General features: G+C 60.4%; 103 protein-coding genes, 4 tRNA genes, 3 pseudogenes and 1 riboswitch (2 of these 111 cut by a window edge). Of the genes and pseudogenes, 44 read left to right on the forward strand and 66 right to left on the reverse strand.

Translation table 11 applies throughout. The features are described from left to right. The 3 genes in view from BM026_RS19850 to rluC are tightly spaced (at most 21 nt apart) and all read right to left on the reverse strand, a layout consistent with a single transcriptional unit that may run on beyond the window. Positions 1–197 carry the 5' portion of a S49 family peptidase gene (locus tag BM026_RS19850; RefSeq protein ID WP_092242527.1) on the reverse strand. Its footprint begins 787 nt before the window's first position, so the window shows 197 of its 984 coding nt (coding positions 1–197); the start codon lies at positions 195–197; its stop codon lies beyond the left edge, outside the window. A gap of 21 nt (positions 198–218) precedes the next feature. Beyond that, entirely contained in the window at positions 219–881 is a 663-nt protein-coding gene (locus tag BM026_RS19855; RefSeq protein ID WP_093514558.1) for an HAD-IA family hydrolase, read from the reverse strand. After that, on the reverse strand, positions 868–1827 hold the full coding sequence (rluC, locus tag BM026_RS19860; RefSeq protein WP_071490507.1) for a 23S rRNA pseudouridine(955/2504/2580) synthase RluC: 960 nt from the start codon (positions 1825–1827) through the stop codon (positions 868–870). Before rluC ends, BM026_RS19855 begins: the two co-directional genes overlap by 14 nt. Before the next feature lie 759 nt (positions 1828–2586). Between rluC and rne the strand changes: the two genes are divergently transcribed. Beyond that, positions 2587–5730 carry a ribonuclease E gene (gene rne / locus BM026_RS19865; RefSeq protein ID WP_218189405.1) on the forward strand — a complete coding sequence of 1048 codons (3144 nt, stop codon included), beginning with the start codon at positions 2587–2589 and terminating at the stop codon, positions 5728–5730. A 63-nt stretch (positions 5731–5793) separates the two neighbouring features. On the opposite strand, the gene BM026_RS19870 is transcribed toward rne, so the two are convergent. The 3 genes from BM026_RS19870 to BM026_RS19880 form a co-directional block, all read right to left on the reverse strand. After that, entirely contained in the window at positions 5794–6378 is a 585-nt protein-coding gene (locus BM026_RS19870; RefSeq protein ID WP_093128139.1) for a nucleotidyltransferase family protein, read from the reverse strand. Continuing rightward, positions 6375–7361, reverse strand: a complete 987-nt coding sequence (locus BM026_RS19875) for an XdhC family protein (protein ID WP_071490510.1) — start codon at positions 7359–7361, stop codon at positions 6375–6377. Before BM026_RS19875 ends, BM026_RS19870 begins: the two co-directional genes overlap by 4 nt. Before the next feature lie 140 nt (positions 7362–7501). Then, positions 7502–8833 carry a dicarboxylate/amino acid:cation symporter gene (locus BM026_RS19880; RefSeq protein WP_071490511.1) on the reverse strand — a complete coding sequence of 444 codons (1332 nt, stop codon included), beginning with the start codon at positions 8831–8833 and terminating at the stop codon, positions 7502–7504. Between the two features lie 338 nt (positions 8834–9171). On the opposite strand from BM026_RS19880, the gene BM026_RS19885 reads away from it, so the two are divergent. Further along, positions 9172–10170 (forward strand): AraC family transcriptional regulator, encoded by a 999-nt coding sequence (locus BM026_RS19885; protein ID WP_093529812.1) that lies wholly within the window; start codon positions 9172–9174, stop codon positions 10168–10170. Between the two features lie 60 nt (positions 10171–10230). On the opposite strand, the gene BM026_RS19890 is transcribed toward BM026_RS19885, so the two are convergent. From BM026_RS19890 to BM026_RS19900, 3 genes are read right to left on the reverse strand one after another with little or no spacing between them, the layout of a single operon-like run. Further along, the gene (locus BM026_RS19890; RefSeq protein WP_093128142.1) at positions 10231–11577 is read right to left on the reverse strand and encodes an ATP-binding protein; all 1347 of its coding nucleotides are present in this window, start codon (positions 11575–11577) and stop codon (positions 10231–10233) included. Further along, positions 11574–12251 carry a response regulator gene (locus BM026_RS19895; protein WP_092242509.1) on the reverse strand — a complete coding sequence of 226 codons (678 nt, stop codon included), beginning with the start codon at positions 12249–12251 and terminating at the stop codon, positions 11574–11576. The genes BM026_RS19890 and BM026_RS19895 overlap by 4 nt, the downstream gene beginning before the upstream one ends. A gap of 18 nt (positions 12252–12269) precedes the next feature. After that, positions 12270–12578: a hypothetical protein gene (locus tag BM026_RS19900; protein WP_093128144.1), complete on the reverse strand. Its 309-nt coding sequence runs from the start codon at positions 12576–12578 to the stop codon at positions 12270–12272. Between the two features lie 135 nt (positions 12579–12713). Between BM026_RS19900 and BM026_RS19905 the strand changes: the two genes are divergently transcribed. Further along, entirely contained in the window at positions 12714–13430 is a 717-nt protein-coding gene (locus BM026_RS19905; protein ID WP_093529814.1) for a 4'-phosphopantetheinyl transferase family protein, read from the forward strand. A 4-nt stretch (positions 13431–13434) separates the two neighbouring features. On the opposite strand, the gene BM026_RS19910 is transcribed toward BM026_RS19905, so the two are convergent. Further along, positions 13435–15045 carry an ATP-binding protein gene (locus BM026_RS19910; RefSeq protein WP_093529816.1) on the reverse strand — a complete coding sequence of 537 codons (1611 nt, stop codon included), beginning with the start codon at positions 15043–15045 and terminating at the stop codon, positions 13435–13437. Beyond that, a complete protein-coding gene (locus BM026_RS19915; protein ID WP_092242497.1) occupies positions 15042–15767 on the reverse strand; it encodes a response regulator in 726 nt (241 codons plus the stop codon). The genes BM026_RS19910 and BM026_RS19915 overlap by 4 nt, the downstream gene beginning before the upstream one ends. 553 nt (positions 15768–16320) lie before the next feature. Between BM026_RS19915 and BM026_RS19920 the strand changes: the two genes are divergently transcribed. Beyond that, positions 16321–19218 (forward strand): ribonucleoside-diphosphate reductase subunit alpha, encoded by a 2898-nt coding sequence (locus tag BM026_RS19920; RefSeq protein WP_071490518.1) that lies wholly within the window; start codon positions 16321–16323, stop codon positions 19216–19218. Positions 19219–19316: 98 nt separating this feature from the next. On the opposite strand, the gene BM026_RS19925 is transcribed toward BM026_RS19920, so the two are convergent. The 7 genes from BM026_RS19925 to BM026_RS19955 form a co-directional block, all read right to left on the reverse strand. Next, positions 19317–20372, reverse strand: a complete 1056-nt coding sequence (locus BM026_RS19925; RefSeq protein ID WP_092242493.1) for a hypothetical protein — start codon at positions 20370–20372, stop codon at positions 19317–19319. 162 nt (positions 20373–20534) lie between these two features. Beyond that, a complete protein-coding gene (gene flgE / locus BM026_RS19930) occupies positions 20535–21845 on the reverse strand; it encodes a flagellar hook protein FlgE (protein ID WP_093529818.1) in 1311 nt (436 codons plus the stop codon). A gap of 31 nt (positions 21846–21876) precedes the next feature. Beyond that, complete coding sequence (gene flgD, locus BM026_RS19935; RefSeq protein WP_092242488.1) at positions 21877–22602, reverse strand: flagellar hook assembly protein FlgD; 726 nt, start codon at positions 22600–22602, stop codon at positions 21877–21879. A 16-nt stretch (positions 22603–22618) separates the two neighbouring features. Continuing rightward, positions 22619–23062 (reverse strand): flagellar basal body rod protein FlgC, encoded by a 444-nt coding sequence (flgC, locus tag BM026_RS19940; protein ID WP_093529820.1) that lies wholly within the window; start codon positions 23060–23062, stop codon positions 22619–22621. 3 nt (positions 23063–23065) lie between these two features. Further along, positions 23066–23473, reverse strand: coding sequence for a flagellar basal body rod protein FlgB (gene flgB, locus BM026_RS19945; RefSeq protein ID WP_010208346.1), 408 nt, complete (start codon positions 23471–23473; stop codon positions 23066–23068). Positions 23474–23781: 308 nt separating this feature from the next. Then, on the reverse strand, positions 23782–24609 hold the full coding sequence (gene cheR, locus BM026_RS19950) for a protein-glutamate O-methyltransferase CheR (RefSeq protein ID WP_027607785.1): 828 nt from the start codon (positions 24607–24609) through the stop codon (positions 23782–23784). Between the two features lie 42 nt (positions 24610–24651). Then, on the reverse strand, positions 24652–25584 hold the full coding sequence (locus BM026_RS19955; protein ID WP_071490521.1) for a chemotaxis protein CheV: 933 nt from the start codon (positions 25582–25584) through the stop codon (positions 24652–24654). 94 nt (positions 25585–25678) lie between these two features. On the opposite strand from BM026_RS19955, the gene flgA reads away from it, so the two are divergent. From flgA to BM026_RS19975, 4 genes are all read left to right on the forward strand, one after another. Next, positions 25679–26443, forward strand: coding sequence for a flagellar basal body P-ring formation chaperone FlgA (gene flgA, locus BM026_RS19960; protein WP_092242486.1), 765 nt, complete (start codon positions 25679–25681; stop codon positions 26441–26443). A 141-nt stretch (positions 26444–26584) separates the two neighbouring features. Beyond that, positions 26585–26908 carry a flagellar biosynthesis anti-sigma factor FlgM gene (flgM, locus tag BM026_RS19965; RefSeq protein WP_071490522.1) on the forward strand — a complete coding sequence of 108 codons (324 nt, stop codon included), beginning with the start codon at positions 26585–26587 and terminating at the stop codon, positions 26906–26908. Positions 26909–26956: 48 nt separating this feature from the next. Then, positions 26957–27427 (forward strand): flagella synthesis protein FlgN, encoded by a 471-nt coding sequence (locus tag BM026_RS19970; protein ID WP_071490523.1) that lies wholly within the window; start codon positions 26957–26959, stop codon positions 27425–27427. Positions 27428–27523: 96 nt separating this feature from the next. Then, complete coding sequence (locus BM026_RS19975) at positions 27524–28273, forward strand: flagellar brake protein (RefSeq protein WP_071490524.1); 750 nt, start codon at positions 27524–27526, stop codon at positions 28271–28273. A 62-nt stretch (positions 28274–28335) separates the two neighbouring features. On the opposite strand, the gene BM026_RS19980 is transcribed toward BM026_RS19975, so the two are convergent. Continuing rightward, positions 28336–29715, reverse strand: a complete 1380-nt coding sequence (locus BM026_RS19980; protein ID WP_071490525.1) for an MFS transporter — start codon at positions 29713–29715, stop codon at positions 28336–28338. Between the two features lie 269 nt (positions 29716–29984). Then, positions 29985–30061: transfer RNA gene (locus BM026_RS19985), tRNA-Arg, on the reverse strand. A gap of 327 nt (positions 30062–30388) precedes the next feature. On the opposite strand from BM026_RS19985, the gene BM026_RS19990 reads away from it, so the two are divergent. From BM026_RS19990 to BM026_RS20005, 3 genes are all read left to right on the forward strand, one after another. Further along, positions 30389–30616, forward strand: a complete 228-nt coding sequence (locus BM026_RS19990) for a hypothetical protein (RefSeq protein WP_093514549.1) — start codon at positions 30389–30391, stop codon at positions 30614–30616. A gap of 11 nt (positions 30617–30627) precedes the next feature. Then, positions 30628–30807 carry a PA3371 family protein gene (locus BM026_RS19995; protein WP_093128194.1) on the forward strand — a complete coding sequence of 60 codons (180 nt, stop codon included), beginning with the start codon at positions 30628–30630 and terminating at the stop codon, positions 30805–30807. A 382-nt stretch (positions 30808–31189) separates the two neighbouring features. Beyond that, positions 31190–31516 (forward strand): Arc family DNA-binding protein, encoded by a 327-nt coding sequence (locus BM026_RS20005; RefSeq protein ID WP_003175643.1) that lies wholly within the window; start codon positions 31190–31192, stop codon positions 31514–31516. Between the two features lie 102 nt (positions 31517–31618). On the opposite strand, the gene mgtE is transcribed toward BM026_RS20005, so the two are convergent. From mgtE to ltaE, 8 genes are all read right to left on the reverse strand, one after another. Beyond that, the gene (mgtE, locus tag BM026_RS20010; RefSeq protein ID WP_093529822.1) at positions 31619–33061 is read right to left on the reverse strand and encodes a magnesium transporter; all 1443 of its coding nucleotides are present in this window, start codon (positions 33059–33061) and stop codon (positions 31619–31621) included. 340 nt (positions 33062–33401) lie between these two features. Beyond that, positions 33402–33478 (reverse strand) — tRNA-Arg (locus BM026_RS20015). 72 nt (positions 33479–33550) lie between these two features. Then, positions 33551–33627, reverse strand: a tRNA-Arg gene (locus BM026_RS20020). Between the two features lie 108 nt (positions 33628–33735). Continuing rightward, positions 33736–33826: transfer RNA gene (locus tag BM026_RS20025), tRNA-Ser, on the reverse strand. A gap of 62 nt (positions 33827–33888) precedes the next feature. Continuing rightward, a complete protein-coding gene (gene csrA / locus BM026_RS20030) occupies positions 33889–34077 on the reverse strand; it encodes a carbon storage regulator CsrA (protein WP_003175645.1) in 189 nt (62 codons plus the stop codon). Between the two features lie 174 nt (positions 34078–34251). Beyond that, positions 34252–35493, reverse strand: a complete 1242-nt coding sequence (locus BM026_RS20035) for an aspartate kinase (protein WP_092242470.1) — start codon at positions 35491–35493, stop codon at positions 34252–34254. A gap of 95 nt (positions 35494–35588) precedes the next feature. Further along, positions 35589–38207, reverse strand: a complete 2619-nt coding sequence (alaS, locus tag BM026_RS20040) for an alanine--tRNA ligase (RefSeq protein ID WP_093128197.1) — start codon at positions 38205–38207, stop codon at positions 35589–35591. Positions 38208–38353: 146 nt separating this feature from the next. Beyond that, positions 38354–39358, reverse strand: a complete 1005-nt coding sequence (ltaE, locus tag BM026_RS20045; protein ID WP_092242464.1) for a low-specificity L-threonine aldolase — start codon at positions 39356–39358, stop codon at positions 38354–38356. Positions 39359–39549: 191 nt separating this feature from the next. Then, positions 39550–39719, forward strand: a riboswitch (FMN riboswitch). Positions 39720–39815: 96 nt separating this feature from the next. Here ltaE and BM026_RS20050 point away from each other — a divergent pair. After that, complete coding sequence (locus tag BM026_RS20050) at positions 39816–40328, forward strand: 6,7-dimethyl-8-ribityllumazine synthase (RefSeq protein ID WP_092242461.1); 513 nt, start codon at positions 39816–39818, stop codon at positions 40326–40328. Between the two features lie 116 nt (positions 40329–40444). Next, positions 40445–41893 (forward strand): M91 family zinc metallopeptidase, encoded by a 1449-nt coding sequence (locus BM026_RS20055; RefSeq protein WP_093529824.1) that lies wholly within the window; start codon positions 40445–40447, stop codon positions 41891–41893. Here BM026_RS20055 and astE read toward each other — a convergent pair. The 7 genes from astE to BM026_RS20090 form a co-directional block, all read right to left on the reverse strand. Continuing rightward, on the reverse strand, positions 41890–42894 hold the full coding sequence (gene astE / locus BM026_RS20060; RefSeq protein ID WP_092242455.1) for a succinylglutamate desuccinylase: 1005 nt from the start codon (positions 42892–42894) through the stop codon (positions 41890–41892). The two genes, BM026_RS20055 and astE, sit on opposite strands and share 4 nt — an antisense overlap. Positions 42895–42905: 11 nt before the next feature. Then, positions 42906–43196, reverse strand: coding sequence for a hypothetical protein (locus tag BM026_RS20065; RefSeq protein ID WP_003214319.1), 291 nt, complete (start codon positions 43194–43196; stop codon positions 42906–42908). A 26-nt stretch (positions 43197–43222) separates the two neighbouring features. Beyond that, entirely contained in the window at positions 43223–44569 is a 1347-nt protein-coding gene (astB, locus tag BM026_RS20070) for an N-succinylarginine dihydrolase (protein ID WP_092242452.1), read from the reverse strand. Positions 44570–44656: 87 nt separating this feature from the next. Continuing rightward, complete coding sequence (gene astD, locus BM026_RS20075) at positions 44657–46126, reverse strand: succinylglutamate-semialdehyde dehydrogenase (RefSeq protein ID WP_175507959.1); 1470 nt, start codon at positions 46124–46126, stop codon at positions 44657–44659. Further along, positions 46123–47148 carry an arginine N-succinyltransferase gene (gene astA / locus BM026_RS20080; RefSeq protein WP_092242443.1) on the reverse strand — a complete coding sequence of 342 codons (1026 nt, stop codon included), beginning with the start codon at positions 47146–47148 and terminating at the stop codon, positions 46123–46125. Before astA ends, astD begins: the two co-directional genes overlap by 4 nt. Before the next feature lie 51 nt (positions 47149–47199). After that, entirely contained in the window at positions 47200–48219 is a 1020-nt protein-coding gene (gene aruF, locus BM026_RS20085; RefSeq protein ID WP_027607766.1) for an arginine/ornithine succinyltransferase subunit alpha, read from the reverse strand. Between the two features lie 188 nt (positions 48220–48407). Beyond that, entirely contained in the window at positions 48408–49628 is a 1221-nt protein-coding gene (locus tag BM026_RS20090; protein ID WP_093529828.1) for an aspartate aminotransferase family protein, read from the reverse strand. A gap of 286 nt (positions 49629–49914) precedes the next feature. On the opposite strand from BM026_RS20090, the gene BM026_RS20095 reads away from it, so the two are divergent. Beyond that, positions 49915–55812: a leucine-rich repeat domain-containing protein gene (locus BM026_RS20095; protein ID WP_093529830.1), complete on the forward strand. Its 5898-nt coding sequence runs from the start codon at positions 49915–49917 to the stop codon at positions 55810–55812. Between the two features lie 9 nt (positions 55813–55821). Here BM026_RS20095 and BM026_RS20100 read toward each other — a convergent pair whose 3' ends face one another. The 7 genes from BM026_RS20100 to acs all read right to left on the reverse strand — a co-directional run bounded on the left by BM026_RS20100 (position 55822) and on the right by acs (position 63722). Next, complete coding sequence (locus tag BM026_RS20100; protein WP_092242435.1) at positions 55822–56802, reverse strand: GlxA family transcriptional regulator; 981 nt, start codon at positions 56800–56802, stop codon at positions 55822–55824. A 206-nt stretch (positions 56803–57008) separates the two neighbouring features. Beyond that, a complete protein-coding gene (locus tag BM026_RS20105; RefSeq protein WP_003214336.1) occupies positions 57009–57773 on the reverse strand; it encodes an ABC transporter ATP-binding protein in 765 nt (254 codons plus the stop codon). A gap of 27 nt (positions 57774–57800) precedes the next feature. After that, positions 57801–58913, reverse strand: a complete 1113-nt coding sequence (locus tag BM026_RS20110) for a succinylglutamate desuccinylase/aspartoacylase family protein (RefSeq protein WP_093529832.1) — start codon at positions 58911–58913, stop codon at positions 57801–57803. A gap of 1 nt (position 58914) precedes the next feature. Then, on the reverse strand, positions 58915–59613 hold the full coding sequence (locus tag BM026_RS20115) for an ABC transporter permease (RefSeq protein WP_092242429.1): 699 nt from the start codon (positions 59611–59613) through the stop codon (positions 58915–58917). Then, positions 59610–60299 (reverse strand): ABC transporter permease, encoded by a 690-nt coding sequence (locus BM026_RS20120; protein ID WP_010208305.1) that lies wholly within the window; start codon positions 60297–60299, stop codon positions 59610–59612. The genes BM026_RS20115 and BM026_RS20120 overlap by 4 nt, the downstream gene beginning before the upstream one ends. A gap of 91 nt (positions 60300–60390) precedes the next feature. Beyond that, positions 60391–61176 carry an ABC transporter substrate-binding protein gene (locus BM026_RS20125; protein WP_092242426.1) on the reverse strand — a complete coding sequence of 262 codons (786 nt, stop codon included), beginning with the start codon at positions 61174–61176 and terminating at the stop codon, positions 60391–60393. Between the two features lie 590 nt (positions 61177–61766). Beyond that, positions 61767–63722 (reverse strand): acetate--CoA ligase, encoded by a 1956-nt coding sequence (gene acs, locus BM026_RS20130; RefSeq protein ID WP_071490555.1) that lies wholly within the window; start codon positions 63720–63722, stop codon positions 61767–61769. Positions 63723–64135: 413 nt separating this feature from the next. Here acs and BM026_RS20135 point away from each other — a divergent pair, with 413 nt between their 5' ends. The 3 genes from BM026_RS20135 to BM026_RS20155 all read left to right on the forward strand — a co-directional run bounded on the left by BM026_RS20135 (position 64136) and on the right by BM026_RS20155 (position 67162). Continuing rightward, positions 64136–64405, forward strand: coding sequence for a DUF2790 domain-containing protein (locus BM026_RS20135; RefSeq protein WP_092242420.1), 270 nt, complete (start codon positions 64136–64138; stop codon positions 64403–64405). Between the two features lie 553 nt (positions 64406–64958). Next, the gene (locus BM026_RS20145) at positions 64959–66209 is read left to right on the forward strand and encodes a ribonucleotide-diphosphate reductase subunit beta (protein WP_093529834.1); all 1251 of its coding nucleotides are present in this window, start codon (positions 64959–64961) and stop codon (positions 66207–66209) included. A 308-nt stretch (positions 66210–66517) separates the two neighbouring features. Further along, positions 66518–67162 (forward strand): HAD-IB family hydrolase, encoded by a 645-nt coding sequence (locus BM026_RS20155; RefSeq protein ID WP_033901931.1) that lies wholly within the window; start codon positions 66518–66520, stop codon positions 67160–67162. 79 nt (positions 67163–67241) lie between these two features. Here the strand turns inward: BM026_RS20155 and BM026_RS20160 are convergent, their stop codons facing one another. Together BM026_RS20160 and BM026_RS20165 are read right to left on the reverse strand one after the other, a co-directional pair. Beyond that, entirely contained in the window at positions 67242–68786 is a 1545-nt protein-coding gene (locus tag BM026_RS20160; RefSeq protein ID WP_093513951.1) for a Fic family protein, read from the reverse strand. 270 nt (positions 68787–69056) lie between these two features. Continuing rightward, complete coding sequence (locus tag BM026_RS20165) at positions 69057–70016, reverse strand: LysR family transcriptional regulator (RefSeq protein WP_093529836.1); 960 nt, start codon at positions 70014–70016, stop codon at positions 69057–69059. Between the two features lie 193 nt (positions 70017–70209). Here BM026_RS20165 and argH point away from each other — a divergent pair, with 193 nt between their 5' ends. The 7 genes from argH to BM026_RS20200 all read left to right on the forward strand — a co-directional run bounded on the left by argH (position 70210) and on the right by BM026_RS20200 (position 77045). Then, on the forward strand, positions 70210–71637 hold the full coding sequence (gene argH, locus BM026_RS20170) for an argininosuccinate lyase (protein ID WP_093529838.1): 1428 nt from the start codon (positions 70210–70212) through the stop codon (positions 71635–71637). Positions 71638–71734: 97 nt separating this feature from the next. Then, positions 71735–72613, forward strand: a complete 879-nt coding sequence (locus tag BM026_RS20175) for an amino acid ABC transporter permease (protein WP_058427255.1) — start codon at positions 71735–71737, stop codon at positions 72611–72613. A gap of 24 nt (positions 72614–72637) precedes the next feature. Then, positions 72638–73402, forward strand: coding sequence for an amino acid ABC transporter ATP-binding protein (locus tag BM026_RS20180; RefSeq protein WP_016974699.1), 765 nt, complete (start codon positions 72638–72640; stop codon positions 73400–73402). 25 nt (positions 73403–73427) lie between these two features. Then, positions 73428–74249 (forward strand): ABC transporter substrate-binding protein, encoded by an 822-nt coding sequence (locus BM026_RS20185; RefSeq protein WP_093529840.1) that lies wholly within the window; start codon positions 73428–73430, stop codon positions 74247–74249. 149 nt (positions 74250–74398) lie between these two features. After that, positions 74399–75568, forward strand: a complete 1170-nt coding sequence (locus tag BM026_RS20190) for an MFS transporter (RefSeq protein ID WP_092247120.1) — start codon at positions 74399–74401, stop codon at positions 75566–75568. A gap of 54 nt (positions 75569–75622) precedes the next feature. Continuing rightward, positions 75623–76570: a hypothetical protein gene (locus BM026_RS20195; RefSeq protein ID WP_093529842.1), complete on the forward strand. Its 948-nt coding sequence runs from the start codon at positions 75623–75625 to the stop codon at positions 76568–76570. A gap of 94 nt (positions 76571–76664) precedes the next feature. Continuing rightward, on the forward strand, positions 76665–77045 hold the full coding sequence (locus tag BM026_RS20200; RefSeq protein WP_092247114.1) for a helix-turn-helix domain-containing protein: 381 nt from the start codon (positions 76665–76667) through the stop codon (positions 77043–77045). 158 nt (positions 77046–77203) lie between these two features. Here the strand turns inward: BM026_RS20200 and BM026_RS20205 are convergent, their stop codons facing one another. From BM026_RS20205 to BM026_RS20215, 3 genes are all read right to left on the reverse strand, one after another. Next, positions 77204–78742, reverse strand: a complete 1539-nt coding sequence (locus tag BM026_RS20205; RefSeq protein ID WP_256575439.1) for an amidase family protein — start codon at positions 78740–78742, stop codon at positions 77204–77206. Positions 78743–78852: 110 nt separating this feature from the next. Then, positions 78853–79329 carry a hypothetical protein gene (locus tag BM026_RS29400; RefSeq protein ID WP_256575532.1) on the reverse strand — a complete coding sequence of 159 codons (477 nt, stop codon included), beginning with the start codon at positions 79327–79329 and terminating at the stop codon, positions 78853–78855. 384 nt (positions 79330–79713) lie between these two features. After that, complete coding sequence (locus BM026_RS20215; protein WP_092247111.1) at positions 79714–80763, reverse strand: MBL fold metallo-hydrolase; 1050 nt, start codon at positions 80761–80763, stop codon at positions 79714–79716. Positions 80764–80886: 123 nt separating this feature from the next. Between BM026_RS20215 and BM026_RS20220 the strand changes: the two genes are divergently transcribed. From BM026_RS20220 to BM026_RS20235, 5 genes and pseudogenes are all read left to right on the forward strand, one after another. Continuing rightward, positions 80887–81513 carry a TetR/AcrR family transcriptional regulator gene (locus BM026_RS20220; RefSeq protein WP_093125459.1) on the forward strand — a complete coding sequence of 209 codons (627 nt, stop codon included), beginning with the start codon at positions 80887–80889 and terminating at the stop codon, positions 81511–81513. Positions 81514–81705: 192 nt separating this feature from the next. Beyond that, on the forward strand, positions 81706–82764 hold the full coding sequence (locus BM026_RS20225; protein ID WP_093529844.1) for a diguanylate cyclase: 1059 nt from the start codon (positions 81706–81708) through the stop codon (positions 82762–82764). Positions 82765–83116: 352 nt separating this feature from the next. Next, positions 83117–83749: pseudogene (locus BM026_RS29635) on the forward strand (PAS domain-containing protein); the annotation flags it as partial. 159 nt (positions 83750–83908) lie between these two features. Further along, a pseudogene (locus BM026_RS29640) lies at positions 83909–84346 on the forward strand (methyl-accepting chemotaxis protein); the annotation flags it as partial. A gap of 76 nt (positions 84347–84422) precedes the next feature. After that, positions 84423–84941 carry a DUF1003 domain-containing protein gene (locus BM026_RS20235; protein WP_058427265.1) on the forward strand — a complete coding sequence of 173 codons (519 nt, stop codon included), beginning with the start codon at positions 84423–84425 and terminating at the stop codon, positions 84939–84941. On the opposite strand, the gene BM026_RS20240 is transcribed toward BM026_RS20235, so the two are convergent. Further along, positions 84938–85816, reverse strand: coding sequence for a LysR family transcriptional regulator (locus BM026_RS20240; protein WP_093529848.1), 879 nt, complete (start codon positions 85814–85816; stop codon positions 84938–84940). The two genes, BM026_RS20235 and BM026_RS20240, sit on opposite strands and share 4 nt — an antisense overlap. Before the next feature lie 80 nt (positions 85817–85896). On the opposite strand from BM026_RS20240, the gene BM026_RS20245 reads away from it, so the two are divergent. After that, positions 85897–86592, forward strand: coding sequence for a CTP synthase C-terminal region-related (seleno)protein (locus tag BM026_RS20245; protein ID WP_175507958.1), 696 nt, complete (start codon positions 85897–85899; stop codon positions 86590–86592). Between the two features lie 46 nt (positions 86593–86638). Here BM026_RS20245 and BM026_RS20250 read toward each other — a convergent pair whose 3' ends face one another. Further along, positions 86639–86962, reverse strand: coding sequence for a DUF2025 family protein (locus BM026_RS20250; protein ID WP_071489502.1), 324 nt, complete (start codon positions 86960–86962; stop codon positions 86639–86641). A gap of 232 nt (positions 86963–87194) precedes the next feature. Between BM026_RS20250 and BM026_RS20255 the strand changes: the two genes are divergently transcribed. The 3 genes from BM026_RS20255 (at position 87195) to BM026_RS20265 (ending at position 89887) form a co-directional block, all read left to right on the forward strand. Next, positions 87195–88322 carry a glycerophosphodiester phosphodiesterase family protein gene (locus tag BM026_RS20255; protein WP_092247092.1) on the forward strand — a complete coding sequence of 376 codons (1128 nt, stop codon included), beginning with the start codon at positions 87195–87197 and terminating at the stop codon, positions 88320–88322. Positions 88323–88408: 86 nt separating this feature from the next. After that, the gene (locus BM026_RS20260) at positions 88409–88717 is read left to right on the forward strand and encodes a PepSY domain-containing protein (RefSeq protein WP_092247089.1); all 309 of its coding nucleotides are present in this window, start codon (positions 88409–88411) and stop codon (positions 88715–88717) included. Positions 88718–88864: 147 nt separating this feature from the next. Then, positions 88865–89887 carry a transporter gene (locus tag BM026_RS20265; RefSeq protein ID WP_093125423.1) on the forward strand — a complete coding sequence of 341 codons (1023 nt, stop codon included), beginning with the start codon at positions 88865–88867 and terminating at the stop codon, positions 89885–89887. Positions 89888–90041: 154 nt separating this feature from the next. Here the strand turns inward: BM026_RS20265 and BM026_RS28980 are convergent, their stop codons facing one another. Beyond that, positions 90042–90374: a hypothetical protein gene (locus BM026_RS28980; protein ID WP_139217564.1), complete on the reverse strand. Its 333-nt coding sequence runs from the start codon at positions 90372–90374 to the stop codon at positions 90042–90044. Between the two features lie 332 nt (positions 90375–90706). Between BM026_RS28980 and BM026_RS20270 the strand changes: the two genes are divergently transcribed. Further along, complete coding sequence (locus tag BM026_RS20270) at positions 90707–92323, forward strand: inorganic phosphate transporter (protein ID WP_071489496.1); 1617 nt, start codon at positions 90707–90709, stop codon at positions 92321–92323. A gap of 110 nt (positions 92324–92433) precedes the next feature. Here the strand turns inward: BM026_RS20270 and BM026_RS20275 are convergent, their stop codons facing one another. Genes BM026_RS20275 through BM026_RS20285 form a run of 3 tightly spaced genes read right to left on the reverse strand, consistent with a single transcriptional unit; the run spans position 92434 to position 95099 of the window. Further along, positions 92434–93408, reverse strand: coding sequence for a 5-oxoprolinase subunit C family protein (locus tag BM026_RS20275; protein WP_093529852.1), 975 nt, complete (start codon positions 93406–93408; stop codon positions 92434–92436). Further along, positions 93405–94283: a 5-oxoprolinase subunit B family protein gene (locus tag BM026_RS20280; protein ID WP_071489494.1), complete on the reverse strand. Its 879-nt coding sequence runs from the start codon at positions 94281–94283 to the stop codon at positions 93405–93407. The genes BM026_RS20275 and BM026_RS20280 overlap by 4 nt, the downstream gene beginning before the upstream one ends. A gap of 57 nt (positions 94284–94340) precedes the next feature. After that, on the reverse strand, positions 94341–95099 hold the full coding sequence (locus BM026_RS20285; RefSeq protein ID WP_092247074.1) for a 5-oxoprolinase subunit PxpA: 759 nt from the start codon (positions 95097–95099) through the stop codon (positions 94341–94343). Between the two features lie 120 nt (positions 95100–95219). Here BM026_RS20285 and BM026_RS20290 point away from each other — a divergent pair, with 120 nt between their 5' ends. Then, positions 95220–96137 (forward strand): LysR family transcriptional regulator, encoded by a 918-nt coding sequence (locus BM026_RS20290; protein WP_071489492.1) that lies wholly within the window; start codon positions 95220–95222, stop codon positions 96135–96137. Here BM026_RS20290 and BM026_RS20295 read toward each other — a convergent pair. Beyond that, on the reverse strand, positions 96134–97030 hold the full coding sequence (locus BM026_RS20295; RefSeq protein ID WP_093513942.1) for a LysR family transcriptional regulator: 897 nt from the start codon (positions 97028–97030) through the stop codon (positions 96134–96136). The genes BM026_RS20290 and BM026_RS20295 overlap by 4 nt on opposite strands. Before the next feature lie 106 nt (positions 97031–97136). On the opposite strand from BM026_RS20295, the gene BM026_RS20300 reads away from it, so the two are divergent. Continuing rightward, positions 97137–97895 carry an SDR family NAD(P)-dependent oxidoreductase gene (locus BM026_RS20300; RefSeq protein WP_093529854.1) on the forward strand — a complete coding sequence of 253 codons (759 nt, stop codon included), beginning with the start codon at positions 97137–97139 and terminating at the stop codon, positions 97893–97895. 2 nt (positions 97896–97897) lie between these two features. Here BM026_RS20300 and BM026_RS20305 read toward each other — a convergent pair whose 3' ends face one another. After that, positions 97898–98341 (reverse strand): multidrug/biocide efflux PACE transporter, encoded by a 444-nt coding sequence (locus BM026_RS20305; RefSeq protein ID WP_092247068.1) that lies wholly within the window; start codon positions 98339–98341, stop codon positions 97898–97900. 89 nt (positions 98342–98430) lie between these two features. On the opposite strand from BM026_RS20305, the gene BM026_RS20310 reads away from it, so the two are divergent. Next, positions 98431–99285 carry a LysR family transcriptional regulator gene (locus BM026_RS20310; protein WP_092247065.1) on the forward strand — a complete coding sequence of 285 codons (855 nt, stop codon included), beginning with the start codon at positions 98431–98433 and terminating at the stop codon, positions 99283–99285. Between the two features lie 6 nt (positions 99286–99291). Here BM026_RS20310 and BM026_RS20315 read toward each other — a convergent pair whose 3' ends face one another. Genes BM026_RS20315 through BM026_RS20325 form a run of 3 tightly spaced genes read right to left on the reverse strand, consistent with a single transcriptional unit; the run spans position 99292 to position 101309 of the window. Continuing rightward, the gene (locus BM026_RS20315) at positions 99292–100506 is read right to left on the reverse strand and encodes an RNA polymerase sigma factor (protein WP_093529856.1); all 1215 of its coding nucleotides are present in this window, start codon (positions 100504–100506) and stop codon (positions 99292–99294) included. Continuing rightward, positions 100503–100847, reverse strand: coding sequence for a YciI family protein (locus tag BM026_RS20320; protein ID WP_016978318.1), 345 nt, complete (start codon positions 100845–100847; stop codon positions 100503–100505). Before BM026_RS20320 ends, BM026_RS20315 begins: the two co-directional genes overlap by 4 nt. A gap of 42 nt (positions 100848–100889) precedes the next feature. Further along, the gene (locus BM026_RS20325; RefSeq protein ID WP_093513940.1) at positions 100890–101309 is read right to left on the reverse strand and encodes a YybH family protein; all 420 of its coding nucleotides are present in this window, start codon (positions 101307–101309) and stop codon (positions 100890–100892) included. A gap of 149 nt (positions 101310–101458) precedes the next feature. Between BM026_RS20325 and BM026_RS20330 the strand changes: the two genes are divergently transcribed. Next, on the forward strand, positions 101459–101959 hold the full coding sequence (locus BM026_RS20330) for a GNAT family N-acetyltransferase (protein ID WP_071489485.1): 501 nt from the start codon (positions 101459–101461) through the stop codon (positions 101957–101959). A 60-nt stretch (positions 101960–102019) separates the two neighbouring features. On the opposite strand, the gene BM026_RS20335 is transcribed toward BM026_RS20330, so the two are convergent. Further along, positions 102020–102502: a GyrI-like domain-containing protein gene (locus tag BM026_RS20335; protein WP_093529858.1), complete on the reverse strand. Its 483-nt coding sequence runs from the start codon at positions 102500–102502 to the stop codon at positions 102020–102022. 196 nt (positions 102503–102698) lie between these two features. Here BM026_RS20335 and alaC point away from each other — a divergent pair, with 196 nt between their 5' ends. Beyond that, positions 102699–103910, forward strand: coding sequence for an alanine transaminase (gene alaC, locus BM026_RS20340; protein WP_093529860.1), 1212 nt, complete (start codon positions 102699–102701; stop codon positions 103908–103910). A gap of 76 nt (positions 103911–103986) precedes the next feature. Here the strand turns inward: alaC and BM026_RS20345 are convergent, their stop codons facing one another. Both BM026_RS20345 and BM026_RS20350 read right to left on the reverse strand, forming a co-directional pair. After that, positions 103987–105339 (reverse strand): GntP family permease, encoded by a 1353-nt coding sequence (locus BM026_RS20345; protein ID WP_058423189.1) that lies wholly within the window; start codon positions 105337–105339, stop codon positions 103987–103989. An 84-nt stretch (positions 105340–105423) separates the two neighbouring features. After that, entirely contained in the window at positions 105424–105957 is a 534-nt protein-coding gene (locus tag BM026_RS20350) for a gluconokinase (RefSeq protein ID WP_071489482.1), read from the reverse strand. A gap of 211 nt (positions 105958–106168) precedes the next feature. Between BM026_RS20350 and BM026_RS20355 the strand changes: the two genes are divergently transcribed. The 4 genes from BM026_RS20355 to BM026_RS20370 all read left to right on the forward strand — a co-directional run bounded on the left by BM026_RS20355 (position 106169) and on the right by BM026_RS20370 (position 110034). After that, complete coding sequence (locus BM026_RS20355; RefSeq protein WP_175507960.1) at positions 106169–107200, forward strand: HTH-type transcriptional regulator GntR; 1032 nt, start codon at positions 106169–106171, stop codon at positions 107198–107200. 83 nt (positions 107201–107283) lie between these two features. After that, a complete protein-coding gene (locus tag BM026_RS20360) occupies positions 107284–107916 on the forward strand; it encodes a glutathione S-transferase family protein (RefSeq protein ID WP_093125393.1) in 633 nt (210 codons plus the stop codon). A gap of 77 nt (positions 107917–107993) precedes the next feature. Continuing rightward, entirely contained in the window at positions 107994–109403 is a 1410-nt protein-coding gene (locus BM026_RS20365; protein ID WP_093529862.1) for an MFS transporter, read from the forward strand. Between the two features lie 133 nt (positions 109404–109536). Further along, on the forward strand, positions 109537–110034 hold the full coding sequence (locus tag BM026_RS20370) for a hypothetical protein (RefSeq protein WP_071489477.1): 498 nt from the start codon (positions 109537–109539) through the stop codon (positions 110032–110034). A 39-nt stretch (positions 110035–110073) separates the two neighbouring features. On the opposite strand, the gene BM026_RS29645 is transcribed toward BM026_RS20370, so the two are convergent. From BM026_RS29645 to BM026_RS20380, 3 genes and pseudogenes are all read right to left on the reverse strand, one after another. Beyond that, positions 110074–110643, reverse strand: a complete 570-nt coding sequence (locus BM026_RS29645) for a methyl-accepting chemotaxis protein (protein ID WP_371322067.1) — start codon at positions 110641–110643, stop codon at positions 110074–110076. Then, positions 110617–111393, reverse strand: a pseudogene (locus tag BM026_RS29650) (PAS domain-containing protein); the annotation flags it as partial. The pseudogene BM026_RS29650 and the gene BM026_RS29645, both read right to left, overlap by 27 nt. 150 nt (positions 111394–111543) lie before the next feature. After that, positions 111544–112413 carry a LysR family transcriptional regulator gene (locus BM026_RS20380; protein WP_093529864.1) on the reverse strand — a complete coding sequence of 290 codons (870 nt, stop codon included), beginning with the start codon at positions 112411–112413 and terminating at the stop codon, positions 111544–111546. Positions 112414–112509: 96 nt separating this feature from the next. Here BM026_RS20380 and gstA point away from each other — a divergent pair, with 96 nt between their 5' ends. Further along, the gene (gene gstA / locus BM026_RS20385; protein ID WP_093125380.1) at positions 112510–113112 is read left to right on the forward strand and encodes a glutathione transferase GstA; all 603 of its coding nucleotides are present in this window, start codon (positions 112510–112512) and stop codon (positions 113110–113112) included. Here gstA and BM026_RS20390 read toward each other — a convergent pair. Next, complete coding sequence (locus BM026_RS20390) at positions 113052–114482, reverse strand: aromatic amino acid lyase (RefSeq protein WP_093529866.1); 1431 nt, start codon at positions 114480–114482, stop codon at positions 113052–113054. The genes gstA and BM026_RS20390 overlap by 61 nt on opposite strands. Continuing rightward, positions 114479–115343, reverse strand: the 3' portion of a protein-coding gene (locus BM026_RS20395) for an ornithine cyclodeaminase family protein (RefSeq protein WP_093513935.1). The gene runs 140 nt beyond the window's last position; the window shows 865 of its 1005 coding nt (coding positions 141–1005); its start codon lies off the right edge, out of view — the gene reads right to left on this strand; its stop codon occupies positions 114479–114481. Before BM026_RS20395 ends, BM026_RS20390 begins: the two co-directional genes overlap by 4 nt.

The raw sequence follows: 115343 nt of genomic DNA on the forward strand, positions 1-115343 counted from the left end.
TTTTCCATGTCTACCAGTGGACTGAACAGCGCCAGCATGCCGATGAGCCAGACAAAGGTCAGCAGCTTGAAGAAAATCCCCCAACGCCGCGCGCGACGCTGCTCCTGAACGCTGGCCAGAAGGGTTTTCTCCAGCAGCTTCCAGCTTTTGTCATCACTGCTTTCAGCCTTTTCGGGCGCTTTCCACTCATCACTCATGCCATCAACCCCAGCAAAGACTTATTGGGCCCGGTTGAGCCAGGCCCGCAATTCGGAAAAATGATCAATCGTCAGACGCGGCTCATATTGCTGCAACGCCTCGGCAGCCTGGGCGCCATAGCTGACCGCCACACTGTCCATGCCCGCATTGCGCGCCATCATCAGGTCGAAGGAGGCGTCGCCCACCATCAAGGCCTGGCGTGGCGACACGCCGCAATGAGCCAGGATCTGCTCCAGCATCAGAGGATGAGGCTTGCTGGCAGTTTCATCGGCGGCGCGGGTGATATCGAAATAATCTTCCCAACCGTGGGCCTTGAGCACCCGATCCAGGCCACGTCGTGCCTTGCCAGTGGCGACTGCCAGGTGATAGCCCTGGGCACGGAATGCCTCCAGGGCCTGCGCCACACCGTCGAACAGCGGCGAAGGGGTGGCCTCCAATGCGATGTAGTGATCGGCGTAATGCTCGCGAAACGCGACCAGTTCGGCGTCGCTGATCTCGGGGTACAAGGTGCGAATCGCCTCAGGCAAGCCGAGGCCGATAATGCCCTTGACCGCCAGATCACTGCACAGCGCATACCCCGAGCGGGTCGACGCAGCGTGCATCGACTCTACAATCCGGCCAATGGAGTCGGCCAGGGTGCCATCCCAATCGAATATCAGCAGTTTGTAGTCAAGGCGCGACACTCAAGCGCTCCACGGTCTTGGCCCACATCTCATCGACCGGTGCCTGCAGCTTCAACTCGCCACCATCTGGCAGCGGCACGGTGAGCATGTAGGCGTGCAGGAACAGGCGCTTGCCGCCCAGATCGCGGATTTCCCTGGAGAAATCTTCATCGCCGTACTTGGTATCGCCCGCGATGCAGTGACCCGCGTGCAGGGTGTGCACACGAATCTGATGGGTGCGCCCGGTGACCGGCTTGGCCTCGACCATCGTGGCGAAGTCGCCGAAACGGCGCAGCACCTTGAACAGGGTCAGGGCTTCTTTGCCCTCCTCATCCACTTCGACCATGCGCTCGCCGGAGCGAAGGTTGCTCTTCTGCAACGGCGCACGGACGCTCTTGATGGAACTGGCCCAGTTGCCGCGCACCAGCGCCATGTAGCGCTTGTCCACGCCATCGCCGCGCAAGGCGGTGTGCAGGTGGCGCAACATGCTGCGTTTCTTGGCGATCATCAGCAGGCCGGACGTGTCGCGGTCCAGGCGGTGGACCAGTTCCAGCTCCTTGGCATCCGGGCGCAACTGACGAAAGGCTTCGATCACACCGAAATTCAGGCCGCTGCCACCATGCACCGCAATGCCGCAGGGCTTGTTGATCACAATCAGCTTGCTGTCTTCGAAGACAATCGAGGCTTCCAGGCGCTGCAACAAGCCCTGGGCCAACGGTACAGGCTCGTCACGCTCAGGCACGCGCACCGGTGGCACGCGTACGATATCGCCCGCCTGCAACTTGTACTCGGGCTTGATCCGGCCCTTGTTCACCCGCACTTCACCTTTACGCAAGATGCGGTAAATCAAGGTCTTGGGCACGCCTTTGAGCCTGGCCAGGAGAAAATTGTCGATGCGTTGGCCGGCATATTCCGGCGAGACCTCGAGCAGCTGGACGCTGGGGGTCTGGGGGGCGGTAGTCGTCATGGCGGCGATGATAACAATTTTTTATGGAATTGAAGCACTTAATCATTGCTGCTATAGTCGCGAACGCCGCCAAAAGCGGCCTGGACAGAGGACATGCGGCAAACTGCCGGCCCTGACCATCGCAATTCATCAGGACGCGAGGCCGTCCTACGGGGCTTTCGCCACCCTGGAAGGTTCAAGATTGTAACAAGCGCAGGTGACATGAGGCCTGAAGCGAGTGCAGAAAGCAGAGTGAATACTCGCGTTCTGCGCCGATATTTACGGCCAGTTCACAAAGTGCAGTCAGTCTTGGACCAGACCACGGCGAATGCTTCGGAAACAACGCCTGTTAAGAGCTGAGTGAGAGCGCAACCGCCCACACCTAGTCTTGTTTAGCCATGAGCGTGGACTCCCCATTGGAGAACACGGTAAATGCCAACCCGCTGCGGATTCTGCGCGCGGCAGCACCCGAATTATCAGGGATACGTGTAGGGTGGAGATGCACAACCGTCGGACCGTGTAGCACTAGGCTTATATTTAGACGCTTCATCTCGTCCACAGTCGCCGGTTGATTCCTCCTCCTGACCTTAGCTTTTGTTGAAGTGGTGCCTTTGTCACCACCGCTAACAAGCAGGACGCGTCCGTCGCGGTACCGGCCCAATTGGCCTGTTATTGCTGGACACTGGAGTGGCCAACCACTCTTGACGCACCTGACACCGACCGTGAGAAGTCGTGTGTGCCGAACGCCGTTTCCGGCAGCCCGGAAACCGACGGTACAACATGAAAAGAATGCTGATTAACGCAACTCAACCCGAAGAGTTGCGTGTTGCACTGGTAGATGGCCAACGCCTCTACGACCTGGACATCGAATCCGGTGCACGCGAGCAAAAGAAGGCCAACATCTATAAAGGCCGTATTACTCGCATCGAACCAAGCCTCGAGGCTGCCTTTGTCGATTTCGGCTCCGAGCGCCACGGCTTCCTGCCCCTCAAAGAAATCTCCCGCGAATACTTCAAGAAAGCCCCCGAAGGCCGCGTGAACATCAAGGACGTCCTGAGCGAAGGCCAGGAAGTCATCGTCCAGGTCGAAAAAGAAGAACGTGGCAACAAGGGCGCCGCCCTGACCACCTTCATCAGCCTGGCTGGCCGTTACCTGGTCCTGATGCCGAACAACCCGCGTGCCGGCGGCATTTCCCGTCGCATCGAAGGCGAAGAGCGCAACGAACTGCGTGAAGCGCTGAACGGCCTGATCGCACCGGCCGACATGGGCCTGATCGTGCGCACTGCCGGCCTGGGCCGCAGCAGCGAAGAAATGCAGTGGGACCTCGACTACCTGCTGCAACTCTGGACCGCCATCAAGGAAGCCTCCCTGGATCGTTCCGCGCCGTTCCTGATCTACCAGGAAAGCAACGTGATCATCCGCGCCATCCGTGATTACCTGCGCCAGGACATCGGCGAAGTGCTGATCGACAGCGTTGAAGCCCAGGACGAAGCCCTGACCTTCATCCGCCAGGTGATGCCGCAGTACGCCAGCAAGATCAAGCTGTACGAAGACAGCGTTCCGCTGTTCAACCGTTTCCAGATCGAAAGCCAGATCGAGACCGCCTTCCAGCGCGTGGTCGAACTGCCTTCCGGTGGCTCCATCGTGATCGACCCGACCGAAGCCCTGGTGTCCATCGACATCAACTCGGCGCGTGCGACCAAAGGCAGCGACATCGAAGAAACCGCCCTGCAGACCAACCTGGAAGCGGCTGAAGAAATCGCCCGCCAGCTGCGCCTGCGTGACATCGGCGGCCTGATCGTGATCGACTTCATCGACATGACCCCAGCCAAGAACCAGCGCGCCGTGGAAGAGAAAGTCCGCGAATGCCTGGAAGCTGACCGTGCCCGCGTACAGGTCGGCCGCATCTCGCGCTTCGGCCTGCTGGAAATGTCCCGTCAGCGCCTGCGTCCGTCCCTGGGCGAGAGCAGCGGCATCGTTTGCCCGCGTTGCAACGGCACCGGCATCATCCGTGACGTTGAATCGCTGTCCCTGGCGATCCTGCGCCTGATCGAAGAAGAAGCCCTGAAAGACCGCACCGCCGAAGTCCGCGCACAAGTGCCGATTCCGGTTGCAGCCTTCCTGCTCAACGAAAAACGCAACTCGATCACCAAGATCGAACTGCGCACCCGTGCCCGTATCGTCATCCTGCCGAACGATCACCTCGAAACGCCGCACTTCGAAGTGCAGCGCCTGCGTGATGACAGCCCGGAAGCCCACAGCGGCCAGTCCAGCTACGAAATCGCCGCTGCAGCCGCCGAAGTCGAAGAAGTGCAGCCAGCCGCCGCGACCCGCACCCTGGTCCGCCAGGAAGCCGCCGTGAAAACCGCTCCGGCCCGTGCCAACGCACCGGTTCCGGTTGAAGCCGCCGCTCCGGTTGCCGCGCCAGCCGTAATGCCTGAGCCAAGCCTGTTCAAAGGCCTGGTGAAGTCGCTGGTAAGCCTGTTCGCCACCAAGGAAGAGCCTGCTGCACCGGTTGTGGTTGAGAAACCAGCGACCGAGCGCCCTGCACGCAACGAAGAGCGTCGCAACGGTCGCCAGCAGAGCCGTAACCGCAACGGCCGTCGTGACGAAGAGCGCAAGCCGCGCGAAGAGCGTGCGCCGCGTGAAGAACGCGCCCCACGTGAAGAGCGTGCGCCTCGCGAAGCCCGTGAAGAAACCCCGACCGTAGAACGGGCACCGCGTGAAGAGCGCGCCCCGCGTACTCCACGCGCCCCACGCGAAGACCGCAAGCCACGTGGCGAGCGCGAAGAGCGTGTGCGCGAACTGCGCGAGCCGCTGGACGCTGCGCCAGCCGTTGCCGGTGCAGCTGTTGTTGCCGAAGAACGCCCGGCTCGCCAGCCGCGTGAAGAACGCCAGCCTCGCGCTCCGCGTGAAGAGCGTCAACCACGTGCCGAACAAGCGGCTGCCGCCAGCGAAGAAGAAGTGCTGACCGGCGAAGAGCAACTGCAGGAAGACGGTCAGGAAGGCGCCGAAGGCGATCGTCCACGCCGCCGCTCCCGTGGCCAGCGTCGTCGCAGCAACCGTCGTGAGCGTCAACGCGATGCCAACGGCAACGTGATCGAAGGCTCGGAAGAGACCGGCGAAAACGCAGAAGCCGCTACCAGCGAGCCGACTGGCGCCGAACTGGCTGCCGGCCTGGCCGTTACCGCTGCCGTTGCCAGCTCGGTCATCAGCGCTCCGGCTGAAGCCCAGGCGCACGAGCAGGCTGAGCGCGCTACCGCGACTGTTGAAGAAGCCGTCGTTGTGGAAGTGCCTGCCGCCGAGGCCCCAGTGGTTGAAGCGTCGGTCGTTGAAGCACCTGCTGCCGAAACCCCAGTCGTAGAAGCACCGGTTGTTGAAGCGACTACCCCAATCGAAGCACCGGTTGTTCCGGAAGTGGAAGTTGCTCCGGTTCAAGAAGCCCTGCCAGAAGTTGAAGCGGTGGCTGAACAAGTACCGGTAGTCGAGCCTCAACCTGTGGCTGAAGCAGTGATTGAAGCACCGGTTGTCGAAGCGGCCCCGGAAGTTCGTGAAGTTCGTGAAGAACAGACCGCCTTCCAATGGACTGCCGAGCCTGCCGCTCCGGTTGAAGCGCCAGCGCCAGCACCTGCCCCGGCGGTAGAAGAAGCGCCGGCACCGGTTGCCGAAGTTGTGGTTGCCGAGCCAGCCCCAGTGGTTGAGCCTGCTCCGGTCGTTGAACCAGCGCCAGTGGTTGAAGCGCCGGCGGCTGCCGAAGTGGCTGCCCCCGTGGTTGAGGCTGCACCGGTCAGCGCCCTGACCGAAAACGGCCGTGCGCCGAACGACCCACGTGAAGTGCGTCGTCGTCGCAAGGAAGCTGAAGCCGCTGCCGCTGCTGCTGCCGCGGCACAGGAAGCAGAACACGAGAGCAAACCTCTCGCCTGATTCCCGCAGCCACTGAAAAGCCCCGCCTGAGTGATCAGGCGGGGCTTTTTTATGTTCGTCCGGTTAGAGGTAATGCAACAACGCAGGCACGTCCACATCCCATGACACACCTGGGTCATCTACCGCCACCTCACGCACCGCCGCCTGGGCAAACAACGGCTTGGCTCCACGGTCACCGGTCAAAGCCATCAACCCGGGCCCAAATGCCCGGCCAAATGCCACAGGATGCCCGTACTGCCCGTCCTGCACCGGCACACTGATGCCACCCTCCTCCAACCCCGCAATCACTCGCTCAATGCTCGATGACTGAATAAACGGCATATCCCCCAACACCACCAGCCAGCCATTCGCCGAAGCACTGGCTGCAACCGCAGCGGCAATACTGTCGCCCATGCCGGCCGAGCGCAGCAGCAACACCTTGCAACCGTAGATCTCTGCCAAGCGAATTACTTCGGGACGATCGGCTGAAGTCACCACCCAACGATCAGCCACGACACTCGGCAGATTCTTCAGCACCTGCTCGATCACTGGCCGAACTACGCCATCCAGGCCCACACAATCAGCCAGCAACTTGTCCTGGTCAGCCCCTGCCTCGGCGCGGAAACGGCTGCCCTGCCCCGCCGCCAGCACAATCGCGGTGATGCTCACTCAACCACCACCGGCAACGGCTTCTTCTGCATCGGCGCCACACCATTCTTGATCGCAACAATTTCCGCCATCAACGACAACGCGATTTCCGCCGGTGTATGACTGCCGATATGCAAACCGATCGGCCCATGCAGACGCGCAATCGCTTCCGTCGACAAGCCCAGCGCCGCGAGGTTTTCCCGGCGTTTCTGGCTGTTGACCCGTGAACCGAGGGCACCAATGTAGAACGCCGAGGAATTCAGTGCCGTCAGCAGCGCCATGTCATCCAGGCGCGGATCATGGGTGAGGCAGACGATGGCCGTGCGCTCGTCGGTCTGGATATTCAGCACCGCCTCATCGGGCATACCCGGCACGAAGCGACCGTGCTGGTCTTCCCAACCATAGACAAACTCATCGCGCGGGTCGCAGATCAGTACTTCGAAATCCAGCAGGCGCGCCATTTCCGCCACATACCGCGACAACTGCCCGGCACCGATCAACAGCAGGCGCCAGCGTGGGCCATAGATGGCTCGCAGGCGTTCACCGTCGAAGGTGACGACATCGGTCTTGCTCGCGCCACTCAACGTCACCTTGCCAGTGGCCAGGTCCAACTCCCGAGCGACGATCTGATGAGCCTCGCACCGTGCCAACAGCTCAGCCACCCATTCCCACTCGTCTACCCGCTCCTCGGTCAGGCGCAAGGTGCCGCCGCACGGCAGGCCAAAACGCGCCGCTTCATCGCGGGTAACGCCGTAGGTCACCAACTGCACCGGCGGCCCGTCTTCAGGCAGCCGGCCATCCTGCAGGCGTGCAATCAAGTCATCCTCGATGCACCCGCCCGATACCGAGCCGATCACTACCCCATCGCCCCGCAACGCCAGCATGGCGCCCGGCGGGCGCGGCGCGCTGCCCCAGGTCTGGACCACGCTGTACAACACCACTCGCTGTCCGGCACGGCGCCATTCGAGCACGCTGCGCAGGACATTCAGATCCACACTGTCCACATAACCTCCTGCAAGCGTTACAACCGAGACATTCACTGTAAAACAAAAGTTGCCGAAGTGACGCGCCAGAAACGCAAACGCCCCGAACCAGTCGGGGCGTTTGTGCGTTGCTGTCGGCGTTAGTTCACGCCATCGGCGATTTACTTGACCACAGGTGCAGGGCCTTCGGCCACGCCCAGGTCATCCAGCTCACGGGTTTCCGAGATGCCGGTACCGCCGGACGCCAGCTCGCTTTGCAGCTTGTCGGTGTCCAGTTCCTTGACCCACTTGGCCACAACGATGGTGGCAACGGCGTTACCCACCAGGTTGGTCAGCGCACGGGCTTCGGACATGAAGCGGTCGATACCCAGGATCAGCGCCAGGCCGGCAACCGGCAGGTGACCTACGGCCGACAGGGTGGCCGCCAGTACGATGAAGCCCGAACCGGTCACGCCTGCAGCGCCTTTGGAGGACAGCAGCAGCACCAGCAGCAGGGTGATCTGGTGGGTGATGTCCATGTGAGTGTCAGTCGCCTGGGCGATGAACACGGCCGCCATGGTCAGGTAGATCGACGTACCGTCGAGGTTGAACGAGTAGCCAGTCGGGATGACCAGGCCTACTACGGACTTCTTGGCGCCCAGACGCTCCATCTTGATCAGCATGCGTGGCAGTGCGGACTCGGAAGACGAAGTACCCAGAACGATCAGCAGCTCTTCACGGATGTAGCGAACCAGTTTCAACACGCTGAAACCGTGAGCGCGGCAGATACCACCCAGCACCACCAGCACGAACAGCAGGCAGGTGATGTAGAAGCAGATCATCAACTGGCCCAGTTGCACCAGCGAACCCACACCGTAGGCACCGATGGTGAACGCCATGGCGCCCAGGGCACCGATTGGCGCGAGCTTCATGATCATGTTGATGATGTTGAACATCACGTGGGCGAAGCGATCGATGAAGTCCAGTACCGGCTTGCCGTAGGCACCCAGACGGTGCAGGGCGAAACCGAAGATCACCGAGAACATCAGCACTTGCAGGATGTCGCCATTGGCGAACGCGCCGACGATAGTGTTAGGGATCACATTGAGGATAAAGCCGACGATGCTCTGGTCCTTACCGGCAGTGACGTAGGCTGCCACTTTGGAGGCGTCCAGGGTGGCGACGTCGATGTGCATGCCGTTGCCCGGTTGCACCACGTTCACCACGATCAGGCCGATCAGCAGCGCGATGGTGGAAACGATCTCGAAGTACAGCAGCGCATAGCCGCCGGTCTTGCCGACCGATTTCATGCTTTGCATGCCAGCGATGCCGCTGACAACGGTGCAGAAGATGATCGGGGCGATGACCATTTTGATCAGTTTGATGAACCCGTCACCCAGTGGCTTGAGGGCCACACCGGTCTGTGGGTAGAAGTGACCGAGCAAAATACCGATAACGATTGCAACGATCACCTGGAAGTACAGGGATTTGTAGATAGGCTGACGAGTCGTCATTGCAAAGTTCCTCAATCGTCCCGTGTGGCAAATATCCGCCATTGCCCACGACACTTGAATTGCGAACCCTCCTGCACTGGAGGGATTTGTTGTTTGCGAGGTCGGTAGGTCCAGCCTGCGCTGTCATCCTTATCGCAAACGCCGTGCCACTTTGCTGAAAAACCCTGAAGGCCTTTAGACATCAGGGTTTGTACTTTACAAGTGCCCTCCCAAGCACCGAATCGAGTGGCGGATTTCCGCCCATCAACCTGATCCCGTCCTACAATTTGGCGGATATCCGCCTTGTGACCCCATCCGAGGGTGGCTACCATCTGCCCTTCCATGGAAGAGGCCTTCGCATGCGTGAACGTACCATCGCCAGCCATTACGCCCGGGCAGCCCTCGGCGGTGCGCGTCGGGTCGATTACGACTACTCGGGCCTGCTGCTGCAAGCAGGTATCACCCCGGAACTACTGACCGAACCTCGCGCCCGCATCGCGCCGGAACAATTTACCCGGTTGCTGCAAATGCTCTGGCTGGCGCTGGACGATGAATACCTGGGGTTTGCCGACGGCCCCAGCAAACGCGGCACCTTTGCCATGATGTGCCACGCATTGATCCACTGCCGCACCCTGGAGAAAGCCCTGGAACGCGGCTTATTGTTTTATAGCCTATTCCCGCAGGGACCACGCTGGCAGCTGACACGTGAAGGCGAAATGGCCCGTTTGAGCCTGGACGACTCGCAATTGTGGGACCCGGATCACTTCCTCAGCGAATGCCTGCTGGTGATCTGGCATCGACTCGGCAGTTGGCTGATCGGCCAACGCATCCGCCTGCACCAGGCCACCTTCAGCTACCCGATGCCGGCTCACGCCAGCGAATACGACCTGCTGTTTCCCTGCACCCAGGTATTCGGCGCACCGAACAGCAGCCTGGTATTTCACAGCCGCTACCTGAGCCTGCCGCTGTTGCAGGACGAACGCACGCTCAAGCACTTCCTCGAGCACTCCCCCGCCGACCTGTTGTCACGGCCGGATGAAGGCGACAGCTTGAGCAGCCAGCTCCGCCGCTTGCTCAGCGGCGACCGTACACCCTGGCCAGACCTGGAAGCCGTCGCCCAGCAGTTGCACATCAGCCCGCAGACCCTGCGCAGGCATTTGCGCGAAGAAGGCACCAGCTTTCAGGCACTCAAGGATGAGCTGCGGCGGGACATCGCCATCTATCATTTGGGGCGGGCGGATTTGTCGTTGCAGGAGATTGCCGAGCAGTTGGGTTTTTCCGAACCGTCGGCGTTTCATCGAGCGTTCAAGAAGTGGACGGGGTTGACGCCGGGGGCTTACCGAGCCCAAGAGAGCTAAAGATGTAGCGCCAATGTGGGAGGGGGCTTGCCCCCGATGAGGCCTGTACCCCCCTAAAGATCACAAAGCCGGGAAGTGAATCCTGAAGGCGGCGCCACCCAACGGCGAATCGCCCAGGGTCAAACGCGCACCGTAGCTCTCGATGATGTCCTTGACCACCGCCAACCCAATCCCCTGCCCCGGGTGCTGACGGTCCAGCCGTTCACCCCGCTGCAGAATCCTGGCACGCTGATCCGGCGGCACGCCAGGCCCGTCATCCTCAATACACAGCTCGGTGCCTTCCAGGCTTTCCACGAGGCTGATGCGCACTTCGCTCACGCACAGGCGGTAGGCGTTTTCCAGCAGGTTGCCGAGCAGCTCCAACAAGGCGCCTTTCTCGATTGGCACGTCACATTCTTCCGGCAGGTCGAAGGACACACTGACGCGCTTGTCGCGGTAGACCTTGCCCAGCGTATCGCACAGGCTTTGCAGCACCGGCTCCAGGCGCACCTGGTGGCGCACCAGGCCGCTTTTGCGCAGGCTGGCGCGCTGCAACTGGTAGCTGATCTGCTGGCTCATGCGCTCGATCTGCGACTGCAGCACCCGGGCCTGCTCGCGATCTTCCGGACGCTGGGCCATTTCTTCGCTCACTCCCTGCAACACCGCGAGCGGGGTTTTCAGGCTGTGGGCCAAATCGTCGAGGGAATCGCGGTAGCGCGCACGTTGCTCACGCTCGCTGTGCAGCAAGCGGTTGAGGGAGCCGGTCAGGCGCAGCAATTCGCGGGGGTGTTGTTCGGAGAGGCTCTCACGGGTGCCGCCTTCGATCTGGTCGAGCTCCTGACTCAGCCGGCGCAGGGCTTGCAGGCCCCAGGTCAGGCCCAGCCACAGTAAGGTCAACAACACCAGCAAGGCTGCGCCGAAGCCCAGGTAGAGATTTTCGCGCAGGCCTTCCAGGGTCAACTGGTATTCGCGCACCGGTTGCAGGGCCACGATACTGAAGGCGGCGCTCTTGCCGCCCAGCAGCCTGACCTCGACGTCATACACGAAGAATTCCTGGCCGTTGGCCTCGCGAATCCGCGCAAACTCGTTACCGCGCCCGTCGTAGCGCGGCTTGTAGTTGATGTTTTCTTCTTTGGTCGCCCGCGAACGCCACACCAGGTGGCCTTCGCGGTCGTAGATATAGCCGAGCAGGCGGCTGTCAGTGAGGTTGAAGCGTTCGTCGGGCAACTGCGCCGGCATCAGCAGACGGTTGTTTTCGACCCGCGCGGCAGAGATCAAGGTGGTGACGTCCGACGCCAGGCGCTGCTCGATGGAGTCCTGCAACGCCAGGCTGAACGCCCCTTGCATGGCCGGCAACAGGCCGAGCATGAACAGCACGGCCAGGGTGGCGGCCGCCAGCATCAAGCGTACGCGTAGCGAGCGAATCAACGGCAGCGCTCATTGAACAGATAGCCCAGGCCACGCACCGTGTCGATCGGCTTGAACCCGGCCGGGCCCTCCAGCTTGCGACGCAGGCGACCGACCAGCACCTCGATGACATTCGGATCACGCTCGTCGTCATCGGGGTAGAGCTGTTCCATCAAGCGGTCTTTGGCGACCACTTGTTGGTGATGGCGCATCAGGTATTCAAGGATCCGATATTCGTAGGCGGTCAACGCCAGCGGCTGCTCTTCGAGCGACGCCTGCTTGCGATTGAGGTCCAGCAACAAGGGACCAGCAACAATGGTCGACTGGGTAAAGCCACTGGATCGGCGCAGCAAAGCGTTCATCCGCGCCTCCAGCTCTTCGAACTGGAACGGTTTGACCACGTAGTCGTCGGCACCCGCAGCCAGGCCTTCGACCTTGTCCTGCCAGTTACCGCGGGCGGTGAGGATCAGGATCGGAAAGGTCTTGGCCTGGGCACGCAGTTGGCGGATCAGGTCCAGGCCGCCCATGCCGGGCAGGCCCAGGTCGATAATCGCCAGGTCATGATTGAACTGGCCAGTCTGGTACAGCGCCTCTTCGGCATTGGCCACGGCCTCGACCACATGCCCGCTGTCGGTCAGGCGGGTAAACAGGTGATGACGCAGCAGCGCCTCATCTTCCACCACCAGCAATTTCATAAGGCTCTCCAAAGCAATTCAACTGTCCGACAGAGGGATATCATAGCGGCCCTGCAGGTCTTGCGGGCGCAGTTTAATGCCATTGAACTGGCCGGTCAGGTGTTCATAGCCGGCGCGGTAGGCCGGCTGCGGTGTTGCAAGGCCCAGGGACTGGCCCCAGGGCGTGGGTTGGCTGCCCACTTCTTCGAAGCTGACACGCTGGATCAAGGTACTGGATTTCTTGGTTTTCTCACCGCCGAATGCGGCGAAGGCGCCATCGGATGCCTGGACCCCAGCGGTTGCACTGAGCATGGTTAACGCCAACATCAGCTGTTTGATCGCAGTCATGGTGTTACCTCTATGCGTTTGGCTGTATGCCCCAGACTACGCAGCCCCCCCTGAACTCCCCCTGAACAGGCTCTGAACCTCACCTGAACCGCAGTGGGCTATCCTCACGCCCCGCAACTCGGCAAAATACCGACCATGAATCCCTTGCCCGCTTGCTGCACCCCACTCGACGCCCATTGGCCGCTGCCCGAACCGTTACCCGGCACGGTGTTTCTCAGCACGCGTTTTGACCCGACCCTGCTCACGCCTGGCGACTTCCAGCGCTGTGCCGTGCCGCCACCGGCGAGCATTCAGCGCTCGGTGACCAAGCGCCAGGCCGAGTTCCTCGCCGGTCGTTTGTGCGCCCGTGCCGCCCTGCAACAACTCGATCACCTCGACTGCATCCCGGCGATCGGCGAAGACCGCGCACCGGTGTGGCCCGCGCCTATCAGCGGTTCCATCACCCATAGCACCGGGCATGCCGCCGCGATTGTCGGGCACAAGGCGCAATGGCGCGGGCTGGGGATGGACCTGGAGAATGTGCTGAGCCTCGAGCGGGCCGAGCGCTTGGCGGGGGAAATCCTGACGGCTGATGAATTACTGCGCATGGCCGCCTTGCCAAGGGAAAGGATCGCCCTGTTGGTGACGCTGACGTTCTCCGCCAAGGAGAGCCTGTTCAAGGCGCTCTACCCCATTGTGCAGAAGCGTTTCTACTTTGAGCATGCCGAGTTACTGGAATGGTCGGAGGGCGGGCATCTGCGGCTGAGACTGCTGACGGACCTGTCCGAAGAGTGGTGCCATGGCAAGGAATTGGTGGGCCAGTTTGCGGTGGATGATGGGCAGTTGTTGAGCCTGGTCGCAGTCAGCGCCTGATCCATCAGGGTTTATCCTGATCCCTGGGCCAACTCAAGCTGAAACACGCGCCGCCCAGATTATTGCTCTTGCTGATCAACGCCCGCCCGCCGTGCCAATAGATAATCCGCCGCACAATCGACAACCCCAGGCCATGCCCGCCCGAGGCACGGGTGCGACTGTCGTCCAGGCGCAGAAAGGGCGTGAAGATGCGCTCCCAGGCGCTTTCCGGCACGCCGGGGCCGTCGTCTTCCACGTCGATGCGGCAGCGCACCTGGCCCACCTGATAACTGATCAACACCTGGCCTTGGGCGTGGCGCATGGCATTGCTCACCAGGTTCTGCAGGGCACGGTGCAGGTAACGCGGTTCGGCGTCGACCCAGGCGTCGTCCCAATGCGTCGAAGACAAGCAAATCCCTCGGGCCACGGTCACGTGCGGACGCAGTGGCGATAATTCGCCGATCACCTGGTCGAGCAGCGCATCGAGGTCAACGCGCTGGAAATTCAGCTCCGGCGAGCCTTGTTCCAGGCGCGCATAAGTGAGCATTTCATCCACCAGGCCATCGAGGTCCTGGATGTCGTTGTCCATGCCTTCCAAGTATTTACGCCGAGCCTCGACGGTAGCGGCGTCGCCAACCATCTCCAGGCCGAAACGCAGGCGTGCCACCGGCGTGCGCAGTTCGTGGGACACCGCGCGCACCAACTCGCGCTGGATCGCCAGCAGTTGTTGCAAATGCTCGGCCATGCCATTGAACGCCGCCGCCAGCCGCCCCACCGAATCAGCACCACGGGCCGGCACGCGAACCTCCAGATTGCCCTTGGCGATCCGTGTGGCGGCGGCTTCCAGACCACGCAGCCGACGCTCAAGCTGGCGCACCAATAGATAGACGATCAGGCCGATCAGGGTCAGGCCGATCAAGGCAATCAGGATCAGCCATTGCGCCGGGTAAGGGTTCATCTGATACAACGGGCCGATCTCCAGCACCCACGGCGTACCGACCATACCGGCAAACACGCGGATCGAATCGCCGCCCTTGCCCAGGGCCATCACCGTATCGCCTTCCGAAACCCGACGACGCTGGTCTTCATCCATATCGGCCTGGTCGAGTGGCATCAGGTGCATATCAAAGCCAAAGCCCTTGGCTTCCTTTATATCTGCCAGGCGCTGCGGCTGTTCGGCCACCGGAAAGCGCACCAGCTCATCGGCCAGCAGGTAGATAGTCGCGCGGGCCAGTTGTTCGCTGATCTGCTGAACCTCGCCTGTAAGAACAAGCTGCTCCTGTTCGCTGACCAAACGCAGCACCCGCGCGGCATGCGGCCCGGTCTGCTCCACCAGCACCTGGCCGCGTTGCAGGCGATTGCGCTGGCTCAAGTCCAGTTGCGCATCGGCCAGCGGGCGCAACTCCAGCGGAATCCCCAGCAAACGCTCCCACACCGCCAGGGCGCGCTGGCGCTCGATGGCGCTCATGGGTTGCAGGTTGTCACCCATCAAGGCGAAGGTGCCATGGGCCAGGCGCTCGCGGTACTGGCCGCTGCGCACCTCGTTGAGCAGGTGCAGAGCCAGCACGCCGAGCAGCGCCACCAGGATCAGCGCCGCGCACATGCCGCCGTATATGCGCAGGAAGATCGAGTTCACAGCGGCATGTCGGCGGCGGCTTCGGGGACGAACAGGTAGCCTTTGCTGCGAATGGTCTTGATCAGGCGCGGGTGGATCGGGTCGTCACCTATCTTGGGGCGTATGCGAGAGATACGCACGTCGATGGAGCGATCCTGACCGTCGTAGCCGATGCCGCGCAGGGCAATGAAGATTTCTTCGCGGGAAAGAATGCGCCCGGCATTCGCCACCAGCAGCCACAGCAGGTCGAACTCGGCGCTGGTCAGTTCGATGCCCTCATTATTCAGCCAGGCCTCGCGCAGGGCGTTGTCCACCACCAGAGGGCCGAATTGCAGGCGGCGCTGGTTCTCCACGGCGGCTGGCTCCGTCGCTTCGCTGCGCCGCAGCAGGGCCTGGATGCGCGCCAGCAACAGGCGCGGGCGCACGGGCTTGCACACATAATCGTCGGCGCCCATGTCCAGGCCCAGCACCTGGTCCATATCGTCGGTGCGCGCGGTGAGCATCAGGATCACGCCGTCATAGCGCTCACGCACCTTGCGGCAGATGCTCAGGCCGTCTTCGCCGGGCAGCATCAGGTCGAGGATCACCAGGTCGGGCTGTTCGGCGATGATCCGCGCCGCCGCCAGGGCGCCATCGCCTTCCACCGAGACCCGCAGGCCGTTGCCCTCCAGGTACTCACGGGTCAATTCGGCCAGTCGCTGGTCATCTTCGACTATCAATACCTGCCAGGCTTCTTGCTCCACGGGTGACCTCAATGTCTGTCATAAAAGGCGGGCATGATGTGGGTCGCTTCTTAGCCCGAGGCAGGCGATTGTAGCCATGGGCCAGCCCTCAAACACAAGCCGGGAAATCCATTCGGTGATCAGGTTTTTTTGTGATAGGGTTCGCGCCCTTCGAAAATGGGCTGCTTGTTTTGAGGCCGAAACATTTAATGACAAACGGCGTAATCCAGCAGCAATGCGGCCTACACGGCTGTTCTACCTTTCTTACACATTTTACTCACAGCGTTATCCACAGGTTACTGCGTTGCTAACCCCTCGAAAACGCATTATCTTGTACCTCGGCACTACAGAAGACCCTACATGTGGGGTTTTCGAAGAAATCGCCCAACCACACAAGTGGCTCGAAATTCAAGCGTTTTATTGCTAGCGCAGCATGGAACCAACCGATTTTCAGTAGACCAAACCGCTCACGCGGATGGCAGCTGTTTCCCATCCCCGATATGGAAAACGGTACGGGTGTTGCAGGAAGAGCCTGGCACTCGCAATCAAATATAGAACGTGGAGACAACCCCCCATGCAAACCGACACAACTCGCGAGAACCCGCAAGGCTCCGTGCCGCAGGCCGCTGATTCGAACCTGGATCTGTCCGCCACCGCACCTGGCCAACTGCGTGTGATCAAGCGTAACGGCACTGTCGTTCCTTACACCGATGACAAAATCACCGTCGCCATCACCAAAGCGTTTCTTGCAGTTGAAGGCGGCACCGCTGCCGCTTCGTCGCGCATCCACGACACCGTTGCCCGCCTGACCGAACAGGTCACCGCGACCTTCAAGCGTCGCATGCCGTCGGGCGGCACCATCCACATCGAAGAAATCCAGGACCAGGTCGAACTGGCCCTGATGCGTGCCGGCGAGCAGAAAGTCGCCCGCGACTACGTGATCTACCGTGATTCGCGTGCCAAGGAACGTGCGGTACGCTCCCCGGCCGAAGAAGCCGCCGTGCAAGCGCATCCGTCGATCCGTATCACCCTGGCAGACGGCAGCTTTGCACCGCTGGACCTGGGCCGCCTGAACACCATCATCACCGAGGCCTGCGAAGGCCTGGAAGAAGTCGACGGTGACCTGATCCAGCGCGAAACCCTGAAGAACCTGTACGACGGCGTGGCCCTGACCGACGTCAACACCGCCTTGGTGATGACCGCCCGTACCCTGGTTGAACGTGAGCCGAACTACTCGTTCGTGACCGCGCGCCTGCTGATGGACACCCTGCGTGCCGAAGGCCTGGGCTTCCTGAAAGTCGCCGACAGCGCCACCCACCACGAGATGGCTGACCTGTACGCCAAGGCCCTGCCGGCCTACATCGCCAAGGGTATCGAATTCGAATTGCTGAACCCGGTCCTGGCTACCTTCGACCTGGAAAAACTCGGCAAGGCGATCAACCACGAGCGTGACCAGCAGTTCACCTACCTGGGCCTGCAGACCCTGTACGACCGTTACTTCATCCACAAGGACGGTATCCGCTTCGAACTGCCGCAAGTGTTCTTCATGCGCGTGGCCATGGGCCTGGCGATCGAAGAGAAGCAGAAAGAAGACCGTGCCATCGAGTTCTACAACCTGCTGTCGTCCTTCGACTACATGTCGTCGACCCCGACCCTGTTCAACGCCGGCACCCTGCGTCCACAGCTGTCCAGCTGCTACCTGACCACCGTGCCGGATGACCTGTCGGGCATCTACCACGCGATCCACGACAACGCCATGCTGTCCAAATTCGCCGGCGGCCTGGGCAACGACTGGACCCCGGTGCGTGCATTGGGTTCGTACATCAAGGGCACCAACGGCAAGTCCCAGGGCGTCGTGCCGTTCCTGAAAGTGGTGAACGACACCGCCGTCGCCGTAAACCAGGGTGGCAAGCGCAAAGGCGCGGTGTGTGCCTACCTGGAAACCTGGCACATGGACATTGAAGAGTTCATCGAGCTGCGCAAGAACACCGGTGATGACCGTCGTCGTACTCACGACATGAACACCGCCAACTGGATCCCTGACCTGTTCATGAAGCGTGTCTTCGATGACGGCAAGTGGACCCTGTTCTCGCCATCCGAAGTCCCGGACCTGCACGACCTGACCGGTAAAGCCTTCGAAGAGCGCTACGAGTACTACGAAGCCCTCACCGAGTACCCAGGCAAGGTCAAGCTGTTCAAGACCATCCAGGCCAAAGACCTGTGGCGCAAAATGCTGTCCATGCTGTTTGAAACCGGCCACCCATGGCTGACCTTCAAAGACCCGTGCAACCTGCGCAGCCCGCAGCAGCACGTGGGCGTGGTCCACAGCTCGAACCTGTGCACCGAGATCACCTTGAACACCAACAAGGACGAGATCGCCGTTTGCAACCTGGGCTCGATCAACCTGCCGAACCACATCGTCAACGGCAAGCTGGACACCGCCAAGCTGGAGCGCACCGTCAACACCGCCGTACGCATGCTCGACAACGTGATCGACATCAACTACTACTCGGTGCCACAGGCGCAAAACTCCAACTTCAAGCACCGTCCGGTGGGCCTCGGCATCATGGGCTTCCAGGACGCGCTGTACCTGCAGCACATCCCGTACGGTTCGGATGCAGCGGTCGAGTTCGCCGACAAGTCCATGGAAGCGGTCAGCTACTACGCGATCCAGGCTTCCTGCGACCTGGCCGACGAGCGCGGCGCCTACGAGACGTTCCAGGGTTCGCTGTGGTCCAAGGGCATCCTGCCGCTGGATTCGCAACAGATCCTCATCGAAGCCCGTGGCCAGAAGTACATCGACGTCGACCTGAACGAATCCCTGGACTGGGCGCCGGTACGTGCCCGTGTACAGAAAGGCATTCGTAACTCCAACATCATGGCCATCGCACCGACTGCCACCATCGCCAACATCACTGGCGTGTCGCAGTCGATCGAACCGACCTACCAGAACCTGTATGTGAAATCGAACCTCTCGGGCGAATTCACCGTGATCAACCCGTACCTTGTTCGCGACCTCAAGGCTCGCGGCCTGTGGGATTCGGTCATGATCAACGACCTGAAGTACTACGACGGTTCCGTACAACAGATCGAGCGCATCCCGCAAGAACTCAAAGAGCTCTACGCGACCGCCTTCGAAGTAGACACCAAGTGGATCGTTGACGCGGCCAGCCGTCGCCAGAAGTGGATCGACCAGGCTCAGTCGCTGAACCTGTACATCGCCGGCGCATCGGGCAAGAAGCTGGACGTGACCTACCGCATGGCCTGGTACCGTGGCCTGAAAACCACTTACTACCTCCGTGCCCTGGCCGCGACCAGCACCGAGAAGTCGACCATCAACACCGGTAAGCTGAACGCTGTTTCCAGCGGCGGCAACCACGGTGATGATTCGGTGCTTGCTGCGCCAGCCGGCCCGGCGCCAGTGCCAAAAGCCTGCGCGATTGACGAGCCGGATTGCGAAGCTTGCCAGTAAGCTGAGCCTGCCTTGGGTTTAACCCAAGGTTGAAAGCCCCCGATAGACCTTTGGTGTATCGGGGGCTTTCTTTTGCCCGGAAACAAAGCGTATTCGACCTAAAACAACACGGTCGCTATACCCGACCGAGGCGCGCCACCGCGCCGGCCCCACAACTCGACCCGGCCGTTGATCACCGCCATCGAATGGTTGCCGTACTCCACCGTCCCCACTTTGCTGCTTCTCAAATCAGCGTCTGTCGCCGGCCTGTAATGGCCTCTCAAGCCCAAACGGTCCAGCCCTTCACGCGCGAACTCACCATCATTGAGGCTGTTCATTGCCGCCTGGAAACTGCGCCCGGCCCAACCGTCGTTGTTTTCTATCTGCGCCCGCTTGGCACTCGCGGCATACATGAAATTGGCGTCCGTCATCATCGCCGGATCATCGCCCCTGAAGCGCGCGTGAGTAGCAGCCTGTCTCAACTCATCTTTGGTCAAGGAAAGCTTGAAACCGTCTCGCATCATCACTTCATAGCCGTTGCTCGTTTCCTTAACCTCCTTGAACACATCGGTAGGTTTCTGGCCGAACTGCATCATTGCGGCTTTTATCGCCGAAACGGTGATGCAGTTTCCATCCGGCCCCTGACTGAAGCCGCTCCAGATATTGTCCGGTTTTCTACCTGGGTCACTGTTGTCTGGTTTGTAATTGAAATAGTTAGCCCCCTCGGTAATGGGCTTGTTGCTCATGGCTTCGGAGGGGCCAAAGTCTTGCGGATTGACTCTAACGCCGCCTGCGCCGCGCGGAGAAGGTGCCTGTGAGGGAGGCGCGGGAGGACGCTCATCGGGAAACAGGCCCGGAAACATTGCCTTCAACCACTCCCACCAGGCGTCAGTCCTGTCTTTCTTCAGCTCCTCGAGGATCTCCTTGAATTTCTCATCGCCAAGTTCTTCTCGTATTTTATTGAGCTTGTCACGCAGATCCCGAACGGTCTGGTTCTTCGACGTTTTCTCGGCATCTTCAAGTTCCTTGAGCAACTGACTGATCGTTTGCTTATTGGAGCCTGTGTCTTGCGCTGCACTCTGCGAACGGCTCACATCTACCGGGTAATACCGATCCCAGGCCACACTATGACGCGCACCTCCAGCCTCTTGGGCAGATGCCGACGACCCCCACATACCTAGCGCTCCCCCTGTATGATCCAAAATGTCTTACGTCTGGATAAGTGGAAAGAACGGAGTGATCGGTTCCTGTTGGAAAGATCGGGATATAGAACTGCACGCAAAAAAAAGCCCCTCTCTCGAGGGGCTTTCCTGGGCTGGAACGTCAGGCCAACAGCATCACGTCATCTGAATGATGGTCTGCATGATGGTGCTCTGGGTGGAGATGGTCTTGGCGTTCGCCTGGTAGTTGCTCTGGGCCTTGATCAGGTCCACCAGCTCGTTGGTCAGGTTGACGTTGGAGTTCTCCAGGGAGTTGGCCACGATCGAACCCAGGGTACCGGCTTGCGGGGTGTCGTAACCCGGCTGGCCGGAGGCGAAGGTCTCTCTCCAGGTAGTACCGCCGGCTGGCTGCAGGCCCTGCTCGTTGTTGAAGCTGGCCAGGGAGATCTGGCCGATGGCCTTGCTCTGCTGGTTGCTGAACGTGGCGAACAACACGCCGCTGCCGTCGATTTTCAGCCCGGTGATCTGGCCGGTGGCGTAGCCATCGGTGACCGGTGGGTTGCGGTAGGTGGCCGAGTTGTACTGGGTGATGTTGGCCATGTTGACGGCGATACCTGCTGGGTTCGCATCCGCACCGTTGGCCTTCCACACACCGTTGGTCACGGTGCCAGGAACCCAACCGGTAATGGTCAGGGTCTTATCGGAGACACCACCGGTGACCACACTGGTGAGCTTGCCGGCGCCGTCAAAGGTCAAGGTCGATGGCACAGGTGGAGTCGATGGGGTGCCGGTTGGCGCCGAACCGTCGGGGTTGCGACCATCGATCAGGGTATAGGCATTCCACTTGTTACCGTCGGTTTTCACCAGGTATTGCACCATCGGGTGCGCGTTGCCCTGGGAGTCGTACAAGGTGGTGCTGTACTGGGTGGTAAAGGTGCTGGTGTCGTTCGGGTTGAACGGCTTGGCCACCTGGTCGATCACCGGCTCCGAGGAGTTCAGGTTACTGGTGGAATCCACTTTGGTGGAGGCCTTGGGCGGCAGGTTCGACAGGTTCAGTTGCAGGTCGGTCAGGCCGCCCTTGATGATCTTGCCATCCGCATCTGCCGCGTAGCCTTGCAGGCGCGAAGTGCCGGTGTTGTTGGTGATGTAGCCGTCTTTGTCGGCACGAAAGGCACCGCTGCGGGTGTACTCCAGCGAACCGTCGCTGCCCTTCTGCACGAAGAAGCCGCCACCCTGGATCGCCATGTCCAGGATCCCGCCGCTGCCGTTGACGTCACCTTGGGTGAACTGCTGCGACACGGCCGCCAGGTTCACACCGTTGCCGATGCTGTTCTGGCCGGTGCCCAGCTTGGACGCGGCGTAGATGTCGGCGAATTCCGCACGGGACGACTTGAAGCCCGTGGTCGCGACGTTGGCGATGTTGTTGCCGGTCACGTCCAGTTGTTTGTTGGCCGCATAGAGGCCGCTAAGGCCGATGTTAAAAGACATGTTTCTCTCCCTCTGCCGTATTTAGCCGGCTCTATGTACCGATAGTCTGAATTTGCGACAGCTTGACGCTGCCCATGCCGCCCGCCAGGTTCAGCAGCATTTCGCCGCCGGTCTTGCTCAGGGTCACGCTCGTTACCGTCGCGGGCAGCGAAGTGGCCAGGGCAACGGAGTCACCCTTGTCGTTCTTGGTGGTGGCGTTGAAGGTGTAAGTGCCCGCCGGGGCAACCTCGCCCTTGTCGTTCTTGCCATCCCAGATGAAGCTCTGGGTGCCGGCACTCTGGGCCCCCATGTCGATGGTGCGCACCACGTTGCCGTCTTTGTCGGTGATCTTGACGGAGACGTTGCCCACCGCCGAGGTCACCGCCACCGAACCGGTCATGCTCTTGCTCGTATCCACCATGGCCTTGTCGGTCTGGATGATGATCGAGCGCCCGACCAGCGACGAGGCCTGCAACGCCTGCGACGAGCTGAAGTTGGTGGAGATCGCATTCACCGAGTCGTTCAGGGTGTTGATGCCTTCCAGGCTGCTGAACTGCGCCAGTTGCGCCACGAACGCGCCGTTGTCTTGCGGCGACAGCGGGTTCTGGTTTTTCAGCTGGGTTACCAGCAGTTGCAGGAACGCATCCTTGCCCAACGCCTGCTTGCCCGTCGCCTTATTGGCGGCGTCGCTGACGCTGCTGTTGTCCTGGGCGTTCTTGACCTTGGAGTTGAACAGGTCCTGGACCGGCGTGTTGTTTGATGTATCAACGATGGCCATTATTTGGCGCCCCTTATCACTGACCCAGGGTCAGGACCTTCTGCATCATGGTTTTGGCGGTGTTCATCATTTCCGCATTGGTCTGGAACGAGCGGCTGGCGGAAATCATGTCAGCCATTTCCTCGACCACGTTGACGTTGGGGTAGTAGACATAACCCTTTTCGTTCGCGGCGGGATGGTTGGGTTCGTAGCGCGCTTCAAGGTTGCTCTGATCTTCAACCACACCGAGCACCTGCACGCCGGAGCCGGCGGCACCCTGGTCCTGGAACAGCGAATCACTGCCACCGTTCTGGCCAGCCTGGAACATGGTGGCGAACACCGGGTGACGGGCGCGGTAGGTCTGGTCAATGCTCGAAGACACGGTCTCGGCGTTGGCGATGTTACTGGCGACGGTGTTCAAACGCGTGGTCTGCGCGCTCATGCCACTGCCGGCAATATTCAAAACACTGGACAGGGACATGGCTTACTCTCCACGCAGGGCTGACATCAGCCCTTTGAATTTGCTGTTGAGCAGGGTAAAGCTGGCTTGGAAGTTCACCGAGTTCTCGGCGTAGGCCGATTGCTCCAACTGGGCGTCGACGGTGTTCTGGTCGATCGACGGCTGCATCGGCGTGCGATACAGCAACGACTCGTCGCCATTGCTCAAGCCTTGCGCTTCGATATGACGACTGTTGGTCATGTTCAAGGCGAAGGTGCCGTTCTTGGTCTTGTCTTGCTGTGCGGCGAGCACGGCGGAGAAGTCCAGGTCCCGAGCCTTGTAGTTCGGGGTGTCGGCGTTGGCAATGTTGTTGGCCAGGACTTCGGCACGCTGGGCGCGGAAGCCCAGGGCTTGTTCGTGGATACCGAGCGCTTTATCGAAGCTGATGCTCATGGCGGAAACCTTCAAGGGCTGACCTGCTTTTCGTTACCAGGGTTATAGCAAGGTGCATGCCAACCTGGCGAAGGCCCGTATATCAAGGGTTCTGGAGGAGGTTGCCAGCGGCAATGCCAGAAAAGCGGCAAGCGGTTTCCGCGTGGCGCCAGTAAAGCGGCAATGAGGGTTGCCGCTTTACTTGGGTTTGCCGCAAACAAATGTGGGAGGGGGCTTGCCCCGATGGCAGCGGTTCAGTTGATACATCGATCACTGACACACCGGCATCGGGGGCAAGCCCCCTCCCACATTTTTTTACCCCGTCAGCCTTACTTGGCCTGGTAGATGATCCCCGGGCTGCATTGCACCATCTGGAAATGGTCCGGCAGACCGTTCAGCGCCTCAGAAGCGCCAAGGAACAGATAACCACCGCGCTTGAGCGTGCCGTGGATGCGCAGCAGGATGTCTTTCTTCACTTCGGCCGAGAAGTAGATCAGCACGTTGCGGCAGAACACCATGTCGAACTTGCCCAGGCTGGCATAGCTGTCGAGCAGGTTGAAGGAGCGGAACTCCACACGGTTCTTGATCGGCGCCTTGACCGCCCAGCGTCCCGCCCCTTTCGGGTCGAAGTAACGCTGCAGGCGTTCCTGGGACAAACCACGCCCCAAGGCCAGGCTGTCGTACTCGCCGGTCTTGCAGTTGGTGAGCATGGTGCCGGACAGGTCGGTGGCCACGATTTGCGCCCCGGCCTTCAACTGGCCCATGTTGGTCCGCTCGAACTCATCGATGGACATCGAAATAGAGTACGGTTCCTGCCCCGAGGAACAGGCGGCCGACCAGATACGCAGGCGCTGGCCCGGGCTGGCCTTGATGGCCTCCGGCAGCACTTTGCTCTTGAGCACTTCAAACGGGTAGGTATCGCGAAACCACAGGGTTTCGTTGGTGGTCATGGCATCGACCACCATCTCCTTGAGCCCGCTGCGCGGCTGGCCCTGGATGCGCTGGACCAGCTCACCCAACGACTTGATACCCTGCTGCTCCATCAGTTTGTTGAGACGGCTGGATACCAGGTACTGCTTGTTTTCACCGAGCAATATGCCACAGGCTTTTTCCAGGAAGACCCGGAACTGTTCAAAATCCAAATTACCTGTAGACACTGATACCGCCTCTAAAATCGTATGACCGCCAAGGGAAACACCTTAGCTGTGATCTGCTGCCTTGATCCGGTCGACAACCCGGGATGCCAGGTCATCAGGACGGAATTTGGCCAAAAAGTCATCGGCACCGACCTTCTTGACCATCGCCTGGTTGAATACACCCGACAACGAAGTATGCAGGATGATATGCAATTTTTGCATGCGTGGATCGTTGCGGATCTCGGCCGTGAGGGTATAGCCGTCCATTTCCGGCATCTCGATGTCGGAGATCATCATCAAGAATTCTTCCTCCGGCTTCTTGCCGTCGTCCACCAGCTTGCGCAGGTAGTCCAACGCCTGGCGACCATCATTGAGGGCGACCACTTCAACCCCGACGGTTTGCAGGCAACGGGTCACCTGCTTGCGCGCCACGGACGAGTCGTCCACCGTGAGCACGCGCAGTGAGACTGCCTTGTGCGCGGTTTCGGCGTCCACCACACCCACGGAGATCGACTCAGAGGTAGGCGCCACTTCGGCGAGGATTTTCTCGACGTCGATGATTTCCACCAACTGGTTGTCGACCCGCGTCACCGCCGTGAGGTAGTGATCGCGACCGGTGCCCTTGGGTGGCGGATGGATCTCTTCCCAGTTCATGTTGACGATGCGCTCCACCGAGCGCACCAGGAAACCCTGGGTCTTGGTGTTGTACTCGGTAATGATCACGAACGGGTTTTCGCGGTCCTGCAACCCGGCGGAACCGGTGGCCAGGGCCAGATCAAGAATCGGGATCGTCGCGCCACGTATGTTGGCAACGCCACACACCACCGGGCTGGACTTGGGCATGATCGTCAGCTTGGGGCATTGCAGCACTTCCCGCACCTTGAACACGTTGATGCCATACAACTGCTTGCCATCCAGGCGAAAAAGCAACAACTCCAGGCGATTCTGCCCCACCAGCTGTGTGCGCTGGTTTACTGAATCCATTACTCCTGCCATGCCTTGACTCCCACGCTAAAACCTTCGGCCATACCTATAAGGGCAGTGACGCGCACCCAACACTAAACGGCACGAGCTTTGCTATTTATTGGTCATGGATATTAAAACGACAGTTTCCCGACGCCTCCACCTGACACGGTATTGCAGACTGCTCTGCGCGCCGCTGGCACTGCTTGCCTTGGGCCTGGGCGCCACGGCCCGCGCAGATAACGTCACCTTGCCTGATCTACTTATCGGCGTCACCCAGGGCTTTCTTGAGTTCACTGTAGAAGATTATCTGGCGACCACACAGACGCCGGGGCGTTACGAAATCCAGGTCAACCAGTTGGACCCGCGCCTGCGCATGCCAATGTGCGACAAGGAATTGACAGCCACCCTGGAAAGCCCCGCCCAGCCCATCGGACGTGTAACGGTCAAGGTGCGTTGCGACGGCGCCTCGCCCTGGACGGTGTTCGTGCCCGCTCAGGTCAAATTATTCCGCGATGTGGTGGTGGTTGCCCGTCCACTTAAACGCACGGGCATTATCGGTTTCGAGGACGTGGTGTTGCGCGAGCGCGATATCAGCATGATCAGCCAGGGCTACCTGACCTCCCTCGACCAGGCCGTCGGGCAGAAACTGACCCGACCAGTGGTCACCGATCAGGTCATCACCCTGGTGCAGTTGGAGCAGGCCGAGGTGATTCGCAAAGGCGACCAGGTAGTGATTTCCGCCAGCAGTGGCGCGCTGCAGGTCAAAATGCCGGGGGAGGCCTTGTCCAACGGCGGCATGAGCGAACAGATCCGCGTGAAGAATCTCAACTCCAACCGGGTGATCAAGGCGCGGGTCACGGCCCCCGGCCAAGTGGAGGTGGCTTTATAGACCACTGGTATCAGACGCCAGCTTTTCCTACACTGTCGGTTGGATGCCGGCCTGTGCAGTTTATTGTCATTCGAGCCTAAAGTTTGTCCAGATATGGCCGAAAACATGGCAAGCGTCCAAATACCCAGAGGTTTTTTGATCATGGTCATCGATTTCAGCCGTTTGAATAACACCCCGACGACGTCGGCCCCTACGCGCACTGCCGGCACCAAGGACAGCGTAGAAGCCAAGGCCCAGCCAGTGCCCGTCAAGGCAGAACAGGCCAGCGCCAGCCAGAGCGGGGAATCCGTACACCTGAGCAATGAGGCTCAACAGTTGCAGAAGGTCACTGACTCGCTGCGCGATCAACCGGTGGTCAATAAAGCCCGTGTGGCCGAATTGAAACAGGCAATCGCCGATGGCAGCTATAAAGTCGACAGCAACCGTGTAGCCAGCAAGCTGCTTAATTTCGAAGCCGAGCGCTAGGCAAAGGCCTGCGCCGGGCTTTTGGACGCTTAAACCCCAAGGCCAGCCATGCATCACGACGAAACCCTGCTTCAACTGATCATTGATGATCTAGCACCGACGCAATTGCTGCTGGAGCTGCTCAGGGAAGAATCCCTGGCCCTTTACGGCCGGGACATGCCCCTGCTGGAAGAAATTCTGGCGCGCAAGCAATCGCTGATTGTCCTGCTGGAACAGCACGGCAAAAAACGCAGCGAGATCCTCGTCAGCCTGGGCCTGCCGGCCGACCATGATGGGCTCGCGCAGCTGGCCAGCCACTCCTCGGTCGGCGATCAACTACTGGCCCAGAGCAAAGCACTCAACCAATTGCTCACCCAGTGCCAGGAAGCCAACCAGCTCAACGGTCAGTCGATCCAGCTTCAGCAAGCCACGACCGCCAACCAGTTGCGTATACTTCACGGCGGAGAGCCTCCAGCGCTTTACAACGCTCAGGGTTCCACCTCGCGCCTGGTCAAGCCAAGCACCCGCAGCCAAGCCTGACGCCGGTTTACAGCGCAGCCTATCCAAGGCGCGCCACATACTGGCAGAATGCCTGCTCTTGCGTGTAGTCGTATTTTGTCTGGAGATGGAAGAACCGTGTTCAACGCCCTTAATGCGGAAGATGCCCCGCAGCCACCCAAGGTCCTCACCACGCCTCTGGAAATCGCCAGTACCTTGCGCATGCTGCAAGAAAGCCATGACCCGCTGATCATCACCTTCCATGAACGCAGCCAGCGCTTTCAGAGCTACCTGGTAGACGTCAATCGGGACAGCGGCACGTTGGCCCTGGATGAAATGATTCCTCGCGATGGCGAACGCCACCTTGAAAACGGCGAACCCTTCCGTATCGAAGGTTTCCACGACGGCGTGCGTGTCGCCTGGGAAAGCAATGGCAACCTGAGCATCAGCGAAAAGGACGGCCACCGCATCTACACCGGTAGCCTGCCCAGCGAAGTGGTCTACCACCAGCGTCGCAATGCCTTTCGCGCGGCATTGAAACTGGCGCAACTGGTGAACATCGAGCTGGGTGGCGAGAAGCTCAAGGCCCCGGTCAGCGGCAAGCTGCTGGATATTTCCGCCACAGGTTGCAAATTGCGCTTCGAAGGAGACATCTCCGAGCGCCTGCAACTGGGCCAGGTCTACGACCGCTTCATCGCCGCCCTGCCCTTTGGCAGCATGACCACTTCGGTCGAACTGCGTTACCTGCATTTCGAAGAAAAGATCAACACCACGTTTGCCGGCGTGCGCTTCCACAATATGAGTGGTTTGGTGCAGCGCCAGGTCGAGCGCTTTGTGTACCAACTGCAACGCGAAGCACGGCGTTTCGACAAAGACGACGATTTTTAAACTCAAAGATCGCAGCAAAAAAACGGGCAGCCCCTGATGGGATCTGCCCGTTTTTTTTGCATTCAGGGGCGCGCCCTGCTCAAGTCGTGAGGATGCTCGTCCGGGCCCGGCGGCTCAGGCGGCCCCTCAAAAAGCGGCTCGTCGACCGGCGTGACCGTTTCCGGCTCGGGTTCCGGCGTGGCGGTTTGCATTTGCTCCTGCACCACCGCCTCGTCCACCCGCGGATCGAGGCAGGCGACCAACGGCGAGCTGGACATGCTGTCGGGCATCGCCACGTGGTGCAACGGCGCGTCATCCACCTGATGCAGGTTAGTCACGGCTTTCGGCCGAATTCGCCACACCAGGATCAGCGCACACAGACTGAAAAACGCATACAGCATGTGACTGCCAAACATCTTCATCACCACACCGGCCAGCAACGGCCCGATACTCGCGCCGACACCGTAGGTCACCAGCAGCATGGCGGTGAGCGAGACACGACGGTCGCCTTCCACATGATCGTTGGAGAACGCCACCGCCAGCGGGTACAAACAGAATTGCACCAGGGAACACAAGAAGCCCGCCACGAACAGCACTTCAAGTGGCACTTTGGTCAGTATCGCCAGCGGTAGCGCCGCCACCGCCAGGCACAGGGCAAAGCAACGAATCAGCAGCGCGCGATCATAGCGGTCCGACAACCAGCCCAACGGCCACTGCACCAACAGGCCGGCAAAAATGCAGCTACCCATGAAAAGACCCACCTGCTCGGTAGTAAGGCCCTGCTGGGAGGCATAAAGCGGCGCCAGGCCGTAGAACGAGCCCACGATTACCCCCGCGCCCAGCACGGTACTCAACGACTGCGGCACGCGCTTTATGAAGAAGCGTGGCTCCATCGGCGCCGGATGCAGGGGCGCCGGGTGAATACGGCGAGTCATGGCCACCGGCACCAGGCACAGCGCAAAGCACAGCGCGACCAGCATCAGCAATTCGAGGCCGAGCTGAGGGTGCATGACCAGGATCAACTGGCCGAGCACCAGCCCCAGGTAGGACGCGATCATATAGCCGCTGAACACCACGCCGCGCTGCTTGGCGTCGGCCTGTTCATTGAGCCAGCTCTCGATGACCATGTACTGGCACATCATCCCCAGGCCCACGATGATCCGCAGCACGATCCAGGCCGGCAGCCAGTCGACCAGGCCATGGCCCAGCACCGCCGCGCCGACAATGCCGGCGCAGGTTGCATAAGCACGTATATGCCCGACCCGGGCGATCAGGCGGTGGCCGATCTTGCCGCCCAGCACCAGGCCGAAGTAGTTGGCCGCCATCAGCGCACCGACCCACAGGCTGTCCACCTGGTCGGCCGCCAGGCGCAAGGCCAGGTAGGTACTGAGCAGGCCGGAGCCGATCAGCATCATCAAGGAGGCGAAATAAAGGGCTCGAAAAGATTTCCAGATCTGGCGCATCGGCGTTCCGAGCGGCTCCTTGCAGTGAGAGACAGGGCTATCGGCATGATAGTCCGGGGTGGCCGGGTCCGGACAGGCGGTATGCGCTGTTTCCGGGGGATTATTTGCTACAAGACTCAGACGCAGTCCGGCTGCTCGTGGGATACACGAATCGCTATAAATACACGATGCCAGTGGTGTGAACCTAGAACCCTGGCAAGGTTCGACCCATCTTCGGAAAACGCCCACAAAAAAGCCCCGCCAGACGAATCTGTACGAGGCCTCGAATCTGGTGTCCCAGGGCCGGTTCGAACGGCCAACCTTCCCCTTAGGAGGGGGATGCTCTATCCAATTGAGCTACTGGGACAAATGACAGGCGCCGCGCCTGGCAAGCGGCGACGGACGGCGTGCATGTTAACGGCCAGGTTAGGTTTTGTCATGTCGTCCGTAGGCTTTTTGAGTGTAGGCCGATACTTGCCGGGTGGACCGTGTTTTGACCCCGTCGATACAGGCGCAAGAACCGTATCGTGCAAAATGCACTCCCGCGAAATGCCATCATTGCAAATTGCAACCTGAAAGTCTCTCAAATCAGACTTAAGCCTCTGATTTTATTGAAATAATACATTGGCATGACACCTGCAATACTTCTCCTACAAACCCTAACAAACCACGGCGTTAAGCGGAGAACATAATCATGAACAGTGCCCTTCTGTTAGCCCTCAACACCGTAGCCCTGGCGGCACTGCTCATGTTCCATTTTCAATCGAGCAACAGTCACGACCCCGCGCAGATCACCCAGGCCGTCCCTCATCACTTGCAACAACGTCCGCAACTGGCGGTGATGGCACCGAACGTGCAATCGCCCATACGCCTGACCCAGGATACCCAAGTGGCACCTGCATCTGAACACTGGGTATTCTGAGGAAGCCCCTGATGACCAAATATGCCTGGCTATTCCTTTGCCTGACCGTAGTCACAGCGGTTCTAGGCTTGGGTGAAGACTCTCAAGACGGCGCCACCACCGCTTTCATCGCCTGTGGTGTATTCGCCACTCTCTTGTTGCTGACGCTCATCGTGGGTCGTCGTATCAAATTCGACCCCGTCCTGCGCTGATCCCCGCCACGCCCGACCTTATGTCGCCTGGTCCTCGCATATCGGCAAATTGCCACTAGTCTTAAAACCAAGGGCAAAAGGCCACTTTGCTATAGCATGTGCGGCCTGAAACCCTGTGGTGGCCTGGGCTTGCGGAAGTTCCCCCGTGGATTCACACGGTGAAAAATTTTCCAACCAGTCCGCAAAAATGTAAATGAGTGCTGGCATAAAGCCTTTAGGCAGTTCAATATTTGTCACAGAATTGACGCCAAGGAACTGTCAAATCTGAGGCATGATGCGGCCTCTTTGCAATTCAGGTTGAACTTTGGTCGTGAGCCTTGTCTTAACACTCATCTTGCGGCCAATTCCAAAAACCGCTCCCCTGAACTAACCGGTTAAATATATGCGCCCATTGAAACAGGCAATTTATTCCAGCCGTACGGCTGACAAGTTCGTCGTACGTCTGCCAGACGGAATGCGTGAACGCATTGCCGAGGTGGCTCGCAATCATCACCGCAGCATGAACTCCGAAATCATCGCTCGCCTGGAACAAAGCCTCATTCAGGAAGGTGCGCTGGGCGACGAGTTGAGCATGCGCCTGGACAGCCCAGAGCTGTCGTTGCACGAACGCGAACTGCTGCAGCGTTTTCGTCAACTCTCCCACCGCCAGCAAAATGCTCTCGTTTCGCTTATCGCGCACGACGTTGAGGCGGCCGCAGAAGCCAATTGATCCGCAACTGAAAGCCGAAGCCAGCCAAGTGCTGGCTTTTTTTTGCCTGGGATTTGGGAAGATAATGCAAAGCGGGGGCAGATGTGCCCCCGCAGGATGGAGTCAGAGCAGGAAAATCGTTGCCAAGCCCAGGAAGATGAAGAAACCGCCGCTGTCGGTCATGGCCGTGATCATCACGCTGGCACCCATGGCGGGGTCGCGCCCAAGGCGAGCCAGGGTCATCGGGATCAATACCCCCATCAACGCCGCCAGTAAGAGGTTGAGAGTCATCGCAGCCGTCATCACCACACCGAGCGACCAACTGCCATACAGCAAGCAAGCCACCACACCGATCACCCCACCCCACACCAGGCCATTGATCAGGCCCACCGCCAACTCTTTGCGCAGCAGGCGCGACGAGTTGGCCGTACTGACCTGATCCAGCGCCATGGCGCGCACAATCATGGTAATCGTCTGGTTACCCGAGTTTCCGCCGATCCCGGCCACAATCGGCATCAGCGCTGCAAGCGCCACCAACTTCTCGATCGACCCTTCGAACAAGCCGATAACCCGCGACGCGATAAAGGCTGTGATCAGGTTAATGGCCAACCACGCCCAACGGTTATGCAGCGAGCGCCAAACCGAGGCAAAGATGTCTTCCTCTTCACGCAGACCCGCCATGTTGAGGACTTCGGTCTCGCTTTCTTCACGAATCAAGTCGACGATTTCATCGATGGTCAGACGACCGATCAGCTTGCCGTTCTTGTCGACGACCGGCGCCGAGATCAGGTCATAGCGCTCGAATGCCTGGGCTGCTTCATAGGCATCCTCGTCCGGATGAAAGCTCACGGTGTCACTGGCCATCAGGTCGGCAACTTTCTTCTCCGGATCATTCACCAGCAGGCGCTTGATCGGCAGCACACCCTTGAGAATGCCTTCGTAATCCACCACGAACAATTTGTCGGTGTGACCTGGCAGCTCTTTGAGTCGGCGCAGGTAACGCAGGACCACTTCCAGGCTGACGTCTTCGCGGATGGTGACCATCTCGAAGTCCATCAGGGCGCCGACCTGGTCCTCGTCATAGGAAAGCGCGGAGCGCACACGCTCACGCTGCTGAGTGTCCAACGCTTCCATGAGCTCATGGACAACATCACGAGGCAGCTCAGGGGCAAGGTCAGCCAGTTCGTCGGCGTCCATCTCCTTGGCTGCAGCCAGGAGCTCATGATCGTCCATGTCGGCGATCAGGGTTTCACGAACCGAGTCGGATACTTCGAGGAGGATGTCGCCGTCGCGGTCGGCCTTGACCAACTGCCATAGGGTCAGTCGATCATCCAGCGGCAAGGCTTCGAGAATATAGGCGACGTCGGCGGAGTGCAGGTCGTCAAGCTTGCGCTGCAACTCGACGAGGTTTTGCCGGTGAACCAGGTTTTCAACCAGGTTGTTATTCGGGCCATCCTGGCGGTGCGTAAGGTCTTCGACCACGCGCTGGCGCTGCAGTAGCTCGATGACTTGAGCCAGGCGATCCTGCAGGCTTTCTTGCGTTTTCTTTACTTCTACTTCGGTCATAGGCGAACTCCACTCCCAGCAGCGGGGCACGCCGGAAGGATCAATCAGTCAATTCATGATTGGTAAAACGGGGTACTGAGTAACTACTGGGTAAGTCCATGGAGGTATTCCACAAGCCCCGGCGGGGCTGACGGGCGCAATGATACACCGCCCGGCCACTTTAAACGTCAAAAAACTGGAAAGAACAAGCGCTTGCGAGCCAAAGCTGAGCAAAGGCCGCATCTATGAACTGCGACGACGCAGCGGATGAGGAAAACACATGAAAGCGAGGGAAAAAGAAGAAATCCTACACAAACCCCAGACGGCAAAAAGCCCGCACTAGGCGGGCTTTTTGTTTGTATGGTGCACTCGACAGGATTCGAACCTGTGACCGCTCGGTTCGTAGCCGAGTACTCTATCCAGCTGAGCTACGAGTGCAGATTGTGTTTTTAGACCAGATCACAACTGGCTGTAACCGAATCACCTGCATGACTGCAACTGACGCTTAAATGGTGCACTCGACAGGATTCGAACCTGTGACCGCTCGGTTCGTAGCCGAGTACTCTATCCAGCTGAGCTACGAGTGCATTTGTTGCCGCGCATTATAGGCCGTTCAATCTCTATGTAAAGCTATTTTTTCGAGTAATTTCAACAACTTACCGAAAAAACCAGATTGCAACGTACTAAGCAAATAATGGCGGAGAACGGGGGATTCGAACCCCCGACACCCTTTTGAGGTGTACTCCCTTAGCAGGGGAGCGCCTTCGGCCACTCGGCCAGCTCTCCGCAACACGGGGCGTATATTAACCACGTTCATCCCCGTTTGCAAACATAAAAAACGATAAAAATTAAAGGCTTGGTTCTTCGTCCTTCTCTTTCTTGATCCGCAGGTAAATTTCCTCGCGGTGCACCGCTACCTCTTTCGGAGCGTTAACCCCGATACGTACTTGATTGCCTTTGACGCCGAGCACGGTCACGGTGATTTCGCCATCACCGATAATCAGGCTTTCTGCGCAACGACGAGTCAGAATCAGCATACCTTTCTCCTCACGCATTTCAGTTCAGGAACAACAGTCTGCAAAAAAAAGGCCTTCGACCTACAACCCAAAGGCCATAGCCCTACCGCCTAAGTATTGTCGAGCGCGCGCAAAAGAACATGCGCCCGACAAAAAAAGGAAAGGCGCGGTAAACCGCGCCTTCCAGGCACTGCGTCACTCGCCCTGTCGGGCCGGAGCGTCCAGCTCAAAAGCGGTATGCAGAGCGCGTACAGCCAGCTCCAGGTATTTCTCTTCGATCACCACCGAGACTTTGATTTCCGAGGTGGAGATCATCTGGATGTTGATGCTTTCCTTGGCCAGTGCCTCGAACATGCGGCTGGCAACGCCGGCGTGGGAACGCATGCCCACGCCCACGATCGACACCTTGGCAATCTTGGTATCGCCGACCACTTCACGGGCGCCGATTTCCTTGGCAGTGTTCTGCAAGATCCGCTCGGCCGCATCGTACTCGTTGCGGTGCACAGTGAAGGTGAAGTCGGTGGTGTTATCGTGCGAAACGTTCTGCACGATCATGTCGACTTCGATGTTCGCACCGCTGATAGGACCCAGGATCTTGAACGCCACGCCCGGGGTATCCGGCACGCCACGGATAGTCAGCTTGGCTTCATCACGGTTGAAAGCGATACCGGAAATGATCGGCTGTTCCATGGATTCCTCTTCATCAATAGTAATGAGGGTGCCCGGACCCTCTTTGAAGCTGTGCAATACGCGCAGCGGAACGTTGTACTTGCCGGCGAATTCCACCGCACGGATCTGCAACACCTTGGAACCAAGGCTGGCCATTTCCAGCATCTCTTCAAAGGTGATCTTGTCCAGGCGCTGGGCCACGGACACCACACGCGGGTCGGTGGTGTAGACGCCATCCACATCGGTGTAGATCTGGCATTCATCAGCCTTGAGGGCCGCTGCCAGCGCCACGCCGGTGGTGTCCGAACCCCCACGCCCGAGGGTGGTGATGTTGCCCTGCTCGTCCACACCCTGGAAGCCTGCTACAACTACCACGCGCCCGGCTTTCAGGTCCGTACGGATTTTCTGATCGTCAATCTGCAGGATACGCGCCTTGGTATGCGCGCTGTCGGTGAGGATGCGCACCTGGCTGCCAGTGTAGGACACCGCCGGTACACCGCGCTTATTCAACGCCATGGCCAGCAACGCGATGGTCACCTGCTCGCCGGTGGACACGATCACATCCAGCTCACGCGGCAGCGGCTGTTGGTCACCGCTGACTGCCTTGGCCAGATCGATCAGGCGATTGGTCTCGCCGCTCATGGCCGACAGCACCACCACCAGGTCGTCGCCGGCATCGCGGAACTTCTTAACCTTGTCGGCCACCTGCTCGATTCTTTCGACAGAGCCGACCGAGGTGCCTCCAAATTTCTGTACGATCAAAGCCATTTCTAAGCCGCCTCAGCCCGTAAAGGGGCGCCTAATATCCAATCAACCAGCACCACACCGGCCCGTGACTAGACCACGGGCAGGTTAACAGTGCCTTAAATACCTGCCTCGACAAACGGCACGGTCAGGGCCAGGGCCGCGTCCAGGGCACCGGCGTCTACACCACCGCCTTGCGCCATGTCCGGACGACCACCACCCTTCCCGCCCACTGCCGCGGCGGCTTGCTTCATCAAATCACCGGCTTTGAGTTGGCCAGTCAGGTCCTTGGTCACACCCGCAACCAGAACGACCTTTTCCTCATGGACACCGCCGAGCAGGATCACTGCGCGGCCGAGCTTGTTCTTCAACTGATCGACCAAGGCCAACAGCGCCTTGCCGTCCTGGCCGTCCAGGCGTGCAGCCAGGACTTTCACATCCTTGACGTCCACCGCCGAAGCCGACAGGTCGTCGCCAGCCGCACTGGCCGCCTTGGCCTGCAACTGCTCCAGCTGTTTCTCCAGGGCGCGATTGCGCTCCAGCACAGCGGACAGCTTGTCGATCAGGTTGTCGCGGCTGCCCTTGACCAGGCTGGCCGCTTCCTTGAGTTGTTCTTCCGCCGCATTCAGGTAGGCCAGGGCCGCAGCGCCGGTTACCGCTTCGATACGACGCACGCCGGAGGCTACGCCGCCTTCGCTGATGATTTTCAGCAGGGCGATGTCACCGGTCCGGTTGGCGTGGATACCGCCACACAGTTCCACCGAGAAGTCGCCGCCCATGCTCAGTACGCGCACGCTGTCGCCGTACTTCTCGCCGAACAGCGCCATGGCGCCCTTGGCCTTGGCGGTCTCGATATCGGTTTCTTCGGTTTCTACCGCCGTGTTCTTGCGAATCTCGGCGTTGACGATGTCTTCCAGGGCCTTGATCTGCTCAGGCTTGATCGCTTCAAAGTGGCTGAAGTCGAAACGCAGGCGCTGGCTGTCCACCAACGACCCCTTCTGCTGCACGTGCTCGCCCAGAACCTGACGCAGCGCGGCGTGCAACAAGTGCGTGGCCGAGTGGTTCAGCGATGTGGCGTGGCGCACGTCGGCGTCCACCTGGGTTTCGACCGACGAACCGACAGTCAGGCTGCCCGACGCCAACACACCGTGGTGCAGGAACGCACCGCCGGTCTTGGTGGTATCACGCACATCAAAACGACCCGAAGTCGCCTTGAGGAAACCGCAGTCGCCAATCTGGCCACCGGATTCGGCGTAGAACGGGGTCTGGTCCAGAACCACAACACCGTCATCGCCTTCATTCAGTACATCAACCGACTGGCCGTCCTTATAAAGGGCAACCACTTTGGCCGAACCGCTGGTGGCCTTGTAGCCGGTGAATTCAGTGGCTACGTCAACCTTGACCAGGCTGTTGTAGTCCATGCCGAACGAGCTGGCCGACCGTGCGCGCACGCGCTGGGCTTCCATCTCACGCTCGAAACCTTCCTCGTCGAGGGTCAGGTTGCGCTCACGGGCGATGTCGCCGGTCAGGTCCATCGGGAAACCGTAGGTATCGTAGAGCTTGAACACCACGTCGCCCGGCACCACGGAGCCTTGCAGGTTGGCGAGGTCTTGCTCGAGGATCTTCAGGCCCTGCTCCAGGGTCTTGGCGAACTGCTCTTCTTCAGCCTTGAGCACGCGCTCGATATGCGCCTGGTTCTGCTTGAGTTCCGGGAAGGCTTCGCCCATCTCGGCGACCAGCGCCGCGACGATCTGATAGAAGAAACTGCCGTTGGCGCCCAGCTTGTTACCGTGACGGCAGGCACGACGGATGATGCGACGCAGCACGTAGCCACGGCCTTCGTTGGACGGCAGCACGCCGTCGGCAATCAGGAAGCCACAGGAACGGATGTGGTCAGCCACTACCTTGAGCGAGGCCTGGTCTTCATTGGTGCAACCAATGGCCTTGGCCGCAGCGGCCAGCAGGCTCTGGAACAGGTCGATCTCGTAGTTGGAGTGCACGTGCTGCATCACCGCACTGATCCGCTCCAGGCCCATGCCGGTATCCACCGACGGCGCTGGCAACGGATGCAACACGCCATCGGCGGTGCGGTTGAACTGCATGAACACGTTGTTCCAGATCTCGATGTAACGGTCGCCGTCTTCTTCCGGCGAGCCCGGTGGGCCGCCCCAGATGTCAGCGCCGTGGTCATAGAAGATCTCGGTGCAAGGGCCGCACGGGCCGGTATCGCCCATGGTCCAGAAGTTGTCGGACGCGTACGGCGCGCCTTTGTTGTCGCCGATGCGCACCATGCGCTCAGCCGGCACGCCGACTTCCTTGGTCCAGATGTCATACGCTTCGTCATCGCTGGCGTAGACGGTGACCCAGAGTTTTTCCTTCGGCAGCTTCAGCACGCCCGTCAGGAAGGTCCAGGCGAAGTTGATCGCGTCTTGCTTGAAATAATCGCCAAAGCTGAAGTTGCCGAGCATTTCGAAAAAGGTGTGGTGACGAGCGGTGTAGCCGACGTTTTCCAGGTCGTTGTGCTTGCCACCGGCGCGTACGCATTTCTGGCTGCTGACGGCGCGGGTGTAGGCGCGCTTTTCCTGGCCCAGGAAGCAGTCCTTGAACTGGTTCATCCCCGCGTTAGTGAACAGCAGGGTAGGGTCATTGCCTGGGATCAAGGAGCTGGAGGAGACACGGGTGTGACCTTGCTCTTCGAAGAAGCGAAGGAAGGCTTCACGGATTTCTGCGCTTTTCATTAGGTTCTTCCACGGAGGCTGCGGCCAAAGGCCAGTGCGCAACATCATCAGACGGAGCGACGGCAAAGGGCCGCATTATATCGGCCCTTTGCCGGTGGTACAGCGTGTTTATGCGATAGAGAGGCTCAATTAGACGGTCTGCACAGTCATTTGCGCGAAAATTCGACGAATGTCGCGAGCACTTGCTCGACCTGCGCCCGGCTCACATCCAAATGAGTGACCATGCGCAAGCGTGGTGCGGCGCTCAGCTTGATCCCGCGTTCGGCGGCAAACGCCTTCAAGGCCTGGGCCTGGTCGCCGATCTGCACATAGACCATGTTGGTCTGCACCGGCTCCACCTCGTAACCCGCCTTGCGCAACTCATCCCCAAGCCATTGCGCATTGGCATGGTCGTCGGCCAGGCGCTGCACCTGATGATCCAGAGCGTACAGCCCCGCTGCTGCCAGGGATCCGGCCTGACGCATGCCGCCGCCGACCATCTTGCGCAAACGCCGGGCCTTGGCGATCAGCGCCGTTGAACCGCACAGCACCGAGCCGATCGGCGCGCCGAGGCCCTTGGACAGGCACACCGACACAGAATCGAAATGCCGGGCAATCTCCCGTGCGTCCACCCCCAGCTTCACCGCTGCGTTGTAGAGCCGTGCGCCATCCAAATGCAGGGCCAGGCCATGCTCCCGGGTAAACGCGCGGGCTCTGGCCAGGTACTCCAGCGGCAACACCTTGCCCTGCATGGTGTTTTCCAGCGCCAACAGACGGGTACGGGCAAAGTGGAAGTCGTCAGGCTTGATCGCCGCCAGCACCTGGTCCAGGTCCAGCGAGCCGTCCGCCTGGACTTCCAGCGGCTGCGGCTGGATCGAACCGAGCACGGCTGCCCCGCCACCTTCGTATTTGTAGGTGTGGGCCTGTTGGCCGACGATGTATTCCTCGCCGCGCTCACAGTGGGCCATCAACGCCAGCAGATTGCTCATGGTGCCGGTGGGCACGAACAACGCGGCGGCGAAGCCCAGGCGCTTGGCCAGTTCCGCCTCCAGCCGGTTGACGCTGGGGTCTTCGCCATACACGTCGTCACCGCTGGCGGCAGTGGCCATCGCGTCGAGCATGCCGGGGGTGGGTTGGGTCACGGTGTCGCTGCGCAGGTCGATCACAGACATGAAACAAGCCTCTCGAGGGTTCAGTAAGGTCCTTTTGTGAGTGATTACTGCGGGCAACGCCACGCAATATCAAGCCCCAACTGCATTCAATCGAATACCAACCAAACAAACCGATATAGCTTATCGATATCGCGGTCGTGCAGTTTTCGAAAAACCGTGTTAAAAACTCTCCGCCGCCAGGGTTCTGGTGGCAACGTTCTCAGGGCGGGGTGCAATTCCCCACCGGCGGTAATTACACGCAATGTGTATAGCCCGCGAGCGCTTGGCGCCTCGAACTGCTCACGCAGGACGGCGACAAGGTCAGCAGACCCGGTGTGATCCCGGGGCCGACGGTCATAGTCCGGATGAAGAGAGAACGGGATTGGCACCTGAGGGCCGCGCACGATGTGTGCTTGCGTCCCCTTAAATCCCATTCGATTCATAACGCCCTGTTTTTTTCTTAAACAGGAGTCAGAACATGCAACCCACCGCAATCGACAGCAAAGCCAAGCACCATCACGGCGAACGTATCGCGTTTATCCAGGCTTGCTGGCACAAGGAAATTGTCGACCAGAGCCGTAAAGGCTTCCTCGCCGAGATCATCGCCCAGGGCTACCAGGAATCGGATATCGACTTCTTCGAAGTCGGCGGCGCCTTTGAAATGCCGCTGCACGCCAAGCTGCTGGCCAAGACCGGCCGTTACGCCGGTATCGTCGCCGCCGCGCTGGTGGTGGACGGTGGCATCTACCGCCACGAATTCGTCGCCCAATCGGTGGTCAGCGGCCTGATGCAGGTGCAGCTGGAAACCGAAGTGCCGGTGTTCTCGGTGTCCCTGACCCCGCATCACTTCCACGCCGGCAGCGAACACCAGACCTTCTTCTACGAGCACTTCGTGCACAAGGGCCAGGAAGCTGCACGTACGTGCGCCGACACGCTGAAGAAAGTCCGCGCGATCCGTCGCAGTGAAGAGCCGCAGAAACTGGCGGTCTGACGTTGTTCCAAACGCCCCGTTCTTTAGTGCGGGGCGTTTTGATCTAGATAAGTACCGCCCCGCGCCAGGGCACATGCGGTCTAGTGAGGCATCCCCTTACTAAAGAGCATTACCGCATGACCACGCATCCGTTCCATACCTTTGATACTGCTGGCTACGTCCGAATCAATGGCAGTACCCAGCCAAGCACGCCACATGAGTTAATCCATGACGGTGACGGCATCGAAATTTTCCGGCAATCGAACCATGCAACCCTGCGTGACCAACTCGTGTTCGTCATATCCGGACCGAGCAAAGTCGACGTATTCGTCGACGAGCACGACGCCGACGCCCAGGTAACGCAGACCCTGATCGTCAGAATCAACGATGAACAGGGCTTTATCGTCAAGCCCGCTTCAAACACTCAGGTAATGACGTTCCTTACCAGCGAGGGAAACGACGAGATAGGTCTCGGCCCACATATTGTGAACCCATGCGTCGTCCATGCCGGCGGCGGCCATGACGAGATCGACAGCTCTGCCCATCACGCGTCTATCTTCGGCGGTGAAGGGGATGATCATATTACCGTCATCGAAGGCAAGTGCTACGCCGACGGTGAAGAAGGCGACGACCATCTTTACTCAATGAACGACACCCCTGTCACCTTCCATGGCGGACCCGGCAACGACACGCTCGAAGGCAGCCGGCATACCGCTCTCTCGTTTATTGATGGCGGCGAGGGGGATGACGTGCTGATTGGCGGTGGCGGACCGAATGTACTGGTTGGCGGCCCGGGTGATGACCGGATCGAGGCAGGTGACGGCCACAACGTGATCTACACCGGTGATGGCTATAACCAAGTGGAAAAACTCAAACCCACCGACATCACTTACCACAATGTCAAAAGTGACCTGACGGTTGACCACACGAAGATAAGCTACGAAGAGCTGGATAAATTTCCACAGGGAGAGCTGGCATCCCGCGCTATCCATGTTGAACCGCAGCCGCTCAACCCGGCAGCCTTCACCTTCTCAGGCAGCACCGAGTTTATTGAGCGCACCAAAGATGACATGCGGCTGCTGCTCGCCTCCCCCACTGGGCAAAGGTTACTGAATCAATTGGAAAATGCGGCATTGGCCAGCGGTAAACCCATCGAAATCAGTGAGCTACTTTCAGACACAGACGCGCACTTCATTCCAGGAGACGCCGCCGGTGCAGCCGGCGCGTACATCAACAACGGCCAGACCGGCACACCGTGCTACGGAGGCAGCATCAGCTACAGCCATCTGGATGTGGCAGGGGACACGCCAAGCGTCGTCACCCTGTTCCATGAACTGTGCCACGCCTATAACTACATGACCGGCACCTTGCTGCCGGGCACCAGCGCACAATTCATACCCGGCAGTCTGCTGCCCCCTACCCAAGTGCCGAACACCGAGCTGCAAGCAGTTGGTCTACCGACAACTGCAGCGCCGTTCGACTTCGACGGCGACCCAGGCACACCGCCCACCAGCACCAACCCGCAGGCCTTCAGCGAGAACGGCCTGCGCATCGAGCTGGGCCTGCCGCCACGCACCCGCTATTAAGCGAGGCCTTCCTCGCCACAGGGCACAATCAGAATCCCCGCCCGAAGACCATTCTTCACCTTCGGGTTGGGGAAGATAATGCGCGCGCCCTCCTCCTCGATCACCCAGCGGGTCTTGGCCACGTCTTCGGCCAGCAGGTAGCCCTGGGCCAACGGCGAGAAGTTTTCCACGTCTGCCGGCAGGTGCAGCAGGAAGGCGTCGCTGTGCTTGATGACTTCACGGGAGACGGCAAACAATTGCAGGCCGTCGAGGCTGTCAGTCGTCGGCTCGGTGCCTTCGATGATTTGCTTGAGGCGTGTTTCCAGGCGGGACACGTCCACGCCCTGGTTTTGCCCGAACGGCCGCGCCTTGCCCAATTCCAGGGTGAACGCCTCGGCATCGAGTTGTTCGTAGGTAAACGCGGTGAACGTGATTGAGGTCTTGTTCTGCAGCAGCACTGCTTGCATGCCGGCAGCGTTCAGGCGCGCCAGCTCATGGCGTGAATGCTGGCGACCTTCTTTCCACGGGTACAGGGCAAACTGCTCGATCTTCGAACCACGAATGGCCGTGTGCAGGTCGTAATGCAGGCGTGAGCGGCCCGGCAGGCTGAAAAAGCTGCGGGCCAGTTGCTCCAGCTCGGCGGCGCGCATGGCCTCCGGGCCGATGTTTTTTTCATGCCGGCCGTTGAACAGCCGGTTGACGTCCAGCTCGAGGTAACGCTCGCCGCGGCGCATGGCCTCGGGGTTGCCGAACAGGAACAGAATACGGGTACGGGGCTTGATCTCCCCACGGGCAATACCATGCAACAGGCGGTCGAGCAGTTCGATCGGCGCGGTTTCGTTGCCATGGATGCCGGACGACAGCAGCAGGTCGCTGCCGTTGTCCTTCGCTTCAGGCGGGCGCACTTCGAGTGCGCCCTCGCTGAGCCAGCGCATCTGCACGCCGTCGACAGTCAGTTGAATTTTTTGCGCCGGTTCACGACCGGCGAGGGTCAGTTCAAGCAGTTTGCCAAGGGCGAGCATACGCAGCTTCCTTAGTGGTTGCAGCCTGGGCCATGGACGTGATCGTCGTCATCACCTTCAACATCGGCCGGTTCCATTTCAAGTTGCAGGCTCATCAGGTTGGTGGCCAATGGGCGCATCAGCAGGTTGGCGTATTCGGCGTCGCCCTCTTCCACGTCCACGCCGATCAGCAGTTGGCCACGGCCGTCGTGCTGGATCCAGATTTCCTTGCCCTGCCAGACCACGGCGACGCGGGTGCAGGAAGTTTCCAGCTGGGTGCCGTCGGTGTCTTCAAGAATCAGTTTCAGGGTGTCGGTGGTCATAATAGATAGTTCTCAGCCGTACGGCGTTAATTGATCTGGAAAGGATAAACCGCGCCCAGTTTAAGGATTTGCGTCAGTTCATCCAGTGCCGTCCGGCACTCAAGCAGCAATTGTGGATCAGCCAGGTCGCTTTCGCGCAGGCTGTCACGGTAGTGCTTGCCGACCCACTGGGTCAGGGTGTCGTACAACGGCGCGGTCATGATAACGCCTGGATTCACCGCCGCCAGCTCCGTTTCGTTCAAGGCCACGCGCAACCGCAGGCACGCCGGGCCACCGCCGTTCTGCATGCTTTGCTTGAGGTCGAACACCTTCACTTCGCGGATCAGGCCGCCGGCAGCGGTCAGGTTTTGCAGGTACTGCCAGACGCGTTCGTTGGCGCGGCATTCTTCCGGCACGATCAGCAGCATCGAACCATCGGCGCGGCTCAGCAGCTGGCTGTTGAACAGGTAGGAACGCACCGCGTCCTCGACACTGACCTGGGCGCGGGGCACGCACACCGACTGGAAGTTGCCGCCCAGCCTGGCCAGTTTGCCTTGCAGCTCGCCGAGCATCTGTTCGGTATGGAGGAACGCGTCCTCGTGATAGAACAGCACTTCGCCGTTACCCACCGCGATCACGTCGTTGTGGAACACGCCGGCATCGATCACCGCCGGGTTCTGCTGGGCGTAGACCACGCCGTCATCCTTCAAACCGTGCAAGCGCGCGACGGCCTGGGAGGCTTCGAGGGTCTGGCGCGCCGGGTACTTCTGCGGCGCCGGGTAGCGGGGGTCGAACGCGCTGCGACCAAACACGAAAAACTCGACGCCCGCCTCTGCGTACTCACGGCAGAAACGCGTGTGGTTAGCCGCACCTTCATCGCCAAACTGCGCCACGGCGGGCAACGCGGCGTGGTGGGCGAAGTGCTTCTGATCGGCAAACATCGCCCCCAGCACACGACTGGTGGTCGGGTGTTCGATGCTGCGGTGGTACTTGCAATTGAGGTTGGCGGCAGTGAAATGCACACGACCATCCGCCGTATCGGCACTCGGGCTGACGGTGGCGGCGTTGGCCACCCACATGCTCGACGCGGAGCAACTCGCGACCAGCAACGGCATCGCGTCTTTGGCCGCCTGTTGGATCACTTGCGCGTCGGTGCCGCTGAAACCCAGGTTGCGCAAGGCGGCCACGTCAGGACGTTCCTGGGGCGCCAACACACCTTGTACAAAGCCCATGTCCATCAGGGCTTTCATTTTCTGCAGGCCCTGCAACGCAGCTTCCTTCGGGTTGGAATGCTGCTGGCTGTTGCTCTGGGACGCGACGTTGCCGAAGGACAAACCGCCGTAGTTATGGGTCGGCCCCACTAGACCGTCAAAATTGACTTCATAGGATTTCATCGGCGAGGCTCCACGAACATCTGTTTTTATAAGCAATCTTCAGTACTACAGAAATCCAATGTGGGAGGGGGCAAGCCCCTCCCACATTCAGTTCAGTGTGATGCCGGGGGTCAGCGTGGCAGGCACCACCAGGCTCGGGGTCTCAAGCGAGGCCACCGGGTACGCACAATAATCCGCAGCGTAGTAGGCACTGGCACGGTGGTTACCCGACGCCCCTACCCCACCAAACGGTGCCGTACTGGCGGCGCCGGTCAGCTGTTTGTTCCAATTGACGATACCGGCGCGGCTTTCCAGCCAGAACTGCTGGTAACGCGCTTCGGAATCCGACAACAAGCCCGCGGCCAGGCCGTACTGGGTGTTGTTGGCCTCGGCAATCGCCGCTTCGAAGTCAGCGTAGCGGATCACCTGCAACAAGGGGCCGAACAGCTCCTCGTCTTCGCGCTCGGTCACACCGGTCACGTCGATGATGCCCGGCGTGAGCAACGCGGCCTGGTCCTGTGGCTGGGTCATCTCCAGCAGCGCTACGGCGCCATTGGCCAACATCAATTCCTGGGCGTCCATCAAGGCTTTGGCGGCACCAAGGGAAATCACCGAGCCCATGAACGGCGCCGGTTGCTGGTCGAACGCACCGACTTCGATCGTCGCGCTGACCGCCACCAGACGCGCCAGCAACGCATCGCCCCAGGCGCCTTCCGGCACCAACAGGCGACGGGCACAGGTGCAACGCTGGCCAGCCGAGATAAAGGCTGACTGGATGATGGTGTAGACCGCCGCATCCACGTCGGCCACCTCGTCGACCACCAACGGGTTATTGCCGCCCATTTCCAAGGCGAGGATCTTGTCCGGGCGGCCGGAGAACTGCTGGTGCAGATGATTGCCGGTGCGGCTGGAGCCGGTGAAGAACAACCCGTCGATGCCGGGGTTGGCCGCCAGGGCGATGCCGGTTTCCCGCGCGCCTTGCAGCAGGTTCAGCACGCCCGCCGGCAGGCCGGCTTCAATCCAGCACTGCACAGTCAGCTCAGCGACTTTAGGGGTCAATTCGCTCGGTTTAAACAGCACGGTGTTACCCGCCAGCAAGGCCGGGACGATATGCCCGTTCGGCAGGTGACCAGGGAAGTTGTAAGGGCCGAACACAGCCACCACACCATGGGGTTTGTGACGCAATACGGCGGTGGCATCGCCCAGCGGGCCGCTCTTCTCGCCGGTCCGCTCGCGGTAGCTTTGTACCGAGATGGCGATCTTGTTGGCCATGCTGGTGACTTCGGTGGCCGACTCCCACAGTGGCTTGCCGGTTTCCTCGCCGATGCAGCGGGCGATTTCGTCGGCGCGGCGTTTCAGGGTGGCGGCGAAGGTTTCCAGCACGTGGATGCGCCCTTCCAGCGGGCGCCTGGCCCAGGCCGGGAATGCCTGGCGCGCGGCCTGCACGGCGGATTCGACCTGCTCGGCGGTGGCGCCATTGCCGGCCCACAGCACCTGCTGGGTCACCGGGTTGCGCGACTCAAACAGCTCACCCTGGCCAGCCAGCCAGCTACCTGCGATATACAGCGAATTCATTATTTCGACTCCCGAGCAGCGGACAACGGTACGGCACGCACTTGATCACCCACCACCAAGCGCAGACGCTTGGCGGTCTGTGGGTCGACCACCAGGGTTCCGGCTGCCAGGCGGGCCGGGGCAGCGGTGATGCGGCAATCTTCGCGTTTGCGGTTATGGATCAGGAACGGCGTAGCGTCGTCACCTGGGGTGCCGATCGCCAAGACCAGTGTTTCGCTGTCGCGAACGGCACGGATCTTCTGGGTCTCACACTCCACCGCAGGTCCCGCATCAAAGATGTCGACGTAGCCCTGGTAGCTGAAGCCTTCGCTCTTGAGCATGCTCAGCGCCGGTTCGGTGTCCGGGTGGACCTTGCCTATCACGTTGCGCGCATCTTCGGAGAGGAAGCAGCTGTACAGCGGAAACTTCGGCATCAGCTCGGCGATGAATGCCTTGTTGCCCACGCCGGTCAGGTAGTCGGCCTGGCTGAACTCCATCTTGAAGAAGTGGCGACCCAGGCTTTCCCAGAATGGCGAACGCCCGGCGTCGTTGGACACCCCGCGCATCTCGGCGATGATCTTGTTGCCGAACAGCTGCGGGAATTCCGCGATGAACAGCAGGCGCGCCTTGGCCAACATGCGACCGTTGAGGCCGCTGCGGTAATCGGCGTGCAGGAACAACGAGCACAGTTCGGAATTGCCGGTGAGGTCGTTGGCCAGGAACAGCGTCGGAATTTCGCGATAGATGTTCAGCTCCTGGGAAGCGCTGACGGTCAGCCCGACCCGGAAGTTGTACCAGGGCTCACGCAGGCCGACGGCACCGGCAATGGCGGAAATGCCCACCACACGGCCTTCGTCGTTTTCCAGCACGAACAGGTAGTCGGCATCGCCGCGCCCGGCGTCGCCGCGAAAGGTTTTTTCCGCCCAGCCCACGCGGTGGGTCAGGCGCTCTTCGTTGGCCGGCAAGGTGGTGAGGCCGGTGCCGGTGCTGCGCGCCAGATCAATCAGGGCCGGTAAATCGCTGCTGCGTACGGGACGAACGATCATGCTATCTCCTCGAACGGGCCGCTGTTGTCAGCCACCCGCGAAACTCTCTTTTTAAACCGCAACCAGGCGCACGCTCGCGCCTTCGCCAACACCCAGGGCTTCGGCCGCTGCCAGGTCCAACGTCACCGGTTTACCCGGCGCATAGTCCAGCTCCAGCATCACCGCACGGTAGTCCTGCAATTGCGCGTTGCTCACCAGGTACTGGCGGCCGACGCCCTTGGCCATCTCGCCGATCTTCACCGGCACCACGCGGCTCTGGGCAATCGAGCGAATGCCCGAGACCCGTGCGTGCAGCGTCGGGCCACCGTCGAAGATGTCGATGTAGTGGTCGGTCTCGAAGCCTTCGCGCATCAAGATGTCGAAGGTGATCTGCGCACGCGGGTGCACCTGGCCCATGGCTTCCTGGGCTTCGTCCGGCAGCAGCGGCACGTAGATCGGGTAATGCGGCATCAGCTCGGCGAGGAAGGTGCGGCTTTTCAGCCCGCACAGACGCTCGGCGGCGGCGTAGTTGAGGTCGAAGAAGTTGCGGCCGATGGCGTCCCAGAACGGCGAGTCACCGTTCTCGTCGCTGTAGCCGACGATCTCGGTCACCACCGAGTCGGCAAAGCGCTCGGGGTGGCTGGCGACGAACAGCAGGCGGCCACGGGAATTGAGTTCCGACCACGGCGAACCGACCAGCTCGGGCACCACGTAGAAACTGGTGAGCAGGCTGTTGCCGGTGAGGTCGTGGCACTGGGAAAGCACATGGATCTTGTTGTGGATCTTCAGCTCGCGGGAGGCGTGCACGAAGGTCTCGTTACGGAAGCTGTAGAACGGCTCGGAGTAACCGGCCGACGCGACAATGGCCGAGCAACCGGCGAGCTTGCCGGTCTCGGTGTCTTCAAGCACGAAGAAATAGCTTTCTTCACCGTTGAAGCTCACCTCGGCGGCGAAGGACGCTTCGCTCGCGGCGATCTTGTCGCTCAGGCGTTCCACATCGTCCGGCAAGGAGGTGACACCAATCGGGCTGTCCGCAGCCAGACGCTGTACCTCGCCCAGATCAGCCATTTGCGCGGGGCGCATCACCAGCATGGTGTCACTCCTTAACTCGAAAAACTCATAGGAAAAAATACCGGACAGTTGCTGATTCAACGCAGGTCAAATGTGGGAGGGGGCTTGCCCCCGATAGCAGTCTGTCAGTTGATAAATCAGGTGGCTGACCCATCGCTATCGGGGGCAAGCCCCCTCCCACATGACACGGTCCGGCAAATAAGTGTGTATCAGGCTTGAGTCAGCGTTTTCACTGCACGTTCAAAACGGTCCAGGCCTTCCTGGATATCCGCGTCTTCCACCACCAGGCTCGGCGCAAAACGCACCACGTCCGGGCCGGCTTGCAGGATCATCAGGTTTTCCTTCTCGGCCGCGTTGAACACGTCCTTGGCCTTGCCTTTGAACTCGTCGCTCAACACGCAACCGAGCAACAGGCCCATGCCGCGCACTTCGGTGAAGATCCCGTATTGCTTGCCGATCTGCTCCAGGCGCGCCTTGAACAGGTCGTGCTTGGCGTTCACGCCAGCCAGCACTTCAGGGGTGTTGATCACGTCGATCACCGCCTCGGCCACCGCGCACGCCAGCGGGTTGCCGCCGTAGGTGGTGCCGTGGGTACCGACCACCAGGTGCTTGGCCAGGTCTTCACGGGTGAGCATGGCCGCAATCGGGAAACCGCCGCCCAGGCTCTTGGCGCTGGTGAGGATGTCCGGCGTCACGCCGTAGTGCTGGTAGGCGAACAGGTGACCGCTTCGGCCCATGCCGGTCTGTACTTCGTCAAATACCAGCAAGGCGTTATTCGCGTCGCACAGCTCGCGGGCGCCTTGCAGGTAGGCCAGTTCGGCCGGCAGTACGCCGCCTTCGCCCTGGATCGGCTCCAGCACCACAGCGCAGGTCTTGTCCGACACGGCGGCTTTCAGCGCAGCCAGGTCGTTATAAGGAACGTGGGTGATGCCGTTGATTTTAGGCCCGAAGCCATCGGAGTACTTGGACTGGCCACCGACGTTGACGGTGAACAGGGTGCGGCCGTGGAAGCTGTTCAGCGCGGCGATGATCTCGTACTTCTCGGTGCCGAAACGGTCGAACGCGACGCGACGGGCCAGCTTGAACGCGGCCTCGTTGGCTTCGGCGCCGGAGTTGCAGAAGAACACGCGCTCGGCAAAGGTGGCGTCGATCAGCTTGTGCGCCAGGCGCAGCGCCGGCTCATTGGTGAACACATTGGATACGTGCCACAGCTTGTTGGCCTGTTCGGTCAGCGCGCCAACCAGCGCCGGATGGGCATGGCCCAATACGTTGACCGCGATGCCGCCGGCAAAGTCGATCAGCTCACGACCGGCCTGGTCCCACACGCGGGAACCTGCGCCACGCACGGGGATGAAGGCGGCAGGTGCGTAGTTGGGAACCATGACCTGGTCGAAATCGGCACGTTGCACCGGGGCTTGCTCAACGGACATCGGAGTCTCCTGAAGAGGAACGCCTGCCTGAAACTGGCGGGCGATGCAGGGATTGTAAGGACAGTTTTCAGTAGGGCCTTGTCGCCAAGCGACAACTTCTTATAGCGCCAACCCGCGTTTTACGTGGGTTTACGCCAATGCGACAAATAGCATCGCAATGGCGCAGTTTAAACGCTGTCGCACAATTACGTGAGACCTGCGCGCACGCTCGGCATAACTATCTAAAGGCCGGTGCGCGCAGGTGACTGATTAACTCGTGGTTTTCAAGCCCTCCATGGATGTGAGCATGACGACCCCAACGCCCCCGGCACCCGCAATCACCCAAAGCAGCCATCCCGATCGCCACTACGAACCCTTGACCCGCGCACTGCCGGCCTGGCTCGGCAACGCGTCCGCCAGCAAGCGCTCCGCCCTCAAAAACGCCACGCCCCTGCCCCTGCCCGCCACCGACGCTGCGCAACAGGCAACCCTCAAGCAGCTCAATGGCGCCCACTGGCACGCCCAGAACCGCGTCGACCAGGCCCTCAAGGACCTCCAGGACGCCAGGACCTACTCCATCCCCTTGCTCAAAGACGCCTTGAAACGTCAATCCGGCCTTGAACTGGATGTGGAAACCACGTTTATCCGCCTCTACATCCCCCAGACCATCCCCTGGTTTACGGTACGTTCCGGCGGGGCGCGCGCCTGGACCGTGTCCCTGCTGGACGCCGCGCTGCATAACTTCGAACACAAAGAGACCCTGGCGGATGCCTATGAGCCGGACTCCACCTACATCACTCAACCCGATGCCAACGGCCAGTTCGACACATTGCCCGCCATCAAGCTCCGCCTGCCCATCGCGGCGTTCGCCCAACTGTGTCGCGACCTCGACCTAGGCGCGCGCTATATGGGCTACCTGCGCGAGCAACTCGGCGTCGACCACCCGGTCGCCGGCGCGGTGCTGCAAGCCAAGGTCGACGCCAGCCAAAAAGCCGCTCTACGTGCGGCGGTACAATTGGCGCGAATCCGGGGCGACATCCAGGAAGACTATGCACGGTTGATCGAAGGCCTGATCGACGGGCTTTCCGGCATGCGCCTTGGCTCAAGCGCCGTGCACATACATGACTTCAGCATGATGGAGGCCCCGCTCACCGGCATCCTGCTCTTCGCCCCGGACCTCGAAAACACCCGCACGGTGCAACGAATGGTGGCCTATGTGCCGGACGACCCGGAACATCCGCTCAAGGAGTACCCCTCCCCCCTGGCCTTCAAGCAGGAACTGACCCGACAACTGCGCGCCGCCGATTACCAGGTGTTTTTCAGCCGATTCGTCGCCCACGAGCACCGCGGCGCGTTTTTCGCCGACCTGGGCCAACGCCTGGAAAAAATCACCTGGCATCCCAGTGAATACGGCAGCGGCCTGGCGCCCTGGCGCGCCGACCCCACCGACGATCCGTCATTGCAGTTCACCGCCAGCCCGATTCTCATCGCCCCCTGGGACTACCTCTACCAGTCCAGGCTCAACCAGTTGCTCAACGACGCCCGCACCCTCGCCGTCGCCACCGCGACCGTGGATCGCAATGCGCGATGGGCCTTGTGGGACAGCTTCGTCAACGTCGCTTCGTCCATCGTGAATGCAGCGTTGCTGGTGGTCGCACCGTTTATTCCGGGGCTGGGGGAATTGATGCTCGCGTACATGGCCTATCAACTGCTCGACGACGTGTTCGAAGGCATTGTCGACTGGGCCGAAGGACTTGACCGCGAGGCCTTCGCACACCTGATGAACCTGCTGGAGAGTGCGGTTCAACTGGGGTTGTTCACGGCGGGCGGGCAGATCGGCGTACCCGAGTTGCGCAAGCTGATGTCGCCGCAGACCCTGGCCTTCATCGATCGCTTCAAACCAGTCACCCTCGCCAGCGGTGCCCGCCGTTACTGGAAACCCGACCTGGCCCCCTATGCGCAAAACCTGCAGTTGCCGCCGAACCTGGGCATCGACGAACTGGGCCTGCATGCCGTGCGCAAGGAATCGATCCTGCCGCTGGAAGGCTCGTTGTACGCCGTGCAGAAGTCTCCTGGAGACGGACAGTACCGGCTCAAGCACCCGAGCCGGGCCGACGCCTATCAACCGCTGCTGATCCATAACCAGGCGGGCACCTGGCGTACCGAACTCGACCAGCCGTTGCAGTGGCAAGGCCCGGATTTGCTCGGCCGTCTCGGCCATCGTGCGCAAGGCCTCAGTGACGCCGACCGGCAACTGGCCATGACCCTGAGCGGTACCGACGAAGCCATCCTGCGCAAGATGCACCACAACAGCGAGCCGCTGCCGCCGCTGTTGGATGATGCCCTGGCGCGACTCAGGATCGAGCGGGAACTGGACACCTTGATCGAACGCCTGAGCAGCGATGACCCGGCACTCTACAACCGCATCGCCGCCCAGGACCTGCTGCAATTGCTCACCGCCAATGGCGCCTGGCCGCACACCCGGGGCTTGCGCTTTCTGGATGATCAGGGCCGCGTGGTCTGGACCTTTGGCGACCAGACCAAGCCGCTGGTACAAATACACGAAGCGCAACTGAGCAACGGCGATCTGCTCAAGACCGTGTTGCAGACACTGACCCCGGAAGAGATCCGTGCACAATTCGGCGAGCGTGCCAGCGACCCGCAACTGAGCCTGGAAACCCGCACACGCAACCTGAGAAAAACCCTTGCCGGGATCGCCCGCAAGCATCGCGTCGCACTTTTCGACTCACGCTACGGGCCCTTGCAGCACGCCGAACACCCCCAAGCCCGACAGTTGGCCGATGAAGCCCCCGGCTTGCCGGCCACCGTCGCCGAGCGATTGCTGAGCCAGGCCACCGGTGAAGAGCTGCTTGAGCTACAAGCCGAGCGCACACCGCCACGCCTGGCGCAGTTGGCCCAAGCGGCGCTCACCGAAGTCCGCCTGAACCGCGCCTATGAAGGGCAGCACCTGGACTCACAGGTCAACCTCGACACCGACCTGCTGGCCTTGAGCGCATTGCGGGTGCTGCCAGGCTGGTCCACGGAGATCAACCTGCAAGCCCTGCACCAGTCCATCGACGGCGAGGCCTGGCACAGCGTCGGCCCTGACGACGCACCGATCCGCCGCAGCCTGGTGCGCCTGGACAGCGGTCGCTACGTGGCCTACGACGAAAAAGGCCCCCTGTGCGGCGAGACCGACCTGTACTCGGCCATTCTCCATGCCCTGCCTGACGCCCAGCGTGAGCAGCTGAACATCGACATTCATCAAGGCCACGAACTGCGCGAGCGCCTGCGCCAACGCCCGCCGCCGCGCGACGAAATGCGCGTGCTGCTGGGGGGCGACACTCCCGAACCGGCCACCGAGACCCTGCAACTGCTCGGTCACGATGCCGGCTACGCCCACCAACCCGCCATCGAGGGTGGTCCGGCGAGTCTGCATCAGCGCGCACGCAGCCTGTACCCAAGCCTGGACGACAGCCAGTTGCACGCGCTCATCCAAGACTGGCAGGCACACCCCGGCGGAGCGGCAGCCAAGCTCGCGCAACTGGCCGAGGAATATGCGCGACTGGACAGCGACTTGCAGGCCTGGCAAGCCGATGTCCCTCACCATCACCCGGTGACGGGACAAACCTTGTACCGGTGGGAGCGCCAGTTGGAAAAACAGAATCGCACCGCGATGGCCCATCGGCTCAAAGCGGCCTGGCGGCGTGAAACAGTGATCGACAACTACTACGAAGACCCGGCGCGGGACGGCCACACGCTCAAGCTCAATGGCAACATCCTGGGCGAGATGCCACGACTGCAAGCCAATTTCGATCATGTCTCTCTGCTGTCCCTCAACGGATCAGCCAACTTGCACGGGGTGTCCTCGTTCCTGGGCCACTTTCCCAAACTGCGCCAACTCAGTGTCATCAACACGCCTCTACGGGGCCTGCCTCAGGAGATCACGTCGATGCCGGACCTGAACGCCCTGCAACTGAACACCTGCCAGATCGCCCTCACCCCGCAAAGCCAGGCGCAGTTGGCCGCCATGCACCAGATGCGCTCGCTGGACCTGCACGGCAATCCGTTGGGTCTTGTCCCCAGCGTCGAAACAATGCCCGACCTGGTCGCCCTGGACTTGTCGCGCACCAATATCGACCGCCTGCCGGCCGGCGTGCTCAGCCATCCGGAGCTGCAAGTCGCCCTGTTGAGCAACAACCGGATCAATCACTTGCCAGATGGCATTTTCCAGCTTGCGCCTGAATCCAGCTTGCGCTTCGACCTCTCGCGCAACCCGCTGAACCGCGAAACCCTTGAAAGGATCAAGGCCTATCACCAGCGGCACGGCACCCGCTTCGAGGCCAGCGCCTTGCAGGCCGACCGGCGCGACGCCAAGCTATTGTTTCCGAAATTCAGCGAAGAGCAGATCAACCGATTCATCTTCAACCTGCCCGGCGATATCGAAGCGGGACGACGGGAGCTGGCACGGCTGGCAGGCGACTACCAGACGCTCACGGGCGAGTTGCAGGCCTGGGCCCAGGCACCGGCGCTTCCCGAGCTGGAAACGGCGCGCAGGGCGGCGCTCAAAGACCTGCTGGAACGAAGCTGGCGGCGCGAAACCCCGCAGCAGACCCAGATAGGCTCCCTGGAAATTCCCGCCACCCTGGCAGGCGAACTGCCGCAACTGAGCATCACGTTCGACCACATCGGCGGGCTTCGCATACAAGGCAACCAACGGCCCCTGCACCTGGATCAGTTCCTGCGCAGCTTTCCCAATGTTCACGCGCTCTCCATACAGGACGCACCGATGGGGGACCTGCCGGCCTCGTTGCTCAGCCTGCAACACCTGGAACTCCTGAGCCTGCCCGGATGTTCGATCATGTTGTCGGCCTCATCCGCGCAAGGCCTGGAAGGCATGAAGGGGCTGACGTTCCTGGACCTGAACCATAACCCCTTGGCGCACACACCCGACTTCAGCCAATTGCCCAGCCTGCGCCGGGTGCTGTTGCGCAATACCGGCCTGCGCGAGGTGCCGGCGGGTCTGCTGCGCAGCGATCAGCACGTCACGGTGGACCTGAGCAACAATGCGATCGAAAACCTGCCCCCGACCGCCTTCACATTGCCCAGCACTGCGGTGCGAGGCATTGATCTGTCGGGAAATCCGTTGTCCAAGCCGACGCTGGAACAGGTCAAGACCTATTGCCAACGCACCGGCGAGTTCTTCAAGGCAGAAGCCAACCCTGGCGAGCGCGAACGTATCCAACAGCTTTACCCCACCTTCGTCGACAGCGAAATCAATCGGTTCATCTTCAAACTGCCTGGCGACATGGACGCCGTTACCAACCAAATCAGCCTGCTCGAAGAGGAATACCGGCAATTGGGCACCGACCTCAACGAATGGGTGTTGGATGTCCCGACCCATCACCCGATTCTCGGCACGCTGATGGATGAACAGGCACGCGCCGAACAACAGTTGATCCGGCAGGATTTCAAGACCCTGCTCGAGCAAGCCTGGCGTTTTGAGAGCATCGAAGACGAAGAGAGCCTGGACGAAGAGGTGACCCACAGTTTGATACTCGATACCCCAATACTCGGGGCCCTGCCGCAACTGCGTGCGCGCTTTAATCACGTGTCCACTTTCGAACTGATCGGCGACGGCATCACGACCCAGGTCGATGGCACACTCGGCAGCTTCCCCCAGCTGGAGACACTGGCCCTCAACAAGTGCTCACTGCAAACCCTGCCCACCTCGATATTCAACATGCCCAAGCTGTCCTCTCTGGACCTGTCCGAATGCAACATTGCGCTTTCACCGCAAAGTGCCCGCGCACTCGGGGACTTGAAAGATATTGAGTTCATCGACCTGAGCAACAACCCCCTCGGCCACGCACCGGATGTGAGCCAGCTTCGTCAATTGAGCTCACTGCACCTGCGCAATGCTCAACTGCATCACGTCCCCGAAGGTGTGTTCCAGGAGTCGTCGGTGTTGCGCACCCTGGACCTGAGCAACAACCACATCGAACAGTTGCCGGCGTCTCTCCTGGAAATTTCATACTCCCTCGACAGCGATTCGGACCTGCGCGGCAACCCGTTGTCGCCACACAGCCTGGCGTTGCTCAGGGAGTACTACCGGCGTACAGGGTTTGCTTTCCATGTCGAGGCCGCCAGGCAGGACGCCGAGGGCAACCCACTGACCCCACCCTTGGGTCGGGAAGAAGAGTGAAGCCTGTATTCAGCCGCGTTCCGACGGCACCGACGACAGCTCGAACGGGCTGCTACTGCGCCGCTGGTTGCGGTCTTCACGGGGGGTGGCGCCGAAGAAGTTGCGGTAGGCGCTGGAGAAATGCGGCCCCGAGGAGAAGCCGCACGACAGGCCGATCTGGATGATCGACTTGCTGGTTTGCATGAGCATCTGGCGGGCCTTGTTCAGGCGCAGTTCCAGGTAGTACTGGCTGGGGACGCGGTTGAGGTATTGCTTGAAGATGCGCTCGAGTTGTCGTCGCGACACGCACACGTGCTGGGCAATTTCGTCGGTGGTCAGCGGTTCCTCGATGTTGGCTTCCATCAGCAACACCGCCTGGGTCAGCTTCGGATGGCTGGAGCCCAGGCGGTTCTGCAGCGGGATGCGCTGGCGCTCGCCGCCTTCGCGGATGCGCTCCACCACCAGTTCTTCGGAGACCGCGCCGGCCAGTTCGGCGCCGTGGTCACGGGCCAGCACCGCCAGCAGCAGGTCGAGCACCGACATGCCCCCGCAGGCGGTGAGACGGTCGCGGTCCCAGTCGAACAGATGGCTGGTGGCGATGACCTTGGGGAAACGCTCGGCAAAATCATCCTGCCAACGCCAGTGCACGGCGGCGCGGTAGCCGTCGAGCAGGCCGAGCTGGGCAAGCGGATAGACACCGGCCGACAGACCACCGATCACACACCCGGCCCGCACCAACTGCTTGAGCGCCGTGCTCAGTTGCGAGGCAATGACGGTGGGTGGTTCATCCGCCAGCAGGAACAGCTTCTGGAAACCTTCGAGCTTGCCAGCCCACGGCTCGCCCGGCAGTTGCCAGGCATTGCCAGTGGGAGGTTCGGCCTGCAGGAACGACAGCTCGTAGACCACCTCCGGATGCACCCGCTGGGCAACGCGCAAGGCCTCCTCAGCCAGCGCAAGCGTCAGGGCTTTTGTGCTGGGCCAAATCAGGAAACCAATTTTGTGGGCGGTCATGGGAGTGCTATCCGAAGCCAGTAACAGTAATGAAGACAAGGGCCAATGCTAGCCCGTAATCGAGTACAAATCTCAAAAACGATGCATATCCAATGTGAGAGGGGGCTTGCCCCCGATGGCGGTGTGTCAGATAAACACGTCTAACTGATATACCGCTATCGGGGGCAAGCCCCCTCCCACAGGGGTTACCTATTCACAGGAGGTCATTATTTCAGGCTGCCGGACAGGAACTGTTGAAGGCGCTCGGACTGCGGGTTCACCAGCACTTCCCGCGGGTTGCCACGCTCTTCGACGATGCCTTTGTGCAAGAACACCAACTGGTTCGACACCTCACGGGCAAAGCCCATTTCGTGGGTCACCACCACCATGGTGCGGCCTTCCTGGGCCAGGTCCTGCATCACCTTGAGCACTTCACCGACCAGTTCCGGGTCCAGCGCCGAGGTGGGTTCGTCGAACAGCATCACCTCCGGCTCCATCGCCAGGGCGCGGGCGATGGCCACGCGTTGCTGCTCGCCGCCGGACATGTGGCCGGGGAACGCATCCTTGCGATGGCCCACGCCGACCTTGGCCAGGTAGTGTTCGGCTTTTTCACGGGCGTCTTTCTTCGACATGCCCAGCACGTGCACCGGCGCTTCCATCACGTTTTCAAGCGCGGTCATGTGCGACCACAGGTTGAAATGCTGGAACACCATGGACAGGCGCGAACGCATGCGCTGCAACTGTTTAGGATCGGCAGCCTTCATGGCGCCGTCCTTGTTGGCCACCAGCTTCAACTCTTCGTTGTTGAGCAGGATCTTGCCGGCGTGGGGTTGCTCCAGCAGGTTGATGCAGCGCAAAAAAGTACTTTTGCCCGAACCACTGGAACCGATGATGCTGATCACATCACCGGCCGCAGCGGCCAGGGACACTCCTTTGAGCACTTCATGACTGCCATAGCGTTTATGCAGGTCTTGGACTTCAAGTTTGTACATGCGGTCGGTTCTCACAAAAACAGGTGGTCAGTCGTTGAGCAAGCGCCCGTGACGCAGCGCTTCGCGCCCCGCCACCTTGGCCAGCCAGAAACCCGCTTGGGCATAACGTAGCCGTTCAACGGCAAACAGCACCCCCGAGGTGCCCGCGCAGATCGTGCTGACGCGGTCTTCCAGGGGGTCAATCACTTCAAAAATCGGCTCGCCTTTTTCGACCACATCACCGGCTTTACGCAGGTAACTGATCACCCCGGCATGGGGCGCGAACAACAATTCGGTGCCTTCAAACGGCAGGCCTTCACAGGGCTCGAACTGTGGCGCGGGCCACTCCCCCTTGATCAAGCCCTGCTCAGCGAGGAACGCGAGAATACCTTCGGCGTGAAAGATCGCCTCGTCACGCCCGGTATCAGCCTGACCGCCCAGCTCCAGCGTAGTCGCCAGGCAGGCCAACGGGATTTGCGACTCAGGAAACGCCTGAGACAAACGCAACCACGGCAGCGAACAGGCCTCATCGAACGAACTGCCGCCGGAGTCTTCCGCCAGCAGGCCGACCTTCACATTCAAATGCGCCGACAGCGAACGCCACTGCGGCCAGTGCTGCGGCAGTGCATACATGTGCAGTGCGGCTTCGGCATCGCAATGCAGATCCAGCACCACATCAGCGGTGCAGGCGTGGCTCAGCAAGATGCGCTGCATGCCTTGCAACTGGCTGCTTGGCTCGGGCAACGCGCGGAGTACATCGCTCATCGCTTGACGGATCAAACGTACATTGGCGTGGGGGTCATCACCCAGCTTGCCTTCGAGCAACGCGGCAACCGGCTCGCTCAACTCGACAAAATCACGGTTGAAGTTCTTGCCACTGCCCACCTCGAAACGCCCCTGGTGGCTGCCTTGCAGCAGTTGGCCCAGGCCCATCGGGTTGGCGACTGGCACCAGCTCGATCACGCCATTGAGCGCACCTTGCTGTTCCAGTTCGACGAGGCGCTTTTTCAGCTCCCACGCGGCGCGCATGCCGGGCAATTCGTCGGCGTGCAGGCTGGCCTGGATATAGGCCTTGCGCTCGCCCTTGCCGAAACGGAACACGCTCAGTTGGCGCTCGCAGCCCAGGTGACCCCAGGGCAACCGGTGATCGATACGTTGCATATCAGTGCTTCCGTGGCGCCAGGTAGCTCAGCCAGCGGCGCTCGGCCAACTTGAACAGGCGCACCAGGATGAAGGTCAGGCACAGGTAGAACACGCCTGCGGTGATATAGGCCTCGAACGGCAAGTAGAACTGCGCGTTCACCGTGCGCGCTGCGCCGGTGATGTCGATCAGGGTGACGATGGAGGCCAGGCTGGTGGTCTGCAGCATCATGATCACTTCATTGCTGTACTGCGGCAGCGCACGGCGCAGGGCCGACGGCAGCAGGATGCGGCGGTACAGCTTGTAGCGCGACATGCCCATGGCCTTGGCCGCTTCGATTTCGCCATTGGGCGTGGCCTTGAGGCTGCCGGCAATGATCTCGGCGGTGTAGGCGCTGGTGTTGATGGCGAAGGCCAGGCACGCGCAGAAGGTGGCGCTGGACAGCAGCGGCCACAGGAAGCTTTCGCGCACGGCGTCAAACTGGGCCAGGCCGTAGTAGATCAAGAACAGCTGCACCAGCATCGGCGTGCCGCGGATCACATAGGTATAGAGCCACGCCGCGCCGTTGACGATCGGCTGCTTGGACACGCGCATCAGGCCCAGGGGCACGGCGGCGAGCAGGCCGAAGAACAGCGAGATGGCGAGCAGTTTGAGGGTGGTCACCAGGCCGCCGAGGTACAGCGGCATGGCCTCCCAGATGACGTTGTAGTCGAAGATCATAGATCAGCCGCCCTTACGCCTACCGAGTAGCGCTTCTCAAGATGACGCAGGGCCAGCAACGACACGCTGGTGATCACCAGGTACATCGCCGCCACCGCGAGGAAGAAGGTAAAAGGCTCGCGGGTGGCGTCTGCCGCCTGCTTGGCCTTGAACATCATGTCTTGCAGGCCCACCACCGAAATCAGCGCAGTGGCCTTGGTGAGAACCAGCCAGTTGTTGGTAAACCCGGGGATTGCCAGCCGGATCATCTGCGGCACCATCACCCGGAAGAACACCTGGAAGCTACTCATGCCATACGCCAGGCCGGCCTCGGCCTGGCCCTTGGGAATGGCCATGAAGGCGCCACGGAAGGTTTCCGACAGGTAGGCGCCAAAGATGAAACCCAGGGTGCCGATACCGGCGGCCAAGGGGTTCAAGTCGATATAGTCGTCGTAGCCCAGCATCGGCGCGACGCGGTTGAGCAGGTCCTGACCGCCGTAGAAAATCAGCAGGATCAGCACCAGGTCGGGGATCCCGCGGATCACCGTGGAGTACAAGTCACCCAGCCAAGCCAACCAGCGCACCGGCGACAGGCGTAACGCGACCCCGATCAGACCCAGAACAATGGCCAGGGCCATGGACGACAAGGCGAGCTGAAGCGTCAACCATGCGCCATCGAGGATGACGGCCCCGTAGCCTTTCAACATGATTCAGGTCCTCGAAAAGGGGGATGAAAAAATGGCGCAAACCGCAGGAATTCTGTTGCTTGCGCCATTTGGGACAGACCGCTGCGACGAGTTACTTGGCGTCAGCGCCGTAGATATCGAAGTCGAAGTACTTGTCCTGGATTTTCTTGTACTCACCGTTGGCACGGATCGCGGCAATAGCTGCGTTGATGCGGTCCAGGTTTTCCTTGTCGCCCTTGCGTACCGCGATACCGACGCCGTCGCCGAAGTACTTGACGTCGGTGAACGCCGGGCCCACGAACGCGTAGCCTTTGCCAGCAGGGGTTTTCAGGAAACCGTCCTGCAGCAGGGTAGCGTCAGCCACGGTGCCATCGAGGCGACCGGCTTCCACGTCCAGGTAGATTTCGTTCTGCGAGCTGTAAGGCACCACGGTGGCGCCTTTCGGAGCCAGGACTTCCTTGGCGAAACGATCGTGGATCGAACCGCGCTGCACACCGATTTTCTTGCCCTTCAATTCATCCAGGCTGTCGCTGACGGTAGTGCCTTCCTTCAACACCAGGCGCGCCGGGGTCAGGTAGTAGCGGGTGGTGAAGTCCACGGACTTCTTGCGGTCCTCAGTGATGGACATGGACGACAGGATCGCGTCGATCTTGCGCACTTTCAGCGCCGGGATCAGGCCGTCGAACTCCTGCTCGACCCAGGTGCACTTGACCTTCATCTCTGCGCACAGGGCGTTGCCGATGTCGTAGTCAAAACCGACGATGCTGCCATCCGGCGCCTTCGAGGCAAACGGAGGGTAAGCCGCTTCGATACCAATCTTCAGGGGCTTTTCATCAGCGAAAGCCTGCATGGACAGCACGGACAGCGCCAGGGCGCCCAACAGCACGAGTTTCTTCATCTTGGGACTCCATCGGTATAGGGCAAAACAGCAGTATGAGCCATGGCCCACGATGCGGCGTAAGGGAAACCGAATAGCGGTGCTGCGTCTTACACCGATTCAACACCGGAGACGACGAGCGAGTGATCGGCATTCTAACGACAGGCTGGAAGCCGATATTTCCTCAATGCGACAACAATTTACAGAAGCACCGAGAAAGCGGTTCCAGCTCATTGACAGCCTCTGGATTTTATGCAGAGACAAAAGACATTAAACCTGTAGACGCTGCAAATTGCGGGCCTATTATTCGCAAACCCTTCTGGCACGGCAAGTCTGGCGTTTAATCTTATTTCCAGGGGTGTCTGGAATGGGGTTTTTCGGGGCAGAGGCGTAGCGCATTGCCTCAGGTTTGGGCGCGAGGTTACACATTCAGGGCTCGCGGTAACATTCAGAAACGCCCTACACGAAAAACCGATATTTATTGATCTGCCGCAGATCCCATGTGGGAGGGGGCTTGCCCCCTCCCACATTTGAGCTCCATTGGTTTCAAGATCCCACAAAAAAACCCCACCCGGCTTACACCGGGTGGGGCTTTATCCGACTATCCCGCCTTACGCGACGTTCATGGTCTTGTGCGTTTCGATCAAATGCGCCACCACACCCGGGTCCGCCAGCGTGGAGATATCCCCCAACCCGTCGTACTCAGCCGTGGCAATCTTGCGCAGGATGCGCCGCATGATTTTCCCCGAACGGGTCTTCGGCAAGCCCGGCGCCCACTGGATCACGTCCGGCGAAGCAATCGGCCCGATTTCCTTGCGCACCCAGTTTTTCAGCTCCAGGCGCAGCGCTTCGTTCGGTTCTTCACCATTTTTGAGGGTGACATACACATAGATGCCCTGCCCCTTGATGTCGTGCGGCACACCCACCACCGCCGCTTCGGCGACTTTGGGGTGAGCAACCATGGCACTTTCGATCTCGGCAGTGCCCATGCGGTGGCCGGACACGTTCAACACGTCGTCCACACGGCCGGTAATCCAGTAGTAACCGTCCTCGTCACGGCGCGCACCGTCACCGGTGAAGTACATGCCACGGAAGGTCTTGAAATAGGTGTCGACAAAGCGGTCATGGTCGCCGTACAGGGTACGCGCCTGGCCTGGCCACGAATCGAGGATCACCAGGTTGCCTTCGGCCGCGCCTTCGATCAGGTTGCCGAGGTTGTCCACCAATGCCGGCACCACGCCGAAGAACGGCCGTGCCGCCGAACCCGGCTTGAGCGCATGGGCCCCCGGCAGCGGGCTCATCATGTTGCCGCCGGTTTCGGTCTGCCACCAGGTATCAACAATCGGGCAACGCGATTGGCCGACATTCTTGTAGTACCAGTCCCAGGCTTCCGGGTTGATCGGCTCGCCCACCGAACCGAGCAGGCGCAGGCTGCTGCCATCGGCGCCTTCCACGGCAGCGGTGCCGGAGGCCATCATGGCGCGGATCGCGGTTGGGGCGGTGTAGAGGATGTTGACCTTGTGCTTGTCGACGATCTTCGCCACCCGGGTGATGTCCGGGTAGTTCGGCACGCCCTCGAACAGCACGGTGGTCGCGCCGTTGGACAGCGGGCCGTAGACAATATAAGTGTGGCCGGTGACCCAGCCGACGTCGGCGGTGCACCAGTAGATTTCGCCCGGGCGGTAGTCGAACACGCGCTCGTGGGTCAGGCCGGCGTACAACAGGTAGCCGCCGGTGGTGTGCTGCACGCCCTTGGGCTTGCCGGTGGAACCGGAGGTGTAGAGGATGAACAGCGCTTCTTCGGCGCCCATCTCTTTGGGCGCACACACGGTGCCCGCCACTTTCATCAGGTCTTCGTACCAGATATCGCGATGCTGGTTCCACTTAATCTGGCCGTTGGTGCGCTTGCACACGATGACCTTCTGGATGCTGCTGGTTTCCGGGTTGGTCAGGGCGTCGTCGACGTTGGCCTTCAGCGGAATCTTCTTACCGGCACGGATGCCCTCGTCAGCAGTGATCACCACCTTCGACTTACAGTCGATGATGCGACCGGCCAGGGCCTCCGGCGAGAAACCGCCAAACACCACGGAGTGAATCGCACCGATGCGGGTACAGGCCAGCATGGCCACCACGGCTTCGGGGATCATCGGCATATAGATAGTCACCACGTCGCCACGGTGCACATCCTGGCCACGCAGGGCGTTGGCGAACTTGCAGACTTCTTCGTGCAGCTCGCGGTAAGTGATGTTGCGGCTCTCGGCAGGGTCGTCGCCCTCCCAGATGATCGCGATCTGGTCGCCACGCTCGGCGAGGTGACGGTCCAGGCAGTTGTAGGAAACGTTCAGGGTGCCATCGGCGAACCACTTGATGTCGACGTGGTGATCGTCGAAAGAGGTCTGCTTCACCGTGGTGAAAGGCTTGATCCAGTCAAGACGCTTGGCTTGCTCGCGCCAGAAGCCATCGGGGTTGACCACCGACTGCTGGTACATGGCCTTGTAGGTCGCCTCGTCGGTCAGCGTGTTGGCTGCTACTTCGGGGCGAACGGGGTACAGGGAAGCCGCACTCATCTTTCTTACCTCGGTGACATAGTTGTTTTTGTATGGCCCTGTTGTAGCCGGGGCAGCCCTATAGAACCATTCGACGATGGTAGTAACAAGCCCCTACAAATTGCCCTGATATCTTCGTTTGCGGCTCTGGCCCGCGGGCTGTGGCGCTTTGCGGCGTTGTGAAAAAAGCTTTACCACCGGATTGTTACAAAAACCGCCAATAGTGTTTATCAAAAGCACGGGTATATGAATATAACCCGGGAGCCTAAAATCACTTCCGCCAACACGGCACTTTAGTTAAATACAGCAGTGATTAACAACGCAACAGCCCCCACGAAGGCAACGTTAATCCGAACTTCCCAACTCTTGAGTTACACACGTGGCCTCACAAGGGCCCCGTGACCCCTTTCGTCCTGAAGAAGGTAAATAGAGAAATGAAAGCTTTAGTAGTTATGGCCCTCAGCAGCTTGTGCGCCACCGCCGCCCTGGCCGACGAAGCCCCGACTGACGTAGCTGGCAGCAACCCTCCGATCGTTGAAGACTACACTTACAGCACCCATCTGGACGTGGCAAAAGTACTGTCCATGAGCAGTATTCCGGAAGTGTGCGAAGTTGTACCGGTGAAGATGGAATATGAAGACTCGCAGGGTCAGCGGCATATTCTTAATTACCACGTGATGGGCAATGGTTGTTCTAACGGCTAATCACTTGGTTAGTTTGAACGTATTCGCCGCAAGAAATCGTTCTTGCGGCAAAGCACCGACCCCGCCCAAATGTGGGAGGGGGCTTGCCCCCGATAGCGCTAGCTGCCACACCGCACCTATAAAAGCCTGACGCACCACGCCGCTCCTCCCCTCACAAAAAACATCCCACCGCCCGTCAAAAAAATCCAACCCCAGCAAAGCCTTATAAACCCGCACTCTGGCCGAAAAACACGTCATTCTGGCCGGTCTCCGTGACCATCCGCCTCAACACAAACCGGTTTTTTTCCCCTACAATGCGCGGGTAAATCGGGCCTGCAATATCCCTTTACACAGGGATGAAGAGCCAGACCTGAGGCATCCCGCAGGAGCAAGCAACCACCGCTCCGCACCTCAAGCCTCACGCAGAGCACCCGTAAGCCTATTCCGTTTAATGCGTGCGCTAGCTGCAACAAACGATTCCTTAAGATCCACCGCGGCCTCAGGGCCGTGTGAACACCCAACCATCCGGTTTCACACGGGCACCTTTGAGCCCTCACGCAGGAGACGACACGTCATGCTGAGCTGGGACGAATTCGACAAAGAAGAAGAAGGCGAAGTAGCCACCAAAGGCGCCAACGCCGGCCACGCCACCGAAGCCAACATGGACCGCCTCGACGGTGCCGGCGCTGCCGCGGCCATCGAAGCCCGCGCCGTCACCGCCAGTGACTCCGCCGCCATCGTCCGCGCCAAGGCCGCCCTCGACAAACTCGACGTCGCCGAAGGCCTCGCTGAACTCGAAGGCGCCTCCGCCCGCGTCGCCGTCGACGAAAAGCGCATGATCAACTGCCGCGCCGACCTCAACCAACTCGTGCCGTTCAAGTACGACTGGGCCTGGCAGAAGTACCTCGACGGCTGCGCCAACCACTGGATGCCGCAAGAGGTCAACATGACCGCCGACATCGCCCTGTGGAAAAACCCCGAAGGCCTGACCGACGACGAACGCCGCATCGTCATGCGCAACCTAGGCTTCTTCTCCACCGCCGACTCCCTGGTCGCCAACAACCTGGTGCTGGCCGTGTACCGCCTGATCACCAACCCGGAGTGCCGCCAGTACATCCTGCGCCAGGCCTTCGAAGAAGCGATCCACACCCACGCCTATCAGTACTGCATCGAATCGTTGGCCATGGATGAAGGCGAAATCTTCAACATGTACCACGAGATCCCATCGGTCGCCAAAAAGGCCGCCTGGGGCCTGAAGTACACCCGCTCGATCTCCGATCCGAAGTTCGAAACCGGCACCGTCGAAACCGACAAAGAGCTGCTGCGCAACCTGGTCGCTTACTACTGCGTCCTGGAAGGCATCTTCTTCTATTGCGGCTTCACCCAGATCCTGTCCATGGGCCGTCGCAACAAAATGACCGGTGTGGCCGAGCAGTTCCAGTACATCCTGCGCGACGAGTCGATGCACCTGAACTTCGGTATCGACGTGATCAACCAGATCAAAATCGAAAACCCACACCTGTGGGATGCCGAGATGAAGGAAGAAGCGACCCAGATGATCCTGCAAGGGACGCAGCTGGAGATCGAATACGCGCGCGACACCATGCCGCGTGGGGTGTTGGGCATGAATGCGGCGATGATGGAGGATTACCTCAAGTTCATCGCTAACCGTCGTCTGTCGCAGATTGGGTTGAAGGAAGAGTATCCAGGGACGACGAATCCGTTCCCGTGGATGAGCGAGATTATGGACTTGAAGAAAGAGAAGAACTTCTTCGAGACCCGTGTGATCGAATACCAGACTGGCGGCGCGCTGAGCTGGGATTGATTCCTGAGCCAAGCAACCCCATGAAGCCCTGACGTGTTCAGGGCTTTTTTGTGCGCGGTGAATTGCCACTTTTTGAAGCACATCAGGCTGACCTCCTCGCCCCGAAGGGTTCGGATCGCATCACCAATGCTGTAGCCTTGTGCCCCAATTGCCATCAGTGTTGTCACCGGTCGAGTGACCGGGACGTCTTCAACGAGGGGCTTTACGCCAGGGTCGGAAGATTGGCACGGGAGTAGACTCCCGCTGTCACACCTGATGCACACTCAAAAAATACCCGATAGGACCGAGGCCAACCCGTGAACCCAGACATGCTCGAAGCCGGCCCCGCTGACGCCAAAGTACTTTCCGTCTTTGACTTCGACGGCACCCTGACCCACCACGACAGTTTCGTGCCCTTCCTCAAGTTTGCCTTTGGCCCCGGTGAGTTCTACGGCCGGATGGTCAAGCTGGCGGTGCCGGGGCTGCGCTTTCTGGTGCGGCAGATCAGCCGGGATGAGTTGAAGGCGCAGTTGATCCGCACCTTTATGACCGGGGTGGAGAAGGCGTGGGTGCAGCAGAAGGCCGAGGAGTATTGCCAGAAGACCTGGGCGCGGCTGATGCGGCCGACAGGGGTGTTATCGGTGGAGCAGGAGTTGGGCTCCGGGGCGGAGGTCACGCTGTGTTCGGCGTCGCCGGCATTGGTGTTGCAGCCGTTTGCCAATCGGCTGGGGATCAAGTTGATCGGTACGGAGCTTGAGGTGGTCGACGGGGTGTTGACTGGCAAGCTCACCGGGAATAACTGCCGGTGTGAGAACAAGGTGTTGCGGCTTGAGGCGGTGTACGGGGATTTGGGCGAGTATCGGCTGCGGGCCTGGGGCGATACGCGTGGGGATCGGGAGTTGCTGGCGGCGGCGCAGGATGCGCATTTTCGGCATTTTCATGCGAAGAAGAAGCGGGCTCGGTTGCAGCGGTGATGCGGGTGGGTGGGGTTGGCGGGTAGACCGTGGGTCGCGCACTAGCATGGGGTGCCAGTGCGCGGATGGCCCATTCCGATCAATCGTCCCCGCTACCCAATTCTTGATCTTCAAATGCGGATCGCACCGCTTCCACAACCCGTTCGGCTAGGTGAATCACTTCCAGCTGCGGATAAGCTTTCTTCAATTTCCCCGATACCTGCCAGCCATTTTCCTTTAACGAGCGAATGACTCGGTTTGCGTCCTGGTCAGGCATTTCCAGCACTTCTTTTAGCCGTTCCTGGGCGCGCTGAAAGATGACCAACACACGCGCTTCATCAGCCATCTCTATACGAACCGTGTGCGCCACTACCTGTGCCGTATACAAGACTTGGTCGGTCAAGTCTGGGTAGCGCCACGCGAATTGCGCATCGTCGTAGTCATCGAAGACCAGATTGCTGCGGGTTCCGTCCTCGTAGACTACAAGTTCTCCAAATCGATAGGAGCCAGCGTAGCGTTGCATGAATGGCCGCGAAAATGCCTCCAGCGTACGATCGTAACGTGCCCGGAAATCAATCGAACTTGTGATTGTGGCCGACACTGGCAAGATTACGCCTTCAGGCACCGCCTTATCACGGATCAAGGTATCGTTGATCAGAAAGCGATGGATCCGACCATTGCCGTCTCGCATAGGGTGGATATAGACAAAAGCGAAAGCGATTACAGCGGTCCGGGCCAGCGGCTCAGCGCCCCGTGTTGCCAACTCGAATGCTTTCAAGCCGTCGAGCAATTGCATTAGCACCTCAAATGGCGGCGCAATGTAATGCACGATGTCCTCGCGCATAGTGGCCTGCCCCACGAAGACCGGTGAGTGCCGTAAGCCCAGCCCTAGCGCCTCTTCCCCCAAAATACCGGCTTGCAAGGTGTGCAGGCTTTCATTACTCAACGGATTCTCGATGTGACCACAGTACTTGGCGATCACGTGGGCAAACCGCTGGATCCTGTCGGCTTTGTCTGCCTCTCTCTCGATCAAAAAGCTGGCACGCGACTCCTTGAACGTCAGCCAACTCGCCGTGCGCATCAGGATATCAGCGCCAAAGGTCTGGTTCAGCTCCCCCAGTGCTGCGCCCAGATCAAACTGCAACGCTTCTTGCACGGCTTCGGTGCGACGGATCAAGGGAGAGAACGCAGGTACGCCGGGAAGATTATCGTTGATGCGCCAACGCCTTATACGCAAAGGCTCAACTCGGGTCAGGTAATGCTGTGATGAAACAGCATCGACATAGCCGCCATTGGTAACATCTGGTACATCAAGGTGCAGTCCGGTTAACCACTCGTACAGGAATCCGGTGCGGCGGGCATATTGACCAAAAGGCGTTTGCCGGCACCAGGCTTCGACGGGCTCAGGGCCGGCTGCAGCAAATAGGCGAGCGAAGAATTCGAGGTGAATTTCTTCGTACTTGAGCCCGAACTCGAAATGCCCAGCGAAGTCGTCCGAGGGTTGGTAGCTGAGTGGATACTTACGCTCGACATGTCCATTGCTCTCGTGGCTCATGCGAGTCGTACCGATTGCCGATTCGACGCGCAGTGGCTGTGCCAGCGAGATACGGTAGCGGTCAGCGAGCGCCTTGAAGCCTACCTGCATGGTCGAATCCCCTAACGAACGATAAAAAACGATAACTATTGGGGGATAGTAGGCGAAAACGATAATTTTGCGAGTACGAAAACGCTAACGCGCTCTAAAATTTGCTAACAAATCAGCCATTTCATTTGAGAACGATAACAACCTAAAGGGCAGCCATCCGAGTTGAGGGGCCGGCAGGAGACCGAGGCGATCCCTTCGCAGCCTCGCTGGGGCTCGACAGCTCCCACAGTTGATCGCTGTCGCTCGGAGGGACGGTGTTCGGCTTGAGTGTTATGCCGTGGCTTTAAGGTCTACGCCCAAGGCTGTGGCGAAGGCTTTTACCATCGGGCTGCGTGGGGCGTTGTGGCGCAGGATCAGGTTGAAGGCCGTGCTCAGGTGAACTTGCTCAGGGCACAATGCCCGTAGGCGCCCTTCTCTTACCAAGGGCGTGGCGTAGTGTTCGGGCAAGAAGCCGAGGAAACGGCCAGTAAGGATCAGGATCGCGACGGCTTCGACTTGTGAGGCCGACGCGGACTGGCTGTCATAGTTGACGAAGTTGGCCTTGTCGCGATGAATCGCATAGCGATGGTTGACCACTTCGTATTGGCGCAGCACTTCCGGTGTGATTTCACTCGCGTTGAACAGTGGATGTCCTACGGCACAGTAGGCGTGGGCCTTTTCCTCATACAGCGGGAAATAGTCGAATTCTTCACGGCGCTGGTACACCGGCACGATGCCGACGATCAAGCGCCCTTCCACCACGCCGCGTTCAACTTCGTCCAATTGTGAGGCATGCAGGCGCAATCTAATCTTTGGCGATTCGCTATGTAATTTCCCCAACGCGGCAATGAGCGGGGAATTAACGTCGGACGCCGTGTTATCAATAACCCCCACACTAAGGTCACCAATAAGCTCGTTCTGCGCCGAACTAAGCTTGTCGCGAAAACTGTCCACCGAGGTAAATAACTCGATGGACGCCTGATACACCAACTTGCCTTCTTCGGTCAGCCCAAACCCTTCGCGACCCCGGGTGCACAGGCGCATGCCGATGCGAATCTCAAGGTCGGAGATCTGTTTGCTGATCGCCGCCAGGCCCACGTTCAGCTCGTTTTGCGCGGCACTGAAGCCGCCGGCTTCGACCACGGCCATGAACACGCGCAGCAGTTTGAAGTCCAGCCCGCTCAACTGCAGGGGCGGTCTTGTGCCGGGTTTGGGTAGCAGGTTTCCAGAAGTGGAAAGTGGGGTTTCCATAATACGCGTTGACCTCAAGTGCCATATTCAACAGGCTTCAACCCAATCCTTGAACATAGCCAGGCGGCGATAATGAACATAAACATCCGCCCTTGGCAACCTTGAATACGGCGCGTCAGACGCTGGTTCAGTCTAGTTGAAAACTTATTTTTACTGCCTCCGACTCTTCTAAAAACAAGCGTGAGGAACAACCATGTCCCAGCCCACCGACCGCCTTTGGGGCGCTCGTTTCAAGACCGGCCCGTCTGCTGCATTGGCCGCGTTGTCGCGTTGCCCTGAGCGCTATTTCCGCCTGACACCCTACGACCTGGCCGGCTCCCGTGCCCATGCCCGTGAATTACAGCGCGCCGGTTTGCTGGATGAGTCGGAGACCCTGCGCACCCTCGACGCGCTGGACGGTATTGGCGCAGATTTCGCCGCCGGCACGCTGCATCCGACCCTGGATGACGAGGACGTGCACACCTTCATCGAACGCGTATTGACCGAGCGCCTTGGTGCCCTGGGCGGAAAATTGCGCGCCGGGCGTTCGCGTAACGATCAGACCGCCAACGATTTGCGCCTTTTCCTACGGGACCATGCGCGCACCATCACCACTGAAGTACTGGGTTTGCAGCAGGCGCTGGTGGATCAGGCCGAGCAGCATATCGAGAGCATTTGCCCCGGCTTCACCCACTTGCAGCAGGCGCAGCCGATTGTGTTCGCCCACCACTTGCTGGCCCATGCCCAATCGATGTTGCGGGATGTACAGCGTTTGGTGGATTGGGATGCACGCACGGCTTTGTCGCCTTTAGGCGCAGCCGCAATGGCAGGTTCTGCGATTGCCCGTCAGCCAGAACATTCCGCTAAGGAAATGGGCTACACCGGGCCGTGCGAAAACTCCATCGACGCCGTCGCCAGCCGTGACCATGTAGCGGAGTTCCTGTTTGTGGCGGGCATGCTCGGGGTGAATATTTCGCGCCTGTCCGAAGAGTTTTGCCTGTGGTCCTCGCGGCAATTTCGCTGGGTGGTGCTGGACGATGCCTACGCTACCGGCAGCTCGATCATGCCGCAGAAAAAGAACCCGGATATTGCCGAATTGGCGCGGGGCAAGGCTGGGCGCTTGATTGGCAACCTGACCGGCTTGATGTCGACGCTCAAGTCATTGCCGCTGTCGTACAACCGCGATTTGAGTGAAGACAAGCACAGCGTGTTGGACAGCGTGGATACATTGCTGCTGGTGTTGCCGGCGATGGCCGGAATGGTTGCGACCATGAAGGTGCAGGTACAAGAGCTGCGGCGTCAGGCGCCGATGGGCTTCACCTTGGCGACTGAGGTGGCGGATTGGTTGGCCACCCGTGGTGTGCCGTTTAAAGAGGCCCACGAGATCACCGGCGCGTTGGTGCAGGCCTGTGAGAAGCATGAGATTGAGTTGTGGGAAGCCTCGCCGGCGATGTTAGCGGAGGTGGATGCACGACTCACACCAGAAGTGCGCGACTGCCTGACCCTGGAAGCGGCGATTGCGGCGCGCAGTGGGTGGGGTGGAACAGCGCCGGAGCGGGTTCGGGAGCAGATTGGGCGGTTGAAGTCCGCATTAGCGGCTCAACAGCAGTGGGCAGAGAGTTATCAGGGGTTCCGGATTTAAATCTGCGGTGTTTGGGCTGGCGTCTTCGCAGGCAAGCCAGCTCCCACATTTGGACCGCGTACAGTAGTTAGAGCGTTGTAAGTTTTGGAGATTCACCATGAACCAAACCCCGGCCGAGCGCTTGGCAGCCGAGCGCAAGTTGTCCGAGAACCAGTTCGATATCACGCAGTACGAACACGTGCCGCGTCGTTATTACGGGCGGATGTTCTTTGCCACGTTGATCGTGATCGTGTTGGCTGCATTGCTGCGTGCCTTCGCCAACGGCCAGATCGAATGGTCCTACATCGGGCAGTTCCTCACGTCTGAGGCCATCCTCTGGGGCCTGGTCAACACCATCGTCATGTCGATCCTGGCCATGGCGCTGGGCGTGGTGATCGGGGTGATCACGGCGATCATGCGCATGTCGGCCAACCCGATCCTGCGCTATGTGGCCATCACCTACACCTGGCTGTTCCGCGGCACGCCGCTGATCCTGCAACTGCTGCTGTGGTTCAACCTGGCGTTGATCTTCCCGGTGATCGCGATTCCCGGTCTGTTCAGCATCGACACCGTCGACCTGATGACGCCGTTCGTGGCTGCCCTGCTCGGCCTGAGTATCAACCAGGGTGCGTACACCGCCGAAGTGGTGCGCGCCGGTTTGCTCTCGGTCGACACCGGCCAGTACGAAGCCGCCAAGTCCATCGGCATGCCGAGCCTACAAGCACTGCGTAGGATCATTCTGCCGCAGGCCATGCGGGTGATCATTCCGCCTGTAGGCAACGAGTTCATCAGCATGGTGAAAATGACCAGCCTGGCCAGCGTGATCCAGTATTCGGAACTGCTGCACAACGCGCAAAACATCTATTACGCCAACGCCCGGGTCATGGAACTGCTGATTGTGGCCGGCATCTGGTACCTGGCGGTGGTGACTGTTCTTTCATTTGGCCAAAGCCGCCTCGAGCGCCGCTTTGCCCGCGGCGCCGGCAAGCGTTCGTAAGTCTGGGTTGAGGAGAATTGCCCCATGAGAAGCATCGTCAAGGCCGTCAACCTGAACAAGTACTACGACCAGTATCACGCGCTGCGCGACATCAATATCGAGGTCGAGCAAGGCGAAGTGATGTGCATCATCGGCCCGTCCGGCTCGGGTAAAAGCACCCTGCTGCGCTGCGTCAACCAGTTGGAAAAAATCGACAAGGGCGGCCTGTGGGTCGACGGCGAACTGGTGGGTTACCGCGTGGTCGGCAACAAGCTGCATGAGATGAATGAATCGCAGATTGCCCGCCAGCGCCTGGCCACCGGCATGGTGTTCCAGCGTTTCAATTTGTTCCCGCACATGACCGTGCTGCAAAACATCATCGAAGGCCCGTGCCAGGTACTCAAGCGTTCGCCCAAGGAAGCCACCGAGGACGCCCTGGAGTTGCTGGCCCGCGTCGGCCTGGCGGACAAACGCAATGCCTATCCGGTGGAGTTGTCCGGCGGGCAACAACAGCGTGTGGCGATCGCCCGTGCGCTGGCGATGCGCCCCAAGCTGATGCTGTTTGACGAACCGACGTCAGCCCTCGACCCGGAGCTGGTAGGAGAAGTGCTGTCGGTGATGCGCGACCTGGCCACCACTGGCATGACCATGATCGTGGTCACCCATGAGTTGGGCTTCGCCCGCGAGGTCTCCAACCGCATGGTGTTTATGGATGCCGGCCAGATTGTGGAAGCCGGCAGCCCCGAAGAAATTCTAATAAGCCCACAAAACCCGCGTACCCAAAGCTTTATTTCTGCCGTTCGCACTTAACTAAAAAACAAACGAGAACGCCTCCATGAAGAAAATAGTTATCCCCACGTTGCTCGCAGGCCTGATGGCCTCTTCCGTTGTTTTCGCGGCATTGCCGGCGGCAATCAAGGACAAGGGTGAGATCAGCGCGGCCATCGTGCCGAACTACCCGCCGATGGACTTCAAGGACCCGGCCACCAACAAGATCACCGGCCTGGATTTCGACCTGGGCAACGCCCTCGCCGAGCGCCTGGGCGTGAAGATCAAGTGGCAGGAAACCGGCTTCGAGCAGATGCTCAGCGGCCTGACCACCAAGCGCGTGGACATCGTGTTGTCGGGCATGAGCGACACCGCCGAACGCCAGAAGGCCGTGACCTTCATCGACTACTTCACCAGCGGCCCGCAGTTCTACACCCTGGCCAAGCGCGAAGACCTCAAGGAATTGACTGACCTGTGCGGTAAAAAAGTCGGCACCAGCCGCCGTACCACCTGGCCGTCGGAAATTGCCGCGTGGAGCAAGGAAAACTGCGAAGCGGCGGGTAAGCCGGCGATCGTGGTGATCGGCACTGAGGGCTCGGCGGATGCACGGGCGCAGTTGCAACAGAACCGCCTGGACGCGGCGATGCAGGGCAGCGAGACCATTCCTTATCTGATGTCGCTGGATAAAGGCAAGTACAAGCCGGTGGGCCTGGCGATTTCCAAGCAGTTCACCGGGCTTGGGATTGAGAAGAGCAACACAGAATTGGTCACGGCGATCAGTGAAGCGTTGCAAGGCATGATCGATGATGGGACCTACGGCAAGATTCTGAAGAAGTGGGACCTGGAGCAAGGTGCGGTCGAGAAGATCACCATCAACTCCGGCCAATAACTCGATCTGAACAATGTGGGAGGGGGCTTGCTCCCGAGAGCGGTCTATCAGCCAAGCATCTGGTGACTGAGCCACCGCCATCGGGGGCAAGCCCCCTCCCACCCTGGATTTTCGTTGTCCACAAAGATAACAAGGACACCCGCCCCACCGTGGCCACCTACTCCCTGGTAATCCGCCGCCTGATGATTTGCTCGGTGACCATCGTGGTCAGCCGCGCCATGACCAGCCCGTTGCTGGCCCTGTTGCTGAGTACCCGCCTGGGCCTGAACCAGCAGGACATCGGCTTGCTGATGGGCATCGCGGTGTTTATCGCGACATTGCTGGGCCTGTACGGTGGCTACATCATCGACCGCCTGGAAAAGCGCAAGCTGCTGATCCTGGCCATGCTCTCCAGCTCCATCGGTTTTCTATTGCTGACCTTTGCCAGCAACCTCTACCTCACCACCCTGACCCTGGTCATCACCGAAGCGGCGTCGGCGCTGTTCCTGATTGGCTCAAAAGCCATCATCAGCGAGAACCTGCCGGTGGGCGAGCGTGCCAAGGTGTTTTCCCTGCGCTACACACTGACCAACGTCGGCTACGCCACAGGCCCGATGGTCGGCGTCGTGATTGCCGGCCATATGCAACTGGCACCGTTCCTGATCGCCAGCGCGATCGCCTTTGGCAGCCTGTTCCTGATGATTGGCATCCCGCCCACCCAACGGGATGACAGCAACAAGCCCTTGAGTTTCCTCATCACCCTGCGCACCTTGCGCAACGACCGCACGCTGATTCTGTTCACCAGCGGCAGCCTGCTGAGCACCATTGTCCATGGGCGCTACACCTTGTATCTGTCGCAGTTTTTGCTCGTAGCCTACAAACCTGCCGAGGCGCTGAAGATTCTGTCTGCGGTACTGGCCTGCAATGCCATCACTGTGATTTTGATGCAGTACCAGATCGGCCGTTTCCTCAAGCGTGAGCAACTGCGCTATTGGATCGTGCTAGGTACGTTGCTGTTCATTGCCGGGCTTATCGGTTTCAGCCTCGCAAACAGCCTGGTCACCTGGTGCCTGGCAATGTTCGTGTTCACCCTGGGCGAGATGATCATCTACCCCTCCGAGTTCCTGTTTATCGACACCATCGCACCTGATGCGCTGCGCGGCAGTTACTACGGTGCGCAGAACCTGGCGGCATTTGGCGGGGCAATGAGCCCAGTGATTTGCGGCTATCTGTTGATCAATGCCACGCCGGCCAGCATGTTCTATGCGTTGGGGGCACTGACTGCGGTAGGTGGCACCTTGTGTTTCTTGAGTGGACGACGGGTAGCAGGTTCTTGCTGATATTTACCCAGGATCCCGCTATTAATAGCGAAACCTCCCACGGACCAGCGCCCCATGAAATTCGATACGGCCTACAGCCTGAGTCTCGATGACAAGCTGTCGATCTACGACGTACGAGACCTGAATTTCGACGAAACCGCCGACTTCGATTCCGACAGAGATCGCTTCCTGTGCCCCAACGACGAATGCCGGGCAGCGTTTGATACCAACAATACCCTGAGCACCTTCAACGCCAAAAACGTCAATTACCTGCGCACGCCGCACTTCAAGAACAAGACCAGCACCCAACACATCGATGGCTGCCGCTACGCCAGCACGCACAAGACCACCGCCGGCGAAAGTGATGACGAGCGTGAGGACAATTTCCCATCGGAATTTGTCCTCACACGCCGCCAGTACGAGCGCAAGATCCCGTTGGCGGGCACCGAAGGAAGCATGCCACTAGAACCAACCAAGACCCCCTCAGACCGCAGCTCCGTTTCCCACGGCGCCAGCGACACCACACCAGACAAAACCAGCGTGTTCGCCCACCCGGTGGAATGCTATGTGTCCAACATCGACGACAAGGACAAGCTCAAGTCCATGCCGTTGAAGATCGGCGACCACACCGCCACCTACTGGACGTTCTTCAAGAAGATCGAATACCTGCAGGACAACAAGGGCCTGATCTACTGGGGCAAGATCAAAGAAATCAAGGACTACACCAGCAGCTTTCGCATCGATTTCGAAAAGAAGGCGTGGCTCGACAAGAAGCCCTACTCGGTCAACGTCTACCTGAGCAAGAAACTCATCGAGAACTACCGCAAGCGCAAGGCATTCCTGGAGCAGATCAAGGCGGCGGTGGACAGTGAGCGGGCGTTGTACTGCTTCTTCTATGGGGTGACGCCGGAGCTGAAACAGGTGCCGAGCAAGAAAAACCCCGAGCAGACGTTCGGGGTGTTCAGCGCGAATATCGAGAACCTGGATCACCTGATCATTCGCGAGGCGCCAGGGGTGGAATAACGGGTCGTTGAACATCCAGTTGATGAGCGGTCAAAACAACTGTACAAAAACACAGTATAGTTTGCCCTCCCCCGTCGAATCCTGGAGAAAACCCATGTCCTCTCTGGCAATGAGCTCTTTCGTAGAACAGCAGATCGTCCTGCATCAATTCACCGCCAAACACAGCGTGCAAGCGCGCGCGATGCTGGGCTGGAGCAGGGAACACCTGGCTATTCAGGCCGGCGTGGCGGTCGAAGCGGTTCAACAGTTTGAAAATCAATACGACGTGGGGGATGAAACCCGCCTGGCATTGGCGTTTCGGTTGGAAGCTGAAGGGCTGGCGTTCTTCCCGGGGTTTGCGCCGGGGTGGGGGATGAGTGCGCGCCGCTTTGACACCGCCACAACCGAACACGCGGCGCAAGGGATCATCTCTCGGTTGATCGGCGCAACTTCGTCATCACTTGACTCACCAACGCCACAACCTAATGGTGTGTAGCGCTTCAGGCCTGCAGTTGCAGTGCCCGGCGCATCAATTTGGGCCCCTGGCCCTGGGGCCAAACCTGTCACATCGCAAACCCGCCTTACGCTACGGTTCGAGTTGATCAAGGGAGACGGACCTCTGCTGTGCATCTGCCAGCAGAGGTTGAATCAACCTTATGCGAGGTTTGTAGGTTCCTCTATAGTGGCGCCTGTATCAACGGGTGCTGGCGAGAAGGGCGTCCCCGGAAGAAAGGCGGGTTCCTTGATCGACGGGGAAGCTTGTTCATAGACATAAGCAGCCGAGAGTAAGGTCGCTTCACTTTTAGCTGTGCCATATAAATAGAGCGCTGTCGGCATACCTTCATCATCCATCCCGGACGGGATGGACATGCCCGGGTAGCCCGCGGCGGCGGCGTAATAATAGTTGTGAGAAAGAAAGTTCGACACCATGGCATCGAGTTTGTGTTCTTTGATGGGATCATCGATGATTTTCTGGAAAATCGGAACGATATCCTGCCACAACTGATCGCGCCTCTCCTGGGTCACTTTCAGATCGTTGATGATTTCCAGAAGCTTCTGGTCAGGCTCTCCTGGCTGCAAGTGACGTTTGTTGAAAGCTATCACTTCCGAGATCGACTTGACCGGCAACCCCTCCCGACCTGCCAGGTAATTTTCCAGTTGTTGTTTGACGTCTGCAAACAACGCTTCGTTATAGTCCTTGTAGTTTTGTTCAGTAATGCCTTCATCCAATTGTCCGACCGGAACCAAGATAGCGCCCCTATCCTTCAACACTTTTATTGCAGCCTCATAGTGTTTTCGGTCTGCCCGTTTCGCTGGGTCTTTGGCATCCTCTTCAGACAGTTCAGGCAGCGGTGTGTAGCCAATTCTCTTGCCTTTCAAGGCATCAGACCTCAGGCCTTCAGTGTAGCGCTTGCTTTCGGTCATTGCGTTGAGTACCTCTGCCGCATCCCGGACAATACGTGTGAAGGTGCCTACCGTATCCATACGTGAACTGATCATGACACCCTCGGTACTGACCAGTCCAACCGTGGTTTTCAGACCGAAAACACCGTTGTAGGCCGCCGGGGTAATGATCGAACCACTGGTTTCCACCCCTAACGCCACAGCAACAAGCCCTTGGGCAACCGCAACAGCAGAACCGGAACTCGACCCAGCCACCTGGCCTCCCAACCGATGAGGGTTGAGCGTCTGGCCACCTCGGGAACTCCACCCATCAACGGGAAATTCAGAGCGGAAGTTGGAAAATTCACTCATGTTGGTTTTACCCACAACCACCGAACCAGCCTTCAGCAATTTGTCCACTACCTTGGCGTTCTTTGGCGCCGGTGCGCCTACCAATGCCTTGGAACCTGCACTTGTCTGCATACGGTCCTTGGTTTCAAAAACGTCTTTCAACGCAACCGGAACGCCGTGTAGATATCCACGAGTGATGCCTCTGGCACGCTCCTGATCGCGCATTTGCGCCTGCTTGCGGGCATCGGGGTTGATTTCTATAAACGCGTTGCCACCTTGCAACCCGCGATCAATATTGGCGATTTGTTTCAGCGAGTCGTTAACCAGCGATTCTGAAGTGGCTTGGCCTTTTGCCATTTCCTCTGACATTTGAAAGGCACTCTTGAAGCCTTGCGGCTGATTCAAAAGTGCCTGCAGCACACCGTCTGTTAATCCGCCTGCGATAATCGGTCCGGTCATAAACTGCCTCACTACTTGACTGAATGTCAGGCTATCGGTCGATAACCCGACATCAGTCTAAGAAGTCCCCCGTGGACAACCGTTGAGGCTAATCCTGCTCCGGGGTCCGATCATTCACTACTCGATGTAGGCATCCGCAAGGAATCTTTCAGTAACCGACGATAGAACCGAACCAGTACCAGTATGCGGTCACCGGCCCAACGAGCACCGTAAAACCACAGTTTCGTCCCGTCCTCAAGCAGCTCGCATGCTCCGGGATACCCGCTGGCGCACGCGCCATGAAACGCTGCGCTTTTACTTTCGGACACAAGGGCATCAAGACTTTGCTCACCGACGCGCTCATCGATCTCATTGCGAGTATACGCAACGAATGGATTGGCCCTGTCACCTCGCAAGGCATCCAGCGCCACCAGTTGCGCGCCCGCCGAGCGCAAGGTATCCAGGGCTTGTAGGAAAGCAGGACTGTGGTCGACGGCCTCGCTTGCACCGGGTCCAACGTAACGGTTGGCAAACCCTATGCGCCAGCCAACCAATACCTGAGTGCGGGTGAAGGGGCTGTTGTTCATCACGGGAGGGACTTCAGCCATCAACGGCCCCGAGGGGTCAATACCACTCAATGCGATCAATGACAGCGACGGGTCGCGCGGGGGTTTGAGGGCAAGTCCCGGGGCGTCATACCCCGGGATCGGGACGCCCCCTCGGGTGCCATGAGCCTGGGGATCGACACCGAAAACGATACCACGAGGGCTTGTATGCTCTTGGGCTGTCGTTGCCTGGGCTGACGAGTCAGTGAGCGCAGACACCGGTTGCCCCGTCGGACAGGGCAACCCCGCCTGCCAATATTTCTTACATTTGCACTCCATGAAATATGTCCCCCGACACATAAATTTCCGGGGATCATCGCACCGTTGCCTGGCGCCTGTCGCAGCTCTGAAACAGCTTGAAAACTCCTTTTTCCATAGCCTCCTCCGTCAGCCTGCGAGGTGTTCCTGTGCCCCCTGGGTTTCCACCTCCAGCCACCACGCACCTCCACGCTCTGGCTGATTCAAGCTGAACGCCTGCCCCATCTGCGGCGTAGTGATCGACACGTTGCGCTCCCAGGCCAGGGCCATGATGCGGTCGAACGGCTCATGCCAGGCATGGAACGCCAGGTCGAAAGTGCCATTGTGAATCGGCAGCAACCAGCGGCCCTTGAGGTCGATATGCGCTTGCAGGGTTTGCTCTGGCTGCATGTGCACATGGGGCCAGTCGACGTTGTAAGCACCTGTTTCCATCAGTGTCAGATCAAATGGACCGTACTGTTCGCCGATGCGTTTGAAACCGTCGAAGTAACCCGTGTCACCGCTGAAGAAAATCCGCCGAGGTCCATCGATCATCACCCAGGAACACCACAGGGTCTGGTTGGCATCAAACAGACCGCGCCCGGAAAAATGTTGCGCAGGGGTGGCGACAAACCGAACGCCATCCACCTCGGTGCCCTGCCACCAATCCAGCTGGCGCACCTTGCTGCCATCCACCCCCCACTTGACCAGGATGTCGCCCACGCCCAGCGGCGCAAGAAAATAACGAGCCTTGTCGGCCAATTGGACGACAGCCTTGCGGTCAAGATGGTCGTAGTGGTTGTGGGACAGAATCACTGCCTCCAGGGGCGGCAACTCTTCAAGGCTGATCGGCGGCTGATGGAAGCGCTTGGGGCCGGCCCAACTGAACGGTGAGGCGCGCTCGGCAAATACCGGGTCGGTTACCCAGAATTTACCGCGCATTTTCAGCAACACGGTGGAATGTCCAAGGCGGAATACGCTGTGATCCGGGGCCGCCAGCAATTGCTCGCGCGTCAGCGGTTGTACCGGAATCTGCCCCACCGGCCGCGTGCTGCGGGGTTTGTTGAACAGCATGTTCCAGAAAATGCGCAAGGTTTTGCCGAAGCCACCGTGCTGCACGGGGGCATCGTTGCTGAAGTGCCCTTGGCCTTGCTTGGGCGCTGCTGGCGAAGAATCGACACGGGACGAGATCGTGGCCATTACCGGGTGACTCCTACAGATCGCTTATAAATTACACTGCACAGTGTAGTTTCAAGATTGCAACAAAACCCGGAGCAAGTAAACTACCGAGTGTAATTTTCGTCCAAGAGCCGAGCCCCACCCATGACTGCCCCTCAACGCCTCACCGACCGTAAACGCGAAGCCATTGTGGCTGCGGCCATCGCCGAATTTCGCGCAAACGGTTTCGAGGTCACCAGCATGGACAAGATCGCCGCCACCGCCGGCGTATCCAAGCGCACCGTGTACAACCACTTCCCCAGCAAGGAAGAATTGTTCGCAGAAATTCTTCATCAGCTCTGGGCCAGCAGCGTCGCCCAACTTGACGTCAGCTACGCCAGCGACCGCCCATTGCGCGAACAACTGCGCGGGTTGTTGGAGGCGAAGATGAAGATGATGTCGGACACCAACTTCCTCGACCTGGCCCGGGTCGCCATCGCCGCCACCATCCATTCGCCGGAACGTGCGCAAGACATGGTCACCCGCCTGAGCCAACGCGAAGAAGGCTTCACCCAATGGGTTCGCGCCGCCCAGGCAGACGGCCGGCTCAACTGCTCCGACCCGGCCTTCGCCGCCCACCAGATCCAGAGCCTGCTCAAGGCCTTCGCCTTCTGGCCACAGATTACCCTCGGCCAACCCACCCTGGATGCCGCCCACCAGGCCAGCGTGATCGAGTCGGCCATCGACCTGTTCCTCGCCGGCTACGAAGTCACCCTGCCCCGCCAGCCATAAAAAACCTGTTGTGTGAGCGACATTCCAGGTCGCTTTTGACGCATTCGCCCTCTGTTTTGCGCAAATGGCCTGGAAGGACACTGATTATTCCCACGCGAATAACTGACAATATTCACAGGCATTATCCGATCAACGGTTGATCCAGCGAACGTGCGCCACCGTATCTGCAAAAAACAGCTGCCCCAGGAATTTATGGAAAACAGACAAGGCAAAGGGCTTTCATTTGCCAAGCGTATCTACAAGCCAAGGATCATCGGCCTTTCTATCGGCTGTATCAGCGTCAGCGGCGCCCTTTACACTCTCGCCATGCCGGGCTGGGTGTGGGCACTCCTGCTGTTCAACGGGTTTGCCTGGGCGCATGTGGCGTATCAACTGTCGGCCCGCTCGCAGTACCCCTACCAGGCAGAACAACGCAACCTGCTGTATGACTCGCTGCTCGGCGGCTTCTGGGCCGCCGCCACGCAGTTCACGCCACTGACGGCCGTGACCATTCTGTCGATGATGACCATGAATAATGTCGCCGCCGGCGGCAAGCGCCTGTTCCTGCGTGGCCTGTGCGCACAAGGGCTTGGAATCGAAGTGGCCGGCGCGCTGTTCGGCATCCGGTTCAACCCCGATGTCAGCCTGCTGCAGGTCTACACCTGCCTGCCGATGCTGACGCTCTACCCCATGGCCATCGGCATGGTCTGTTATCAACTGGCAATCAAACTGTCCGAACACAAGCGCGCCCTCAGCGCCCTGAGCCGCACCGACAGCCTCACCGGGCTGCTCAATCACGGTTCCTGGAAGGACCTGCTGCACCTCAAGTTCCACAAGTGCCGGCAGCAGCGGAGCCACGCCACCATTGCCTTGATCGACATCGACCACTTCAAGCAGATCAACGACACCCACGGCCATATCGTCGGCGATGCGGTACTGCGGCAGTTGAGCCTGGAGTTGCGGCGCAACCTGCGGGAAAACGACCTGGCCGGTCGTTACGGGGGCGATGAGTTCTGTGTGATTCTTCCGCAAATGCCGTTGGAACAGGCTGCCGAAATCATGGAACGCATGCGCGAAACTTTCAGCAATTACCGCATCCCGCAGATCCCCGAATTGCGGGTCAGCCTGAGTATCGGCCTGGCCGATTTCCAACCCTTCTTCAGCGATGCCGCGATGTGGCTGAATGCAGCGGATCGCGCGCTGTACGCCGCCAAGGACACCGGGCGCAACCGGGTCAATGTCAGCGACGAAGTGATCGCCCATTCCGCCTGAAGTCGTCCTACGACTCCTCGTCTGAAAAGACCAGAAAGCACCCAACAAGAAAGCATAATGCCACCACTGGTCGCCTACCCAAAAAAGGTCCTCCCACACGGGCGAACTTCTTGTCAGGCTGATCACTCTGAACCCGTTGTCCCACCCCCCTCTGTCAGCACAAGGAAGCTGGCAATGAGCAAGTCAACCGTATGGCGTACGCCTTACGGGGGCAGGCGCATATCCAAGGAAACCCCAGAGTCTGCTTGCCCGAGCACCGCACATGCTATTCAACACACATAAAAGAACCATCAGCACCCAGCAACACACCATCGCCCAACAGGCCAGCCTGCTGGACGCTATCGAGCGCTCCATGGCGGTGATCGAATTCGACCTGTCCGGCAATGTGCTGCGCGCCAATGCCAATTTCCTGCAGACCATGGGCTACCGCGCCGAGCAGGTAGAGGGCCAGTCCCATCGAATGTTCTGTACCCCGGCCTTCGCCCGTAGCCCCGAGTACAGCCAACTGTGGTCAAACCTGCGCAACGGCCAATTCCAGTCCGGCACCTTTGAACGGGTGGCCGGTGATGGCCAGTCGGTGTGGCTGGAAGCCAGCTACAACCCAGTGCGTGATGACGCGGGCCTGGTGACCAAAGTGGTGAAATACGCGATGGACGTCACCCCGCGCCTGCAGGCCGAAAGCGAAGCCAATGCCAAACTGGATGCCATTGGCCGCGCCATGGCGGTGATCGAGTTCAACCTCGACGGCACCATCATCACCGCCAACGCCAACTTCCTGCAGCGCATGGGTTACACCCTGGCGCAGATCCAGGGCCAGCATCACCGGATGTTCTGCAGCGCGGCACTGGCCAGCAGCTCAACCTACAGCGACTTCTGGAAACGCCTGAACCAGGGGGAAATGTTCAGCGGCCAGTTCGAGCGGGTGGATAAAAACGGCCAGGTCGTGTGGCTCGAAGCCAACTACAACCCGGTGTACGACGCCAGCGGGCGGCTGTGCAAAGTGGTGAAGTTCGCCTCGGACATCACCGCCCGCGTGCAACAGCATGCGGCGGACGCGCAGAGTGCGGCGCAGGCCTATCACCTGTCCTTGAACACTCAGGACATGGCAGAAAAAGGTGCCGAGGTGATTCAGAAAACAGCCAACGGCATGCGCGAAATTTCTGCCGACATCGACGGTTCCTCACAACTGATCGCCAAGCTCGGTGATCGCTCGCAACAGATCACTGCCATCGTCAACACCATTCGCGGTATCGCCGACCAGACCAACCTGCTGGCCCTCAACGCCGCCATCGAGGCCGCGCGTGCGGGTGAACAAGGCCGTGGTTTCGCCGTGGTAGCCGACGAAGTCCGGCAACTGGCGGCGCGCACCAGCGGCTCCACCACGGAGATTTCCAGCATGATCGCGATGATTCAGGCTGAAACCCGGCAAGCCATCGACAGCATGGACGCCACCCGCGACCGCGCCGCCCAAGGCGTTGAAATGGCCAACCAGGCTGGCACAGTTATCCTGCAGATTCGCCAAGGCACCAGCGAAGCGGTGCAGGCGGTGAGTGCATTCGCCAACGAGCGTGGCGGCAACTGACCCGATCTTCATACGGAGTGCCGGGGGCTCGGTCTATAGTGCTGGTTGTTCTTCAAGCATGAGATCCGAGCCCGCCATGACCCCAGAAAAGCCCGAAGCCACCCCCGTCGACCACCTGCGCTTCCACCGCCCCCACGCCCACCTGGCGCCGACCTTCGGCAACGACACCTTTGCCCTCAAGGCCGAAGCCTTCGCGCGCTTCTTCGGTACGCCGACCTTCCTTGGCGCACAAACCGCCATCGTGGTGTTGTGGGTGGTACTGAACATGACCGGCATCACGCATTTCGATGTGTACCCGTTCATCCTGCTCAACCTGGCGTTCAGCCTGCAATCGGCCTACGCCGCGCCGCTGATCCTGCTGGCCCAGACCCGCCAGGCCGCACGCGACAAGGCGCAGTCCGATGCGGATGCGCAGCACCGTGAAGCCCTGGCGATCGCCAATACCGAGCGCCAGGCCCAGGCGGCGCAGACCACCAAACAGTTACTGGAACTGCTGGAGCAAAACACCCGGCTCACGGAAATGACCAAACAACTGACTGAGCACATTGAAAGCCTGACCTGCGAAATGCATGAGCATTTTGTGCGAAAAACCTAAGGCAAACGCACCTGCCGTCCCAGCTCATCGAACAGGGTCACCACCGAGCGCAACGCTCGGCAGTCCGGGCGCGTGAGCAGCCACAACGCGGTGTCATGCCCTGCCAACGCGGGGCCGAGCGATTGCAGGCCGTCGCCCAATAGAAAGTCCGGCAAGGCTGCCACCCCCAACCCTGCCCGTACCAGCTCGGTAACCGACAACATGCTGTTGCAGCGATAACTGGGACGTACACCGGGCAGATGCTCGCGACGCCAGGCGACCGTGGGGTGGTCGGGCAGGAAGTCATCCGGGGCGATCCATGGCAGGTCGGCCAACTCGCGGCCGGCGTGCTGACGAGCAAAATCCGCGCTGGCACACACCTGATAAGCCACGCTGCCCAGGCGTCGACCGACCAGATGTTCCGGCGGCGTGCGGGTCAGGCGCAGGGCGATGTCCGCGTCGCGGCGGCTGAGGTTGGCAAAATCATTCGAGGTGCTCAGTTCCAGGGTCAGTGCCGGGTAGTGCGGCATGAACTGCGCCAGGGCCGGCAACAGCAGACCTTGCAGTACGGAGTCGGTACAGGTCAGGCGCACCGTGCCGCTGATCACCTCACCGCCCTGCTCCACGCCAATGCGCGCCGCCTCCAGCGCTTGTTCGGCACGCTCGGCCTGCTGCGCCAGGTTGCTTGCCAGGCTGGTGGGCAGGTAGCCGGCGCGGCTTTTTTCAAACAATGTCTGGCCCAGCGCCGCCTCCAGGCGCCGCACCGCGCGGAACACCGTGGACACGTCCACCCGCAACAACGCGGCCGCCCGTGCGAGCGTACCGCCACGCACCAGCGCGAGGATCAGCGACAAATCAGGGTAATCGATTGAATAGTGCGTAGCTGCATTGAACATGTGGGCAAATGCCAATATTGATTGCGTGAACGCCAATCTATAGTGCGCCCCAGGACACCACAAGCCATGGGATGTACACGATGAAAACCACACCTCTGCACCTTGCCCTGATCGGCGATTACAACCCCGATGTCATCGCCCACCAAGCCATTCCCGTGGCTTTGCAACAGGCCGCCGAAACCCTGGGGTTGAGCGTGCATGTCCAGTGGCTCGACACCGATACCCTGCCGCAATCACTGCACGGTTTCGACGGCTTCTGGTGCGTCCCCGCCAGCCCCTACCGCGACACCGATGGCGCACTGCGGGCGATCCGTTTTGCCCGCGAGCAACGCCGGCCGTTCCTCGGCACCTGCGGCGGTTTTCAGCACACGGTGGTGGAATATGCGCGCAACGTACTGGGCTGGAAGGATGCCGAGCACGGCGAACTTGCGCCGCACGCCAGGCGCGCCGTGATCGCGCCACTGAGTTGTGCGCTGGTGGAAGCCACCGACACTGTGCGCCTGGTCTCCTACACGCGTATTGCAGAAGCCTACGGCACTCTTGATGTGCAGGAAGGCTATCGTTGCCGCTACGGCGTGAACCCTGAGTTTCTCGACGCACTGCTGGAAGGCGACCTGATCCCCAGCGGCCATGACTCGGCAGGTGATCTGCGAGCCGTGGAGCTGCTCGACCACCCGTTCTTCGTCGCCACCCTGTTCCAACCCGAACGCGCCGCGCTTAAAGGCATCACCCCACCCCTGGCGATTGCCCTGCTCAAGGCTTGCCAGCAAGCATGATCAAGAGGCTCGTTGTGGTGAGCAGGCTTGCCTGCTCACCACAGGATCAGCTTACAAGACTGCGCAACGCACTGATCTGCGGAACCTCCACCCGCCGCATATACACCCGCAACGGTTCAGTGATGTTGATACGGTCGTCGATGTTCTGGTCCAGCAGCAACTGGATGCGCTCGCGGGACAGCGTCATGGTCTGTTCCGGGGCCGGCAGCCAGACGAATTCGGCGGTGGGAATGATGCCGTCATCGGCCACGTCCATGCCGAAGGCGTCTTCGCTGAAACGCACGATGTACTGGCCGGTCTTGCGGTTGAGGCCAACAAAACCACGGAGTTGGTCGGCGGCCTGGCAGATAAGCTCGGAGGTGATGCGCATGGTAAACCTCACTGAAAAGTCCCACAGGGACTGGAAAGATGGTTTACACGCGTGGCACAAAGTACCGCCCTCTAACGGGGCAGCTTCGGGCAAGAGTACTGCAATGCCTGCAAAAAAAACGCAGAAAATCGAGGCGTGCACACGTTAATGTCGGTTTGGTGATAGCGCCTTTCGCAATCAATTGTTAAAAAGGAGGCCTTCTCAAAGCTACCTCCACGAAAGGACTTCGCATATGCCTGTCACGTTTACCAAGAGTGCCTTGCTGCTCGCCCTGATGCTCGGCCTTGGCCAGGCACAGGCTGCCGACCCGATCAGCCCGGCTGAATTGGCAACCAACGAAGGCATTCCGTATCCAGCCGTGATCGCCCACCGTGGCGCGTCCTACGACGCCCCCGAATCCACCGCCGCGGCCTACAAGATTGCCCGCGACCTGGGTGCCGACTACCTGGAAATGGACCTGCAGCGCAGCAAGGACGGCGTGCTGTTCGCCCTGCACGACAACAACCTGCAGCGCACCACCGACGTGGCCACCAAGTTCCCCGACCGCAAGGACGCCCCGGCCAACGAGTTCACCTGGAAAGAACTGCAAACCCTCGATGCCGGCAGCTGGTTCAACGCCGCCTACCCGGACCGCGCGCGTCCAGGCTTCGTCGGCCTGAAAATCCAGAGCCTGGACGACATCATCAAGATCGCCGAAGGCAACCCGTCGCACAAACCCGGCCTGTACATCGAGACCAAGGAGCCCAAGCAATTCCCGGGCATCGAAGCCGACCTGAAGAACAAGCTGCTGGATAAAGGCTGGCTGAGCTCCGCCGGCTCCAAGCTGGGCAAGAGCAACACCGGCGTCGGCCAGGGCAAGGGCCGCGTGGTGCTGCAAACCTTCGAGGTTGCCAGCCTCAAAGAGCTGCAGAAAGAAATGCCCAACACCCCGAAGATCCTGCTGTTGTGGGTGGGTGAAGGCAGCATCGAGCCGAAAAACAAGCAGACGTTCGCTGAGTCCGGCGAAACCACCAAGGCCGCCTACTACGCCAAGCAGGAACCGAAGGATGCCGCCGAGTTCGAAAAATGGGTCGACGAAGCCAAGAGCCTCGGCGCTATCGGCACCGGCCCATCGGCCGAGCTGACCAACCACGGCGACCAGAGCTATTCGGACCTGGTCAAACCGGAGATGAACAAGCTGACCCACGACAAGGGCCTGCTGGTGCACGTCTACACCGTCGATGAGCCGGTGGACTTCGACAAAGTGATGAAGGCCGGCGTCGATGGCATCTTCACCAACCGCGCCGCCGAACTGCTGAAGTTCTACAAGCGCTGGCCGTCGTCCAGCGTGCAAGACCTGCTGAACGACTATAAGTACTGAGTGGTCAGTGTGCCATTAAGGATGAGTTAAGTTGCGCCGGTTAATCTGGCGCCACTTAAACAGCTCACCGAAGAAGGACACACACCATGAAAACCTTGACCGCTCTGTTCGCCGCTACCGCCCTGACCCTGACCGCCGGCCTGGCCCAGGCGGATGTTCGCCCGGATCATATTGAAGGCCTGCTCAAGTCCGGCGCCGTGATGCCTTTCGACAAACTCAACGCTGCCGCCCTGGCCAAACACGCTGGCGCCACCATCAACGACACCGAGTTGGACCATAACAACAGCGGCGTGCTGGTCTACGAAGTCGAGCTGACCGACACCGCCGGCAAGCGGTTTGAAGTGAAGCTCGACGCCAAGACCGGCGCCGTGCTGGAAGACAAGCTGGACACTTGATTTACCCCCTGTGAAAAACGCGCCACCTTCGGGTGGCGCGTTTTTTTGTGGGCACCGTCAAACGGTCACAGAATCGTCATATCACCTTGCAATGATTCGCTGCGCGACCTGTGAAACGTCCTACAGGCCCTTTCTCTGCGAGTCTCCATGAACCACAGCATCGACCACAGCCACCAGGACTCAGACCTGTTCGGCTTGCTTTACGGTTTCCGTTTTCGCCCCGGTGAAAAGGGCGAGCAGATCGATTCGGCCACGGCCCTCCAGTCCTTGCGCCAGCCGGCCGACCCGGACGAGTTTTTGTGGTTGCACCTGAACCTGGCCCACGCCGCATGCGAGCGCTGGATGCAGGCGCATCTGGACCTGCCGGAAGAGTTCTTCGAAGCCCTGCATGAAGGTTCGCGCTCAACCCGCATCGAGCATGTTGACTCGGCCTTGCTGGCGGTGGTCAACGACGTGGTGTTCAACTTCAGCAGCATGGTCTCGTCGGACATTTCTACGCTGTGGGTGTGCGCCCGCAGCCGCCTGTTGATCAGCGCACGCCTGCAACCGCTGCACTCGGTGGACAAGCTGCGCTCGTCGGTGAAAGCCGGTGAAAGCTTCCGCTCACCGCTGGCCTTGCTCGTGCACTTGCTGCGTGACCAGGGTGAAGTGCTGACGCAGATCGTGCGCAAGACCAGCATCAGCGTCGACCATATCGAGGACCAATTGCTCTCGTCACGGTTGTCCACCAACCGCGCTGAACTGGGGGCCGCACGCCGGGTGCTGGTGCGCCTGCAACGCCTGCTGGCGCTGGAACCGGGTTCGCTGCTGCGCCTGCTCAACCGCCCGCCGCAATGGCTGCAAAAAGAGGACGTGAAAGAGCTGCGCAAATCCACCGAGGAGTTTGCGCTGATCATCAACGACCTGATGGCCCTGGGCGAACGCATCAAGCTGTTACAGGAAGAGATCGCCGCCAACCTCAACGAGCAGAGCAACCGCACACTGTTCACCCTCACCGTGGTGACGGTGCTGGCGTTGCCGATCAACATCATCGCCGGTTTTTTCGGCATGAACGTGGGAGGTGTGCCGCTTTCGCAGGACCCGGAAGGCTTCTGGATCCTGGTGGCGTTGGTGGCGACCTTTACCTTGATTGCCGGGCGGTGGGCCTTTCGCAAGCGTAAAGACTATTGACTTGAGATTTGCGTAACCACGCCCCTAGCAGGGGGTCCTAATTAAACCTTGACGCCTGAAACAGCACCGTCTTGAAAGACAAGTAAACACGTGATTTTCAAATAAATAGAGGCGCCAACCCAGTTTGGCGCCCGTTAAAACATTTATCTCAGCCTCACGTGCCCTCATTGAGAAGCAAGAGTGTTTCTGAAATATCCGTACCATGGACATGTGCAACCGTATATCCGATTGTTTGCCAGCAGCACTTTAGCGCAAAGGGTGGGATATCAAGTATAATAATGTCGGAGTCCCCTGGATCAAGCAATGCTTCTTGGACTGGCCAGCCATCAATCAGTACTGTGACAGTGTTATACCCAAAAGGTGGAACGTAAGTAATTGGAGGAACAACAACTTTCAATATATCAAAATGCCCCACGCGGACGCTTTCACCATAGGCATTAGGTATAGCTTGAGGAATCTGGATTTTTGGGAGAGTAGGAATAGCCATCACATTCACCTTTTTTAAATTAATTGAATCAGGCCGACAACTCGATTAAACCGCCCCCCTCATTAGTACGTCTACTGTCAAATATAACAGGTACATACGAGTATCAAGTCACTCTGAAACAGGCATTACCAATAAGACCCGACATCAAACTTAACAACACTGAAAATTGTCTCCTTCAATAGGCATTGCCTCCTGATGATGGCGGACCGGACGTTTAGAATGACTACTGACCAGCAGCATGCTCAATCCTCCAAACACTGACCTATGGCAGTATCTTTGTAACATTCTGCAATGACTATGAACGGCATCCTCCCCACACTGGATGCCCCCGCATGGCCACCCCTTCCCTGACTGCCTCCACCCACGCCTCACCCGCCGCGCCCAAGCCCAGGCTGGACAAGAAACCCGGCCTGGTGACGGTAATCATCTTCTTTGCCGTGCTCGCCATGGGCCTGTTGTTCACCGCCTACAGCCTGATGCACGACATGCATGAAATGGGCGCCCAGCTCACCACCTGGACGCCGTTTCTGCTGCTGGGCGTGGCGCTGTTGATCGCCTTGGGTTTCGAGTTCGTCAACGGCTTCCACGACACCGCCAACGCCGTGGCGACGGTGATCTACACCAACTCGCTGCCGCCGCATTTTGCGGTGGTGTGGTCGGGCTTTTTCAACTTCCTCGGCGTGCTGCTTTCGAGCGGCGCGGTGGCGTTCGGGATTATTGCGTTGCTGCCGGTCGAGCTGATTCTGCAGGTGGGTTCTTCCGCCGGCTTTGCGATGATCTTCGCCCTGCTGATCGCCGCGATCCTGTGGAACCTCGGCACCTGGTGGCTGGGCTTGCCGGCGTCGTCGTCCCACACGCTGATCGGTTCGATCATCGGCGTGGGCGTGGCGAATGCCTTGATGCACGGGCGTGACGGCACCAGCGGTGTGGACTGGAGCCAGGCGATCAAGATCGGTTACGCCTTGCTGCTGTCGCCGCTGATCGGCTTCGCGTTTGCGGCGATGCTGTTGCTGGCCCTGCGCGCCTTCGTCAAGAATCGCGCGCTGTACAAGGCACCCAAGGGCGACACCCCGCCACCGTGGTGGATCCGCGGCATGCTGATCGCCACCTGCACCGGCGTGTCCTTTGCCCATGGCTCCAACGATGGGCAAAAAGGCATGGGCCTGATCATGCTGATCCTGGTGGGCACCTTGCCGATGGCCTACGCGCTGAACCGCACCATGCCGGCCGAGCAGTCGCTGCAGTTCGCGGCAGTGGCCGAAGTCACCCAGGTCGCCCTGGTGAAAAGTGCCCCGCAAGCGCTGACCGGTGACCCGCGCCCGATCCTCTCCACCTACGTGCGCACCAAGGAAGCCACCCCGGAACTGGTCCCCGCCCTCGCCGCCCTCGCCGGGCAGATCGGTGATGAAGTCAAAGGTTATGGCTCCCTGGCCAAGGTGCCTGCCGAAGCCGTCGGCAACGTGCGTAACGACATGTACCTGACCAGCGAAACCATTCGCCTGATGGACAAGGGCAAGGTCGGCAGCTTCGACGCCGACACCCAGGGCAAGCTGCAACTGTTCAAGCAACAGATCGACAATTCCACGCGCTTTATTCCGCTGTGGGTGAAAATCGCCGTGGCCATCGCCCTGGGCCTGGGCACCATGGTCGGCTGGAAGCGCATCGTGGTGACCGTGGGCGAGAAGATCGGCAAGACCCACCTGACCTACGCCCAAGGCGCCTCGGCAGAAATGGTGGCGATGCTGACCATCGGCGCGGCAGACATGTATGGGTTGCCGGTGTCGACCACCCATGTGCTGTCGTCGGGTGTGGCGGGGACCATGGTGGCGAACGGGGGCGGGTTGCAGATGCGCACGATCCGCAACCTGGCGATGGCGTGGGTGCTGACGTTGCCGGCGGCGATTCTGCTTTCCGGCAGCCTCTACTGGCTGTTCACTCAACTTTTCTGACACAACAGTGATTGAACATGTGGGAGGGGGCTTGCCCCCGATTGCAGTGGGTCAGCTATAGAGAAGCTGGCTGGTCCACCGCTATCGGGGGCAAGCCCCCTCCCACAGTTTTATCCTGCGAACAGCCCGGACATTATCTTCAACCGCTTCTTGTAGACACGCCGCGCCTCCAACGCCTGCTCCAGCGTCACCGCCACAAACCCGGCCCGCTGGTTCGGTTGCATCTGCCCGATCAAATCCAGGTCGGCGCTGATCACCGTGCCGATCATCGCGTAGCCACCGCCCGACACCGCATCCCGGTGCAACACAATCGGCTCCAACCCGGCCGGCACCTGGATCGAACCGATCGGGTAGCAACTGTCGACGATGTTCGACGGGTCCGACCCCGCGCCAAACGGCTGCTCCCGTGGCTGGAAGCTCAACGCACTGCCGCCCTTGAAGCGATAGCCGATGCGGTCGGCTTCGGAACCCACGGCCCAGGGCTCGGCGAAAAAGCTGCTTTTTGCCGCATCCGTGAGGCGCTCGTAATACAGCCCCGGCACCACGCGCAGGGTGATATCCCCGCCCACTGAGCGACGCAACGCCATTGGCAGACTGTTGCCCGCGCGTCCCGTGCAGCTGGCTTCACCGATGGGCAATTCATCGCCTTCCTGCAAGCGCCGCCCCTGAAAGCCGCCAAGCGCGCCGAGGGTGTAGGTCGAGCGGCTACCGAGTACCAGCGGCACATCAATGCCACCGGCCACCGCGAGGTAAGTACGCGCCCCCGCCTTGGGAAATTCAAAGCGCAACACCTGCCCGGCGCGCACCTGGAACGCGGTGTCCTGGTGCACCACTTTACCGTCCAGGCGCGGCGACATCAGGGCGCCGCTGAGGGCCACCAGCGCATCCTGTTGGAACTGCAGTTCAGGGCCGATCAATGTGCATTCCAGACCCGCCGCGCCCACCGGGTTGCCCACCAGGTGGTTGGCCGCGCTCAACGCGTATTGATCCAACGCACCCGACGGCGGGATGCCCAGGTGGTAGTAACCTTCGCGGCCAAGGTCTTGCACGGAGGTGGCGAGGCCGGGTTTGAGGACCTTGATCATGCCAGCGCCTCCTGCAGGGTTTTCGGGTAGCCAATGGGGTCGGCGAGAAAAGCGTCGAGGGAAAATTCCACCGGACGGATACGCAGGTCGAAACGTCCTGCGTCCACCTCGGCCACCGCTCGGTCGTAGGCGTCACGGTCCATGGGTTTGAACTGCACGATATCGCCTGGCCGGAAGAACACCATGTGCTCCTTGAGGTAGGCCAACTGCTGCGCCGGGTCATAGATCGGCGCCGGGGTCACGCCGAACATCTGGTAACCGCCGGCACCGCGCACCGAGTAGATGCAACCAAAACAGCCGCCATGGCCGAGGGTGAGTTTCGGCGTGTCGGTGCGCGGGCGCAGGTACTTGGGCACCTGCAACTGCCGCTCGCGCTCGACCATCTGGAACATGAACGGCAAGCCCGCGACAAACCCGACCATCGACACAAACCACGGCGCACCGCTGTGGGCAGCGATAAACGCGTCGACATCGGCCAGGCCATTGATACGCGCAGCGTATTCCAGGTCGGTGCCGCTGGGGTCCTGGTGGCGGTCGCGAAAACGCATGAGGGTTTCATGGGTCCACGGGTCGTTGTACAGCACCGGGATTTCGATGATGCGCGTGTGCAGCGTGCGTTCGGCCACGGCCTGGGCTTCGGCGGTCTGCACCGCGTCGAGCAATACATGGGGCGCGATGCGGTCGGGGTCGAAGCGGATCTGGAACGATGCGTTGGCCAGGCACACATCCAGCACGCCTTCCAGCGCCAGGCGCTCCACCGCGCGGGTCACCGCCATGCCCTTGAAAAAGGCCTCCAGGGACATGCTGTCGCTGACCTCGGCAAACAGGTGTTCATCACCGCCGAAGCTGTAGCGGATGGGGGACGTTTCAGCCATGTCTGTTCCTCTTGGAATCATTGTAGAAAGGCAGGCGAAAAAATAAGGCGATGATTTTTATTGTGGTGTCTTGACCGTGATGCCCGCTTGGTCCAGCGCTTCGCGGGTGGCTTCCACCAGCTCCAGCGCACCGGGGGTGTCGCTGTGCAGGCAGATGGAGTCGAATTCGATAAACAGGTCTTCGCCTTCCACGGTTCGAACAAGTCCCGTCTGACAGGCCCGCAGGACGCGCGCCGCCACCGTCGCCGGGTCCAGCGCCCGCACATTGCGGGTAAACACGATGGAGCCGGTCAGATCGTACTCACGGTCGGCATAAAACTCCCGGACCACCGGCTGTCCCAGCTCCTGCGCGACACGCCAGATCACCGAGTTGGGCATGCAGTACAGCAGCAGCGTCGGCTCGATGATGCGCAGGTTCTGCACCAGCAGGCGCGCGGCTTCTTCGTCGCGGGCCAGGTGCATGTACAGCGCGCCGTGGGGTTTGATGTGTTGCAGGGTCATGCCCTGGGCGCGGGCAATTTCCCGCAGGGCGCCAAGCTGGTAGAGCATGTCGTCCACCAGCTCCTGGGCCGGAGCGTTGATATGGCGGCGGCCAAAGCCGACCAGATCACGGAAGCCAGGATGCGCGCCGATGGCCACGCCCAATTGCCTGGCCCGCTCGACGGTGCGGCGCATGGTGCCGGGGTCGCCGGCGTGGAAGCCGGTGGCGATATTGGCCGAGCTGATGTAGGCCATCAGCTCAGCGTCGACGCCATCGCCGATGGTCCAGGGGCCAAAGCCTTCGCCCATGTCCGAATTGAAATCCACTGCCTGCATCGAAGTCGCTCCGCCTAAGTGATGCAGGAAAAGTAGGCTGCCCCTTGACCCCTTGGGAAGATCTATTATCAGATAACCCATCTTCTGAAAATCAGATAGCCCTACGTTTTGGAGAGGCCGATGTCCCTGACCTTGCGCCAAGTCCGCTACTTTGTCGCCACCGCCGAGATCGGCCAGATTTCCCAGGCGGCCATCCACCTGAACATCTCCCAGTCGGCGGTGACCACGGCGATCAAGGAGCTGGAGGGCATGCTCGGTGTGCAACTGTTCGTGCGTTCGGCCCAGGGCATGAACCTGACTGACGCCGGGCGGCATTTTCTCAACCGCGCCTACGTGATCCTGCGCAGTGTCGATGACGCGCTGAACAGCCCGCTGCCCGACTACCGCGCCAGCGGCGTGCTGCGCCTGGCGGCCAGCTACACGGTGCTCGGCTACTTCCTGCCGCACCACTTGCAGCGCATGGAACACTGGCACCCGGACGTGACCATCGAGGTCTTCGAGCAGGAACGCCAAGCCATCGAACAGGGTTTGCTCGACGGCCAGTTCGACATGGCGGTGGTGCTCACCGCCAACCTTACCCACCCGGCTATCGTCTCGGAGATCTTGTTCAACTCGGAACGCCGCCTGTGGCTGCCCAGCCACCACCCGCTGTGCGAGCGCGGCGCCGTGAGCCTGGCCGATGTGGCCCGGGAACCCTACATCCTGCTCACCGTCGACGAGGCCGAACACAGCGCCATGCGCTATTGGGAACAGGCCGGGCAAACGCCCCAGGTGCGGCTGCGCACCAGTTCGGTGGAAGCGGTGCGCAGCATGGTCGCCAATGGCAGCGGCGTGGCGATCCTGTCCGACCTGGTGCATCGGCCCTGGTCCCTGGAAGGCAAGCGCATCGAAACCCTCACCGTCACCGACCCCGTCACGCCGATGAGCGTGGGCCTGGCCTGGCACCGCGAACGCGCGTTCACCCCGGCGATGCAGGCGGTGCGCGATTACTTCCACGACGCGTTCCTGGCGCCGCAGCAATTGTCGGCACGGCGTTAGAGCTGGGCTTGCAACGTCGCAGCCAGCCACTCCATGAATACCCGCACACGTTGCGGCAAATGCCGTTGCCCGGCATAGAGCATCGACACGTCCAATGGGGGAGCCGGGTAATCCGGCAGGACGCTGACCAGTTCGCCTCGCGCCAGCAACTCGCGGATACCGAGCAACGGCACCTGGGTAATCCCGAAACCACCCAGGCAAGCAGCCTGATAGGCATCTGTGCTGTTGACCGTGACCCGCCCGGCCATCGGCACGCGGTGCACCTTATTGCCCTGCTGGTATTCGAAGCCCGCCGAGCGTGACCCCAGCGGCCGTACGTAATGCACCAGTTGATGCTGCGCCAGGTCCGCCAGGGTCATCGGCGTGCCATAGCGTTGCAGGTAGACCGGGCTCACGCAGTTGACCATCGGCATGCTGCAGACTTTTCGTGCGACCACCGTTTGATCCGGCTGGGCGCCGACACGCAACACGCAATCAAAGCCTTCGGCGATCAGATCCACCTGGCGGTCGGAACTGCTGATCTCCAGCTCGATCAGCGGGTGCGCGTCCATGAATTCGGGCAAGCGCGGCAGGATCAACTCCCGCGCCATCACGGTGGGCATGTCCACCCGGATGCGCCCGCTCAGTTGCGCCTCATCCTGGCGAAACAACCCTTCCAACTCCTCCATGTGCGACAGCAGGTCCTTGCTGCGCTCATACAAAACCCGGCCGTCCTGGGTCGCCTGCACCTTACGCGTGGTGCGTTGCAACAGGCGCGCGCCGAGCAGTTCTTCCAGGGCTTGCACATGCTCGGACACGGTCGAGCGCGGCAGGCCGAGGCTCTCGCCGGCCTGGGTAAAACTCGACAGTTCGGTGACGCGCACGAAGGTGCGCAACAGCTCAAGTTTATTCATGGGATTGTTCGCCTTATCCGGCCAGTGATTCCGGTATGGCGCTGTTTATCACGTTACGGACGAATAAATACACTCAGTCCCACCAATCACCTGAGAGGACTGCACCATGCCCCGTAAAATCGCACTGATCACCGGCGCCAGCCGTGGCCTGGGCAAAAGCGCCGCGTTGCACCTGGCGGCCCAGGGCGTCGACATCATCGGCACCTACCACAGCGCGGCAGCTGAAGCCCAGACGGTGGTCGAGCAGGTCCAGGCCCTGGGTGGCTGCGCCGCAATGCTGCAACTGGATGTGAGCCAGAGCGACCGCTTCGATGCCTTTGTCGGCGAAGTCGGCACCCTGCTCAAGGACGTGTTTGCACAGGATCACTTCAACTTTCTGATCAACAACGCTGGTATCGGCGCCCACGCCAGTTTTGCCGAGACCACCGAAGCGCAGTTCGACCAATTGGTAGCGATCCACTTCAAAGCACCGTTTTTCCTCACGCAAAAATTGCTGCCGCTGATCTGCGATGGTGGGCGCATCCTCAATATTTCCAGCGGCCTGGCGCGGTTCAGCCTGCCGGGGTATGCGGCTTATGCGTCGATGAAAGGTGCGGTGGAAGTGCTGTCGCGCTACCAGGCCAAGGAACTGGGCCCGCGCGGGATCAGCGTGAACACCCTGGCCCCTGGCGCCATTGCCACGGATTTCAGCGGCGGCGCCGTGCGCGACAACCCGGATGTGAATGCGATGGTGGCCAACAACACCGCCCTGGGTCGCGCCGGTTTGCCGGACGACATTGGCGGGGCGATCTCGACCCTGCTGGCCGATGGCAGCCACTGGATCACCGGGCAACGCATCGAAGCCTCAGGCGGCATGTTCCTCTGATTTCACACATAACCTGCAGGCGCGTTTCTGTTGATGATTTTTTCCCGGATCACGTCATACCCCCAGTGATACACATAGGTGTACGGCAGGAAAAACAGCAACACGCCGATGTCGAGCATGAACGCCTGCATCAGGCTGATGTTCAGCCACGCCGCGATCAGCGGCACGGCGACGATGATCAGCCCGCCTTCGAACATCAGCGCATGCAACACCCGCGTCCAACCGCCGTTGGACAGTTGCAGGCGCACCTTGAGGCGGTCGAACAGGCTGTTGAAGATGATGTTCCAGGTCAGCGCCAACAAGCTCAGGCCCAGGGTCACCGCGCCCATTTCCAGGGCCGGCCTGCCGGTGATCCAGACCAGCAGCGGCGTACAGATCAACAACGCCAGGCCTTCAAAACCCAGGGCCTGGCAAACGCGTTCAGTAATCGACTTGGTAGGGCTCATAACCTGTGCTCGGTGAAGGACGATGGTTGCCATGATTACCCTTTGAATCGATACTTCATAACTAATAACCATCGATCAAGGCGATAGTCATGGCCTCCCACGAAGTGCTGCAAGCGTTTGTCCAGGCCGCTACCCAAGGCTCGTTTTCGGCGGCGGCACGCAAGCTGGGCAAGAGCCAGTCCACCGTCAGTGCGGCCGTGGCGAGCCTGGAGATTGACCTGGATGTGGTGCTGTTCGACCGCAGCAGCCGCAAGCCGACGCTGACCCCGGCCGGCCATGTGCTGCTGCAACGCGCCGAACAGGTGCTGGAGGCCAGCAGTCGCCTGGAACTGGCGGCGAGCCAGTTGTCCCAGGGGTTGGAGCCGAAGGTCACGATCGCCATGTCCGATACGTATCAGTCGGAACGCTTCGAGATCGCCCTCAAGGCCTTTGAACATCGCTACCCGGACCTTGAACTGGAATGGCTGATCGCCGAGTGTGAAGACCTGATCGCCCTGGTGCAGAGCGGCCGTGCACAGATTGCCTTGATCGAAGCCCAGCACATCTACCCGCCCGACCTGACCCACTCGCCCGTGGCCGAACGCACGGAAATCGCACTGTTCGTCGCCCCCACTCACCCATTGGCGCGCGTAGAAAACATCGACTCGCAGGCCCTGCAACAACACCGGGAACTGCGCCTGGCAAGCATCATCAGCCCCAACGAGACACGCCCCATGGGCCGGGTGTGGTCGGCGCCGAGTTTTCTGATGCTGATGGAGATGGCTCAACTCGGTTTCGGCTGGGCGGAGTTACCACGCTGGTTGGTGGAGCGCTTTGGTAATGCCGAACTGATTGAACTCAACGTTCGGGGTTGGCCACGCTCGGTGGCGGTGGATGCGTTGTGGTCGCGACAACACCCACCTGGGCCGGCGGGCAGTTGGATGCTCAGTCAAATGCTCGAATGACACCGCCTACAGGTTTTGCAAACGTTGTTCGAGGAAACGTCGTTCCGGGCCCTGCTGGGTCAGCGACTGGGCTTTTGCGTAGGCGGCGCGCGCCTCTTCGACGCGCCCCAGTTGCCGGCAGAACTCCCCCCGCGCCGAATGCACCAAGTGGTAATCCAGCAACTCGCCGCGTGCCAGAATGCCCTCCACCTGCTGCAACCCCGCCAACGGCCCATCGCGCATGGCCAGGGCTACCGCGCGGTTCAGTTCGATCACCGGTGACGGCACGGCCCTGAGCAATACATCGTAGAGCCCGACGATCTGCGGCCAGTCCGTCTCATCGGCACGCGCCGCTTCGGCATGCACCGCGGCGATGGCGGCCTGCAGGCAATACGGACCAAAGCGCCGTGTGCCCAGCGCGCGCTCGACCAGGGCACAACCTTCGGCAATCAACGAGGCGTCCCACAGCGAGCGATCCTGCTCAGCCAGCAGCACCAACTCACCCTCGGCCGAGGTGCGCGCCGGGCGGCGGGACTCGTGCAGCAGCATCAAGGCCAGCAGGCCCATGACTTCCGGTTCGGGCAGCAACTCCAGCAGCAGGCGCCCCAGGCGAATCGCTTCGCGGGTCAACTCCTCGCGGGTCAGGTCGGCACCGATGGACGCCGAATACCCCTCGTTGAACACCAGGTAAATCACCCGCAGCACCGCATCCAAACGCTCCGGCAGCGCGTCCCTGGACGGCACTTGATAAGGGATTTTCGCCTCGCGGATCTTGCCCTTGGCGCGCACGATGCGCTGGGCGATGGTGGCCGGCGTGGCCAGGAACGCCCGGGCAATTTCCTCGGTGGTGAGGTCGCAGATCTCACGCAGGGTCAGCGCCGCCTGGGCATCTGCCGCCAGTGCTGGGTGGCAGCAGGTGAAAATAAGGCGCAGGCGGTCGTCTTCCACGTCTTCATCGCTCCAGTCAGCCGCTTCCAGCGTGTCGGCCTGCTCCTGCAACAACGGGGTAAACCGCGCCTGGCGGCGCAGACGGTCGATAGCCTTGAAGCGCCCGGTCGACACCAGCCATGCCCTTGGGTTGGCTGGCACACCGTCCAGGGGCCAGCGCTGCACGGCGACGAAAAACGCGTCGTGCAGGGCTTCTTCGGCCAGGTCGAAGTCGCCCAGCAAGCGAATCAGCGTTGCGAGAACCCGACGTGATTCGCTGCGGTAAAGGGCATCGACCGAGGTTGTTGCAGTCACAGATTCAATTCACGCACGGGACGCACTTCTACACTGCCGACCCGGGCGGCCGGAATACCGCCAGCCACCTGGATCGCTTCGTTCAAGTCACGGGCCTCGATCAGGTAGAAGCCGGCGAGCTGTTCCTTGGTTTCGGCAAACGGCCCGTCGGTGATCGACAGCTTGCCATTGCGCATGCGCACGGTGGTGGCGGTGCTCACCGACTCCAACGGCTCGGCGGCCAGCATGCGACCGCTGGCCTGCACGGACTGCGCGTAGGCGAAGCACTCCGGGTCGGCGGGGCTGTCCGGCGAGGTGTGCAGCACCTGTTCGTTGCTGTAGATCAGGCACAGGTATTTCATGGCGTTCTCCGTTTTCGGATTGCTGACTATAGATCGCGCAGGTCAAGGTTTCAGGTCGAACAGACCGGCGCCGGTTTCCATGTCAAAAGGCGCGGACCAGTGCTCATGCACCACCTTCCACTGCCCGTTGATGCGCTGGTAACCGGCGCTGACCCGCATCCAGCACGTCTTGAGCACGCCATCCGGCCCGGCGCCACCACAGTGGGCGAGCCAGTGGGCAAAGGCGCTGTCTTCTCCGGCTACGATATGCAGCTCATGAAAGTCGAAAATGCCGGGGCCGGGGCAGAACTCCATGCAGGCCTTCCAGTGCGCCTGGTAGGCGGCCTTGCCTTTGAATTGCAGGGCGCCAACGGCGTCGAACGCGACGATATCCTCGGCATAAAAGCTGACAATCTTGTCGACATCCTTGGCGGTGACAGCTTGCTTCCATTGTTCGATCAGGGTGTTGATGGCAGTGCTCATGGCGATACTCCTCGGGTTGGAAAACATCACGGAAGACACCCTTGGTCGAATGGCCCGCCGACAAATCGACACCCCGCTTAAAAATAATTTCGCCTTCGGCAAACCCGCTAGAATCCACGCCTCTTTGTAGGATTTCGGATGCGCCACCGATGGAAACCCGCCTCGTCGCCTATGAGACGCTGAGCCTTGTGCAGAAACAGCAACTCGACACCCTGCAAGTGCATCCCGAGCAACTGCCGTACTCCGGCGATATCTACTGTGCGCTGAACAGCCTGCTGGTCAATCCCAGCACCGGTGCCATCAAAGGCTTCGCCCTGCTCGCCGATGAAATCCCGGTGGCCTTCCTGCTGCTCAAACGCCCACCGTGCCTGCCCCATTGGGCCGATGAGCACAGCGCGACCCTGCATGCGTTGCAGGTCGATCGGCATCAACAAGGGCGCGGGTTCGGCAAGGCGTGCTTGCAGGCGCTGCCGGCGGCGGCATTGGCTGCGTGGCCGCAGATCAGGGGCCTGGAGTTGTCGGTGGACGCGGACAATGTGGCGGCGATGGGGTTGTATCTGTCGGCTGGTTGGGTCGATAGCGGGGAGGCGTATAAAGGGCGGATCGGGTATGAGCGCAGATTGAAGAGGGTGTTTAACCCAGCCCTTTGATGTCACGTAAACATGACTTTCAGACGTTAATGTCCTGTTTACGTGACATCGGCGAGTGCTTCAGCCTCTTTCGCCCACCGGCAACCAGATCTCCACCGTCCCGGTGCCCTTACGCGCATCAAAATCCTCGCTGTAGCGTTCGAAATCCGCACCCATCACCTTGTAGCCCGAGTGCGGCAGCCACTCGAACTTGATGCGTTCGTACGTCTGTTCCAGCGCCTGCACCGGCCCGTAATGCGGGAACACGGCATAGTTGAGCGGCGGAATTTCGATGTATTCAAAGTTGCTCGGCACGTCGCCCTTGTTGGGGACTTCGACACCCGCCATGTAGTCGAATTCGCCATGGTTGGGGTTATGGCAAACGCCATAGGTCACACCGCCGACGCGCTTCTTGATGTCCTTGATGCAGGTGTCGAACAACTCCCACAGCTTGGGGATATCGCCCACGGTGGCCTTCGAATAACGCCCTTGTACACCGGCAATCACCAGGGCCTTGCCTGCTTCCATGCGTGGCTCCAACGGTTGTTTTGTCTGCTGATCCATACGAACAGTCTCCTTCTTATGAGGGAACAAACCCGTATCGAGTATAGGGGCATATCCACGCGCTACTCCATGCAGAAAATTTTCCTACGCATCTGGACAACTGGCCATCATCGACCGTATTGTCTGCCCCGCAGGCCACCGCAGTGGCCGACGTCGCTCGGACGGTTCCGGGCGCTTACGTACTCTCGAGGCAACAATGGCCGACCAAGGTTCGCCGCGCCGCTTTGCGCGCATAGATCGACTCCCCCCGTATGTTTTCAATATCACTGCCGAGCTGAAGATGGCTGCGCGTCGGCGCGGCGAAGACATCATCGACTTGAGCATGGGTAACCCTGACGGCGCCACGCCTGCCCACATCGTGGAGAAAATGGTCACCGTCGCCCAGCGTGAAGACACCCACGGCTACTCCACCTCCAAAGGCATTCCGCGTCTGCGCCGGGCGATTTCGCGCTGGTACAAGGACCGCTATGAAGTGGACATCGACCCCGAGTCGGAAGCCATCGTCACCATCGGTTCCAAGGAAGGCCTGGCGCACTTGATGCTCGCCACTCTGGACCAGGGCGACACGGTGCTGGTGCCCAACCCGAGCTATCCGATCCACATCTACGGTGCGGTGATTGCCGGTGCCCAGGTGCGTTCAGTGCCGCTGGTGCCTGGCGTGGACTTCTTCGCTGAGCTGGAACGGGCGATTCGCGGCTCGATCCCCAAGCCGAAAATGATGATCCTCGGTTTCCCGTCCAACCCTACCGCGCAGTGCGTGGAGCTGGATTTCTTCGAACGCGTGATCGCCCTGGCCAAGCAGTACGACGTGCTGGTGGTGCATGACCTGGCCTACGCCGACATCGTCTACGACGGCTGGAAAGCCCCGTCGATCATGCAAGTGCCTGGCGCCAAGGACATCGCGGTGGAGTTTTTCACCCTGTCCAAGAGCTACAACATGGCCGGCTGGCGCATCGGATTCATGGTGGGTAACCCGGAGCTGGTCAACGCCCTGGCGCGGATCAAGAGCTACCACGACTACGGCACCTTTACCCCGCTGCAAGTCGCCGCGATTGCTGCATTGGAAGGCGACCAACAGTGCGTGAAGGACATCGCCGAGCAGTACCGCCAGCGCCGCAATGTGCTGGTCAAGGGCCTGCATGAGCTGGGCTGGATGGTGGAGAACCCCAAGGCGTCGATGTACGTCTGGGCCAGGATTCCCGAGCAGTATGCCGCCCTGGGCTCGCTGGAATTTGCCAAGAAATTGCTGTTGGAGGCGAAGGTATGTGTGTCGCCCGGGATTGGATTTGGCGAGTATGGCGATGATCACGTGCGCTTTGCGCTGATCGAGAACCAGGACCGGATCCGCCAGGCAGTGCGCGGGATTCGCGGGATGTTCCGGGCGGATGGCCTGGTCACCAAAGCCTGACCGGATCCACCTGTAGAACTGCAGTCAAAACTGTGGGAGGGGCTTGCCCCCTCCCACATTTGTTCCACGGTCTGGCTTAGACCACCAACGACAGCAGCATGATGAAGATCAGCGCGACCACCGACAGAATGGTCTCCATCGCCGTCCACGTCTTGAACGTCTCGGCCACGGTCATGTTGAAGTACTGCTTCACCAGCCAGAACCCCGCATCGTTGACGTGAGACAGGATCAACGAGCCCGCCCCCGTCGCCAGCACCAGCAGCTCACGGTTAACCCCCGGAATCATCCCCACCACCGGCACCACGATGCCCGCGCCGGTAATGGTCGCGACGGTAGCCGAACCGGTCGCCACACGGATCACCGCCGCCACCAGCCACGCCAGCAGGATCGGGTTGATCTGCGCGTTCACCGCCATGTGGCCGATCACATCGCCCACGCCGCTGGTCACCAGCATCTGCTTGAAGCCACCACCGGCACCGATGATCAGGATGATCGCGGCGGTCGGCGCGAGGCTGGCGTCGAGCAGCTTGAGGATCTGCTTGGAGTGGATGCCCTGGCGATGGCCAAAGGTGTACAGCGACAGCAGCAACGCCAGCAGCAAGGCGGTGATCGGGTGACCGATCATGTCCATCCAGTTGCGTACCACGTTGCCTTCGGCAAACGCGATGTCGGCGAAGGTTTTCAGCAGCATCAGGAACACCGGCAGCAGCACGGTGACCAGGGTAATGCCGAAGCTCGGCAGGTCTTTGTTCTCAGGCTCGCGGGCCAGTTGATCGACCAGTTCCTGGGACGGGTTGCCCGGGATGTACTTGGCGATGAACGTACCGAAGATCGGGCCGGCGATGATCGCTGTCGGCAGTGCGACGATCAGGCCGTAGAGAATGGTCTTGCCGATGTCCGCGCCAAACACGCCGATGGCCAGCAGCGGGCCCGGGTGCGGAGGCACCAGGCCGTGTACCGCCGACAGGCCGGCCAGCAACGGAATGCCGATCTTGATCAGCGACACACCGGTACGGCGCGCGACGATGAACACCAGCGGGATCAGCAGCACGAAGCCGATCTCGAAGAACAGCGGGATGCCCACCAGGAACGCGGCGAACATCATGGCCCACTGGACCTTCTCTTTGCCGAAGGCGCGGATCAGGGTCTGGGCGATCTGATCGGCACCGCCGGATTCGGCCATCATCTTGCCGAGCATCGTACCGAGCGCGAGGATGATGCCGACAAAGCCGAGCACTCCGCCGAAGCCGTCCTGGAACGCCTTGATGATCTTGTCCACGGGCATGCCCGAGGTCAGGCCGAGGAAGCCGGCCGCGATGATCAGTGCAATGAACGGGTGCACCTTGAACTTGGTGATCAGAACGATCAACCCGATGATGGTAACCACTGCGTCTAGCAGCAGGTAGGACTCGTGGGACATGCCAAACATGGGGGGTCTCTCCTGTTTGTTGTTGTTATTAAAGCGGGTGTTGAATTTCCTGCCGGGGACAGCGCTATCTTTTCCGGCAAAAAATCAATGGGTTGGTTCAAAGCCGTGTTGCAGCCACCAGGCATTGGTCTGCTCGGCCAACTGCTCGACGCTGTCTTCGCTGGCATTGAGGGCCAGGGTCAGCGGCTCGCCCTTGGGCGATTCAAGGGTAGCGAACTGGCTGTCTATGAGGCTGGCCGGCATGAAATGCCCGGGGCGATGGGACACACGGTCGGCGGCCACTTCACGGGTCAGTTCCAGGAACACAAAACCCAGGCCCGGGGCGGCTTCGCGCAGGTGGTCGCGGTATTTCTTCTTGAGGGCGGAACAGGTGAGCACGGGATGCTCGCCCGCCTTGAGCGAACGGCGCAGTTCATCGCACAGGATGTCGAGCCAGCCGGCGCGGTCGTCGTCGTTGAGGGGGTGGCCGGCGCTCATCTTTTCGATGTTGGCGGCGGGGTGAAAGCTGTCGCCTTCGATCGCGGTGGCGCCGTTCAGGCGGCACAGGGCCTCGCTGACACTGGTCTTGCCACAGCCGGCGACACCCATGATGACCAGGGCGGTAACAGGTTGACTCATGAAACACCTCAGGACGCAGATAGCGCTACCTTTGCACGCTGTAAGGCTAGTGCAAAAACAGGCTTTCCCGCGCCGTCTTGTCATTTTTATGGAGTGACGCGTGCATCCTCTCCAATCATTTGAACCGGATCAGGCAACCCAGCGTTCAAGCATTTGCAGCTACTTGGAGACAGCGCTACCTTAGTGCCTCGATTTTTGTTTGGCAAGCCGCCTGATGACCTCCAAGAACGATAAAAAAATGCGCACCACGGGTCGCCCGACCCTTAACGAAGTCGCCCGCCTGGCCGGCGTCAGCCCGATTACCGCCTCCCGCGCCCTGCGCGGCATCAGTACCGTCGCCACCGAACTGGTGGAGAAAGTACAGCAGGCCGCCGCCGAACTGAACTATGTGGTCAACCCCGCCGCCCGCGCCCTGGCCTCGGCCCAGAGCCATTCGGTGGTGGTGTTGGTGCCGTCGTTGTCCAACCTGCTGTTTATCGAAACCCTCGAAGCCATCCACCAGGTTCTGCGGCCCAAGGGCTTCGAAGTGCTGATCGGCAATTCCCACTATTCCCGCGACGAAGAAGAAAACCTGTTGCGCAACTACATGGCCTATCAGCCACGGGGTTTGTTGCTGACCGGCTTTGATCGCACCGAAAGCGCCCGACGAATGGTCGAGGCCAGCAATGTGCCTTGCGTGTACATGATGGACCTGGACCCCAACGCCGGGGTGAACTGCGTGGGCTTCTCGCAACTGGCGGCGGGTGAGACGGCGGCGGCGCACTTGCTGTCCCGTGGGCGCAAGCGCCTGGCGTATATCGGCGCGCAACTGGACCAACGCACGCTGTTGCGCGGTGAAGGTTTCCGCCGGGCGCTGCAACAGGCCGGCCAGTACGACCCGGCGCTGGAACTGCTGACGCCGCGCCCTTCCTCAGTCGGCCTGGGAGGTGAATTGTTCCTGCAGTTGCTGGCAACCCATCCGGACGTGGATGCGATCTTTTTCGGCAACGACGACCTGGCCCAGGGCGCCCTGCTGGAGGCCATGCGCCATGGCATCAAGGTGCCGGAGCGCGTGGCTGTGCTGGGCTTCAACGATTTACCGGCGTCGTCGTTCATGGTGCCGCGCCTGAGCAGTATCAGTACACCAAGGGAAGCGATTGGTCGGCGGGCGGCGGAGCATCTGCTGACGATCATGGCGGGCAGCAAAATCGCCAAGCCGGTGGTGGATATGGGCTTTGAATTGCAGATACGGGAAAGCACTTGACCCATGTGGTAGGGGGCAACCCCCCTCCCACATTGCTATCACCCCTGCTAGATTGAGCCTTCTCCAAATGCCAGGGAAGCACCATGGGACACTCACTGAAAATCTTGGGCCGCACCTCTTCCATCAACGTGCGCAAAGTACTCTGGACCTGCCAGGAACTGGGCATCGACTACCAGCGCGAAGACTGGGGCATCGGCTTCAAGCCCACTCAATCCGCTGAGTTCCTCGCCCTGAACCCCAACGCCCAGGTACCGGTGCTGATCGACGACCACGGCGTGCTGTGGGAGTCCAACACCATCTGCCGCTACCTCGTCGGCCTCTACCAACGCCACGACCTGCTCCCCGCCGAACCCGCGCCACGGGCACGCGTGGAACAATGGATGGACTGGCAAGCCACCGAACTCAACCCGTCGTGGGGTTATGCGTTCCATGCGCTGGTGCGCCAGAACCCGGACTACCAGGACCCGCAGCGCATCCAGGCTGGCGTGCAAGCGTGGAATGACAAGATGGGCCTGCTCGAACAGCAGTTGCTCAAGACCGGCGCCTACGTCGCGGGCGATGAGTTCACCCTGGCCGACATCCTCATCGGCCTCTCGGTGCACCGCTGGCGCAACGCCCCACTGGCGCATCCCGACTACCCTGCGGTGCAAGCGTATTACCAGCGCCTCAGCCAGAGCTCCGGCTTCAAAACCTTTGCCCTCGACGGCCATAACTGAGCACGCTGCGAGAGAAAGCATCCCCAGGATGGCGCGTTTCAAACAGTCGAGATTCCGATCACTTATTGAGTTTTCCCATGCCCGTACTCTCTAGCACCGACGGCATCGACCCGATCCGCGCCGCCCACATCAGCGCACGCATTGACCGCCTGCCCGCCGTCGCCACCGTCTGGCGCCTGGTCGCGCTGCTGTCGATCGGTGGTTTTTTCGAGCTGTATGACCTGTTCCAGACCGCCTACATCAGCCCCGGCCTGATCAGCGACGGGATTTTCCACACCGGCAGCGAGGGTGTGTTCGGCTTCTCGGATCAGGCCGCCTTCGCCTCGGCGACCTTTCTCGGTCTGTTCCTCGGCGCCAGCCTGCTAAGCCCCATCGCCGACCGCTTCGGACGCCGGGCGATCTTCACCTTTGCGTTGATCTGGTACACCGTCGCTACCGTGTTGATGGGGCTTCAAACGTCAGCGCTGGGCATCATCGGCATGCGTTTCCTGGTGGGCATCGGCCTGGGTATCGAACTGGTGACCATCGACGCCTACCTCTCGGAACTGGTGCCCAAGCGCATGCGCAGCTCGGCGTTTGCCTTTGCGTTTTTTATCCAGTTTCTGTCGGTGCCGGCGGTGGCATTGATGTCGTGGTGGTTGGTGCCGCAAGCGCCATTCGGCGTGTCGGGCTGGCGCTGGGTGGTGCTGAGCAGTGCGGTGTTTGCGCTGTTTATCTGGCAACTGCGCAAGCGCCTGCCAGAGTCACCGCGCTGGCTTGCGCAAAAGGGCCGCTTCGCAGAAGCGGGGACGATCATGGACAACCTGGAAGCACGCTGCCAGAAAGACCACGGCAAACCGCTGGACGAACCCGAGCCGCAAGCCGTCAGCGTGCAAGGCAGTGGCCGCTTTGCCGATATCTGGCAACCGCCGTACCGCCGCCGCGCGTTGATGCTGATCGTGTTTCATGTGTTCCAGGCCATCGGCTTCTTCGGCTTCGGCAATTGGTTGCCGGCGTTGCTGTCCGGCCAGGGCGTCAGCGTGACCCACAGTTTGCTCTACGCCTTCATCATCAGCCTCGCCTACCCGTTGGGGCCGCTGCTGTTCGTGAAGGTCGCCAATCGCTTTGAAAACAAATGGCAAATCGTCGGATCGGCGCTGGGCGCGATGATCTTCGGCAGCCTGTTCGCCCTGCAAACCACGGCGGTGGGTCTGGTGATCTGCGGGGTGATGATCACCTTCTGCAACGCCTGGCTGAGCTTCAGCTACCACTCCTATCAGAGCGAACTGTTCCCCACCAACATTCGCGCACGGGCGGTGGGTTTCTGTTACTCGTTCAGCCGTTTGTCCACGGTGTTCAGCAGCTTGTTGATTGGTTTTATCCTCGAGCATCTCGGCACGCCTGGAGTGTTGGCGTTCATTGCCAGCAGCATGCTGATCGTGATGATCACCATCAGTTGGTTCGGGCCGCGTACGCGGAACCTGGCGCTGGAACACATCGCCCATTGACGGCAACGGCTGGCCGCCGGCAGGACAACCCTTGCCGCGCAGGCCACGCCATCCCTAATAAAACCGGGCACTTCACGCCCGGCACGCTATTTGCTCCACCTGTGGCACCGCACATTTCCACAGGTGACCGATCATGCTGGTTAACAACAACACCCAAGCCGTGTCGACCGTTCAACAGATCAAACGGCCCGACATGGACCCCGCCAACGCCGCCGCCAGCGCGCTGTACAGCGGTGCCCTGCAGGCCGCGCAGCAAAGCGTGACCGTGCCGGCCGCGCAGAAGGAACTGGACAAGGCCGCCGACCGCATCGACGAAGCCTTCGCCAAGACCCGTGTGCAGTTGCAGACCAGCGCGGCGACCTCGGATGTGCCGGCTACCAGCGCCACCTCCGGCGCACGTGCCGAATTCACGGACTACATGAGCAAATCCCCGGCCGAGCGTATCCGCGAGCAATTGCTCAAGGAGCAGGGTTTGACCGAGGCGGATGTGCAGAACATGTCCCAGGAAAAGCAGGACGCAATTTCCAAGCAGGTGGCTGAACGCCTGAAGCAGCAGCAAGAACAGCAAGTAGCGGCGAAAACCGCTGAGCCGCAGGCGCAGACAGTCAAAGAAACCCTGGCTGCGATCTGACGCCATCCGCCCCTGCGGGAGCGAACGCGCTCCTGCAGGCTATTGCAGTTGCAATGTCGAGTTGAACTGCCCGATCGCATCCACCACATGCCGTGACCCTTCCTGGATTTCCAGGATCACCTGCCCCGCCTCATTCGCCAGTTCCACCCCCAGCCCCGTGCGGCTCAAGCTCGACTGCATGCTCGACACCGCGCTCAGCGACAGGTCGTGGTTCTTGCGCACCACATCGACAATCTCCACCGTCGCCTGGCTGGTACGTGCCGCGAGGCTGCGCACTTCATCGGCCACCACCGCAAAGCCGCGCCCATGCTCGCCCGCCCGCGCCGCTTCAATCGCCGCATTGAGCGCGAGCATATTGGTCTGTTCGGCAATACTGCGGATGGTCTGCACGATGCTGCCGATGATGTCCGATTGCTTGTTCACCGCATCAATGCTCTGCGCCGCCTGGTTCAGGTCGTTGGAAATTTCTTCAATGATCTGCACGGTCTGCTGCACCACCTCCGAGCCCTTGCGCGCGCAGACATCGTTTTGCACTGACGTCGCGTGAGCCGAGTCGGCGGCGTTGCGCAGGGTGGTGACCTGGTCGGTAATGTCGCTGGCGAACTTCACCACTTTGTACAGGCGCCCGCTGGCGTCGAAGATCGGGTTGTAGGACGCCTCCAGGAACAATGTCTTGCCGTATTTGTCTTTGCGCTCGAAACGGTGCGAGTGGTACTCGCCGCGGTTCAGGGACGCCCAGAACGCCTTGTAGGCTGGCGACTCGACGTCACGGCGATGGCAGAACAGGCTGTGGTGCTGGCCGACGATTTCATCCAGGGAGTACTGCACGGTTTTCAGGAAGTTTTCGTTGGCGTTGAGGATCTGGCCCTGGGGAGTGAACTCGATTACCGCCATGGAACGGCTAATGGCATCGATCAGGCTCTGGTTTTCATGTTCATGGTGAACCCGCGCGGAAATATCCGAAGCGACCTTGATCACGCTCTGCACGTGATTGTCCTTGTCCAGCACCGGCATGTAGCTGGCTTCGAGCCACACTTCCTGGCCGTGCTTGTTCAAGCGCATGAAGGTGCCGCTGAGCGCCTCGCCCCGCGCCAGGTCGTGCCATAGCTTGGCGTAGGCGTCGGTGTGGGTGTAAGCCTCGTCGCAAAAGATGCGGTGATGTTTGCCACGGATGTCTTCAACGCTGTAGCCCATGGTTTTGCAGAAGTTGTCATTGGCGTCGAGGATCACGCCGCCAGGGTCGAATTCGATCATGGCCATGGAACGGCTGATGGCGGCGAGCTTGGCGTTGGATTCGGACAGGGCGCAGGAGAAACGTTCGATTTGCTGCAGGTCGGATTTGTGGTGGAGGTTGAACATGTTCGGATCACCCTTCAATTACCAGCGCCTGGCGGGGCGCATTCCATTCACGGATCGAATACAGTCGCAAACCATCCAAATCGCTTTATATGCCAAGCGTCATCAACGGTTCTGGATGAGCATAGACAGGGCTTGGCACTCTGCAAGCTACTATTCAGCCAGCATTTCTAACAATGCACGGGCGGCGGCTGAAGGTGGACGATTTGGCGTACCGACCAAGGCAAATTCACGGTGCAGCGGCACCTTCAGTGCCATCACCCGCAACCCCTTACGCTGGATGGGCAGGGCCATTTCCGGCACCAGCGTAACGCCAACCCCCTCGCGCACCAGGCTGAAGGCACTGTTCCATTCGCGCACTTCCACGCGGATATCCCGCAGGGTCAGCCCCGCTGCGGCCCCCAGGCTGCGGGCATTGGCGGTACAGCCACCGGTGGCCAGTACGAAAGGCTGCTCCAGTAACTCCTCAAGCGACACACACGCATCAGCCGGGCGTTGCGCCAGGGCATGGTTCGCTGGCAGCACGGCCATCCATAAGTCACGGCCCAACACGGTGGCATTGCGCTCGGGCGCGGGGTTGAGCACCACGCCCAGGTCGATGAGGCCGGTGTCGAGCAGGGTGAGTACTTCGTTGTCGGTGACATCCAGGGTGGTGACCTCGATGCCGGGATAGAGCTGCGCAAAACGCTGCAACGCGGGTGTCAGAAACGTCGCCAGCACCCTCGGGAAACTGGCGATGCGAATCGTCCCACGCAGCATGGGCCTGGCTTCGTCCACGGTGCTGCGGATCGCCTGCAAGGCACCGAGCATCACCCGCGCCTGTTCGATCACACTCAAGCCCAACGCCGTAGGCAAGGTCTTGCGCGGTTCACGGGTGAACAGTTGCGCGCCCAGCGTCGCCTCCATGCCGGCCATGGCCTGGCTGGCAGCGGACTGGGTCATGCCTACCCGCTCGGCGGCGGCGGTGATGCTGCCGTGATCGGCCACGGCCACCAGCAGGCGCCAGTGCATCAGGTTCATCATGGCAGTAGCTGTCCTTATGGCAGGGGTCTGAAGGTTTAATTTTACGCACGGTGCCACGCCCGCGAGACTGGCGCAAATTCAACGGAGCTGCCCCAGATGAAACTGTATTTCTTCCCTCACGCCTGTTCCCTCGCCCCGCATATCGTGTTGCGCGAATTGGCGCTGCCGTTCGACCTGGTGCTGGTCGATAACCAGGCCAAGACCACCGCCGAGGGCGAGGACTTCCTGCAGATCAACCCCAAGGGCTACGTCGCCGCCCTGAAACTGGACAACGGCCAGGTACTGACCGAAGCCAGCGCGATCCTGCAATACCTCGCCGACCTGAAACCCGCCGCCGGCCTGGCCCCTGCCAATGGCAGCTGGGAGCGGGTGCGTTTGCAGGAATGGCTGAATTTTATCGCCACCGAGATTCATGGCGGCCTGGCGGTGTTCTTCAACGACGCGATCCAGGGCGACGTGCGCGCGCTGTTCGAGGCCACACTCTTCAAGCGTTTCGCGGTGCTGGTGCAAACGCTGGAGCGCCAGGATTACCTGCTGGGGTCGCACTACTCGGTGGCGGATGCCTACCTGTTCGTGGTGCTGCGCTGGGCCGCGTTTCACGCAATTGACCTGGGCCGGTGGCCGGCGCTGGCGGCGTTTCAGCAACGCGTGGGTGAGCGACCTGCGGTGGTTGCCGCATTGGCCGCTGAAAACCCATGAGTTGAGATGAAGCGGCTCAGCGCCAACACATCCACCGAGCCCGAGCGATCCTGATCCAGGTGCGCCACCTGGCTGCGCACCTCGGCATGGATCTGCCCGGAGCCCTGCCCCAATCGCAACGCACCCCGCAGGTCCACCGCCTGCGCCGCGACGATCAGCTCGATGCTGGCCAGCCACACGACCCGCTCGACCAACCGCCGGGTCTTGTCGACCACCGCCAAGGCCTGCCCCGCATAGTCTTCGACACGATCCGCCACCGGCACGCTCACCGCCGGCAGCGGATTGGCCAAGTGTCCGATTTCCGCGACCAGCGCCGAACTGGTGCGCTGCAACGCGGCCATGCCGACATGACCTGGTTGAGTGATCAGGAAGCGCGGCAAGTCACTGGAGCCAGGCGAGAGCAACTTGGCGATGCGTTCTGCACTGCACGCCGCCACTCGATTCAGCGCCAGGCCCAGCCCTTCTGCGGCGAGTGCCAGATGCGTGCTGTCGAAATTCGCCGTGGCCAACACCAGCGCTTCCTCGCTGATCAACCCCGGATTGTCCGCGCCGCTGCGCAGTTCCAGTTCGATCAGCTCATGCAACTGGTGCAACGCCTGCTGCGCCGCGCCCTGGACCACCGTGGCGCAGCGAAAGCTCAGTGGGTCTTGCAGGCGACGTGGGTTGTCCGCCAACTCGCCCCCCGCCAGCAAGCGCAACAGCGCCGCCGATTGCTCGGTTTGCCCCGGGGCCGGGCGCAGGCGTGAGGCCCATGGCTGGAACGCACTGAGATTGGCGCGGTAGCCTTCACACGACAACGCCAGCGCCGCGAGCACAGCCTCCAACGCCTGCTGCGCCTCAGCCACCAGCAACGCACCGAGCCCAACGCTGGCGGCATTCGCCGACACCAGCGCCAAGCCATCCTTACCGGTCAAAGGCACCGCCAGCGCCAGGCTCAGGTGCGACAATGGCGCCAGGTCGCTTTCGCCCAGGGAACCCAGCAACGGCACCTCGGGCTCGACGCCCGAGTTGAGCAGGTCCAGCAATGCCTGCGCCGCTGCCGGTGAAATCCCCGAGCGACCCTGGGCCAACCCGGCCAGGCGCGCCGCGGTGATGGCGCGCAACTCCTGGCGATTGGCAAGGCGCCCCACCCCCACCGCACGCCCCAACGGAATGCTCGCCTGCACCGGCGCCACCGGCGTATCCACCGCCGCGCCAAGGCCGGTGTTGACGCCATAGATCGGCGTGCCGTCAGCCACCAGTTTCACCAGCAGCCGATGGCCTTCGTCGATACGTTGACGTGCCGATTGACTGAAATCCGCCGGTATATCCTGCCGCGCAATCGCCAGCAAATCCGCCAGCACCAAGCCTTGGGGATCGAAGTGAATCATGCCCAGCGCAACCGCTGGCCGATGCCCAGGCGCCTGGATTTCTCCAGCAGCGCATGGCCCAATGCGATATCACTGAGGCTCAGCCCGCGATGCCAGAACAGGATGGTTTCCTCGGGGGTTTCCCGGCCATTCTTCAAGCCGGCCACGATCTGGCCCAACTCGGCATGCAGGGTCTCGGCGCTGAGTTTTCCTGCATCGACATGGGCACGCAACGAACCGAACAGACCGCCCTTGCACTGGCCCCAATCATCCACCACCAACTTGCTCATGATGTCGGTGAGCGACAGTTCCACCGCGCTCATGGTGCCGTAGGGCACCACGAAGGCGCCGGGTTTGATCCACTCGGTGCGCAGCAGCGGTTCGGGCTGGTCCAGGCGCGAGGCCTCGACGACGATGTCGGCACCACGCACGGCGGATTCCCAATCGCCGGTGACGATCACCGGCTTGCCCAGGTCCCGGCGCAGGCGTTCGGCAAAGGCCTCGCGGCTTTCACTGCGGCGCGAGTGCACGCGGATTTCGTCGAAGTCGAACAGGTGATCCAGCAGGCGCACGTTCCAGTAGGCCGTGCCGCGCGCGCCGATATGCGCCAGCACTTTACTGTCGGGCCGGGCCAGGTATTTGGCGCCGATGGCCGTGACCGCGCCGGTGCGCATATCGGTGATCGCCGAGGCATCCAGGATGGCCCTGGGAATCCCGGTGGCCGGGTCCAGCAGGTTGAGAATCGCCAGTTCCGAGGGCAGGCCCTTGCGATAGTTGTCGACAAAATCCCCAACCACCTTGACCCCGGCATAACCGATAGCGCCGCCAAGCACACCGCGCAGCACGTTGAAGTGGCCGTTGATCTCGCCACCGGGAATCAGG

The organism is Pseudomonas sp. NFPP24 (assembly GCF_900112095.1).
GTDB classification, from domain to species: Bacteria; Pseudomonadota; Gammaproteobacteria; order Pseudomonadales; family Pseudomonadaceae; genus Aquipseudomonas; species Aquipseudomonas extremorientalis.

Bases quoted from the DNA above. Each gene is read 5' to 3' on its own strand.
- BM026_RS19880 (WP_071490511.1), bottom strand. From the start codon at position 8,833: ATGACGACTCGTCAGCCTATCTACAAATCCCTGTACTTCCAGGTGATC.
- BM026_RS20145 (WP_093529834.1), top strand. From the start codon at position 64,959: ATGCTGAGCTGGGACGAATTCGACAAAGAAGAAGAAGGCGAAGTAGCC.
- BM026_RS20305 (WP_092247068.1), bottom strand. From the start codon at position 98,341: ATGAGCCCTACCAAGTCGATTACTGAACGCGTTTGCCAGGCCCTGGGT.
- BM026_RS20320 (WP_016978318.1), bottom strand. From the start codon at position 100,847: ATGAAATACCTGTGCCTGATCTACAGCAACGAACAGGTGCTGCACACC.
- BM026_RS20330 (WP_071489485.1), top strand. From the start codon at position 101,459: ATGGAAACCCGCCTCGTCGCCTATGAGACGCTGAGCCTTGTGCAGAAA.
- BM026_RS20100 (WP_092242435.1), bottom strand. From the start codon at position 56,802: ATGACCGCCCACAAAATTGGTTTCCTGATTTGGCCCAGCACAAAAGCC.
- BM026_RS20310 (WP_092247065.1), top strand. From the start codon at position 98,431: ATGGCCTCCCACGAAGTGCTGCAAGCGTTTGTCCAGGCCGCTACCCAA.
- alaC (WP_093529860.1), top strand. From the start codon at position 102,699: ATGGCCGACCAAGGTTCGCCGCGCCGCTTTGCGCGCATAGATCGACTC.
- BM026_RS19905 (WP_093529814.1), top strand. From the start codon at position 12,714: ATGAATCCCTTGCCCGCTTGCTGCACCCCACTCGACGCCCATTGGCCG.
- BM026_RS19895 (WP_092242509.1), bottom strand. From the start codon at position 12,251: ATGAAATTGCTGGTGGTGGAAGATGAGGCGCTGCTGCGTCATCACCTG.
- BM026_RS20005 (WP_003175643.1), top strand. From the start codon at position 31,190: ATGCGCCCATTGAAACAGGCAATTTATTCCAGCCGTACGGCTGACAAG.
- BM026_RS20370 (WP_071489477.1), top strand. From the start codon at position 109,537: ATGCTGGTTAACAACAACACCCAAGCCGTGTCGACCGTTCAACAGATC.
- csrA (WP_003175645.1), bottom strand. From the start codon at position 34,077: ATGCTGATTCTGACTCGTCGTTGCGCAGAAAGCCTGATTATCGGTGAT.
- BM026_RS20035 (WP_092242470.1), bottom strand. From the start codon at position 35,493: ATGGCTTTGATCGTACAGAAATTTGGAGGCACCTCGGTCGGCTCTGTC.
- BM026_RS19920 (WP_071490518.1), top strand. From the start codon at position 16,321: ATGCAAACCGACACAACTCGCGAGAACCCGCAAGGCTCCGTGCCGCAG.
- BM026_RS20125 (WP_092242426.1), bottom strand. From the start codon at position 61,176: ATGAAGAAACTCGTGCTGTTGGGCGCCCTGGCGCTGTCCGTGCTGTCC.
- BM026_RS19955 (WP_071490521.1), bottom strand. From the start codon at position 25,584: ATGGCAGGAGTAATGGATTCAGTAAACCAGCGCACACAGCTGGTGGGG.
- BM026_RS20175 (WP_058427255.1), top strand. From the start codon at position 71,735: ATGAACCAAACCCCGGCCGAGCGCTTGGCAGCCGAGCGCAAGTTGTCC.
- BM026_RS20245 (WP_175507958.1), top strand. From the start codon at position 85,897: ATGAAAACCACACCTCTGCACCTTGCCCTGATCGGCGATTACAACCCC.
- BM026_RS20115 (WP_092242429.1), bottom strand. From the start codon at position 59,613: ATGATCTTCGACTACAACGTCATCTGGGAGGCCATGCCGCTGTACCTC.
- BM026_RS20180 (WP_016974699.1), top strand. From the start codon at position 72,638: ATGAGAAGCATCGTCAAGGCCGTCAACCTGAACAAGTACTACGACCAG.
- BM026_RS20215 (WP_092247111.1), bottom strand. From the start codon at position 80,763: ATGGCCACGATCTCGTCCCGTGTCGATTCTTCGCCAGCAGCGCCCAAG.
- BM026_RS20275 (WP_093529852.1), bottom strand. From the start codon at position 93,408: ATGATCAAGGTCCTCAAACCCGGCCTCGCCACCTCCGTGCAAGACCTT.
- BM026_RS20160 (WP_093513951.1), bottom strand. From the start codon at position 68,786: ATGCAGGTAGGCTTCAAGGCGCTCGCTGACCGCTACCGTATCTCGCTG.
- BM026_RS20155 (WP_033901931.1), top strand. From the start codon at position 66,518: ATGCTCGAAGCCGGCCCCGCTGACGCCAAAGTACTTTCCGTCTTTGAC.
- BM026_RS29400 (WP_256575532.1), bottom strand. From the start codon at position 79,329: ATGGCTGAAGTCCCTCCCGTGATGAACAACAGCCCCTTCACCCGCACT.
- BM026_RS19980 (WP_071490525.1), bottom strand. From the start codon at position 29,715: ATGCGCCAGATCTGGAAATCTTTTCGAGCCCTTTATTTCGCCTCCTTG.
- astB (WP_092242452.1), bottom strand. From the start codon at position 44,569: ATGAAATCCTATGAAGTCAATTTTGACGGTCTAGTGGGGCCGACCCAT.
- BM026_RS20255 (WP_092247092.1), top strand. From the start codon at position 87,195: ATGCCTGTCACGTTTACCAAGAGTGCCTTGCTGCTCGCCCTGATGCTC.
- BM026_RS20135 (WP_092242420.1), top strand. From the start codon at position 64,136: ATGAAAGCTTTAGTAGTTATGGCCCTCAGCAGCTTGTGCGCCACCGCC.
- BM026_RS20220 (WP_093125459.1), top strand. From the start codon at position 80,887: ATGACTGCCCCTCAACGCCTCACCGACCGTAAACGCGAAGCCATTGTG.
- BM026_RS20390 (WP_093529866.1), bottom strand. From the start codon at position 114,482: ATGATTCACTTCGATCCCCAAGGCTTGGTGCTGGCGGATTTGCTGGCG.
- BM026_RS20295 (WP_093513942.1), bottom strand. From the start codon at position 97,030: ATGAATAAACTTGAGCTGTTGCGCACCTTCGTGCGCGTCACCGAACTG.
- BM026_RS19900 (WP_093128144.1), bottom strand. From the start codon at position 12,578: ATGACTGCGATCAAACAGCTGATGTTGGCGTTAACCATGCTCAGTGCA.
- BM026_RS19990 (WP_093514549.1), top strand. From the start codon at position 30,389: ATGAACAGTGCCCTTCTGTTAGCCCTCAACACCGTAGCCCTGGCGGCA.
- rluC (WP_071490507.1), bottom strand. From the start codon at position 1,827: ATGACGACTACCGCCCCCCAGACCCCCAGCGTCCAGCTGCTCGAGGTC.
- BM026_RS20325 (WP_093513940.1), bottom strand. From the start codon at position 101,309: ATGAGCACTGCCATCAACACCCTGATCGAACAATGGAAGCAAGCTGTC.
- BM026_RS20120 (WP_010208305.1), bottom strand. From the start codon at position 60,299: ATGTTGAAAGGCTACGGGGCCGTCATCCTCGATGGCGCATGGTTGACG.
- BM026_RS20205 (WP_256575439.1), bottom strand. From the start codon at position 78,742: ATGACCGGACCGATTATCGCAGGCGGATTAACAGACGGTGTGCTGCAG.
- flgB (WP_010208346.1), bottom strand. From the start codon at position 23,473: ATGAGCATCAGCTTCGATAAAGCGCTCGGTATCCACGAACAAGCCCTG.
- flgD (WP_092242488.1), bottom strand. From the start codon at position 22,602: ATGGCCATCGTTGATACATCAAACAACACGCCGGTCCAGGACCTGTTC.
- BM026_RS20290 (WP_071489492.1), top strand. From the start codon at position 95,220: ATGTCCCTGACCTTGCGCCAAGTCCGCTACTTTGTCGCCACCGCCGAG.
- BM026_RS20260 (WP_092247089.1), top strand. From the start codon at position 88,409: ATGAAAACCTTGACCGCTCTGTTCGCCGCTACCGCCCTGACCCTGACC.
- aruF (WP_027607766.1), bottom strand. From the start codon at position 48,219: ATGCTGGTGATGCGCCCCGCGCAAATGGCTGATCTGGGCGAGGTACAG.
- rne (WP_218189405.1), top strand. From the start codon at position 2,587: ATGAAAAGAATGCTGATTAACGCAACTCAACCCGAAGAGTTGCGTGTT.
- mgtE (WP_093529822.1), bottom strand. From the start codon at position 33,061: ATGACCGAAGTAGAAGTAAAGAAAACGCAAGAAAGCCTGCAGGATCGC.
- BM026_RS20300 (WP_093529854.1), top strand. From the start codon at position 97,137: ATGCCCCGTAAAATCGCACTGATCACCGGCGCCAGCCGTGGCCTGGGC.
- BM026_RS20200 (WP_092247114.1), top strand. From the start codon at position 76,665: ATGTCCTCTCTGGCAATGAGCTCTTTCGTAGAACAGCAGATCGTCCTG.
- BM026_RS19995 (WP_093128194.1), top strand. From the start codon at position 30,628: ATGACCAAATATGCCTGGCTATTCCTTTGCCTGACCGTAGTCACAGCG.
- BM026_RS20065 (WP_003214319.1), bottom strand. From the start codon at position 43,196: ATGACCACCGACACCCTGAAACTGATTCTTGAAGACACCGACGGCACC.
- BM026_RS20165 (WP_093529836.1), bottom strand. From the start codon at position 70,016: ATGGAAACCCCACTTTCCACTTCTGGAAACCTGCTACCCAAACCCGGC.
- BM026_RS20090 (WP_093529828.1), bottom strand. From the start codon at position 49,628: ATGTCCGTTGAGCAAGCCCCGGTGCAACGTGCCGATTTCGACCAGGTC.
- BM026_RS20350 (WP_071489482.1), bottom strand. From the start codon at position 105,957: ATGAGTCAACCTGTTACCGCCCTGGTCATCATGGGTGTCGCCGGCTGT.
- acs (WP_071490555.1), bottom strand. From the start codon at position 63,722: ATGAGTGCGGCTTCCCTGTACCCCGTTCGCCCCGAAGTAGCAGCCAAC.
- gstA (WP_093125380.1), top strand. From the start codon at position 112,510: ATGAAACTGTATTTCTTCCCTCACGCCTGTTCCCTCGCCCCGCATATC.
- BM026_RS20185 (WP_093529840.1), top strand. From the start codon at position 73,428: ATGAAGAAAATAGTTATCCCCACGTTGCTCGCAGGCCTGATGGCCTCT.
- BM026_RS20280 (WP_071489494.1), bottom strand. From the start codon at position 94,283: ATGGCTGAAACGTCCCCCATCCGCTACAGCTTCGGCGGTGATGAACAC.
- BM026_RS28980 (WP_139217564.1), bottom strand. From the start codon at position 90,374: ATGGCTATTCCTACTCTCCCAAAAATCCAGATTCCTCAAGCTATACCT.
- BM026_RS20360 (WP_093125393.1), top strand. From the start codon at position 107,284: ATGGGACACTCACTGAAAATCTTGGGCCGCACCTCTTCCATCAACGTG.
- BM026_RS20105 (WP_003214336.1), bottom strand. From the start codon at position 57,773: ATGTACAAACTTGAAGTCCAAGACCTGCATAAACGCTATGGCAGTCAT.
- flgC (WP_093529820.1), bottom strand. From the start codon at position 23,062: ATGTCCCTGTCCAGTGTTTTGAATATTGCCGGCAGTGGCATGAGCGCG.
- BM026_RS20265 (WP_093125423.1), top strand. From the start codon at position 88,865: ATGAACCACAGCATCGACCACAGCCACCAGGACTCAGACCTGTTCGGC.
- BM026_RS20250 (WP_071489502.1), bottom strand. From the start codon at position 86,962: ATGCGCATCACCTCCGAGCTTATCTGCCAGGCCGCCGACCAACTCCGT.
- BM026_RS20240 (WP_093529848.1), bottom strand. From the start codon at position 85,816: ATGTTCAATGCAGCTACGCACTATTCAATCGATTACCCTGATTTGTCG.
- BM026_RS20380 (WP_093529864.1), bottom strand. From the start codon at position 112,413: ATGATGAACCTGATGCACTGGCGCCTGCTGGTGGCCGTGGCCGATCAC.
- flgE (WP_093529818.1), bottom strand. From the start codon at position 21,845: ATGTCTTTTAACATCGGCCTTAGCGGCCTCTATGCGGCCAACAAACAA.
- BM026_RS20110 (WP_093529832.1), bottom strand. From the start codon at position 58,913: ATGCAACGTATCGATCACCGGTTGCCCTGGGGTCACCTGGGCTGCGAG.
- ltaE (WP_092242464.1), bottom strand. From the start codon at position 39,358: ATGTCTGTGATCGACCTGCGCAGCGACACCGTGACCCAACCCACCCCC.
- BM026_RS20225 (WP_093529844.1), top strand. From the start codon at position 81,706: ATGGAAAACAGACAAGGCAAAGGGCTTTCATTTGCCAAGCGTATCTAC.
- alaS (WP_093128197.1), bottom strand. From the start codon at position 38,207: ATGAAAAGCGCAGAAATCCGTGAAGCCTTCCTTCGCTTCTTCGAAGAG.
- BM026_RS20270 (WP_071489496.1), top strand. From the start codon at position 90,707: ATGGCCACCCCTTCCCTGACTGCCTCCACCCACGCCTCACCCGCCGCG.
- BM026_RS20050 (WP_092242461.1), top strand. From the start codon at position 39,816: ATGCAACCCACCGCAATCGACAGCAAAGCCAAGCACCATCACGGCGAA.
- flgA (WP_092242486.1), top strand. From the start codon at position 25,679: ATGGATATTAAAACGACAGTTTCCCGACGCCTCCACCTGACACGGTAT.
- astE (WP_092242455.1), bottom strand. From the start codon at position 42,894: ATGCTCGCCCTTGGCAAACTGCTTGAACTGACCCTCGCCGGTCGTGAA.
- BM026_RS19885 (WP_093529812.1), top strand. From the start codon at position 9,172: ATGCGTGAACGTACCATCGCCAGCCATTACGCCCGGGCAGCCCTCGGC.
- argH (WP_093529838.1), top strand. From the start codon at position 70,210: ATGTCCCAGCCCACCGACCGCCTTTGGGGCGCTCGTTTCAAGACCGGC.
- BM026_RS20235 (WP_058427265.1), top strand. From the start codon at position 84,423: ATGACCCCAGAAAAGCCCGAAGCCACCCCCGTCGACCACCTGCGCTTC.
- flgM (WP_071490522.1), top strand. From the start codon at position 26,585: ATGGTCATCGATTTCAGCCGTTTGAATAACACCCCGACGACGTCGGCC.
- BM026_RS20095 (WP_093529830.1), top strand. From the start codon at position 49,915: ATGACGACCCCAACGCCCCCGGCACCCGCAATCACCCAAAGCAGCCAT.
- BM026_RS20285 (WP_092247074.1), bottom strand. From the start codon at position 95,099: ATGCAGGCAGTGGATTTCAATTCGGACATGGGCGAAGGCTTTGGCCCC.
- BM026_RS20055 (WP_093529824.1), top strand. From the start codon at position 40,445: ATGACCACGCATCCGTTCCATACCTTTGATACTGCTGGCTACGTCCGA.
- BM026_RS20365 (WP_093529862.1), top strand. From the start codon at position 107,994: ATGCCCGTACTCTCTAGCACCGACGGCATCGACCCGATCCGCGCCGCC.
- BM026_RS20195 (WP_093529842.1), top strand. From the start codon at position 75,623: ATGAAATTCGATACGGCCTACAGCCTGAGTCTCGATGACAAGCTGTCG.
- astA (WP_092242443.1), bottom strand. From the start codon at position 47,148: ATGATCGTTCGTCCCGTACGCAGCAGCGATTTACCGGCCCTGATTGAT.
- BM026_RS20335 (WP_093529858.1), bottom strand. From the start codon at position 102,502: ATGGATCAGCAGACAAAACAACCGTTGGAGCCACGCATGGAAGCAGGC.
- BM026_RS20345 (WP_058423189.1), bottom strand. From the start codon at position 105,339: ATGTTTGGCATGTCCCACGAGTCCTACCTGCTGCTAGACGCAGTGGTT.
- BM026_RS19925 (WP_092242493.1), bottom strand. From the start codon at position 20,372: ATGTGGGGGTCGTCGGCATCTGCCCAAGAGGCTGGAGGTGCGCGTCAT.
- BM026_RS19970 (WP_071490523.1), top strand. From the start codon at position 26,957: ATGCATCACGACGAAACCCTGCTTCAACTGATCATTGATGATCTAGCA.